Source organism: Longimicrobiaceae bacterium (assembly GCA_036375715.1).
Classification (GTDB): Bacteria; Gemmatimonadota; Gemmatimonadetes; order Longimicrobiales; family Longimicrobiaceae; genus DASVBS01.
The window spans coordinates 1-115,343 of the sequence record DASVBS010000085.1; the positions used below are offsets into that span (position 1 = coordinate 1).

The 115,343-nt window shown below is 66.1% G+C and carries 87 protein-coding genes (1 of these 87 running past the window's edge); 43 read left to right on the plus strand and 44 right to left on the minus strand.

Annotated features, from left to right (window positions below):
• Window positions 1-87 precede the first annotated feature (87 nt).
• The gene (locus VF167_18815; GenBank protein ID HEX6927483.1) at window positions 88-822 is read right to left on the minus strand and encodes a class I SAM-dependent methyltransferase; all 735 of its coding nucleotides are present in this window, start codon (window positions 820-822) and stop codon (window positions 88-90) included.
• 477 nt (window positions 823-1,299) lie between these two features.
• On the opposite strand from VF167_18815, the gene VF167_18820 reads away from it, so the two are divergent.
• Window positions 1,300-2,607 carry a hypothetical protein gene (locus VF167_18820; GenBank protein HEX6927484.1) on the plus strand — a complete coding sequence of 436 codons (1,308 nt, stop codon included), beginning with the start codon at window positions 1,300-1,302 and terminating at the stop codon, window positions 2,605-2,607.
• A gap of 310 nt (window positions 2,608-2,917) precedes the next feature.
• Here the strand turns inward: VF167_18820 and VF167_18825 are convergent, their stop codons facing one another.
• The 11 genes from VF167_18825 to VF167_18875 form a co-directional block, all read right to left on the minus strand.
• The gene (locus tag VF167_18825; protein HEX6927485.1) at window positions 2,918-4,690 is read right to left on the minus strand and encodes a RagB/SusD family nutrient uptake outer membrane protein; all 1,773 of its coding nucleotides are present in this window, start codon (window positions 4,688-4,690) and stop codon (window positions 2,918-2,920) included.
• Between the two features lie 11 nt (window positions 4,691-4,701).
• Window positions 4,702-7,737, minus strand: coding sequence for a TonB-dependent receptor (locus tag VF167_18830; GenBank protein ID HEX6927486.1), 3,036 nt, complete (start codon window positions 7,735-7,737; stop codon window positions 4,702-4,704).
• 178 nt (window positions 7,738-7,915) lie between these two features.
• Window positions 7,916-8,776, minus strand: coding sequence for a sugar phosphate isomerase/epimerase family protein (locus VF167_18835; GenBank protein ID HEX6927487.1), 861 nt, complete (start codon window positions 8,774-8,776; stop codon window positions 7,916-7,918).
• A gap of 14 nt (window positions 8,777-8,790) precedes the next feature.
• Complete coding sequence (locus VF167_18840; protein ID HEX6927488.1) at window positions 8,791-11,640, minus strand: PVC-type heme-binding CxxCH protein; 2,850 nt, start codon at window positions 11,638-11,640, stop codon at window positions 8,791-8,793.
• Between the two features lie 341 nt (window positions 11,641-11,981).
• On the minus strand, window positions 11,982-12,944 hold the full coding sequence (locus VF167_18845) for a hypothetical protein (protein ID HEX6927489.1): 963 nt from the start codon (window positions 12,942-12,944) through the stop codon (window positions 11,982-11,984).
• Window positions 12,941-14,344, minus strand: a complete 1,404-nt coding sequence (locus VF167_18850; GenBank protein HEX6927490.1) for an FAD-dependent oxidoreductase — start codon at window positions 14,342-14,344, stop codon at window positions 12,941-12,943. The genes VF167_18845 and VF167_18850 overlap by 4 nt, the downstream gene beginning before the upstream one ends.
• A 9-nt stretch (window positions 14,345-14,353) precedes the next feature.
• Entirely contained in the window at window positions 14,354-15,139 is a 786-nt protein-coding gene (locus VF167_18855) for an SIS domain-containing protein (protein HEX6927491.1), read from the minus strand.
• Window positions 15,136-16,065, minus strand: coding sequence for an ROK family protein (locus tag VF167_18860; protein ID HEX6927492.1), 930 nt, complete (start codon window positions 16,063-16,065; stop codon window positions 15,136-15,138). Before VF167_18860 ends, VF167_18855 begins: the two co-directional genes overlap by 4 nt.
• Window positions 16,047-16,844: an SDR family oxidoreductase gene (locus VF167_18865; GenBank protein ID HEX6927493.1), complete on the minus strand. Its 798-nt coding sequence runs from the start codon at window positions 16,842-16,844 to the stop codon at window positions 16,047-16,049. The genes VF167_18860 and VF167_18865 overlap by 19 nt, the downstream gene beginning before the upstream one ends.
• A gap of 155 nt (window positions 16,845-16,999) precedes the next feature.
• Window positions 17,000-18,205, minus strand: coding sequence for a Gfo/Idh/MocA family oxidoreductase (locus VF167_18870; protein ID HEX6927494.1), 1,206 nt, complete (start codon window positions 18,203-18,205; stop codon window positions 17,000-17,002).
• Between the two features lie 120 nt (window positions 18,206-18,325).
• Complete coding sequence (locus VF167_18875; protein ID HEX6927495.1) at window positions 18,326-19,276, minus strand: TIM barrel protein; 951 nt, start codon at window positions 19,274-19,276, stop codon at window positions 18,326-18,328.
• Between the two features lie 222 nt (window positions 19,277-19,498).
• Here VF167_18875 and VF167_18880 point away from each other — a divergent pair, with 222 nt between their 5' ends.
• The gene (locus VF167_18880; protein HEX6927496.1) at window positions 19,499-20,227 is read left to right on the plus strand and encodes a GntR family transcriptional regulator; all 729 of its coding nucleotides are present in this window, start codon (window positions 19,499-19,501) and stop codon (window positions 20,225-20,227) included.
• 358 nt (window positions 20,228-20,585) lie between these two features.
• Here the strand turns inward: VF167_18880 and VF167_18885 are convergent, their stop codons facing one another.
• Complete coding sequence (locus tag VF167_18885; GenBank protein HEX6927497.1) at window positions 20,586-21,545, minus strand: cytochrome c; 960 nt, start codon at window positions 21,543-21,545, stop codon at window positions 20,586-20,588.
• Between the two features lie 585 nt (window positions 21,546-22,130).
• On the opposite strand from VF167_18885, the gene VF167_18890 reads away from it, so the two are divergent.
• The 13 genes from VF167_18890 to VF167_18950 all read left to right on the plus strand — a co-directional run bounded on the left by VF167_18890 (window position 22,131) and on the right by VF167_18950 (window position 32,992).
• Complete coding sequence (locus tag VF167_18890) at window positions 22,131-24,476, plus strand: TonB-dependent siderophore receptor (GenBank protein ID HEX6927498.1); 2,346 nt, start codon at window positions 22,131-22,133, stop codon at window positions 24,474-24,476.
• An 8-nt stretch (window positions 24,477-24,484) separates the two neighbouring features.
• A complete protein-coding gene (locus VF167_18895) occupies window positions 24,485-25,048 on the plus strand; it encodes a hypothetical protein (GenBank protein ID HEX6927499.1) in 564 nt (187 codons plus the stop codon).
• A gap of 5 nt (window positions 25,049-25,053) precedes the next feature.
• A complete protein-coding gene (locus tag VF167_18900; GenBank protein HEX6927500.1) occupies window positions 25,054-26,562 on the plus strand; it encodes a PepSY-associated TM helix domain-containing protein in 1,509 nt (502 codons plus the stop codon).
• Between the two features lie 123 nt (window positions 26,563-26,685).
• A complete protein-coding gene (locus tag VF167_18905; GenBank protein ID HEX6927501.1) occupies window positions 26,686-27,405 on the plus strand; it encodes an NAD(P)-dependent oxidoreductase in 720 nt (239 codons plus the stop codon).
• Window positions 27,406-27,666: 261 nt separating this feature from the next.
• Window positions 27,667-27,981 carry a metalloregulator ArsR/SmtB family transcription factor gene (locus VF167_18910; GenBank protein ID HEX6927502.1) on the plus strand — a complete coding sequence of 105 codons (315 nt, stop codon included), beginning with the start codon at window positions 27,667-27,669 and terminating at the stop codon, window positions 27,979-27,981.
• On the plus strand, window positions 27,978-28,457 hold the full coding sequence (locus VF167_18915; GenBank protein ID HEX6927503.1) for an SRPBCC family protein: 480 nt from the start codon (window positions 27,978-27,980) through the stop codon (window positions 28,455-28,457). The genes VF167_18910 and VF167_18915 overlap by 4 nt, the downstream gene beginning before the upstream one ends.
• Before the next feature lie 18 nt (window positions 28,458-28,475).
• Entirely contained in the window at window positions 28,476-29,006 is a 531-nt protein-coding gene (locus VF167_18920; GenBank protein HEX6927504.1) for a dihydrofolate reductase family protein, read from the plus strand.
• A gap of 158 nt (window positions 29,007-29,164) precedes the next feature.
• Complete coding sequence (locus VF167_18925; protein ID HEX6927505.1) at window positions 29,165-29,524, plus strand: metalloregulator ArsR/SmtB family transcription factor; 360 nt, start codon at window positions 29,165-29,167, stop codon at window positions 29,522-29,524.
• Between the two features lie 52 nt (window positions 29,525-29,576).
• Window positions 29,577-30,443, plus strand: a complete 867-nt coding sequence (gene arsM / locus VF167_18930) for an arsenite methyltransferase (protein ID HEX6927506.1) — start codon at window positions 29,577-29,579, stop codon at window positions 30,441-30,443.
• Between the two features lie 15 nt (window positions 30,444-30,458).
• Window positions 30,459-30,920, plus strand: a complete 462-nt coding sequence (gene arsN2 / locus VF167_18935) for an arsenic resistance N-acetyltransferase ArsN2 (GenBank protein HEX6927507.1) — start codon at window positions 30,459-30,461, stop codon at window positions 30,918-30,920.
• A 215-nt stretch (window positions 30,921-31,135) separates the two neighbouring features.
• The gene (locus VF167_18940; protein ID HEX6927508.1) at window positions 31,136-31,507 is read left to right on the plus strand and encodes a hypothetical protein; all 372 of its coding nucleotides are present in this window, start codon (window positions 31,136-31,138) and stop codon (window positions 31,505-31,507) included.
• Window positions 31,508-31,571: 64 nt separating this feature from the next.
• The gene (locus VF167_18945) at window positions 31,572-32,333 is read left to right on the plus strand and encodes an SDR family NAD(P)-dependent oxidoreductase (protein ID HEX6927509.1); all 762 of its coding nucleotides are present in this window, start codon (window positions 31,572-31,574) and stop codon (window positions 32,331-32,333) included.
• Between the two features lie 47 nt (window positions 32,334-32,380).
• The gene (locus tag VF167_18950; protein ID HEX6927510.1) at window positions 32,381-32,992 is read left to right on the plus strand and encodes a DUF2269 family protein; all 612 of its coding nucleotides are present in this window, start codon (window positions 32,381-32,383) and stop codon (window positions 32,990-32,992) included.
• Window positions 32,993-33,031: 39 nt separating this feature from the next.
• On the opposite strand, the gene VF167_18955 is transcribed toward VF167_18950, so the two are convergent.
• Window positions 33,032-33,730: a TetR family transcriptional regulator gene (locus tag VF167_18955; GenBank protein ID HEX6927511.1), complete on the minus strand. Its 699-nt coding sequence runs from the start codon at window positions 33,728-33,730 to the stop codon at window positions 33,032-33,034.
• Window positions 33,731-33,866: 136 nt separating this feature from the next.
• On the opposite strand from VF167_18955, the gene VF167_18960 reads away from it, so the two are divergent.
• The 3 genes from VF167_18960 to VF167_18970 are packed head-to-tail and all read left to right on the plus strand — an operon-like array spanning window position 33,867 to window position 40,480.
• On the plus strand, window positions 33,867-39,404 hold the full coding sequence (locus VF167_18960) for an AAA family ATPase (protein HEX6927512.1): 5,538 nt from the start codon (window positions 33,867-33,869) through the stop codon (window positions 39,402-39,404).
• A 9-nt stretch (window positions 39,405-39,413) separates the two neighbouring features.
• Entirely contained in the window at window positions 39,414-39,788 is a 375-nt protein-coding gene (locus VF167_18965) for a response regulator (GenBank protein ID HEX6927513.1), read from the plus strand.
• A gap of 35 nt (window positions 39,789-39,823) precedes the next feature.
• Window positions 39,824-40,480, plus strand: a complete 657-nt coding sequence (locus VF167_18970; protein ID HEX6927514.1) for a response regulator transcription factor — start codon at window positions 39,824-39,826, stop codon at window positions 40,478-40,480.
• Window positions 40,481-40,496: 16 nt separating this feature from the next.
• Here VF167_18970 and VF167_18975 read toward each other — a convergent pair whose 3' ends face one another.
• Window positions 40,497-42,425 (minus strand): PAS domain S-box protein, encoded by a 1,929-nt coding sequence (locus tag VF167_18975; GenBank protein ID HEX6927515.1) that lies wholly within the window; start codon window positions 42,423-42,425, stop codon window positions 40,497-40,499.
• A gap of 574 nt (window positions 42,426-42,999) precedes the next feature.
• On the opposite strand from VF167_18975, the gene VF167_18980 reads away from it, so the two are divergent.
• Both VF167_18980 and VF167_18985 read left to right on the plus strand, forming a co-directional pair.
• A complete protein-coding gene (locus VF167_18980) occupies window positions 43,000-45,909 on the plus strand; it encodes a LuxR family transcriptional regulator (GenBank protein ID HEX6927516.1) in 2,910 nt (969 codons plus the stop codon).
• A 98-nt stretch (window positions 45,910-46,007) separates the two neighbouring features.
• Window positions 46,008-46,814 carry an isocitrate lyase/phosphoenolpyruvate mutase family protein gene (locus tag VF167_18985; GenBank protein ID HEX6927517.1) on the plus strand — a complete coding sequence of 269 codons (807 nt, stop codon included), beginning with the start codon at window positions 46,008-46,010 and terminating at the stop codon, window positions 46,812-46,814.
• A 126-nt stretch (window positions 46,815-46,940) separates the two neighbouring features.
• Here VF167_18985 and VF167_18990 read toward each other — a convergent pair whose 3' ends face one another.
• Window positions 46,941-48,626 carry an FAD-dependent oxidoreductase gene (locus VF167_18990; GenBank protein ID HEX6927518.1) on the minus strand — a complete coding sequence of 562 codons (1,686 nt, stop codon included), beginning with the start codon at window positions 48,624-48,626 and terminating at the stop codon, window positions 46,941-46,943.
• A gap of 426 nt (window positions 48,627-49,052) precedes the next feature.
• Here VF167_18990 and VF167_18995 point away from each other — a divergent pair, with 426 nt between their 5' ends.
• From VF167_18995 to VF167_19015, 5 genes are all read left to right on the plus strand, one after another.
• Complete coding sequence (locus VF167_18995) at window positions 49,053-49,991, plus strand: alpha/beta hydrolase (protein HEX6927519.1); 939 nt, start codon at window positions 49,053-49,055, stop codon at window positions 49,989-49,991.
• A 298-nt stretch (window positions 49,992-50,289) separates the two neighbouring features.
• A complete protein-coding gene (locus VF167_19000) occupies window positions 50,290-51,141 on the plus strand; it encodes an alpha/beta hydrolase (GenBank protein ID HEX6927520.1) in 852 nt (283 codons plus the stop codon).
• Window positions 51,142-51,143: 2 nt separating this feature from the next.
• Window positions 51,144-51,815 (plus strand): HD domain-containing protein, encoded by a 672-nt coding sequence (locus VF167_19005; protein HEX6927521.1) that lies wholly within the window; start codon window positions 51,144-51,146, stop codon window positions 51,813-51,815.
• 90 nt (window positions 51,816-51,905) lie between these two features.
• Window positions 51,906-52,670, plus strand: a complete 765-nt coding sequence (locus VF167_19010) for an NAD(P)H-binding protein (GenBank protein ID HEX6927522.1) — start codon at window positions 51,906-51,908, stop codon at window positions 52,668-52,670.
• A gap of 135 nt (window positions 52,671-52,805) precedes the next feature.
• Complete coding sequence (locus VF167_19015; protein HEX6927523.1) at window positions 52,806-54,116, plus strand: GAF domain-containing sensor histidine kinase; 1,311 nt, start codon at window positions 52,806-52,808, stop codon at window positions 54,114-54,116.
• A 298-nt stretch (window positions 54,117-54,414) separates the two neighbouring features.
• Here the strand turns inward: VF167_19015 and VF167_19020 are convergent, their stop codons facing one another.
• Window positions 54,415-55,074, minus strand: coding sequence for a class I SAM-dependent methyltransferase (locus VF167_19020; protein ID HEX6927524.1), 660 nt, complete (start codon window positions 55,072-55,074; stop codon window positions 54,415-54,417).
• A gap of 31 nt (window positions 55,075-55,105) precedes the next feature.
• Window positions 55,106-56,827 carry a ubiquinone-dependent pyruvate dehydrogenase gene (gene poxB, locus VF167_19025; protein HEX6927525.1) on the minus strand — a complete coding sequence of 574 codons (1,722 nt, stop codon included), beginning with the start codon at window positions 56,825-56,827 and terminating at the stop codon, window positions 55,106-55,108.
• Between the two features lie 321 nt (window positions 56,828-57,148).
• Here poxB and VF167_19030 point away from each other — a divergent pair, with 321 nt between their 5' ends.
• The 3 genes from VF167_19030 to VF167_19040 all read left to right on the plus strand — a co-directional run bounded on the left by VF167_19030 (window position 57,149) and on the right by VF167_19040 (window position 60,412).
• Window positions 57,149-58,603, plus strand: coding sequence for a serine/threonine-protein kinase (locus tag VF167_19030; protein ID HEX6927526.1), 1,455 nt, complete (start codon window positions 57,149-57,151; stop codon window positions 58,601-58,603).
• 97 nt (window positions 58,604-58,700) lie between these two features.
• A complete protein-coding gene (locus tag VF167_19035) occupies window positions 58,701-59,252 on the plus strand; it encodes a pyridoxamine 5'-phosphate oxidase family protein (protein HEX6927527.1) in 552 nt (183 codons plus the stop codon).
• 146 nt (window positions 59,253-59,398) lie between these two features.
• Window positions 59,399-60,412: an alpha/beta hydrolase gene (locus tag VF167_19040; GenBank protein ID HEX6927528.1), complete on the plus strand. Its 1,014-nt coding sequence runs from the start codon at window positions 59,399-59,401 to the stop codon at window positions 60,410-60,412.
• A 147-nt stretch (window positions 60,413-60,559) separates the two neighbouring features.
• On the opposite strand, the gene VF167_19045 is transcribed toward VF167_19040, so the two are convergent.
• Window positions 60,560-62,626 (minus strand): hypothetical protein, encoded by a 2,067-nt coding sequence (locus VF167_19045; GenBank protein HEX6927529.1) that lies wholly within the window; start codon window positions 62,624-62,626, stop codon window positions 60,560-60,562.
• Between the two features lie 330 nt (window positions 62,627-62,956).
• On the minus strand, window positions 62,957-63,646 hold the full coding sequence (locus VF167_19050; protein HEX6927530.1) for an HAD family hydrolase: 690 nt from the start codon (window positions 63,644-63,646) through the stop codon (window positions 62,957-62,959).
• 349 nt (window positions 63,647-63,995) lie between these two features.
• Between VF167_19050 and VF167_19055 the strand changes: the two genes are divergently transcribed.
• Window positions 63,996-65,258 (plus strand): APC family permease, encoded by a 1,263-nt coding sequence (locus VF167_19055; GenBank protein ID HEX6927531.1) that lies wholly within the window; start codon window positions 63,996-63,998, stop codon window positions 65,256-65,258.
• Between the two features lie 61 nt (window positions 65,259-65,319).
• Here the strand turns inward: VF167_19055 and VF167_19060 are convergent, their stop codons facing one another.
• From VF167_19060 to VF167_19125, 14 genes are all read right to left on the minus strand, one after another.
• Window positions 65,320-66,954: a glycine betaine ABC transporter substrate-binding protein gene (locus VF167_19060; protein HEX6927532.1), complete on the minus strand. Its 1,635-nt coding sequence runs from the start codon at window positions 66,952-66,954 to the stop codon at window positions 65,320-65,322.
• Window positions 66,951-67,745 carry an ATP-binding cassette domain-containing protein gene (locus VF167_19065; GenBank protein HEX6927533.1) on the minus strand — a complete coding sequence of 265 codons (795 nt, stop codon included), beginning with the start codon at window positions 67,743-67,745 and terminating at the stop codon, window positions 66,951-66,953. The genes VF167_19060 and VF167_19065 overlap by 4 nt, the downstream gene beginning before the upstream one ends.
• Before the next feature lie 156 nt (window positions 67,746-67,901).
• Window positions 67,902-68,327 (minus strand): OsmC family protein, encoded by a 426-nt coding sequence (locus tag VF167_19070; protein HEX6927534.1) that lies wholly within the window; start codon window positions 68,325-68,327, stop codon window positions 67,902-67,904.
• A 93-nt stretch (window positions 68,328-68,420) separates the two neighbouring features.
• Entirely contained in the window at window positions 68,421-69,194 is a 774-nt protein-coding gene (locus VF167_19075; protein HEX6927535.1) for a CPBP family glutamic-type intramembrane protease, read from the minus strand.
• Between the two features lie 162 nt (window positions 69,195-69,356).
• Entirely contained in the window at window positions 69,357-70,190 is an 834-nt protein-coding gene (locus VF167_19080) for a universal stress protein (GenBank protein ID HEX6927536.1), read from the minus strand.
• 264 nt (window positions 70,191-70,454) lie between these two features.
• Window positions 70,455-71,882 (minus strand): sodium:proton antiporter, encoded by a 1,428-nt coding sequence (locus VF167_19085; GenBank protein HEX6927537.1) that lies wholly within the window; start codon window positions 71,880-71,882, stop codon window positions 70,455-70,457.
• A 398-nt stretch (window positions 71,883-72,280) separates the two neighbouring features.
• Window positions 72,281-73,894 (minus strand): alpha-L-arabinofuranosidase C-terminal domain-containing protein, encoded by a 1,614-nt coding sequence (locus VF167_19090; protein ID HEX6927538.1) that lies wholly within the window; start codon window positions 73,892-73,894, stop codon window positions 72,281-72,283.
• Window positions 73,895-74,038: 144 nt separating this feature from the next.
• Window positions 74,039-74,905, minus strand: a complete 867-nt coding sequence (locus tag VF167_19095) for a hypothetical protein (GenBank protein ID HEX6927539.1) — start codon at window positions 74,903-74,905, stop codon at window positions 74,039-74,041.
• Between the two features lie 12 nt (window positions 74,906-74,917).
• Window positions 74,918-75,700 (minus strand): sulfotransferase, encoded by a 783-nt coding sequence (locus tag VF167_19100; protein HEX6927540.1) that lies wholly within the window; start codon window positions 75,698-75,700, stop codon window positions 74,918-74,920.
• Between the two features lie 40 nt (window positions 75,701-75,740).
• Window positions 75,741-76,607, minus strand: a complete 867-nt coding sequence (locus VF167_19105) for a sulfotransferase domain-containing protein (protein HEX6927541.1) — start codon at window positions 76,605-76,607, stop codon at window positions 75,741-75,743.
• A gap of 70 nt (window positions 76,608-76,677) precedes the next feature.
• Window positions 76,678-77,253, minus strand: a complete 576-nt coding sequence (rfbC, locus tag VF167_19110; GenBank protein HEX6927542.1) for a dTDP-4-dehydrorhamnose 3,5-epimerase — start codon at window positions 77,251-77,253, stop codon at window positions 76,678-76,680.
• Complete coding sequence (gene rfbA / locus VF167_19115; protein HEX6927543.1) at window positions 77,250-78,140, minus strand: glucose-1-phosphate thymidylyltransferase RfbA; 891 nt, start codon at window positions 78,138-78,140, stop codon at window positions 77,250-77,252. Before rfbA ends, rfbC begins: the two co-directional genes overlap by 4 nt.
• Window positions 78,140-79,348, minus strand: coding sequence for a glycoside hydrolase family 99-like domain-containing protein (locus tag VF167_19120; protein HEX6927544.1), 1,209 nt, complete (start codon window positions 79,346-79,348; stop codon window positions 78,140-78,142). Before VF167_19120 ends, rfbA begins: the two co-directional genes overlap by 1 nt.
• A gap of 113 nt (window positions 79,349-79,461) precedes the next feature.
• Entirely contained in the window at window positions 79,462-80,541 is a 1,080-nt protein-coding gene (locus VF167_19125) for a glycosyltransferase (protein ID HEX6927545.1), read from the minus strand.
• A 1,479-nt stretch (window positions 80,542-82,020) separates the two neighbouring features.
• Here VF167_19125 and VF167_19130 point away from each other — a divergent pair.
• Window positions 82,021-82,869, plus strand: a complete 849-nt coding sequence (locus VF167_19130) for an SMP-30/gluconolactonase/LRE family protein (GenBank protein ID HEX6927546.1) — start codon at window positions 82,021-82,023, stop codon at window positions 82,867-82,869.
• On the opposite strand, the gene VF167_19135 is transcribed toward VF167_19130, so the two are convergent.
• From VF167_19135 to VF167_19155, 5 genes are all read right to left on the minus strand, one after another.
• A complete protein-coding gene (locus tag VF167_19135; GenBank protein ID HEX6927547.1) occupies window positions 82,860-83,477 on the minus strand; it encodes an alpha/beta hydrolase in 618 nt (205 codons plus the stop codon). The genes VF167_19130 and VF167_19135 overlap by 10 nt on opposite strands.
• A gap of 279 nt (window positions 83,478-83,756) precedes the next feature.
• Window positions 83,757-84,692 (minus strand): L-histidine N(alpha)-methyltransferase, encoded by a 936-nt coding sequence (egtD, locus tag VF167_19140; GenBank protein ID HEX6927548.1) that lies wholly within the window; start codon window positions 84,690-84,692, stop codon window positions 83,757-83,759.
• A 32-nt stretch (window positions 84,693-84,724) separates the two neighbouring features.
• Window positions 84,725-86,053, minus strand: a complete 1,329-nt coding sequence (gene egtB, locus VF167_19145; GenBank protein HEX6927549.1) for an ergothioneine biosynthesis protein EgtB — start codon at window positions 86,051-86,053, stop codon at window positions 84,725-84,727.
• A 2-nt stretch (window positions 86,054-86,055) separates the two neighbouring features.
• Entirely contained in the window at window positions 86,056-87,024 is a 969-nt protein-coding gene (locus VF167_19150; protein ID HEX6927550.1) for a DUF5996 family protein, read from the minus strand.
• 238 nt (window positions 87,025-87,262) lie between these two features.
• Window positions 87,263-88,819 (minus strand): HAMP domain-containing sensor histidine kinase, encoded by a 1,557-nt coding sequence (locus tag VF167_19155; protein HEX6927551.1) that lies wholly within the window; start codon window positions 88,817-88,819, stop codon window positions 87,263-87,265.
• Between the two features lie 203 nt (window positions 88,820-89,022).
• Between VF167_19155 and VF167_19160 the strand changes: the two genes are divergently transcribed.
• On the plus strand, window positions 89,023-89,292 hold the full coding sequence (locus VF167_19160; GenBank protein HEX6927552.1) for a UBP-type zinc finger domain-containing protein: 270 nt from the start codon (window positions 89,023-89,025) through the stop codon (window positions 89,290-89,292).
• Between the two features lie 31 nt (window positions 89,293-89,323).
• Here the strand turns inward: VF167_19160 and rph are convergent, their stop codons facing one another.
• Window positions 89,324-91,921 carry a rifamycin-inactivating phosphotransferase gene (rph, locus tag VF167_19165; protein ID HEX6927553.1) on the minus strand — a complete coding sequence of 866 codons (2,598 nt, stop codon included), beginning with the start codon at window positions 91,919-91,921 and terminating at the stop codon, window positions 89,324-89,326.
• A 517-nt stretch (window positions 91,922-92,438) separates the two neighbouring features.
• Between rph and VF167_19170 the strand changes: the two genes are divergently transcribed.
• The 6 genes from VF167_19170 to VF167_19195 all read left to right on the plus strand — a co-directional run bounded on the left by VF167_19170 (window position 92,439) and on the right by VF167_19195 (window position 99,437).
• Window positions 92,439-93,194 (plus strand): MerR family transcriptional regulator, encoded by a 756-nt coding sequence (locus VF167_19170; protein HEX6927554.1) that lies wholly within the window; start codon window positions 92,439-92,441, stop codon window positions 93,192-93,194.
• A 196-nt stretch (window positions 93,195-93,390) separates the two neighbouring features.
• Entirely contained in the window at window positions 93,391-93,816 is a 426-nt protein-coding gene (locus VF167_19175) for a helix-turn-helix transcriptional regulator (GenBank protein ID HEX6927555.1), read from the plus strand.
• Window positions 93,817-93,858: 42 nt separating this feature from the next.
• Window positions 93,859-94,269 carry a VOC family protein gene (locus VF167_19180; protein HEX6927556.1) on the plus strand — a complete coding sequence of 137 codons (411 nt, stop codon included), beginning with the start codon at window positions 93,859-93,861 and terminating at the stop codon, window positions 94,267-94,269.
• Between the two features lie 146 nt (window positions 94,270-94,415).
• Window positions 94,416-96,812, plus strand: coding sequence for an excinuclease ABC subunit UvrA (locus tag VF167_19185; GenBank protein HEX6927557.1), 2,397 nt, complete (start codon window positions 94,416-94,418; stop codon window positions 96,810-96,812).
• Between the two features lie 357 nt (window positions 96,813-97,169).
• The gene (locus tag VF167_19190; GenBank protein ID HEX6927558.1) at window positions 97,170-98,120 is read left to right on the plus strand and encodes an RNA polymerase sigma-70 factor; all 951 of its coding nucleotides are present in this window, start codon (window positions 97,170-97,172) and stop codon (window positions 98,118-98,120) included.
• 228 nt (window positions 98,121-98,348) lie between these two features.
• Window positions 98,349-99,437 (plus strand): hypothetical protein, encoded by a 1,089-nt coding sequence (locus VF167_19195; GenBank protein ID HEX6927559.1) that lies wholly within the window; start codon window positions 98,349-98,351, stop codon window positions 99,435-99,437.
• 96 nt (window positions 99,438-99,533) lie between these two features.
• Here VF167_19195 and VF167_19200 read toward each other — a convergent pair whose 3' ends face one another.
• Together VF167_19200 and VF167_19205 are read right to left on the minus strand one after the other, a co-directional pair.
• The gene (locus VF167_19200; protein ID HEX6927560.1) at window positions 99,534-100,391 is read right to left on the minus strand and encodes a tetratricopeptide repeat protein; all 858 of its coding nucleotides are present in this window, start codon (window positions 100,389-100,391) and stop codon (window positions 99,534-99,536) included.
• Between the two features lie 94 nt (window positions 100,392-100,485).
• Window positions 100,486-101,373, minus strand: coding sequence for a Ku protein (locus VF167_19205; protein ID HEX6927561.1), 888 nt, complete (start codon window positions 101,371-101,373; stop codon window positions 100,486-100,488).
• A 118-nt stretch (window positions 101,374-101,491) separates the two neighbouring features.
• On the opposite strand from VF167_19205, the gene VF167_19210 reads away from it, so the two are divergent.
• The 5 genes from VF167_19210 (at window position 101,492) to VF167_19230 (ending at window position 112,841) form a co-directional block, all read left to right on the plus strand.
• The gene (locus VF167_19210; GenBank protein HEX6927562.1) at window positions 101,492-102,223 is read left to right on the plus strand and encodes an alpha/beta family hydrolase; all 732 of its coding nucleotides are present in this window, start codon (window positions 101,492-101,494) and stop codon (window positions 102,221-102,223) included.
• A 156-nt stretch (window positions 102,224-102,379) separates the two neighbouring features.
• Window positions 102,380-104,146, plus strand: coding sequence for a dynamin family protein (locus VF167_19215; protein HEX6927563.1), 1,767 nt, complete (start codon window positions 102,380-102,382; stop codon window positions 104,144-104,146).
• 482 nt (window positions 104,147-104,628) lie between these two features.
• Window positions 104,629-107,619 carry a protein kinase gene (locus VF167_19220; GenBank protein HEX6927564.1) on the plus strand — a complete coding sequence of 997 codons (2,991 nt, stop codon included), beginning with the start codon at window positions 104,629-104,631 and terminating at the stop codon, window positions 107,617-107,619.
• Between the two features lie 37 nt (window positions 107,620-107,656).
• On the plus strand, window positions 107,657-108,850 hold the full coding sequence (locus VF167_19225) for a hypothetical protein (protein ID HEX6927565.1): 1,194 nt from the start codon (window positions 107,657-107,659) through the stop codon (window positions 108,848-108,850).
• Window positions 108,851-108,878: 28 nt separating this feature from the next.
• Window positions 108,879-112,841 (plus strand): Ig-like domain-containing protein, encoded by a 3,963-nt coding sequence (locus VF167_19230; GenBank protein ID HEX6927566.1) that lies wholly within the window; start codon window positions 108,879-108,881, stop codon window positions 112,839-112,841.
• Between the two features lie 32 nt (window positions 112,842-112,873).
• Here the strand turns inward: VF167_19230 and VF167_19235 are convergent, their stop codons facing one another.
• Entirely contained in the window at window positions 112,874-113,710 is an 837-nt protein-coding gene (locus VF167_19235) for a hypothetical protein (protein ID HEX6927567.1), read from the minus strand.
• 290 nt (window positions 113,711-114,000) lie between these two features.
• Entirely contained in the window at window positions 114,001-114,255 is a 255-nt protein-coding gene (locus VF167_19240) for a sigma factor-like helix-turn-helix DNA-binding protein (protein HEX6927568.1), read from the minus strand.
• A gap of 380 nt (window positions 114,256-114,635) precedes the next feature.
• On the opposite strand from VF167_19240, the gene VF167_19245 reads away from it, so the two are divergent.
• Window positions 114,636-115,343: the 5' end (the start) of a TonB-dependent receptor gene (locus tag VF167_19245; GenBank protein HEX6927569.1), read on the plus strand. Its footprint extends 1,746 nt past the window's final position; the window shows 708 of its 2,454 coding nt (coding positions 1-708); its start codon is at window positions 114,636-114,638; its stop codon lies beyond the right edge, outside the window.

Consider the following 115,343-nt stretch of genomic DNA (forward strand, 5'->3'; position numbering starts at 1 on the left):
GGTCCGCTGGCATCGTGCTCAGTGCCGGTCTTAGAAAAGGAAGCCACAAAACCATCTGCAGCAGGCTCCCGACACCAAGCTTGAACGTCATGCAGATCCACGCTTCGTGGCAATAAAGGCCATGCGCTGGGGCGGCAGCGGCACCCCTCCGTAGTGGTCCTGCCGCCGGACTTCGAAGCCCGAGCTCTGGAGAAGCTGCTCGAGCTCGTCGGCGGAGAAGGTCCGCACCAGGTGCTCCTCTTCCGATCGACGCGGGCCGCCCTCCCATTCTCGAATGGTGGAGATCCGACGCGTGAGAAGCGACCTGTCCGGATCCTCCACCACCTCCACATCGACCCGCCATCCCTCGCCCTCCCGCGACGCGCGATACCGCATCGGCTCCCACTCCGACCGCAACAGCACGTCGAAGATGAACAGGCCGTCGGGTCGCAGCGCCTGATAGACGCGCTGAAATAACGGGGCTAAATCGGCCTCGGCCGCCTCGGTCGCGAGGTAGCACAACACCTCCCCGATCGCGGTGATCCCCACGCACGGTGGAAATACGAATTCATAGACGGAGGCGCGCACGAACCGCGCACCCGGCGCGGTTGCCGCCGCGATCTCCAGCATGGCGGGAGAAATGTCGACCCCCACCACGTCATATCCCGCCTCGATCAGCTGTCGGGCCAACAGGCCGCTCCCGCAGCCAAGATCCACCACCAGGCCACTGTGGAACCCCGCTTCGCGCAGCACGCCGAGCAGCCCGTCCGCCGACCGGATGGCAAAGTCACCAAAGCCCACGTGATGGATGTGGCTGAGGTCGGCCCCGTAGAAATCTGCCATGGTCTATCAGGGATGCTTCTACCGCGTTCCGACGTCTCACTACCGCGACATGATTATAGCCTAACGGTTGGCGCCGCTGGATCTCTACTGCTCCAGCGCGCGTTACGTACGGGCAAACCATCGTCAGACGGCTCGCGTTGAGCCGGGGGCGACGAATAGCAATTCATACTGTCATGACAGAGCCTTGACAGTCCACCGCATCCAGACGCCTATTGTCCGGGATCCAGTTGGAGCCCGCGCTGCAGGTTGAAGTCCCCAGGCAGGTCTTGGCGCCCTGAAAGCCAGCCCTCGTCGCGCCAGACGCTCTCTCGATCACGCTCCATCCACAGCCTCCCGTTCCCCAAGCCATCCTGAATCAGGGTGTCATCATCCGACAGTGCTGTGCCACCACGGCGATCGCGTAGGCCAACCGCGCCGTGACCAGCTATCGCTCGATCTAAACACTTCCTTTCCCCCACTCAACCACGTGACAGTACTATGCCAGAGCGCCCGGTGGTTCTCGTCCATGGCTATTCCGATTCACACAGAGGCTTTCGCGTTTGGAAGGAAATCCTCGACACAGACTTCGACGTTCGGGTAGCCTCATACAAGTCCCTGACCAACGAGATCAGCATCAAGGACATTGCGGAGGGATTCGATCGTGCGCTCAGGTGCCAAGCCGGCTTGGATCAGGACCAGGACTTCGATGCTATCGTCCATTCGACAGGCATGCTCGTCCTCCGTTCCTGGCTTACGACGTACCCGCGTCGCAAGGATCGGCTGAAGCATCTGATAGCGCTGGCGCCTGCAACCTGGGGGTCGCCGCTCGCTCACAAGGGGCGTAGCTGGCTCGGCTCGGTCTTCAAGGGGAGCAAGAACATCCTCCGTCCGGACTTCCTCGAGGCAGGGGACGGGGTGCTCGACGGACTGGAACTGGGAAGCCGTTTCACGTGGGATCTGGCCCACCGGGACCTGTTTGGCGCAGAGATCTACTATGGTCCCAGTCGATACACGCCTTACGTGTTCACCTTCTGTGGGACAGAGGATTATGGTGGCGTGCGGAAGATCGTGAATGAGCCCGGCACGGACGGGACGGTACGCCTCGCGGGCGTTGCCCTCAACAGCCGCAAGGCGATTATCGACCTGACCGAAAGACCGCAAGACCCCAAACGCGCCTACTTCACTGGTTTCAAGAGCGTTGACGACCTTCCAGTAGTGCTCATCGATGGAGTGAACCACGGGACCATCATGAGCCGGCCGACGCCCGAGCTCGTGCAGCTCGTGCGCTCGGGACTTAAGGTCGGGAACAAGCCGGCCTATGACAAGTGGTTGCGGGAAGCAGAAAGGGTGTCATCCAAAGGGAAGGACGGACCATGGCAGCAGTTCGTGGTTCGACTCGTCGACGAGAGGGGGGATCCTATCCCTGACTACAACGTGCGCCTATTTGAAGGTCGTCACGAGCTTCATGACTTCACGGCCGACGTGCACGCTTATAGCGGAGACAAGAGTCTACGGAATTTCCACGTGAATGTGAGCGAGCTCGCTGATCAAAAATTCACGAACCTGAGGATGCGCCTGATCGCGAGTTCGGGCACTCAGCTGGTAGGATACGTCGGTTACGGAAACGGGACTGGCGCGTCGCCGCATCCGACGATGGAAGTCGTGCTGGACATCACAAACCTCGTTACCGGCGACACCAAGCTCTTCTACCCGTTCACGACCACCCTGGTGGAGATCAAGCTCAATCGAGAGCCGCTGCCGTTGAACGGCGAGAGCCGTTTGTGTAGGATTTTGCGTGAACTGTAGGTTATCCGTTGGACGTTATCCGTTATCCGTCATCCGTTGTACGTTATCAGTTGGGACAGGTTGTTTGCCTCGAGATCGACTGGTCGCCGTGATGGTTATTAGCCATCAGAGTCACAACCAGTCTACAGCGCACAGGCTTGTCGGCTGGCTACAAGATCAGACCATTGGAGCCGCTCGACGCCTGAGCGCCAATGACTTTCATCAGCTGAGTGCACCCGCCCAATTTGAGCTCGACCGCCTGGTCCCGACTGATAACTGATAATTGATAACCCACAACGGATAACGGATAACGGATAACGGATAACCTTCCTCAGTATCCCGGATTCTGCACCAGCGCCGGATTCCGATTCATCTCGTCCCGATGGATCGGCATGAAATACATCTTGTCATCCCAGGCGCGGTTCTGGATGCTCTGCACCTCGTAGCGATAATTGGTCCAGGTGCTCCGGTCGGTGCGGCTCGTTCCCTCGATGTAGATGTTGATCCCCCGCGCGTTCTCCGAGAATTCCTCCGGGGCGATCATCCACCGACGCACGTCGAAGAAGCGCTGCTCCTCATAGGCCATCTCGATCCGCCGTTCGTTGCGGTATTCCTCGCGCAGCGCATCCTGCCCCATGGAGGCCGAAAGCTCGGGCATCCCCGCCCGCCGCCGGATCTGATTGAGCGCCATCACCGCATCATCCAGCTCCCCCAGCTCGATCGAGGCCTCGGCGTAGTTCAGCAGGATCTCCGCGTAACGGAAGAAGATCCAGGGGATCTCCTGCTTAGTGAACTGATGGTTCACGGTCGGATCGATGAACTTCCGCAGATAGTATCCCGAATAGCTCCCATTCCAGTCCTCGATCGGGCTGTCGCGGGTATCTACCCCCGGAAACGTACGCCCGTCGGGGAGGGTCAGCCGGCGGAATGTCTGGATGATGCCGTAAGGCTCGATCTCCATCACGTCGTCTGGACGCTCTCGCCATTCGGCCCCGTCGTACAGGATGGTCCCGTAGAAGCGCGGATCGCGGCTGTCGTACGGCGAGGCCGCGTGCTCGGGATTGCCCCAGTCGAACGGAGCGCCGTCCAGCATCCGGTAGTCGTCGACCAGGTTCTGGGTGGGCGTGTTCCCGGCCCAGTTGTGGAATCCGTTGGGGCCATTGTGCAGCCCGGGGTGGTAGCCGTCGTCCCGCGTGCGCAGGAAGAACCGACTGAGGATCACCTCCTCGCTGATCTTCTGGAGGAACAGGTCCGCGTAGTTCTGCGCTGCTTCCTCGGGCGTAGCAGGATCCGGCCGGAAGAGACCATACACGCCGAGATCCATCACCTCCTTGGCGGCATCCTTCGCGGCGCGCCACATCGCCTGTCGATCCTGCGGCGTGGTATAGCCCGTTTCGGCCATGCCACTCGGGTTCTCGTGATACAGGTCGCTGGCCGCGTAGAGCAGCACACGAGCTTTGAGCGCCAATGCGGCCCCTTTGGTTGCCCTTCCCAGGTTCGAAGCTTCCACCGGTAGCAGCTCGGCAGCCTGGGTAGCGTCCGCCAGGATGAAGTCGACCGTTTCCTCGAAGCTGCTCCGCGGGATCTCGTAGTCGTCATTCAGGCCGTACACTTCGGTGACCAGAGGCACCCCTCCGTACATGCGCAGCAGATTGTGGTAGAAGTAGGCGCGCAGGAAAAGCGCTTCCCCCTTCATCTGCCGCTTCCGCTCCTCGTCGTACGTGGTCGAGTCGATCCTCGAGAGGACGAGGTTCGCCTGACGGATGCGGAAGTAATTGTCCCCCCAGTCGAAATGGTTGAAGCGACCGTCGTCGATCGCCCCGCGGTCACTGGGGGAGATGATGGCCTGTACGACCTTGTCGGTATTGTAGCCGTGGACGAAATGGGCCTCGTCGCTCAGGGAGCTGAGCATGATCTCGTAGAGACCGTGTCCCATCCCCAGATAGATGTCGTTGAGGAATGCCTGCGTGAGGTTCGGATCCTCGAAGATGGCCTCTTCCGCGATCTGATCCTTGGGTGAGACGTCCAGAACGGACGAATCACACGCTGCCAGCCCGCAAACGGCCAGGAGGGCAGCTCCGACCAGAGAAAGATGGTGCCTCATGATGCCCTCCATCAGAATGTGACGGTCGTTCCGACATTGAACACGCGCTTCTGGGGGTAGTACATGCCCTGCGGATGACGAACTTCAGGATCCATGTACTTGAACTTGTCCCAGGTGAGGAGGTTGAATGCTCCCACGTAGACGCGCATGGCGTCGATTCCGAGGGCAGCGGTGAGGCGCGCCGGCAGCGTATAGCCGACGTCAACCGTCTTGAGCCGGATGTAGTCGGTGCTCCTGAGGAAATAGGTGTTGTCGTTCGCGACCCAGTACTCGTCCTGGCGATTGTACGCCCGGGGATGCTTCGAATTGGGACTCTCGGGCGTCCAGCGGTTCTCGGCGAAGGCCTTCAGGTAGTTGCCAATGTCGCCGGAGAGCGTCTCCAGGTACTGGACGCCGCCCATGGCCCCCTGAAAGAAGACGCTCGCATCGAAGTCGCGGTACTGCAGACCCAGCGTCAGCCCGCCGTTGAAGGTCGGCTCGCTGTTCTTGTTGATCCGCACCCGGTCGTCGCTGTTGATCATCCCATCGTCGTTGACATCCTCGAAGATGATGTCGCCGGGTCGCGCGCCGGGCCAATGCGGATACGCGTCCACCGCCGCCTGATCCTCGAAGACGCCGATCGCCTTGTAATACAGTCCCGTCCCCATCCGCCGCCCGGTGGAGCGCTGCCACTCGGGCGCGCCAGCGGGTTCATCCCAGTCGATGATCTTGTTCTGGGAGTAACCCAGGTTGAGGGTGATGTCGTAGGAGGTCCTCTCCCCGACCGCGTCACTCCAGCTCAGGCTCCCGTCCCACCCCCAGCTCGCGACTTCGCCGATGTTCTCCCGCGGCAGGCTGAGGCCGCTGGTCTGCGGAACGGAGGCGTTTCGCCAGTGGAGGATGTCCTTCCTCCGGTAGTTGTAGTAGTCGAATACGAATGACAATCGGTGATCGAACAGCGCACCCTCGACGCCGACGTCGAGCTGGTTCGCCACCTCCCAGGTGACATTCGGATTGGGGGTGCGCGTCTGATAGACGCTCTTGGCTTCCTGGTCGATGTCGAAGACGTAGCCACCCCCGAACCCGTACGTGGCGAGGTACTGCCACTCGTCGATTCGGTCGTTGCCGGTCTGCCCCCACGAAGCGCGCAGCTTCAGATCGTCGAAAATCGGAACGGCGTTCCGGAAGAAGTCTTCCTCGGACAGGCGCCAGCCCGCCGAGACCGCGGGGAAGAAGCCGAACCGCTTTTCTTCCGGGAAGATGTATGAGCCGTCGTATCGGCCCACGAACTCGAGGAGATACTTGTCGTGGTAGTCGTAGTTGATGCGCGTGAAGTAGTTCTGCCGCGCGGAAACGCTGGCGCTCCCCCAGTTGTTCTTCTCGGCGTCGCCCCCGGCGAACATCTGATCGATCTGATCGGAGACGAAATGCTTGCGAAAAGCACCGAGATTTTCGCCTTCTCCCGTCTGTCGCTCGACGCCTCCCAGTATCGCGAGCGAGTGGGAGCCGAAGTCGCGACGATACTCGGTGACGAAGTTGAGTAGCGCGCTCTCGTATCGCTCGTTGGCTTGCTCCAGCTCAGGCTCGCTGTAGCCTCGCTGCGCAGGCTGAAGGACGGGCTCTCCGTTGGCGTCCCGCGTCTCGTAGTCCCAGGTGTACAGCGTCCAGGGAGTCCTCCACGTCTTGCGGTACCGGCTCATATGGTCCAGCGCCGCCGTTGCCCGCAGCGTCAATCCGTCTATACCGGGAACGGCGAAGTCGAAACCGAGATTCCCCTGCAGGTAATAGCGCTCATCGTTGTCGTAGCCGGTCGCCGGCGTGCCGATCACGACGGGGTTGTCACCATACTGGATATCCGGACCGGGAAGACCATTGGGCCAGTACGCGGGCATGTTCGGCTTGCCCATCATGACGGCCTGGAAGAGGTAGAATGAGCTTCTAGTCGGAAGGTTCCGGTCTTCCAGACGACCCGTCACATCAAATCGGAGGGCCAGGTTGTCTGTGATCTCGCCGTCGATATTGCTGCGGAAGCTGTACTGGTTGTAACGGGTGGCGCTGTTTCGGTAGAAGCCGTCTTCGGTGAGACCGCCGAGCGAGAGGTAGTAACGCATGCGCTCGCCACCGCCACGCAGCGACACGTCGCCGCGCGACTGCATGGATACCGGCTTGATTACTTCCTGGAACCAGTCGGTATTCGGATAGAGCCAGGGATCGGCTCCTTCGCGGAAATTGCGGATTTCCTCCTCGCTGTAACGCGGCGTCCTGTCGCGGTACATGTCGATCTCATTGAGCATCGCCATGTACGTCGCGGCGTCCGCCATCTCCGGCAGGCGAGTGGGCTGATTGAACCCGTGGTTGACCGACACGGAAAGGGTCGGCTCGCCGCTCGTGCCTCGCTTCGTCGTCACCAGGATCACGCCGTTCGCGGCGCGAGATCCGTAGATCGCCGCCGAGGCATCCTTCAGAACGCTGATGCTTTCGATGTCCTGCGGCGCGATCCGCTCGAGGCCGCCGGCGCGATTCGGAACTCCGTCGATGACGACGAGCGGACTGTTGTCGTTCAGCGTCTGGCTGCCGCGAATCCGGATGCTCGAACCGTCGAATCCCGGCTCTCCACTGGCGTTTACGGTCACCACGCCCGGGAGCTTGCCACCGACCGAGTTCGACAGGTTGGGAATGGGCACCGACTCCAGTTCCTCACCGTCCACCGCGGAGACGGCGCCCGTCAGCGTCTCCTTCCTCTGCGTCCCGTAGCCCACCGCCACGATGCCTTCCAGCTCGAGCGCCTGTGGGGTGAGCGAGATCGCGACGTTTGCGACACCACCAGCCGTCACCGAAACGTCTACGGTCTGCCCACTGTACCCGATGAGGCTCGCTCGCAGGGTATGATCTCCCGCCGGCACGCCTTCGATGGCGAACGTGCCAGTCGCGCCCGACGTAGTGCCTATGCTCGTTCCGACGACCTGAATGCTGACGCCGGATAGAGGCTGCCCATTGTCGTCGGCCACGGTTCCAGTAACCCGCCCCACCGCCTGCGCCCCCACCATGGTCGGCAAAGTCGCCGCCATGGCTGCAAAAATTGAGATTAAAGATACCGCTCTGACCCGCATGGGACACCTCCGGAGGAGAATGGTGGTGAGTCCCGCCCCCGTCTTAGCGCGGGGGCGGAGGGCCGATGGTGAGAGGCCGATCGGCGGCTGAGCGATGCTTACGCGGATCGGCTCGGGCACGCCGTCCACGCTGCAGCTAGCCGCCGAAGAGATCTCTCATGAACCTGGAATTCCAGTGATATGACTCCATGAGGTCCGCGCCTTGGGGCACTGCGCCCTCGATCTGAACCCACCCGGAATAGTCGATCTCCGCGAGCGCGTCCTTCACGCGCTCGAAATCGATCACCCCCTTTCCCAGCAGAGCTCCGTTTTCCTTCGCGTGCACCTCGCAGATGAGCTCGCTCCCGAGCTCGCGGATTTCGCTGTAGACGTCGTAGCCCATCTGATTGGAGTTGGCGACGTCGTAGTAGACGCGCACATTCGGGGACCCCACCGCGTCGATGATCTCCCGGTGCTCGTCTGCGCTGAGCCACGACTCGATGCCCAGTATGACGCCCGCGTCCTCGGCCCTCGGCGCGACCCGCTTGAGCCGCCGGACGACTTCGCGCTGCCCCTCGGCATCGTTCTTCAGATCGTTGTGGTTGAAGAAGGCGAGCAGGATCACTTCCAGGGACATTGCGCCTGCCAGGTCGATGCTGTCGCGCACCCATGTCTCGGTGATCGCCTCCGACTTGTAGGGCACCTGGTTGAGGATCCCGAGCGCGAGGCTCGCAATGGCAACTCCGTGCTGCCGAGCAGCATCCTCGAACGCCTTCCTCTTGCCAGCATCGAGGAAGGAAGACGGGTTCTCTCCGAGATCGAGCTGCACCCCATCGAGGCCCAATGTGCGGGCGATTGCGAATGAGCCGGGATCGGATCTCTTCCCCAGCGACCAGTCGCAGGCGCCGAGCCGTACATTGGGACGCCAGATGCCGTCTGCTCGTGCCCGGGAGGTGCCGAAGCCGACCATCCCGGCGAGCAGCATCGTTCTCCGTAGCGCCTCGCGCCGAGTGAGCATTTCAGGCAGGCAGGTCATCGTGGATTCAGGAGGAAGGCGGCAACATCCGCGATCTGCTGGGCCTCCAGCTCCAGCTCCGGGGGCCGGGGCATCATGCTCACGGGCAGCGTCTGGAGGCTCTCGATGTCCGAGCGCGCCACGGTATGCCGCTGCCCGTTCGCATCCTTGATCACGACCGTCGCACCGTCGGACAGCAGGAAGCCGAATAGCACCCGACCATCCCTGCCCGTCAGAACGTGGGTTTCATAACCGTGCGATATGTCGGTGCTCGGGTGGACGATCGCTTCGAGGAGGGTGGCACGATCGAACTTCGATGCCGCGTGGCTGAGATCTGGCCCCACATCCGCTCCCACGCCGTCCACCGTGTGACAGACGGCGCAATTGCCGTAGAAGACGGTCCGACCCCTCTCGGCATCGCCCTCCAGCGCGGCGACCTCGTCGGCGGTAGGCCCTCCTCGGCGGGGGAAGAACGCCTCGGTGAGCACGCGCACCTGTCGATCCAGATGGTCCCCGATCGTGCGGCGGGCCATGTCGGTGACGAGGCTGGGCAGCTCCCCCTCGGCCAGGACGCCGATCAGCAGCGCGCCGCCCAGCGAATCCGCGCCCAGAGCCGCCACAGCGTCGACCCGTTCCTCGACGCTGCGGGTGGAATCCAGCACCACCGAGCGCAGCCGCATGAGCTCGGCGGCGTTCGTCGGTGCCGCTATCGATTCGGGCATGACCGCGCCGGTCACGGCGAAGCCGTTCCAGCGAGTCGCCAGGCCGTGCTCCAGCCACCACGCCGCCTGGCGAGCGACATCGTCGAGCTCGCTGTGGGTCAGATCGGCCATCGTCTGCGCAGCCTCCCGGGTGGGGATGAAGCCGATCGCCACCAGTGCGCGATTGCGCTCCGACTCCGGCACCTGGGGAGAGCTGGCCCGCTGCCTCAGGTCCTCCAGAGCCACGGCCGGGTGCAGCCGCCACGCGATGCCGGCGAAGCGGGCGTCCCAGTCGACGGGATCGGATGCGCCGAGCTGCTCACGCAGGAAGGGGTAGAGCTCTTCCTCCTTCCCGTCGGCCGCCATGCCGAGGGCTTCCAGGTACCAGCGATCCTGGCCATCGAAGCCCCGCGCCAGCTCGAGGATGATGTCCTGTGACTCCGACAGCGGAACGTCACGAAGAGAGATGGCCACCTCGCGCCGAACGGCGGGTGACGGATCCTTCGCCATCATCGCCGCATAGGGGAGCATGTTCCTGCCGGTGGCCCGGAGCGCACGGTAAGCCACCAGCCGGGTCTCGGGATCGCGATCTTCTAGGAGGCGCTCGACCTCTCTCACTCCGCGCGGCCCCAGCTGGGCAAGGAGCCAGATGGCACGCGCTCTGTGGTAGGGATTGTCCCGGCGCAGAAGCGCGCGGACTTCGCCCAGTACCTTTTCACCCTGCGCGCGGAGCCGGACGAAGCCGCTCGCCCGTACGTTGATGGCGGGGCTCAACAGCGCCTGGATCTGCCCCTTCGTGGTGGTGAGGTCGATCTCGGGCACAGGCAGGTCGTGCCCTCTCGGCGCAATGCGGTAAATGCGGCCCACCTGTTGGTGGTCGTACATTGCGTGCCCGCCGACGACCGGGTCGTACCAGTCGGCCACATACACGGCACCGTCAGGTCCGACGGCAACGTCGCTGGGGCGGAACCATTTGCGCTGGTCCTCCCCCACGTCTTCATTCCAGACATAATCCGCGGTACCCCCCGCAACCGAGCTGATGAGCTCTCCTCTCTCCAGCCGATAGCCGGCTCCTTCCGGCATCGTCCGGTATCCGAAGACGACATTTCGACCGGCGTCGGCGCTCAGCAGCATTCCGCGGAACTCCCGCCCCAGCTCGTCTCCTTCGTAGACCACGATGCCGGTGGGCGCGCCCGCGCCGACCCGGTCTCCGGCCGGGATGACCCCGGGATCCTCCTGGCGCCAGTGGGCGGTAAAGAGGTCCTGCCCCGGGCGCTGATCCGCGCGCCAGGTACGCGAGCCATCGGGACTGAAGTAGCCGAGGCTACCCCCCTCCATCACCCACGCAGTGCGGGTCGCGACGACCTCGTCGTCGTTGTCGTTCTGCCATAGGTCGCCGCGCGAATCGACGGTCACCTCGTAGGCATTCCGGAAGTTGTGCCCCAGGACCGTCAATCCTCGTCCGTCGGGGTCGATGCGCAGCGCCAGACCTCCGGTCCAGATGCGTCCGTCATCGCTGACCCGTCCCGGCGTATTGTCCGTGTTGTACGGGGTCCCGCCCGTATAGACGCTGCCGGAGCGCAGCGTCCAGCCGGCGCTGTCGGTGACCACGTGCGGGCCCGCGTTGCCGGTGTTGAAGTACCAGCGTCCGTCCGGCCCTGCCACGAAGGCGTGGAGCCCGTGGTCGTGGTCGAAACCGCCGAAGCCGGTCAGGAAGACCTCCCTGCGATCGGGGCGATCGTCGCCGTCCTCGTCGGTATAGACGATCACCGACGGCGAGCTCGAGACGATCACCTTGTTGTCGATGACCGCCAATCCCAGAGGGGAATGAAGGGCCGTGTCCTGCACGAAGGTCTTGGAGCTGTCCGCGACCCCATCCCCGTTCGTGTCCTCGAGGATGACGATCCGATCTCCCTCCGGCCTGCTCGGATGATCCGGCTTGAAGGTGCGGTAATTCGCGGCCTCGGCGACCCAGACGCGCCCCCGTATGTCCACGTCGATGTTGGTGGGGTTCACGAACATCGGCGTCTCCGCCCAGAGGATGACCTCGAGACCCGCCGGCACCACGAACCGGTCGGTGACCACGGCCGATGCGGGGGGCGGCGTGTAGTCGGGAGTGGTCCTGCAGCTCAGCGGGACGGCGGTCGCGGCGATCGACAATGCCACGAGGCGGAGAGGAGCAGGCGACGAGGTTCTCTGTGGGTGCGCCATAGCGTTGGCGGGCTATAGGTCAGCGCTGTTGGTCGGCTAAGGCACGATGCGGGTACGGTCGTGCCGCCGACATCCAGGGGCTTCGATGGGTCGTGTGGCAGCCACAGTACATCCGAATGTCCGGACAATCAAGAGTTTTGATCTCGCCCTGGCTCGGCGGAGGCCCCCTTGGCCCGAAAAATCAGAGGGTTAGAGATCTCTCGCCGTTCCAGGAGGAGAGGTTGTCACCACGGCCCACGCGCATCGCGCCCTCCCGGAGCGGAAATCGGCCCCTGCGTGAGATTCTCGCCGGCGGCCTAGTCCCCGGCTCGAAAGGCGAAGGCGCGGCTCGGGTTCTTCACCATGATCCGATCGAAATCTCCCGGGCTCAGTCCGGCCTCCAGGAGCTGAGAGCGGAACTCGGTGACGAGAAAGGTCAGGCCCGGGGCGCCGCCGTACATCCGCCAGTATCCGCGTCTCGCCGCGTCCATCCCCAACATCACCTGGTCTCCCAGACCCTCGGCGAACAGCGCCACCACGAGATCGCGCGTGGGGTTGCCCTGCCCCGGCTTCCACCGAAACGCCGAATCGAACTCGACGAAAACTCCGGTCGACAGAATCTCCCGGTGATATGCAAGGTCCGGGTTGCGATCGGTGTGGGAGAGGACGACGTGGCGCGCCTCCACGCCCGCGTCGCTTAGCAGCTTCACCTGCTCGAGCGCCGCGGTGCCCTGCTCGGTGTGCGTCAGGATCGGAGCCCCGGTGATGCGATGTGCCGCAGCCGCCGCCCGGAACGCCTTCTGTTCATGGGCATTCAGACTGTTCAGACCCCCCGCGACCTTGATCACCCCCGCGCGATGCGGCGTCCTCCGGATCTCGGGGCCCTCGTAGTCGTTCGCGTCCACGCCGTCGCGAATGTCGGCCACGAACAGCTCGGTGAGCGCGTCCTCGTCCAGACCCAGCAAGGGATGGTCAGGGGGATAGTACTTCCGCAGGTGCAACCCGGTGGGACATACGATGTGCACCCCCGACCGACTGGAGACCTCCGCCAGCTTGGTCGCACTGCGGCTGCAGCCCGCCGGCATGGAGTCGACCATCGCCCGCACGCCCGCCGCGTAGCACTCGGCCAGCTCATCCGCCGCGTGCTCCACCGAGTTCAGCAGAAAATCGGGGTACTGCTCCGTCGTGTACCCCTGTTCGATGATGATATGCTCGTGGGCGTAGCACGGGCCCAGCTCACCCGGCGGAACGTCTCCGAGGACGGTGCGCACGAAGGTCATAGAATGGCCTCCCCGCGCTTCGCTCCGCGGTTGGCTGCCCACGCGTGCGCCGCGGTGGCCGCAACCTCGCCGGGCGTCTCCAGTACCGCGCCCAGGGCGGCCAGGCGCTCCTGCAGCTCGGTCACCGGCAGGTCACGCGCCCCGCAGTCACGCTCCAGCGAGAGCGCTGCCGCCAAGCCTGCCGCCTGACCCATCGACATGGTCTGACCCATCGACCGGCAGGACGCGTGAGCATCGTGAGTGGCGCTGAAGCATCGTCCGGCAACCCATACCTCGTCCCGCCCCCGCGGGACGAGAGTCCGGTAGGGCACGTCGTAAGCCTTTCCCTCGGGCACGTACGCCCAGACGGTCTCTTCTTCGCCCGCAGCGTTCTGGCGGTGGTCCTCGATGGGCGCACCACACAGGAGCACCCGGTCGTCGAAACGCCTCGCCTGCAAGCAGTCGTCGCGGGTGAGGCGGTACTCGCCGTAGACGCGTCTCGACTCGCGCACGCCGATCTGCGTGCTCAGGCCGATGATGCGGGCGTTCTCGTAGCCAGGCACACGGTCGCGGAAGAAGGCTTCGTAGATGTAGGCCTGCCGGCGCCCCTCGCGCTCCGCCTTACCAAGCTCGTGCACATCGGTGGCGTCGACGCTGGCCACTCGCACCGCGACCGTGGAGATGCAGCCCGGCTGCACCATGGCGTGTGCGCTTCCCGCCCGCCGAGGCAACGGATGGGTGCCTTCTTCCACCGCCCGCGCCATCCGCTCCGCGAGCATCTTCTTGCCTCCCGCACGCTCGAACCGCTCGAGGTCCACATTGCACATGCGGAAGGTGGTGGTGAGCGTCTGCGCGGGATCGATTTCGCCCGCTCGCTCAAAGGCGATTCCCGCGTGGTAGCACAGGTCGGCGTCGCCGCTCGCGTCGATGAAACGCTTCGCCCGTATCCGCCTGAGGCCCTGCTTGGTCGCGATCACCACCGCGTCGACGCGACCGTCCGGATTGTCTTCAACGCCCACCAACAGCGAATGGAGGTAGAGGTCTACACCCGCCTCCTCCAGCAAGCGGTCCCAGATGATCTTCAGTCGCTCCGGGTCGTAAGTGACTCCGGTGCCCGCTCCATACGTGTTCGGTCGCAGGTACATCGCGCCCTCGGCATCCAGGGCGTCGACCACCTGGTCGGGAATGCCTCCCACGACCTTTCGCGGCTCCGGCCCCGGGGTGAAAAAGCCGTAGAAGGTATCCAGGACCTGGGTGGAGCACCCTCCGAAGAAGCCGTAGCGTTCGACGAGCGCAACATGGAACCGGCCGGATCGGCTCGCCGCGAGGGCGGCGCAGCACCCCGCGGATCCGGCGCCGACGACCAGCACGTCGACGTCCGCCAGAGTGGGGATGTGTGCGGAGATCAGCGGGGAAGGCATTCGTCTTCCTTACTCCTGAAGCCCAACATTCTGGTACAACCGTGAGAGTCGGCGGGCATGCTCGTCGTAGGCCGACTGGAACAGCTCGGTCGATTCTTCCGGGCCCACCACCGCGGCAGCCGTAAGGACTCTCGGTGGACTTCCCGCCTTCGTGAGTCGCAAGGCGACTTCGGCTTTGATGGCGTTGACGAGCAGTACGCCCCCGACCGTCGAACCGGGCCCGACGGGCGTGGGCAGGCCATCGACATACACCATTGCGTCCCCCACTGGCGCGCCGGTGTCGAGTACGAGGTCCGCGAAATCAGGCAGCTTGAGACCACGCGGATCCCTGCTCGTCGAGGCGTCCGAATGCGCCTTGCTGACGATCGCCACCACCCGAATGCCGCGCTTCTGAAAGCCCTCCGCGATCTCGATGGAGACCACGTTGCACCCGCTCGACGAGATGACGAGCGCCGAATCCGCTTCGGACAGGTCGAAGTTGCGCAGGATCTGCTCAGCCAGGCCGGGCACGTTCTCGAGGAACATGGCCTGCCGCTGCCCGTTGGGGCCCACCACCGGATTGTGGAAGGTGAGGGAGAGCTCGACGATCGGGTTGAAGCCCGGAAACGAGCCGTAGCGGGGCCACATCTCCTCGACCATCATGCGGCTGTGGCCGGAGCCGAACAGGTGCACCATCCGGCCGGCGAGAATGCTGGCCGAGAACCAGTCCGCAGCACGTTCGATGGCCTCTTCCTGCGCCGCGACGGCTGCCAGGATTCTTCGACACTGCGCCAGATAGTCTTGAGTTGGTTTCACGTTGCACAGCTTGTGAGCGCATGGCGTGCCGCACCGTACGCACCTGCGAATGCTCCCAGCCGCGCAGGGACGATGGGTACGGAGACCCCGGTCGGGCGCCACTCCAGCGAGTGAACAAAGCGAGTGAGCGGCTGGAAAAGCTCATCCCCCGCGCGAGCGATTCCCCCTCCGATCACGATCATCTCCGGATCGAGGACATTGATCAGGGAGACGATTCCGCAAGCGAGCAGATACACCGAGCGAAGCCAGATGTCGGTTGCCTCGGCCTCCCCTCTTCGGTGGGCATCGACCAGCGCCTCAGTAGTCGTGAATCGACCATTGGTTCGCCTGGCGACCGTGCAATCACCGATCGCCTCCTCCAGCGTTCCGGGCGTTCCCACGATGTCCGGAGGACCATCAGGGTCCAGGCAGATGTGTCCCAGATGCCCGGCTCGCCCGAGGTGCCCCCTGAGGAGGTGGCCGTCGACCATCGCCCCTCCCCCGACTCCGGTGCCCAGCGTGAGCATCATCACGTTGGAGCACCCCGCCGCGGCGCCCAGCCATGCTTCACCGAGCAGGGCCGCGTGAGCGTCGTTGATGACCGGCACCGTGACGCCGAGGCCCAGGGCATCGGTCCAGTCGAGACCGGTGAGCGCGTCGAGGCGGCCCTGCATCCAGGCCACACTACGCTGATCGCGAGCCACCAACCCCGGCGCGGCGATCCCCACCCAGCTCGCGGGGCGGCCCACTTGCTCCTGGAGCGTGCCGAGCATGCCGCGAATCTTCCGCACCCAGGACTCGGGGTCGTCACCGCTCGACTCGGTCCAGCAGCCCAGCTCGGTGCCGTCCCCGGTGAGCGCCACCACCTTCAGGTTGGTCCCACCCAGGTCGAACCCGACCGTGTAGGGCGCCGCTGCGCCGTGCGGCTTCAAGCGCTCACCGTCCATCCGCCGTCGACCGAAATCACCTGCCCGGTGATCGAGCGCGCGGCCGGGCTCAGCAGGAAGAGCGCGGTCGAAGCTATGTCCCCGGGCTCCAGCAATCCCCCGGGCAGCGGCTGCTTCACGCGCATGTACTCCACGATCGCGGGATCGTCCTGCGCGCGGCGACTCATGGGCGTGCGCACCAGACCCGGAGCGATCGCGTTGATGCGAATGCCGTGGGGAGCGTAGTAGGCGGCGGCCGAGCGGCTCATGGCGATGATCGCTCCTTTGCTGGCGGCGTACCCATGGGTCGCGAACGACCGGGCCGACGGAGAGAACGCCAGCACGCTCGCCATGTTCAGCAGGACCCCGCGCATGCCGTCGCTGTCCGGCTCCTGCAGGAGCATCCTTCGCAGCACCTCGCGGGACATCAGGAACATGCTGCGGACGTTGGTCTCGAATGTCCGGTCCCAACCCTCGTCCGTGCACTCGTGCAGCGGCCCGTCGCCGAAACGCCGCCCGCTGATGCCGACCACGTTGAACAGTGCGTCGATGCGGCCGAGGTCAGCGGCACAGACGCTGACCACCTGGGCGACGCGCGCCGGATCCGTTACGTCCGCCTCGAGGAAGCGACAGTCTCCACCCTCCGCGCCCACTTCCCGGGCGAGGCTCTCCCCACTCTCCGTATCGATGCCGATGACCACCACGCGTACACCCGACCGCGAGGCCACGCGGGCGGTTTCCGCGGCGATGCCGGTCGTGCCGGTCACCAGTAGCGTGCGCCCGGTCAGCTCACCCGACATGAACCCTCGAGCTCGCCCGGGGTGTGCCCCCCTCTGCGCGGGCGGTCAGTGACACACATCATCCGTATGGTTGGGACCTGGAGTACAGCGAGCGCGACACACGATCTTCCCCGAAGGGGACATTCGACAGCGTTGGCGATCATGAACGTCCACAATCATGCGACCGCGTTCACCGTCTGGGTGATCTCGCCGGTCTGCAGATCTCGCAGGATCGACCGCACGGTGCCGTCGGGCAGGCGCTCCTTCTTGATCAACACCTTCCCATCGACTTCGACCGCCTGGGCGCGAACGCTCCTGGCGGGTTCGCGGGCACGCCAATCGTCGAGCACGACCGGCTCCCACTGACGCGTGCGCGCCGATCGGTAGCAGGCATCGATCACCGCGTTCACCACGTAGCCGTCGTAGAACGTCTCCGTCGGCGGGCGCCCCTCTTCCAGCGCGTCGAACATGTCCACGAACATGGGCACGTAGCCCAGCGCGTGCGGCTCGTCCCCGACCGGGAACATCCAACCGGTCTCCGATTCCAGCTTCTCGGCCACGTAGCCCTTGCTGCCGGCGGCGGAGAACATCTCGAAGCCCGTGCGCAGCCAGTGGTTGAGCATGATCGTGCCCTCCGTGCCGGCGACCTCGTCACGCAGGTCCATTCCGCCCCGGAATGCCCAGCTCGTTTCGACCTGACCCACGGCCCCACTCTCGAAGCGGATCAGGGCGATGGCGTGATCCTCGGCTTCGATGGGGTGAACCAGGGTGTCGGTCCAGCACATGACCTCGAGCGGCCGGTTCTCCTTGCCAACGAAGCTGCGGATGATCTCGATGCAGTGGCAGCCCATGTCGATCAGCGATCCGCCACCGGCCTGCTCGGGCGACCAGAACCAAGCGCTGTGCGGTCCCGGGTGAGTCTCGCGCGACCGGACCCAGAGGACGTCGCCGACCGCACCGGCACGGGTCGCGGCGATGGACTTGAGCGTCTTGGGCGTGTAGACGAGGTCCTCGAGATAGCCGTGGAAGACCCCCGCGCGCTCCGCCGCGTCCAGCATACGCTTGGCCTCCTCCGCGTTGCGGCCCAGCGGCTTGGTGCAGAGGATCGCCTTGCCGGCTTCGGCCGCCAGTGTGACGGCTTCCTCGTGCAGATGGTTGGGTATGCCGATCACCACCACGTCCACCTCGGGATCCTTGATCGCGGCTGCCATATCGGTGGTGTGGCGTGGGATACCCCAGCGGCCGGCGAAGTCACGCGCGCGCGCCTCGTCGCGGGAGTAGACGACCTCGATGCGATCACGGCGGCGCTGCCCCAGGATCGAGGTGGCGTAGAAGGAGCCGATCAATCCTGTGCCGAGAAGAGCGATTCGGTGAGCCCGCATGATGGCGATCCGGGTTGGAGGACGAAGGGGTCGGCCCGACACCGGGCCAAGCTATATCCGGATGTCCGGACAATCAAGCGTTTCGTCGGGCCTTGTGCGCGGGGTTCAGACTGCATGCCGTCAAGCGCCGCTCAGACCGAACACCTCCAGGGCGTAGTCGATACTGCGCTTGTGGGCTTCGACCGCGTCCATGGTGTGGGGCGTCCCCTCCTCGACGGCCTGCTCCAGGACGAGCAGAGGTCGGACCTCCAGGCGCTCGAGCTCCTGCGCGAAGCGGACGTAGTCGATGTCACCGGGACCGAAGGTCTCGGTCCAGACTCCGCCTTGCGACTGGCGGAGGTGCACCTCCACCGTACGGCGCCCGTAGAGCCGGATGATGTCGAAGAGCGCGACCTGGGAGTTCCCCGCTCCTCGGTAGATCCAGTGAGGTTCCAGACAGAGGCCCACGTGCTCCGGGTCGGTGGCGAGCATCATGTGGTGGAACTCGCGCGCCGCGCAGCGCAGCTCGGGGTCGTGATTGTGGTAGGCGAGGGTGAGCGCGCGTTCCCTGAGCGCGGCCCCCAGGCGGTCGAGGTTACGCGCCTGGGTGCGCAGCTGAGCGTCGGACTTGCACTGCTGCTCGGGTAGAGGATTCGGGTTGGTGACGATGATGCGCGCGCCCAGCGCTCGGGCCGAATCGGCGATCTGCAGAATCTGCGCGATGCTCTCCTCCGCCTCGGCATCGTCATGCAGGCTGCTGCCGACGTAGACGGAGTCCATGCGCAGGCCGTGTTTGCGCAGCAGCGGTCCGAGGGTCGCCAGCTCCGAGGCGGAGCCCACCGAGGGCTCGAAGACGGTGAGCCCCGATCGGGCGTATTCCGCCAGGCTCGCATCCAGATCCTCGAACCAATCGCGCCCCTCTCGACCGAAAAACGTCATCCACGTGTAGACGTTGCAGGACAGGGCGCGTTCCTGTGAGACGGGCTTACTCGCGCGACCCGGAACCAGACCCGGGCGACCGAGCGCCGCCGCGGCGAGGAAGGAGGCCGCGGAACCGAGAAACGTGCGGCGGCTTGCCTTCTGGGGAACCATACGGACCTCGCTTATGGGCGGTGGAGGAGAACATGGAGGAGGCGAGAGCTACCGATCAGCGCGACCGCCTCCGGGCCGTGCTGCCGGCGAACAGGCCCCCTCGCTTGTATATACCTCTTCCGCATCGACAAAAGGCCGATTAGGTTGGCGCATCAACCTAATGTCCGGACAAAGGACACGACAGGGTCCGGTCCGGATTCTCCCTCCCATTTGCACGCGCCCATGTTGGTTGACCCGAATAGTCCGGTTCCGCTGTACTTTCAGGTGGAGTCGGATCTGCGCCGGCGGATTCAGTCCGGGGAGCTTCCCCCGGGCTACGTCCTACCACCGGAGTACGACCTGTGCCGCGACTACGGGGTCAGCCGACACACCATACGCACGGCACTCGCCCGGCTCTCCGCGGACCGGCTCATCGCGCGCGGGGCGGGTCGTGGCACGGTCGTGCTGCCGCAGTCGAATCGGGTCCGCTTCTACCTCGACCGGAGCTTCACCCAGCAGATGGCCGAGCTGGGGCGGAAGGCGCGCTCCCGGGTGATCAGCGCCGAGGTCGGTCGCGTGGACGAGGGGGACCCGGAAGCGGTGTGGGCGGAGAAGGGGGCCCCGTGCTTCCGTCTCGAGCGCCTCCGCTTCGGTGACGACGAGCCCATCGGCGTCCAGAAGACCCTGGTGCTGACGCATCGCTGTCCGGACCTGCAGAAGCACGATTTTGCCAACGAGTCATTGTACGCGATCCTGAGCCGCGAGTACTCGTTGGTGGTGACCCGCATCCATCACACCGTGGGGGCCGCCGTGGCGGATGCTCGTGATGCCGAGTTGCTGGAGATTGGAGAGGGGGCGCCGCTGCTGGTGGTGAACACGACGGCCTTTCTGGGCGAGTCCGAGGTGTTGGAGCACACGGTGAGCCGGTACCGCGCGGACCGGTACGAGTACAGCATAACGCATACGCTGTGAGTGTACGCCTGCGGCGGGCTTTTTGTCGCCTGCGGCGAGCTGGTGGCGCCTGCGGCGGGCTGATGCGGGACGTCAGGGCTCGGGTGAGGCTCGGGCAGGGGTCGCGCTCCTCGGTACTGTTGCCCTTTCGTCGCGCGACCCCCGCCCGAGCCCTGACATCCCGCAGGGAAAGGGTTTTGGGGGCGGATATCCTGCCAGACCGCCGCTACGGGACTACGCCGCCTCTGCGGTCGAATCGAGGTCGTGCAGCGGCTTCTGGGCGGGTCGGTCGGGCTCCAAGCCGGGGAACGCGTCAGGACTGATGACCGAAAAGCCACAAACGGATAACGGATAGCGGATAACGGATAACCAACCCGCTCTAGTCCTCCTCCCTCCTCGGCACCTCGTTCCGAATCGGCTTCAACGTACGCAGGTAGCGATAGATCGCCCGCAGGTCGTCGTCGGTCATGCGGCGGTACTCGCGCCAGGGCATGAAGGCGTGCAGGGAGTCGCCCTCGGGGTTGACTCCGGTGCGGATGGTGCGCAGGAAGTCCTCCTCGCTCCAGTTCCCGATCCCGGTCTCGGGGTCGGGGGTGAGGTTGGACGGGTTCGCGGGGAAGCCCCCCGGCGGCGAGGCGGTGCCGGCAAAGAGACGGTCCCGGTCGGGAGTGGAGCGGATGCCGCCGCGCGGGGTGTGGCAGTCGGCGCAGAGGCTGACGTGCAACGCCAGGTACTCGCCGTACTCGGCGGTGGGTCCGCGCGGAGGCGCCTGATCCTGCGGTGGGTCCTTCGGTCCGAGGAAGAAGAGTCGTGCGGCGCGGTAGATGAGGTTGGGATCGTTGTCGACCTCCTTGCGTACCGGCGGAAGGCTCTTCAGGTAGCGTGCGACCGCCAACGCATCGCGGTCCGACATCCCGTGGAACCACTCGTACGGCATCACCGGCGCAAGCACGTGCCCCTCGCGATCCTCGCCGGTGCGTATGGCGCGCACGATCTCCTCCTCGCTCCACCGTCCCAGCCCGGTCGCGGAGTCGGGGGTGAGGTTCGCCGCGCGGATCGCGCCGAGGCGCCAGTTCCGGAAGGTCATCCCACCGCTGAGCGGCCCATCCGGGTCCCGCTGCGGGTCCTCCGCGTGACAGTGACCGCAGACGGCCGCGTTGCGCACCAGGTACTCGCCGCGCTCCGCCAGCCCGGCCGTGTCCACCAGTGCGCCGGAGAGATCTGGAAGTGGAACGTTGCCTCCCCCACAGCCGATGCCAGAGGCCAGGAGCAATATTGGTCCGCAACCCCGAATCCAGGTCACGGCGCGGCACATGGGCTTCTGTCCCGTTCTGAACATCTTCGCCTCCGGCGGTGGTAGTCGCCTGCGGCGGGCTGGTGCGGGGCGCTCTGGCTCGGGAGGGGCCGCGCTCCTCGATACTTTTGCCCTTTCGTCGCGCGGCCCCTCCCCAAGCCCCGGCATCCCGCGGGAAAAAGGGTTGAATGTTCAGCTTCGCGCCCGGTCGCCCGATTCGTGCCATCGCGCAGGGCGGTCACGCTCGAAACAGAACCGGGCAAGCTGGGGATGCAGCCGACTGCGCTTTTGCGAGTAGTTGTAGGTCGGTGGGGTGGGCGCGGACAGCGGGATGGATCCAGCCGCGGGTTCTTCGCCCGGTGTCTCGCTCCGCGACACCTCGCACGCGTGTGGCCGAAGGCCGATGAGTTCGGGGCCCGTCGCAGGCGAATCACCAAACCGACCAGAGCCGCGAAATTGACCGATCCACACACCACGCCCAGGGAGATTGTCGCTCGCGCGGAGCGTGCCTCCGCCTGAAGTTCGCCTGAGGCAGGCGAAACCTCCCCCACACGCTTGACGAGTCACCACACCGCTCGTACTATGCCGCGCGTTGAGACTGATTCTCAATCGCGTCAAACGAGTGGAGACATGCATCGCTTTCTTCTTCCACTTGCAGTCTTTATAGCCGCAGTCACCCCACTCGAAGCGCAATCCGGGATCATCCACGCTCGGGTCACCGATGCCGAGACCGGCCGGCCGCTGCCCGGGGTGCAGATTTCCCTGGAGGGGGGACAGGACGGAGGCATCTCGACGGAAGGTGGTCGAGTGGTGATCCGCGGGGTGCCGGCCGGCACACGGACGATCATCGCCCGCTTGATGGGTTATGAGCCGGCGCGCCGCGAGGTGCAGCTCCGCGGCGGGGAGACGCTCGTGCTGGACATCGAGCTGTCCCGCCAGGCGGTGGCGCTGAGCGGCATCACGGTGGTCGGGCAGCAGGGCGGATACGTCGCCACCCGCTCCAACACGGCGACGAAGATGGACCTGCCGCTGATCGAGACGCCGCAGTCGATCACCGTGGTGACCTCCGACCAGATCCGTGACCAGGCCTCGCCCAATCTGCAGGAGGTCCTGCGCTACACGCCGGGCGTGCGCCACGAGCTCTACGGCATCGACAACCGGGGCGACTGGGTCTCGCTACGCGGCAGCCAGGAGACGACGACGCTGCTCGACGGGATGCGGCTCCCCCTCACCGGCTGGTACGGCGTGGTTCGCACGGAGCCCTACGCCTACGAGCGTATCGAAGTGCTGCGCGGCCCGGCCTCGATCATCGCGGGCCAGAACGACCCTGGCGGGGTGGTCAACCTGGTCTCGAAGCGGCCGCAGCCGGTGGCATCGCGGGAGGTGGGCCTGCGCCTGGGTAACTACAACCGCCGCGAGCTCCAGGCGGACTTCACCGGCCCGCTCGACGCGGACGGCAACTGGCTCTACCGTCTGGTCGCGGTCGGGAAGGACGGCGACACCCAGGTCGAGTACGCGGACGAGCAGCGCACCTTCGTCGCCCCGTCGCTCACCTGGCAGTCCGAACACGGTCACGCGCTCACCCTCTATGGTGAGTACCAGTTCGACGAAAGCAAGAACACGAACGCCTTCCTCGGGCTCGACGGGACTCTGAGGCCAGCGCCGAACGGTCCTATCCCCATGGATCTGTTCATCGGCGAGCCGGACTGGGACACCTACGGTGGTACGCGCTATCGCTTCGGCTACTCCGCGGACCTCGGGCTCGGCGGATCCTGGCGCCTGCGCAACAACGTGCGCCACGACCGGGTCGATGGCTTGATGAAGTCCCTCTACGCAGCCTGGTGGCTGGGCTTCCTCGACGAGAACGGAGAGCCGGATGCGAACGGTCGCTATCTAGGCCGCGAGTGGTACGTCTACGACGACGCCTCGCGCATGACGGCGGGGGAGGTCCTTCTCCAGGGCACCCCGCGGACCGGGGGCGTCGAGCACACCGTGCTGATCGGCGTGGACGGGCTGCTCCACGACGCCACCCAGATCTCCGCTGCCGGGACGGGCACCCCGCTGAACGTCTACGACCCCGAATACGGCACCTTCCCCGAGCCTACGCTCGAGGGCGGCACCCGCACCGACAACGAGATCCGGCGCGTCGGATTCCTGGTGCAGGACCAGATGAAGTTCTCCGATCGCCTGAGCCTTCGGCTCGGGCTGCGGCGGGAATACGTGCGGAACGCGGTCGTGGACGGAGAGGTGAGCCGAGATTGGGCGACCAGCCGGAACGTCGGGATCGTCTACAAGATCCTTCCCGGGCTCGCCCCCTACGCGAGCTACTCGGAGTCATTCAACCCGGTGGGCGGCACGGACGCAGAGGGCAAGGCGTTCAAGCCCAAGCGTGGCGAACAGATCGAGGGTGGGATCAAGTGGGCCCCGACATCGCTCCCCTTCCAGGCATCCGCCGCCGTCTACTCGATCGAGGAGAAAAACCGGCTCGCCAGCGATCCCGAGAACGTCAACGAGAGCATCCAGATCGGCGAAGCTCGCGTACGCGGGGTCGAGCTGGAGGCGCAGGGCGCCGTCGCCGGTTGGAATCTGCTGGCCAGCTACAGTTACACGCGCGCGACCGCGAGCGCCGACCCCTTCGGAACCGACCTCGATCCCGACCAGCAGATCGAGGGGATTCCGGAGCACAGCGCCTCCACCTGGGCCGTGTACGACTTCGGGTTGCTCGGCCTCCCCGGCCTCTCCCTGGGCGGCGGCGTGCGCTACGTCGGCCGGATCGGCGACGGGACGGGCAACGTCTTCGTACCTGCGGTCACGCTGTTCGACGCCCTCGCCTCCTTCCACCGAGGCTCCTGGCGATTCGCCCTGAACGCGAACAACCTCGCCGACAAGAGCTACATCGCCACCTGTCTCGCGCGCGGCGACTGCTGGTTCGGCGCGCGGCGGGGGATCACCGGCACCGTCTCGTACCGGTGGTGAGCCCCGAGATGTTCGCGATGACAGCCTGGCTACTCGGAGCGTCAGCGGTAGCGTGCACCGTGGCGGCGCTCGTTCTCCTCTACCGCTCCTGGTCTCGGAGGCTGTCGGGGTCGCGTGCCACGGTGCTGACGGCCTGGACCCTTCTGCTGGTTGCGTCCGCTTGCTGGGTCGCGCTGGGCGGCTGGGAATTCGGGACGATCTACGCCATCACGGTCCCTTCCGTGGCGGCTCTGCCACTGCTCTGGTTGGTGGCCGACCGCCGGACCGGAAGGGTGGTCGCCACGCCTCGGCGTCGTCTGTCCAAGCCATCGTGGACGGGCATCGCGAAGCACCTGCGGACGTTCCTGCTCGTGGTGGTACTGGGGATCATCGCGAGTACCCTGATCACCAGCGCCGTGGGTCTCCTGCTCCCCTTCGGGGAGATCAACCAGCTGGTCTTCATCGTCTGCGTGATGCCGACGGTCTGGGGCCTCATCGCTTTCTGGCTTGCGATGGACGCTGACCGACGCCGTCCGGTGCTGTCGCTGGTGGCGCTATCGGCGATCAGCCTGGTGGCCATTCTCATCCGCTGAATGCCATGGACCTGACCCCGTCTCCCGGCCTGGTCAAGCGATCGCTGGCGGCGCACGGCTGGCTGGGCCTGCTGGTCGGTGCCCTCATGTACATCGTGTGTCTGACCGGCACCCTGTCGGTCTTCTATCCCGAGTTTGAGCGGTGGGAGCAGCCTCAGGTCCGAGAGTCGTTGGACTACGATCCGGTCGTATTGGAAAGGGCGTTCAACGACTTCCTCGCGCAGGAGTCGCTGCGAACCGAGCACATGTACCTGAACCTCCCCACCGAGGAGATCCCGCGCGCCTCGGTCTCGAACCAGCAGCGCGGCTGGTTCGTGCGGGAGGATGGGTCGCTGGGTGATGAAGTCGAGCACGAGTGGACGCACTTCATAATCAACACACACCTCTATCTGACCCTGCCGGAGACGTTCGGCATCGTCCTGGTCAGCTCGCTCGGTGCCATGCTGGTGGGGCTGATCGTGTCCGGGTTGCTGGCTCACCCTCGCCTCTTTCGGGACGCCTTCCACTTGCGGCTGCGCGGCAACGGACGGCTGGATCAGACGGACATCCACAACCGTTTGAGCGTCTGGGGTGCACCCTTCCACCTGCTGATCGCCATCACCGGTGCCTACTTCGGGTTGGTGACGCCGGTGCTGGGCGTGGTGGCCGAGCTGACCGGACGCGATGCCCAGACGATCGTTTCGTCGGTGTTTGGAGAGGAGCCTGAGGTAAAAGAGACGGGGGAGATCCGGCTCGCTGCGGCGCTGGCCGAGCTCTCCGCGCGCGCGCCTGCAGCGAACCCCTTCGCGGTGACGGTGCACGGAGCCGGGACCGAGCGCCAGTTTTTGGAGATTCACGCGAGTCATCCCGGACGGATGATCTACTCCGAGAACTATCGCTACGACAGCGCCGGCAACTACCTGGGCAAGGCGGGGTTCTCGGATGGCGAGGTGGGCAAGCAGATCGTGTACTCGATGTACTACCTCCACTTCGGCCACTTCGGCGGCTTCGCGGTCAAGCTGATCTACTTCGTCCTCGGCCTGACGCTCACCGTCGTCTCGGTGACCGGGATAAACATCTGGCTATCCAAGCGCAAGCACCGCGACGCGCTGAACGACATCTGGGCCGGGATCGTCTGGGGCGTGCCAGTGGCGCTGTCGGCGAGCGCGACCTCGCAGATCGCCTTCGGCTTCGTCTCGCCGGTGCTGTTCTGGTCCGTGCTGGCGATGTGCGTGGCGTGGAGCCTCCGCCGCCGCGAGCCGGCGCGGGCACGACAAGACCTGATCGCCGTCTGGGCTGGACTGGTCGGGCTGCTGCTGACGACCCACCTTGTCCGCTTTGGTGTGGACGCCTTGGCGCCGGCGGCGCGGACCATCAACACGGCGTTGCTGCTCCAGCTCGGGCTGCTGGTTTGTCTGCTGCGGCGACGGAGGACAGATCGTTCGGACCCAAGCGCGGTCGCCGCCCCGGAGCGGCAGGAGCGCTTCGAGCCGAGAGCAAGTCCTGAGCTTGAGAAAACCGAGGCCCGCGCTTAGGAGTTCACCAGACCCCGACATAGGGCGACTTTTCCGGACAGATAAGCCTGGCCGGAGGGTCGCCCTACGGCTATTCCGCAAGCTTATGCATAGGGGCGACTTCTCACATTCTGGGACGTGAAGATGAGGATCTTTGTGGCAGGTGCCGGTGGCGTGATCGGACGGAGGCTCTGCCCTCTGCTCGTCGAGGAGGGCTGGACGGTCGTGGGGACCACGCGCTCACCGTCCAGAGCGGAGACGATCCGCGCCATGGGGGTGGAGCCGGTGGTCATCGACGTCTTCGACCGGATCGGTCTGCTGCGGGTGGTGAAGGAGGCGAGGCCGGACGTCGTCATCCACCAGCTGACCGATCTGCCCCCAGCGCTCGACCCGGCGCAGATGGCCGAAGCGCGCGTGCGCAACGCGCGTCTCAGGGACGTCGGAACGCGCAACCTGGTGGAGGCCGCAGTTGCCGCCGGGGCAAAACGGTTGATCGCCCAGAGCATCGCCTTCGCCTACGCGCCGGGACCCCAGCCCTACGACGAGAATTCGCCGCTGGACGTTCAGCGGCAGGACGACGCCGGTCTTTCGGCCCGCGGCGTCGCCCGATTGGAGCGGCACGTACTGGAGGCGCCACTGGTGGGGATCGTGCTGCGCTACGGCAAGCTCTACGGTCCCGGCACCGGCTTCGACGACCCCCCTCCCGGCGGTCCGCTCCACGTCGATGCCGCCGCCGAGGCCGCGCGCCTGGCGGTCACCCGTGGCGAGCGCGGCACTTACAACATTGTCGAGTGGGATGGCACGGTGTCGAGCAGGAAGGCGGCCCGGGAGCTCGGGTGGAGACAAGCCGAAGACAAGGAGTGACGGGGTGAGGGGGTGACAAGGTGAACGGCTGATGGACGGTAGTCCCCCACCTTCGCCTCGGAAGATCGGGAGGCGCTGGCCTTCGCCTACAAAGCAGCCCGCCACGCCGTTGCAACTCGCCCCCGCTCCTCGAAGCCACCGAAGGATTGCGCGGTCGACCGGCATCTTCAGCCGTTAACAAAGCTGCGGCAGGCCCGTTCACCTTGTCACCTTGTCACTCCTTGACGCACTTCTCGGTAAGCACTACCTTACCGTTAGCATATGCTTACCAATCCCATGTGGGAGGCACTGGGTGATCCCACGCGACGAGAGATCTTCGAGCGTCTCGCCGACCGGCCTCGGGCGGTAGGCGAGCTGGCGGCGGAGCTGCCGATCAGCCGTCCCGCGGTTTCACAGCACCTCAAGGTGCTGAAGGAGGCGGGTCTGGTGATCGACCGTCCGGTCGGCACCCGCCGCATCTACCAGGTGAATCCGGCCGCGGTGGACGCCTTGCGGGCGCAGCTCGACCGGTTCTGGAGCAAGGCCCTGACGGCCTACAAGGAGGTCGTCGAACAATCCGCTCGGGAGGAGCCATGAACACACAGACGGAAGGAACTTCGGTGCGGCAGCAGGTGGTCGTCGGAGCGCCGGTGGAGCGCGCCTTCCGGATCTTCACGGAGCAGTTCGACCGCATCAAGCCGCGCGAGCACAACCTCCTCCAGGTCCCCATCGCGGAGACGGTCTTCGAGCCGCGCGTCGGCGGGCATGTCTACGATCGGGGCGTCGACGGAAGCGAATGCCGCTGGGCGCGCGTGTTGGCCTTCGAGCCGCCCCACCGTATCGTGATCAGTTGGGACATCTCCCCGCGGTGGCAGATCGAGACCGATCCCGCGCGCACGAGCGAAGTCGAGATCCGCTTCGTCGCCGAGTCAGCCGACCGCACGCGGGTGGAGCTCGAGCACCGCAAGCTGGAGCGGCACGGAGAGGGGTGGGAGTCGGTGCGCGACGGCGTCGCGGCGGATGGCGGCTGGCCGCTGTACCTCCAGCGGTACGTCGATCTGGTCCAGGGCTGAACCGGAAAGGAACCGCGTATGGCGAAGCTCGTCTTCGGAATGAACCAGTCCCTCGACGGCTACGTGGACCACACGGCCTTCGGCCCGGGACCCGAGCTCTTCCGGCACTTCATCCGGGAGGCGGAGGGACAGGCGGGGAGCGTTTACGGCCGCGAGATGTACGAGGTGATGCGGTACTGGGACGACGATCACCCGGAGTGGGATGAGGACGAGCTCGCCTTCGCGGCGGCGTGGCGCCGGCAGCCGAAGTGGGTCGTGTCGCGCACGATGAAGTCGGTCGGGCCCAACGCGACGCTGGTCGGACATGACCTCGAGGGCGCGATCCGCGCGCTCAAGGCCGAGCGCGAGGGGGAAATCGAAGTCGCCGGCCCCACCCTGGCGCGAAGCCTCATCGAGCTCGGGCTGATCGACGAGTACCGGATCTACCTGCACCCGGTGGTGCTCGGCCACGGCAAACCCTACTTCCTCGGATCTCCGCCACCGCTCCGCCTGGTGGGTAACGACCGCATCGATGAGAACGTCGTCCGATTGACCTACGCGCCTGCCTGATTCCACGGGCGGCGCGACCATCGCTGGGGCCCGGTTTAACCGCGGAGGGCACGGAGGAACCGCAGAGGCCGCGGAGGAATTTCTGCCACGGCCGAGGCTCTGCGCAGGAAATTTACGGCCTCGTTCTCACGCACCGCTTGACTCATCAATATCTATTGATGTATTATTCGCTCATGGAGACTACGGTTACGAATCCGGCCCGGGTTGCGCGCTGGTTCCACGCGCTTTCGGACGAGACTCGCCTGCGCATCGTCGACCTGCTCCAGCGTGGCGAGCGTTGCGTCTGCGAGTTGCAGGACGCGCTCGGGGCGGCGCAGTCCCGCCTGTCCTTCCACCTCAAGGTGCTGCGGGAGGCCGGGCTGGTGAACGACCGGAAGCAGGGGCGCTGGAACTTCTACTCGCTACGCCCTGAGGTGCTGGACGAGATGGCCGCGTATCTCCAGGAGCGGAAGCCGGACGAGGAGGTGTGGAGCTCGTGCGCCTGCGGGGAGGATCATACGGGACCGCGCTGCGCCTGACGACCGGCTTTTTTTTCGCATCATCCATCAAACTTTATTGATCGGAGGACCCATGAACGACCGTCTGCGGGCCATCGTGCGGGAGCGCTACGGGCAGGCCGCGCTCCGCGTGGCACAGGGGCAGGAGAAGGCATCGTGCTGTGGATCGGGCGGGTGCTGCGGCTCGGGGGATCCGATCACGCGCGACCTCTACGACGCCGCAACCATCTCGGGCCTGCCGGACGAGGCCGTGCTCGCCTCGCTCGGGTGCGGCAACCCGACCGCCCTGGCGGAGCCGAAGGAGGGAGAGGTGGTGCTCGATCTCGGCTCGGGCGGCGGTATCGACGTGCTGCTCTCCGCCAAGCGCGTGGGGCCGTCGGGCAAGGCCTACGGCCTGGACATGACCGACGAGATGCTCGACCTTGCCCGGAAGAACGCCGCCGCGATGGGTGCGAGCAACGTGGAGTTTCTGAAGGGCCACATCGAGGAGATTCCCCTCCCCGACAACAGCGTGGACGTCATCATCTCCAACTGCGTGATCAACCTCTCGGCGGATAAGCGTCAAGTGCTGAAGGAGGCCTTCCGCGTGCTGAAGCCGGGAGGGCGCTTCGCGGTGTCGGACGTGGTGGTCGTTGGCGAGGTGCCGGCGGAGATGCGCCGCTCCCTGGAGCTCTGGGTGGGCTGCGTGGCCGGTGCCCTGGCGGTCGGGGAGTTCGAGGCCCTGCTCAGCGAGGTCGGCTTCGAGGATGCGTCCATCGAGCCGACTCGGGTCTATCGGACGGAGGACGCCCGCGCCTTCCTGGAAGAGGCGGGGCTCGACGTGGAGGCGTTTGCCGCGGCCGTGGACGGGAAGATCATGGCCGCCTTCGTGCGGGCGACCAAGCCGGCGGTTGCGGCTGAGATGGTCGGGGCGTGCTGCGCCCCCGGGTGCTGCTCCTGAGCCTTCCGAACACCGATGCGGGAAGCGAATAGCGCGGTCCTCCGGCCGATGCGGCCGGAGGACCTGGAGAAGGTCCTGGCGATGTTGCGGAATGCGAAGCTACCTCTCCACGGCGTCGCGGAGGGTCTGCACGCTTTCATCGTGGCTGAGTCCGGCGGACGCATCGTCGGGGTGGCCGGGCTGGAGCGCTATGGTCGCTACGGCCTGCTTCGCTCCGTGGCTGTGGCGCGGGACTGGCGCGGTAGGGGCCTGGGAAGCTCGTTGACGCGGAAGGCTCTCGACCTCGCTTCACGGGAGCGGCTCGCCGCGGTCTATCTCCTCACCGAGACCGCGGCAGACTACTTCCCGCGTCATGGGTTCGAGCGGATCCCGCGCTCCGAAGTCGCCGACGCGGTTAAAGCCTCCGCGGAGTTCCGGGAGGTCTGCCCGGAAGGGGCCATCGCGATGGTCTGCTCCCTGGCTCACCCGGAGGGCTAGCGGCCATCCTGGTGTAGTTCCTCCATTCTCGCCGCTTCGCGTCACCCACCCGCGCAGCCATTTCTCCGCAGCCGTTTCTCCGATGGCCAACGATATGCGGCTGACGCGCCGCCGTCCCCGCGCCTGAAACTACGCTTGCGATTTCACTGTATTGAGAGTACAACTAAATTCGCTCGCCGTCCGGTAGTGTAACCCCGAGCCTGGAGTTGCTCCCGATGTCGTCCACCGTCCGCACCTTCCTCCTCGTCGAGGCGCTCGCCTTCGGGTTCGCGTCGCTCGCCCATCGGGGGATCCTCGTCGAAGGCTACTATCACCAGGGCGCTTACACCGCCGAGACGGTGATCGCCCTCGTGCTCGCTCTGGGGCTGGTCGTGGGGCTGCTCGCGCCGGGGCGCGCCCGCCCGACGGCCATCGCCGCACAGGCGTTCGCACTGCTGGGCACCTGCGTCGGGCTGTTGACGATCGCCATCGGGGTCGGGCCGCGCACGGTACCCGACGTCGTCTACCACCTGGCGATCGTGGCCGTGCTCGTCTGGGGGCTCGTCGTGGCCGTGCGCGAGCGCCGTGCGGGCGCCGCATCCGACTGAGTGTCGCCAACCGCGACCCGCGCCGGATACGGCACGCCTCTACCACCACAGGACGGGGGAACTGATGAAAGCACTGCAGGGACGGATTGCGCTCGTCACCGGCAGCTCACGCGGAATCGGCGCGGCCATCGCCCGGCTCTTCGCGCGCGAGGGCGCCGCGGTCGCGGTGCACGGCCGCGATAGGAACGCCATCTCCGCCGTGCGGGCCGAGATCGAACGCGCCGGCGGGCGCGCCATCGGAGTGACGGCGGACGTCACGCGCGCCGAGGAGATCGAGGCGATACGCCGCCGGGTGGAGGAGGAGCTCGGGCCCATCGACGTGCTCGTTGCCAACGCCGGCGCGAGCCTCACGCACCCGCACCTCCCGCTCGAGGAGATCACCGAGGAGGGTTGGCGCGCGACGGTGGACGCCAACCTCACCGCCACCTTCCTCACCCTGAAGAGCGTGCTGCCGGGGATGAAGGAGCGGCGCCGCGGAAGCATCATCACCATGTCGTCGGCAGCCGCGCGGCGGCCGACCGCGCGCTCGCCCATACCGTACACCGCGGCCAAGGCAGGCCTGCAGCTGCTCACACAGTGCGCGGCGGCGCAGGCCGGTCCGTTCGGTGTGCGCGTGAACTGCCTCGCCCCCGAGACCATCCTCACCGAACGCAACGAGCAGCAGATCCCGGACGACATCCAGGCGCTGCTCGTTGAGGAGCACCCCGTGCGCCGTCTCGGCACGCCTGAGGACGTGGCGCGGGCAGCGCTCTACCTCGCCTCCGACGCCTCGGCCTGGGTCACCGGAGTCATCCTCGACATCGCCGGTGGAGCGGTGCTGCGTTAGACGCCGCGCTTCGCCGATCCGACCATATCACCACGCGGGAGCGGACCATGCAAGCACCTTTCGTTGCCAGGGGCTACGCAATCGCCCTGTTCATCCACATTCTAGGCGTTGTCGCTCTCTTCGCGGGATTCTCGATGCAGCAGCGCGCGGGAAGCCGTCTGCGCAGCGCCACCACTCACGAGGAGGCCCGTCGCTGGACCGAGATGCTCGGCATGTCGCGCAGCATGGTGCCGTCGGGCGTGGTCATGCTGCTGGTCACGGGTGGCTATCTCGCCTACCTGCTCGGCGGCTCTCAGCCCGCGGCCTGGATCTCGACCGCGATGGTGACCGCCCTGCTCATCGGAATCGTGGCGGTCGCGGTGACAAATCGCGGCTTCGGCGCTATTGCCCGCGCGGTGTCGGCCGGTGCCGGGCCACTCTCCGGAGAGGCCGCGCGGCGCATCGGCAGCGCCACTACCTGGAGCGCGCTCGCGGCGACGAACGGCGCAGCCCTGGGTACGCTCTGGTTGATGACCGCCAAGCCGGGGACGCTCGAGTCAATAATCGCGGTCGTCCTCCCCGCCGCAATCGGGGCAATCGTCGGCGCGCGGCTCGGGCGCGCCGCGCCGGCCGCAGCGTCTCGGCCGACCCTGGCGTCAGGACCGACGATCGACAATTAGCGGAGCGCGAAATAGCGGAGGCGCATTAGCGCGGGTGAATCAGCCGGGAGTCGTCCGGCGGCGCGTCGGTCGGTCCGGGGCGGTAGGCGCGGACGCGGGGAAAGCGAGCGGTTTCCCGCCATCCATCCCGAGAATCTTGCGCGCCAGCTGGTGCACGAGCGGGGCGACGTCGGCGAAGCTGTGCTGCGTGCCCGCCATCGCCTCGAACGCCTCGGGGGAGACCACGGCGTACAGCGCGGCCGTCGCGGCTTCCATATCGAGCTCAGGCGCCGCACCGGCGCGCGCCGCGGCCACCCTCGACGTGATCTCGCGCATGCCCCCCCGGCGGCGACTCTCGCGCGCGTCCCACACCCGCGCGAACTCGGGATCAAGCGCCGCCAGCCCCTGCAACCGCCGGATGACCAGCCGGTCCTCTTCCCACACTCCGGCGAAGGTGCGCACGAACGCCGCGAGCGTCTCCTCCGGGTCGCTCAACTCGAGCGCGGCCCGTAGCCGCTGCACGCCTTCCCGCACGATCGCCAGCGAATCGAAGACGGCCTCGATCAGCCCGGTCTTGGAGCCGAACTGATGGTAGACAGTCATGCGCGCCACGCCCGCCGCCCGCGCGACCGCGTCCACGGTGAACGCGTCGATGCCGCCGGGTGCCGCGATGACCTCACGCGCGGCCGCGACGATTCGGGCGCGGGTCTCCTCGGCAGCAGCCCGGCGGGCAGCCATGCGGTACGGGCGCGGGGACATCGGGGAAAAGCGTCAGTTCCGGTTAGCGAGGCTCGACCGACACCTTCGTATTATGGACCCCCACCCGGCACGCGGCCAAACTTGACGAGCGTACGGGTTGACTCCTGTCGGCTCTCGGCTGCACTGGAAGGTCGCGATGACGGGTTCCGGATATGTGTTCGAAGTCCTGAGGTCCGGCGGGGAGTTCACCCTCTATCGGGCTCGCAAAGCCGGGGAGCCGCCGGTGCTCGCCCTGGCGGTCACCGGGCCCTATCCGTCGCCGCAGAGCGACGAGCGCCTGGCGCACGAATACGAACTGGCGGCTGAGCTCGACTCCGCGTGGGCAGCGCGACCGCTGGCCCTCACCCGCCTCGAAGGTCAATTGATGCTCCTGCTCGAGGACTGCGGCGGTGAGCCCCTGGATCTCGTCCTGGAGCGCTCGGAGGGGCGGCCCCTGGAGCTGGAATCCGTCCTTCGGATCGCCAGCGACCTGGCAGCGGCTCTCGGGAAGGTGCACTGCCGCGGTCTCGTCCACAGGGACATCAAGCCTGCGAACATCCTCATCGACGAATCTGGCCGCGTCCGGCTCATGGGGTTCGGAATCGCCTCGCGGTTTCAAGGCGAGCAACGCTCACCCAGCCCGCCCGAGCTGATAGCCGGCACGCTCGCCTACATGGCACCTGAGCGGACCGGCCGCATGAATCGTTCGATCGATGCCCGCAGCGACCTCTACTCGCTGGGGGTTACCCTCTACGAGCTGCTCACGGGCACTCTGCCGTTCACCGCTCTGGATCCGATGGAGTGGATCCATTCTCAGCTCGCCCGACAGGCAGTGCCGCCGAGCGGGATCGTATCCGGGCTGCCACCACCGGTTGACGCGATCGTCCTGAAGCTCCTCGCAAAAGATCCTGAGGATCGCTACAGAACCGCCGCCGGTTTGGAGGCGGACCTTCGCAGATGCCTCGCCGCATGGATGGCGCACGGACGGATCGACCCCTTTCCCCTCGGCCAACAGGACGTCCCCGATCGGCTGCTGCTGCCGGAAAAGCTGTACGGGCGGGAAGCGGAGATCCAGGTCCTGCTGACCGCTTTCGAGCGAGTCGCCACCCAGGGGAGGACGGAACTGGTCCTGGTGTCGGGCCACGCCGGGATCGGGAAGTCCTCCATCGTGAACGAGCTCCACAGGGCACTCGTGCCGAGGCGAGGATGGTTCGCGGCCGGAAAGTTCGACCAGTACAAACGCGACATTCCATACGCGACCCTGGCGCAGGCATTTCAGCTTCTGGTCCGGCAGATTCTCAGTCGGAATGATGCGGAGCTCGAGCGCTGGCGCCGCGACCTGCTTGCGGCACTGGAGCCGAACGGGCAGCTGATGTTGAACCTGATCCCGGAGCTCGAGCTCGTCATCGGCGAACAGCCGCCCCTTCCGCAGGTCGATCCGCAATACGCACAGGCACGCTTCTATCAGGCTTTCCGCGGCCTCCTCGGCGTCTTCGCGACTCCGGAACATCCGCTCGTCCTGTTTGTCGACGACCTGCAGTGGCTGGACGCGGGCACCCTGGAGGTGCTGCAGCGACTGGTCACAGATCCGGAGGTTCGCCATCTCCTGCTGATCGGCGCCTACAGGGAGAACGAAATCCAGCCCGAGCACCCGCTCTCGAGGACTCTGACAACGGTTCGCCAGGTCGGAGCCGCACTCTCCGAGATCGCGCTGGGCCCCCTGCAGGTGGACCACCTGGCACGGCTCTCCGCGGACGCACTCTACACCGATTCGACGCGGACGCACGAGTTGGCGGTACTGCTGGGGGAGAAGACCGCAGGGAACCCGTTCTTCGCCATCCAGTTCATTACCTCGCTGGCCGAGGAGGGGCTGCTTTCATTCGATGCCGACAACTCCGCCTGGCGGTGGGACATCGGCCGGGTGCGCGCGAAGGGCATCACGGACAACGTGGCGGAGCTCCTATCCGCCAAGCTAAGTCGCCTCCCTGCGAACACCAGTGAGGCTCTGAGCCAACTCGCCTGTCTGGGGAATATCGCGCCGATATCGACGGTCGCGCTCGTTCGTGGAAGCACGCCGGACGAGGTCCACTCGCTATTGCGCCCTGCCGTGGAGGCCGGCCTCATCCGCCACGATGACGGGGCCGTCGCGTTCACGCACGATCACATTCAGGAAGCCGCCTATGCACTGATTCCGTCGGTCGACCGGGCCGCGGCACACCTGCGCATCGGCCGGGTGCTGCTGTCCCTCACGCCTCCCGCCGAGCTCGAGGAGAACATCTTCGAGGTCGTCAATCAGCTCGACCGTGGAGCGACGGCCCTGGAGTCATCGTCCGAACGTGAGCGGGTGGCGGAGCTCAATCTGCTCGCGGGTCGGCGAGCAATGACATCGAGCGCGTACGCCTCGGCGCAGGCACTGTTCATCGCAGGGATGGAGGCCCTCGGCGAGAACGGCCGCGAGAATCGACACCGATTGAGCTTGGACCTGGAGCTCTGCCTGGCCGAATGCGAGATCGTCGTCGGTGACCTGGCCAGCGCGGAGGAAAGGCTCACCCGTCTCTCGTCCGAAGCGCGGGAGCTCGTAGATCAGGCGAAGGTCGTCTGCCTCACCGTACTCCTCTACTTCTCGACGGGGAGGAGTCTGCGCGCAGCCGAAGTGGCGCTCGGGTTCCTCCCGCGCGTCGGCATCAACTGGCCGATGCGGCCCAGCGAAGCAAAGGTTCGCCGTGAGTATCAGCGGTTGCGGTGCAACCTTGCCGCGCGTTCGCTGGAGTCGCTCCGTGAGCTGCCCCCCATGTCCGACCCCATCAGCCTGATCGCGATGACGGTGTTGATGGAGCTCTTCCCGGCGGCTTACGCGATCGACCGATATCTCATGGAGCTCGTGCTCCTGCGCATGAGCAACCTCAGCCTGAAGCTCGGGAACTGCGAGAGCTCCGCGGTTGCATACTCGGCCCTGAACATGGCTCTCGGGTCCCATTTCGCCGACTACACCACCGCATATGGTCTCGGTCAGCTCGCCCGCGAAATGGTGGACGCGCGTGGAGCGGATCGGTTCAGGGGACGAGTCTACTCGCTCTTCGCCGCGTTCACCCTCCCTTGGAGCGAGCACCTCCCACGCTGTCAGCCGCTGATGAAACACGCCTTCGAGGTCGCCAGCTCGAGGGGGGACGCAGCTTTCGCTGCCTACGACGCCAGGAATTCGGTCACCCACCTCCTGGCCTGCGGGGTTCCGCTCACCCAGGTGCAACGGGAGGCCGAGCAGGCGATCGAATTCGCCCGGAAGATCCAGCTCGGCATGGAGACGGAGCGGTTCTTCAGCCAGCTCGAGCTCGTGAAGCGGCTGCGAGGGCTGTCGGGCGTGGATCGTCCCGAGGACGAGGAATGGGCGCGGCAGGACGTGGAGGGGGCGCCCGGTGTTGCCATGATGGTGTGCTACTTCTGGGTCTTCCGCCTGCAGGCCCGGCTTCTCGCCGGAGATATCCGCGCTGCCCTGGAAGCTGACGCGAGGGTGGCTCCGATCCGCTGGGCGATGCGCTCGTCCATCGAGGAGGCGGAGTACGACTTCTACGCGGCGCTGACCAGGGCCGCCGCCGCGGACAACGCGATCGGCAAAGACCGCGGGGATCACCTGGGGGCCCTCCGGAACCACCACGAGCGGATCGCCGCGTGGGCCGAGAGCTGTCCCGAGAATTTCGCCAGCCGCAAGGCACTGCTGTCAGCTGAGATCGCCCGGTTGGAAGGCGGCGAGGCCGAGGCCCGCTCCTGGTACGACGCCGCCATCCAGCTGGCGCGGAAGCAGGGATTCGTACAGAACGAGGCGCTCGCGAACGAGCTCGCGGGGCGGTTCCACGAGGCACTGGGACTCACGACGATCGCCGACGCGTATCTGCGGAACGCTCGCGACTGCTTCGAGCGGTGGGGAGCGCTCGCCAAAGTACGGCAGCTCGACGAACGATACCCCCACCTGCGCGCCCGGACGTTGCCGGGCCCACTCCGGGCCACGATCGACAAGTCTGTGGCTCAGCTCGACATCGAGGTCGTGGACAGGGCCTCGCAAACCCTCTCCAGCGAGATGGTCCTGCCGAGCCTGCTCGAGAAGCTCATGCGCCTGACAGTCGAGCACGCGGGGGCCGAGCGGGGCCTGCTCGTCCTCCTGCGCGGAGGCGAGCTCCACGTCGAGGCAGAAGCGAAGACAGCCGGCGGGAGTGTCGAGGTAACCGTGCAGGGGATTGGCGTCACTCCGGTCGATCTTCCGCAGTCGGTGCTGCAATACGTGCGGCGAACGGGGGAGCGGGTGGTGCTGGACGATGCCTCCGCCGGCGGCCTCGATCCCGACGACGAGTACGTGCGGCACAACCGTCCGAGATCCGTGCTGTGCCTCCCGATCTTCAAAGAGACGAAGGTGATCGGCGCGCTGTACCTGGAGAACAACCTGACCCCGTCCGCCTTCACCTCTGAGCGGGTGGCGGTGCTGGATTTCCTTGCTTCACAGTCGGCGATCTGGCTGGAGAACGCGCGCCTGTATTCCGAGCTGCGACGCAGCGAGGCATTGCTGAGGGAGGCGCAACACCTCAGCTCGACCGGCAGCTGGTTCTGGCGCGCGGACCAGGACGTGCTCGACTTCTCGGAACAGGCCTGTCGGATCTATGAGCTGAAACCGGGGGAGACGGTGACTGTGGACCTGATCGAGGACCGGACCCATCCGGAGGATCTATCCATTCTGCGGGAACTGTTCGCCGCCGCACGCGGCCCCGCTACCGACCTGGATGGCCATTACCGCGCCCAGATGCCGGATGGCGCCGTCAAGCATCTGCACCTCGTCGCGCACGGAAGCTACGGCGCGAGCGGTGAGCTCGAGTACACCGGCGCGATCCAGGACGTGACGCGGCGGCAGCTCGCCGAGGAAGCTCTCACCGAGGCTCGATCCGAGCTCGCCCACGTTGCCCGCGCTACGACGCTGGGAACCCTGACCGCCTCCATCGCCCACGAAGTCAGTCAGCCTCTGTCCGGCATCATCACCAACTCCAGCACCTGCCTTCGGATGCTGGACGCCAACCCTCCCAATGTGGAGGGTGCGAAGGAAACGGTGCGGCGCACGATCCGCGACGGCCACCGGGCCTCGGACGTGATCAACCGGCTGCGCGCACTATTCGGCAACAAGGGTTACGTCTACGAACCGGTCGACCTGAACGACGCGGCCCGAGAAGTGATCGCACTCACGCGGAACGAGCTCCAGAGCGGCAGGGTCGCTGTCCGGGCCGATCTCGCGGCCGACCTCCCCTCCGTTATGGGCGATCGCGTCCAGCTCCAGCAGGTGGTGCTGAACCTCTTGCTGAACGCGTCGGAGGCGATGAGCGACGTCGATCCGCATTCGAGGCAGGTGGTGATCCGCACCGAATGCGAGGAGGGGGACCGAGTGCGGCTGAGCGTGCAGGATACGGGGATGGGTCTCGATCTGGAGAGCTTGGACAGCCTGTTCGAACCGTTCTACTCCACGAAGGCCAACGGCATGGGGATGGGCCTGTCGGTCAGCCGCTCGATCGTGGAGACCCATGGCGGCCGGCTGTGGGCGGCTCCCAATTCAGGCTCGGGGGCGACGTTTTCATTCTCTCTTCCCCGTGCTTCGGAGAATGTGCGGCAGTCCACTGCCCCTCGAGTCACGCGCAAGAACGCTCCGACACCCCCACAGGGTTGAGAGGCAGACGTGATATCGACGCGACAGTTCGTAGCCGTCGTGGACGACGACGAGTCGGTGCGCGAATCGCTACCCGACCTGCTGAGAGAGCTCGGTTACGACGCCCGCGCCTTCTCCGCGGCCGAGGAGTTCCTCGCCTCGGAGTATCTGGACCGCACGCACTGCCTCATCCTCGACATCGCCATGCCGGGCATGACCGGACCGGAGCTCCAGCTGGAGCTGACACGACGCAGGCAGGACATTCCGATCATCTTCATCACCGCCTACATCGACGAAGCCGTTCGCCAGGGCGTGCTCCAACGGGGCGCGGTGGGCTGCCTGTTCAAACCATTCAGCGAGGCCGATCTGCTCGAAGCGCTCAACACCGCGTTACCACCGGCCTGAGCAATCCGGCACCGGCTTTCGACAAGGACGGCACCATGTCGCAGACCACACCCATCGTGTTTGTCGTGGACGACGATATCTCGGTACGCGAGTCGCTCGAGCTGCTGATCCTCTCGGCGGGCTGGCATCCGGAGACGTTCGCGTCCGCGCAGGACTTCCTTTCCCATCCCCGGATCGCCGCACCGAGCTGTCTCGTGCTCGACGTCAGCCTGCCAGACCTGAACGGACTGGAGCTGCAGAAGCACCTCGCCGCCGATCGAACGGACATGCCCATCATCTTCATCACCGGCTACGGCGATATCCCCACGACCGTCCGCGCGATGAAGGCGGGAGCAGTCGAGTTCCTGACGAAACCTTTCGGCGACGACGTGTTGTTGGCCGCGATCCAACACGCCATCGAGCGCAGCGAGAACGCGCTGTCACGGGAGCAGGAGATCCAGGGCCTCCGTGAGGCGTACGCCTCGCTCACCCCACGCGAACGCGAGGTCATGGCGCTGGTAGTCACCGGTCGTCTGAACAAGCGGGTGGGCCGCGAGCTCGGCATCAGCGAGATCACGGTGAAGGCCCATCGAGGCAAGGTGATGCGGAAGATGAAAGCCAGATCCCTGCCCGACCTCGTGACGATGGCCGCGACGCTCGGTCTCGCGACACCGCCCCCCGCCCCGGTCGGCGAATCAGGGGGCGCCCACTAGGCACTCCCCGCCTGCGTCACGCCGTCGTTCCGCCTGGTGGCGAGCCGACCCTGGCGTCGGTCTGCGCAGACAGCGCGGGAATGGAAAAAGAGAATGTGGCGCCCGGACCATCATTGGGTTCCGCCCATAGTCGGCCGCGATGGCTCTCCACGATCGAGCGGCTGACCGCCAGCCCGACGCCCATACCACCGCGCTTGGTGGTGTAGAACACGTCGAAGAGCCTGTCCATTCCCTCGGCCTGCAGACCTTCTCCGGCATCCCGCACGCTCAGCCGCACGCGATCGCCCTCCTCTCGCCCCGTTCGGATCAGCAGCTCCCTCGGGCGATCGTGGACCTCGCTCATCGCGTCCAGAGCGTTGCGCAGGAGATTCAGCATCACCTGCTGTAGCTGGACGCGATCGCCGGTGACGTGAGGCAGGTCTTCCGCTAGCTCGGTTCGCAATAGCACCCGACCCCTCTGCATCTCGCCGGACGAGAGCGCAATCACCTCCCGGGCCGCATCGTTCAGGTCGATGGCCTCCGTCGCCGTGCCCTTGTTGGCGAAGAGGGCGCGCAGTCGGCCGACCACCTCCGATGCTCTCTGTCCATCCCGAATCGTCCTGCGTGCGGTCTCGCGAGCACCCTCCAGGTTCGGCGGTTCGGATGCCAGCATCTTGAGGCACGTACTGGCGTTGGTGAGGATTCCCGAAAGCGGCTGGTTGACCTCGTGCGCAATGGACGCGGTCAACGCCCCGAGCGTGGTTGCCCGTGTGACGTGGGCAAGCTCTGACTGAGCCTGGCCGAGCGCCTCCTCGGAGAGTCGGCGCTGCGTCACATCCTGGACCGCGCCGATGTACTCGAGCTCGCCGTTCGTGCCATGGCTTCCGCGCGCGACCAGGTGCAGGTGTTTGACCGTTCCATCCGGCAACATCAGCCGGTATTCATAGTCCAGATCACTCCCGGGGCCTCGCGCCTCCGCGATCATCTCACGCAGCAGCCTGACGTCCTGCGGGTGAGTTCGCGCCCCGATCATCTCGAGCGTCACCGGCTCGCCAGGCTGGAAGCCATATGTGCGGTAGGTTTGCTCGGACAGCGTTACGTCATCGCTCGCCACCCGCCAGTAGAAGCTGCCCGTCAGACTCAGCCGCTGTGCCTCGGCGAGAAGTGCTTCACTGCGTCTCAGCTCGTCCTCGGCCTGCCTGCGTCCCGTGACGTCGCGCAGGTAGCCGGTAAACGAGGGAGGGCCCTCCAGCGGGATGCGAGTGATGGCGAGCTCGACGGGGAACTCGGTGCCGTCCGCCCGTAGAGCCGTCATCTCGACCCTCCTCCCGAGCACGTGCGGCTCCTCGGTGGCAAGGTAGCGGGCGAGTCCCTGCCAGTGCGCCTCCCGCTGGTGGGGAGGGATGATCACCTCGGCCAGCGGCCTGCCCAGAACCTGTTCGCGAGAGAAGCCGAACGTCCGCTCGGCGGCCGGATTGAACTCGGTGATGCGACCCTCGTGATCCATCGTGACGATGCAGTCGAGGGCCGAATCCAGGATGGCCGTCTTGCGCGCTTCACTCCGCCTCAGCTCCACGTCGGCCTGCGCGCGCTGCACGGAGATGTCCTCCGTCACGTCCTCCTCGATTTCGTGGATCGTCCCGCACCACTTGACGATCCGGCCTGCTTCGCCGGTCAGGGGACGAGCGCGAACGATCGACCATCGATACCACCCGTCGGACCGACGCAGACGCGCCTTCATTTCGCCAGCCTGACCCGAAGCGAGGATGGAACGCCAGCGCTCACGCAGGTCAGTCAGATCCTCGGGCGCGAAAGCAGCCAGCCACCCACGTCCGCGGGATCTTTCGGGAGAGAATCCGGTGTGGTCGCACCAGAATTGATTGACGAAATCGACGTTCCCATCGGGGAGCGCGGTCCAGACGACCCCCGGGAGCGCGTCGATCACGCGCCTGAGCTCGATCTCCATGGCAGCCCCTTGAGGCGGAAGCCCGACGCCCCCGGAGGGCCGCTGATCGAGTGACCCAGCGTCAGGTTGAGCGCATTCCGCGGCTCGAAATCGCTCGAATCGGGAGACGAACCGATCTCAAGCGACTCCTCGCCAAGCTCAACCAATACTGGGGTGAGGACCCGGGTTGTCCAGCTTGGCGGTCGCCGGCTCCCGGGCCAATCCCTTTCGCGCTCCGCACCGCCCCTCCCGATCGCGTCCCCCACCCAGCCGCTCGTCTCGAGCAACCGCGGGACCTGCCTTGGTCGCTCCGGATGATGCTATGGTATTGGCGATACCAACGTCTGATAGGGCCTCCCCGTCCCTCTCACTACTGTTCTGGTCCGATCAATCGAATGAGTTCGTCGCATACGACGTCGCGGATGCCGCAGAGGAAAATCTCAGCCATCGGCCGGAGCTGCAGACCTACCGGCCTCGAGTGCCGGGCCTGCCCGGCTGACCCGCGGCCGCCCGAGTAGACGCCACACCGCTCCGACCGACCCGCGACGCGTTTCTGGGCGCGACGGGTTCCTGGAGTGGGCACTTGGAGGAAACGATGAGCGTTCTCACGGAAGCTGCGCCGCGCTCCCCGATGCGCATGCGTCGGAGAAACCACGGACGGGTGGTGCGGCAGGGAATCGGCAGGGCTGAATCCCTTCGGTTCCTGACAGAGGGGGATGACGTCCCTGCAGGATCGCTCGACTACCCGGCTGGCCGGCGGGCTCCCGAGTTTCTGGACCGGTTCGCTGAGCGCGCCGTGCTGCATCAGCTGGTGGCGCACGTACGTGCGGGCCAGAGCCAGGTCCTGGTGCTGCGGGGCGAGGCGGGTTGTGGGAAGACCGCGCTTCTCGAGCAGCTATCGGAAACCGCCACCGGATGTCGGATCGCCTGGGCAACGGGCGTCGAATCGGAGATGGAGCTGGCCTTCGCCGGGCTGCATTCCCTGTCCGCGGGCCTGCTGAGCAACCTCGACAAGCTCCCGGAGCCACAGCGCGAGGCCCTGAGCACGGCCTTCGGCATGAGCTCAGGACCGCCTCCGGATCGATTTCTGGTGGGTCTGGCCGTACTCAGCCTTCTGTCTGAGCGGGCCGAGGATCAGCCGCTCGTCTGCATCGTCGACGACGCGCAGTGGCTCGACCCCGTATCGTTGCAGACGCTGGCTTTCGTCGCTCGTCGCTTGCTCGCCGAGGGCGTGGGATTGGTATTCGCGGTCCGCGATCACGACAGCGAGGGTGTACTCGACGGGTTGCCGGAGCTCGAGATTCCCGGTCTGGATGCCGAGCACGCCCGGATGCTGCTGGACGCGATCATCCCGGGCCCGCTCGACGAACAGGTGAAGACCCGGATCCTCGAGGAAACGCGCGGCAATCCTCTGGCGCTGATCGAGCTGCCAAGCTGCCTGACGCCGGCGGAGCTCGCCGGTGGGATGGGCTTCCCCGACGCCCACCAGCTGGCGAGCCGCATCGAGCGAGGGTTCGTGCAGCGCTCTGAAGAGCTTCCGCGCGACGCTCAGCTGCTCCTGCTGACTGCAGCCGCCGAACCGACGGGCGATCCGGGATTGCTGTGGCGCGCCGCGGAGCGTCTCGGGCTCGGTGGAGAGGCGGGGGTTGCGGCCGAGACCGCGGGATTGATCGATCTCGGCGTGCGGGTCCGCTTCCCGCATCCGCTCGTTCGCTCGGCGATTTACGCCGCATCGAATCCGAGCGATCGTCGCGACATCCATCGAGCACTGGCTGACGTCACGGATCCGTTGCTCGACCCCGACCGGCGGGCCTGGCATCGCGCCCACGCAACGGCACTGCCGGACGAGGAGGCGGCCACTGAGATGATGGTTGCGGCCGACCGCGCGCAGGCGCGCGGGGGCCTGTCTGCAGCCGCTGCCTTTATGCAGCGGGCTTCGGAGTTGACCCCCGATGCCGCCGTACGCGTCGAGCGTACGCTGACAGCGGCGCAGACGAAGCTCGATGTCGCCGACTTCGCATCGGCATCCACGCTCGTGGCCGCTGCCGGGTTGGGGCCGCTCGATGACCTCCAGAGAGCGCGCCTGGAGCGATTGCACGCTCAGATCGTGTTCGCCACCCAGCGCGGACGCGATGCACCGGCGGTATTGCTCAATGCGGCCCGACGGCTCGAATCCTTGGACGACGCCCTTGCCCGCGAGACCTACCTCGAGGCGATCTCGTCGGCGTTGTTCGCGGGCCGCCTGGGTACCGGCCCGCACGCCCGCGAGCTCGCCGAGAAGGCGCGTGTACTGCTCCCGCAGACGCCGCTGAGTGTCGCGGACCTGCTGCTCGACGGACTCGTGAAACGGTTCACCGAAGGGTACGCAGCTTCCGTCGCTCCGCTGACCCGCGCGCTGCGCTCGCTCGTCGACGCCGATGACCTCGGGTCGCATCATCGATGGCTCTGGCTGGCCTGCCGTCTCGCGCAGGAACTGTGGGACGACGAGCTCTGGTCAGCGCTTGCGGCACGCGGTGCGCGGGTGGGACGCGCAAGCGGAAGGCTGAGCTTGCTCGCCCATTCCGTCAATCATCTCGCCGCCTTCCACGTCCATTCCGGAGCCTTTGCCCAGGCAGCGCTGCTGATCGACGAAGCCAACATGATCACGCAGGCGACGCGGCTCCCACGGCTGACATACGCGGAATGCAAACTGGACGCGGCCCGCGGCGACCCCGTCCGGATGCAGGCGATATCCAATCTGTCGCTGGAGGATGCCGCCAGCCGCGGGGAAGGTTGGGCATTCGATCTGTACTGGAGTCTGTCGGCGTTCATGTACAATGGCCGGGGCCAATATGACAGAGCCCTTTCGGAGGCCCGGCAGGCGCGTGAAGACGAGGATGTGATCGCGTACGGCTCGCCATTGGTCGAACTGATGGAGGCCGCTGTCCGCGTTGGAGACTTCGACGAGGCGGCCGCAGCCCTCGACGTTCTGAGCACGCGGACCCGGGCGGCCGGCACCGAGTGGGCGTTGGGAATCGAGGCGCGCTGTCGTGGGCTGCTCACTGACGACGAGGCGTGCTACGAGGAATCGATCGAGCGGCTCACCCGCAGCCACGCGGCGATCGATCTGGCTCGCAGTCACCTCGTCTACGGGGAGTGGCTCCGCCGGGCGAACCGGCGGGTGGACGCGCGCAAGCACCTGCGGACCGCCTATGAAAGCTTCAGGCAGATGGGCGCCGCGGCGTTTGCGGAGCGTGCCCGCCGCGAGCTCCTCGCAACCGGCGAGACAGTCCGCCGGCGAGCGGGAGAGGGGGTGGAGACGCTGACGCCTCAGGAAGTTCACGTCGCGATGATGGCCTGCGAGGGGCACACCAACCCCCAGATCGGTGCCCGCTTGTTCATCAGCGCGCGCACGGTCGAGTACCATCTCCGAAAGGTGTTCCGAAAGCTCGGCATCGCCGGCCGACGGGAGCTACGTGACGCGCTCGCGGAGGTCACGCAGCAGACGGCTGCGGGTCTCGCCTGACGCTCCGTCGATCTGTCACCTGAAGCCTCGCCGGCCCGTCGAATGTCTGTTGCTTCGATCTTCGATCTGTCACCGATCCTCCTGACCGGATGTGAACTATGAATCCCTCGAGCGCGACGGACCTGTCGAACAAGTGTCATCTCTTGCGCTCCCTGCACCGGCCCGGTGCGCCTCTGTTGCTTCCGAACGCGTGGGACGTAGCCACTGCTCGGGCCGTGGTCGCGGCGGGGTTTTCGGTGGTGGCCACCACCAGCTTCGGCGTCGCGGCCGCTCTCGGGTTCGATGACCACGAGAACGCTCCTCCTGAAGAGATGCTGGCGGCGGCGCGTCGGATTGCCCAGGGGGTCGATGTCCCGGTGACCGTAGACGCCGAGGCTGGCTACGGGATGGAACCCCGCGAGCTCGTTGAAGCCCTGCGTGACGTCGGCGCCGCTGGATGCAACCTCGAAGAATCGGACCACCGGGCGGGCACCCTCCGCGATCCTGCCGTGCACGCCGAGTGGCTCCGGTCGGTTCGCCTGGCCGCCACGGAGATCGATTACCCGTTGGTCATCAACGCCCGGATCGACGTCTTCCTCCGTGGCTACCTCGCAGGTGCCGACCCGGCGACCCAGCGGCAATCGGTTCCCGAGGCACTCGAGCGCGCCAGCGCCTATTTCGAAGCCGGCGCCGATTGTGTATACCCGATCGCCCTCGGGGAACCGGAGGCGTTGGCTCACTTCATGTCCGAGGTGCGGGGCCCCGTGAACGTCACCTACCTCCCTCAGGTTCGGTCGCTCGCGGACCTCGCTTCCCTCGGGGTAGCGCGGGTGAGCTGGGCCGCCTTCCTGTTCCACGCGTCGATAGCCCATTTCGAGAGCCAGCTTCACTCGATCAAGGAATCTGCTGTCGGCATACCCGCCTAGCTCTATCGCAGCCGGTTGAAGCATCAGCCGAAGGGCGCTCGCCGGCCCCGAGCCCCTTCGGTCCGGCATGCGCCAGCCGCCCTGCAGGATTTTCCCGAAATCGAATGTGGAAGGAGCGTGCTCGAGCTATTCGGCGAGCACGCGATGGATGAACGAGACTGCGATCGAGCCTTCGCCCACCGCCGAGGCAACGCGCTTGATGTTCGCGCAGCGAACATCCCCCACGGCGAACACGCCGGGACGTGACGTTTCGAGGAGATAGGGAGGACGCTGCAGAGGCCACCGAGCCGCGGCGAGGTCTTCGGATGTCAGGTCCGGGCCGGTCCTGATAAAGCCCTTCGAATCGAGCGCGACACGGCCATCGAGCCAGCCGGTATTCGGTTCAGCCCCGGTCATCAGGAAAACGTGCCGGACATCATGGCTCGTGACCGTGCCGCTACCATCGCGCCAGGTCACGCGCTCCAGGCGCCCGTTTCCTTCGAGAGCCAGGATTTCAGTTCGAGTTCGGACCTGGATGGTCGGAATCTCCTCGATGCGGCGAACCAGGTAGCGCGACATTCTCGCGGAGAGACTGTCGGAGCGGACCAGGACGTGTATTCTCCTGCCGGTCCGGGCGAGAAATACCGCCGCCTGACCGGCGGAGTTGGCACCTCCGACGACGATCACCTCCTCGTCGTCCGCGAGCTGCGCCTCTTCCATGAACGTGGCGCTGTAATAAACTCCGGCGCCCTCGAACTGAGCGAGATTGGCGAGCGCCGGTCTACGGTAGCGGGCTCCCGTGGCGAGAATGACCGACCGACCGCTGATGATGGAGCCGTCGCTCAGCCTCACACGGTTGTGTCCCCCGTCGCAGATCAGCTCCACCGCGCCTTTCGCGATCAGGACGGCTGCGCCGAACTTCTGTGCCTGAGCATATGCACGTCCGGCCAGCTCCTGACCGGAGATCCCGCTGGGAAATCCCAGGTAGTTTTCGATTCTCGAGCTCGATCCTGCCTGGCCGCCAGGCGCACTGGCCTCGATTACCAGCGTATCGAGCCCCTCGGAAGCCGCGTAGACCGCCGCCGCAAGGCCGGCAGGCCCCCCACCGACGATCACCACGTCGCGAAGGCGCACCCGGTCGATTCCCTCATTGAAGCCGAGGTAGTCGGCGATCGTTTCGTCGCTGGGGTTCTTCAATACAGAGTCGCCACGGGAGATCAGTACCGGCGTGTCGGTCGGGCCCAGGTGGAAGCGAGCGAATAGATCCCGCACATCGGTGTCACGGTCGAGGTCGAGGTACTTGAACGGATGACCGTTGCGGGTGAGGAACGCTTTGATGCGAAGGGTGGCCGTGCAGTGGCTGGAGCCCACCAGCAGCACGTCGCCGATGCCCTGCGCGACCAGCTCTGATCGCCGATAGATCAGCGCTCTCATCAGCACCTCGCTGATCTCGCCGTCGGTCTGAATGAGCGCGTGCATCTGGCGGCGGCTCAACTGCACGACCTGACCCGACCCGCTGGCACGAACCCGCATCATCGCAGGCCGGCCGAGAACCATGCTCACTTCGCCGGTGAATTGACCCGGTCCATGGAACGCGATGGTAAGATCGCCCTGGCTCGATGGACGGATGACCTCGATCTCCCCGTCCTGCACCACAAAGAACGGCACATCCGTCTGACCGCTCTCGATCAACACCTCACCGCGGGCGATCGGGCGAACCGAGCCGTGGGCCGCGATCCGTGCGATCTGGGCGGCATTCAGCGTCGGAAACATAAGGGGTGCCGTCGCGGCCCTCATGAGCGGCGCGGAACGGGTGGGGGCTTCGGTCTGCATGTCAGTGGCTCTCGAGCCGGAAGGGCATGCCCACGCGGACCGATCGGATTCGGGTCCGTGGACACGCGGTGTACGAACGATCTGTGCGTTCGGGGGCACGCGATTCCGTGCGAAGCACGGACTTCGCGGACCGCCGAGATGATACGATGCGTCCCGGCCTTCCGGCCCTCTTCCGTCAAAGCCCTGGTCTGGTCCCCAGTCCAGCTACCTGCCGGATCCAGCCAACGACAGAGGGTCACGGAGGATCCTACCATCCGCCGTGACCCTCCGCGACGTCCTCCATCTCCTCTGCGGTTTCCCGCCAGAGCTCGCCAGAACGACAACCAACAACGGCCCCTGTCGGGAGGTCCGACTGGGCAGTCGACCGGGCATCCCCCTGACGCGGTCAGAGGAGCGCCGGCGCCATCCTGCTCCACGCTGACCCACGTGTCGACTATCCTGAAGGAGCACGCGATGAACACCATGACCGAGCAAACCGCGAACGCCACCCCGAGCGAAGACAGGTCCCGGAGCAGAGGCAGGGGGAAGACACCGCCCACCAGCCCCGACACCATCGTCCTCGTTCACGGCTTCTGGGTGACCCCTCGCAGCTGGGAGCGCTGGATCCCCTACTATCAGGGGAAGGGATACCGCGTCCTGGCCCCCGCCTATCCGGGGCTGGAGGTGGAGGTCGAGGCGCTGAACAGCGACCCCTCCCGCATCGAGCAGCTGACCGTTCGGGCGATCATCGACCACCTGGAGGAGATCGTACGCCGGGTGGATCCCCCACCCATCCTGATGGGGCACTCCGCGGGCGGGGCGTTCGTGCAGATCCTGCTCGACCACGGGTATGGCGCGGCAGGCATCGTCATCGACTCGGCGCCGACCGAGGGCGTCCTGGTGGCGCCCCTATCACAACTCCGGTCGACGTTCCCGGTACTGAGAGATCCGGCCAACCACCACCGAGCGGTGGGGCTCACCTTCGAGCAGTGGAATTACGCCTTCACGAACACCGTCGGCGAGGCCGAGTCGCGGGAGTTTTACGAGCGCTACCACGTACCGGCGTCGGGCAGGATCGTCTGGGACGGCGTGCTGGCCAATTTCATCCCGGGACCGCAGGGCGTCTTCGTCGACTATCATAATGACGCCCGCGCGCCGCTCCTGTTCATCTCGGGTGCCGAAGACCACCTCATGCCGCCGTCCGTGCAGCGGTCGAACGCCCGGCACTACAAGTCGGCAACGGTCACGGAGGTGAAGGAATTCCCCGGCCGCGCGCACCTGATGCCGGCTCTTCCCGGCTGGGAGGAGGTCGCCGATTTCGCGCTCGACTGGGCCAGCCGGCACGTCCACATCGACGCCGCACACGCGAATCCCGCTGAGTCGTGACAAGGTGACAAGGTGACAAGGTGAACGGGTGGCGGGACAGACAAGGAGACGAGGCGACAAGGAGGAAGGGTTGGCCGGCCTGGGCTCTCGAGCCGTTCACCTTGTCACCTTGTCACCTTGTCACCTTGTCACCTTGTCACCTTGTCACCTTGTCACCCTGTCACCCTCTCGAGTCATCGCTCTGCCGCCCCCGCCCGACTAGGGTCCTCACCAGTCATCCCCCTGACGCGACCCCGGGGCGGAAGGGCGATCGTGCTCCTCGCAAACCGTCGGATCAACCTGCACCGAGGAGCACACGATGAGCACGATCGCCGAACGCACCCGGAACACCATCACCACCGAGGACGGCACCCGGATCTACTACAAGGATTGGGGCTCCGGACCAGTCGTCACGTTCTCCCACGGATGGCCACTCAGTGCCGACATGTGGGACGGACAGATGCTGTTCCTTGCGGCGAACGGATACCGGGTGATCGCCCACGATCGACGCGGGCACGGCCGGTCCAGTCAGACGCCGTCCCACAACGACATGAATGGCTATGCCGACGATCTGGCGGCGGTGATCGAGGCGCTCGATCTCCGTGACGCCACGCTGGTTGGCCATTCCACCGGGGGCGGTGAGGTCGCGCGCTACATCGGCCGACACGGAACCGCCCGCGTGGCGAAGGCCGTCCTCATCGCCGCAGTCCCGCCGCTCCTGCTCAAGACTGAGGCGAATCCCGAGGGCCTCCCCATCGAGGTGTTCGATGGCCTGCGCGCAAGCCTCCTGAAGGACCGTTCGCAGTTCTATCGCGACCTGGCGATTCAGTTCTATGGCGCGAACCGACCAGATGCCCAGGTCTCACAGGGGGTTCTCGATCAGTTCTGGCTGTGGAGCATGCAGTGCGGCCTCCTCAACGCCTACGACAGCATCAAGGCGTTCTCCGAGACCGATTTCACCACGGATCTTCTCGCCTTCGATGTGCCGACGCTCGTGCTGCACGGCGAGGACGACCAGATCGTGCCGGTGCATGATTCGGCGAGGAAGTCGGCGCGACTGATCAAGGGCGCGAAGGAGGTCTACTTCCCGGGAGCTCCGCACGGCATCACGGCCACTCACCAGGATCAACTGAACGCGGAGTTGCTGGCCTTCCTCAGGAGCGGGAACTAGGCATGGCCACCACGAGCGCTCAGACCGCCTTGAGCAGTCCGTCTCGCCTCCTGGGTGGCATCACGGTGAGCGACACACCGCTCATCCGGGAGGCGATGGAGTATGCCAGGGAGCACTCCGAACCATACCTCTACAATCACGCGGTTCGCTCCTGGCTCTTTGCCGTCCGTCTCGCCCAGCTGCGGCAGACTGCGCACGATCCCGAAGTGATCGCCGTCGGGACATTGCTCCACGACATCGGATTGACCGCGGCCGCCAGCGGCCCGAGGCGCTTCGAGGTCGAAGGGGCTGATTGCGCGAGATCCATGGCGGAACGGCACGGGCTCGACGAACGTCGAGCCCAGTTGATCTGGGACACCGTCGCGCTGAACTCCACCCCTTCAATCGCGGCGTACAAGGAAACGGAGGTCGCCCTCTGCACGGCCGGTATCGGCCTGGATTGGGGCGGGTTCGGTTACGACCAGTTCCCACCGGAGGAGATGCGGGGAATTCTCGCGGCCTTTCCCCGGCTGGACATGAAGCTCCGCTTCACGGATGCCGTCTGTGGCATCTGCATCAGCAGGCCGGAGACCACCTACGACAATTTCGCTCGCGACTTCGGGGAACGTTTCGTCCCCGGGTACCAGCGGCCATCGGTGGTGGATCACCTGCTGAATGCGCCGTTCGAGGACTGAGCGTACAGCCGGACGATCGTAGGCTCGCGCTCTAAGCCACATATCGCTGAAAAGCCAATGTGGCTGCACCAATCAAATGTGGAGCACGTAATGAAAATCGTGATCATAGGTGGAACCGGCAGGATCGGCTCACTGGTGGTTGGCAGGCTGAGAGCCGGTGGCCACCAGGCCATACCGGCCGCACCAAACACGGGCGTGAACACGCTGACCGGAGAGGGTCTGGCCGAAGCGCTGGATGGCGCGGACGTGGTCGTGGACGTGTCGAACTCGCCGTCCTTCGAGGACGCGGCAGTGCTGAGGTTCTTCGAGACGTCGACGCGAAACCTGCTGGCCGCTGAGGCGGTGGCGGGCGTTCGCCATCACGTCGTGCTATCGGTCGTGGGGACAGGCACGGAAGGGGTCGAAGAGAGCGGCTATTTCCGCGCGAAGGTCGTGCAGGAGAACCTGATTCGAGACTCGTCGCGCCCGTACTCGATTGTCCGTGCGACGCAGTTCTATGAATTCATCAGGGGCATCGCCGACACCTCCACCGTGGGTGACACCGTGCGGGTCCCTGCCGTGCTGATCCAACCCATGGCCGCCGAGGATGTGGCGTCGGCGGTGGCGCAGGTCGCTGTCGGAGCACCGGTGAACGGAGTGGTCGAAGTGGCGGGGCCAGAGCGGTTCCGCCTCGATGAGCTCGTCCGCCAACGCCTCCTGTCGGACCAGGATCGTCGGGAGGTGATCGCCGATCCGGACGCGCGCTACTTCGGCGCGAGGCTGCGGGAGCAGACCCTCCTCCCGGGGGATGGAGCGAGTCTCGCCAGGACCCGCTTTGACACATGGCTGAATGAAGCGCAGATGGCCGCACGGTAGCGGGATGGGCCTGCATTCGGGCGGCAAGGGCGCGAGCAATGTGCTGGACGTTGCACGTATGAAGCCGGAGCCGCCCGAATGAACCTTCAGTTTCGACATACAGCAATGTCAATAACGGACAGGAGGCGGGGTAACATGACTACGCTCGTCGATGCGTCCGACCCTGGGCTCGCGAGGGAATTCGCGGCGACCGGCGGACGGAGGTATCTCCGCCCGCGCATCCGCACGCGGGAATCACTGCAATTCCTCACCGAAGTCGGCAACGCCCTCGTCGGGTCGCTCGACTACCAGGTCACGCTGCAGAAAGTGGCCGAGCTTGCGGTACCACGTCTCGCGTGCTACTGCGAGCTCGCCCTGATCGAGGACGGAGGAGTCCAGCGGGTAGGGCTGGGTCACCGGAAGCCCTCGCAGGAGGCGCAGAGCCACAGGTGCTTCTTCCCGGCGGAGGTGGGCACCAGTGGACCCCTGGCCGATGTGCTCCGCTCCGGCGAGCCGCTGCTCCTCACGCCGAATCGCGAAGATCTTCCCGACATGGAGACCGGAAACCCGGCCGAGCAAGACCTCCTTCGGCTCGCCGGAGCGACCTCGTTGCTGCTGGTCCCGCTGATCGCGCGGGGTGCCGTTCTCGGAGCCCTGCTCCTCGCTTCCACCCGGACCGACCGCTTCTACGGTCCGCAGGACCTCCTTCTGGCTGAAGAGCTCGCCCGCACCGCTGCGTTAGCCATCGACAACGCACGTCTCTATTCCGAGGCCAATCAGGCAATCCGGGCGCGCGACGAGGTTCTACGAATCGTTTCCCACGATCTGCGAAATCCGATCGGCGCCATAGCGACAGCGGCGACGCTGGTGCTGAAGCGGTCCGCGACGGACTCAACGGACGTGAGCGCGCGAATGCTGCGAACGATCCTTCGCGCCTCGCGACAGGCCACTACCTTGATCGATGACCTGATGGATCTGTCGCGGATCGAGAGCGGGCGCCTGGCGGTCGATCCCCGGCCAAAGCCACTGGTGCCACTCGTCATGGAAGCGGTCGAGCTTCACGCGCCCGCGGCTCGGGAGAGGGGCATCCAGCTCAGTTGGACCGTAGCGGCGCCGTCGCCGGTGGTGATGGTGGACCACGCGCGCTTTCTGCAGCTCATCGGGAATCTCCTGTCCAACGCCATCAGGTTCACGCCGCCAGGTGGCCAGATCCAGATCGCCGCGGCAACCCACGGGGATGAAGCGCGTTGCTGCGTGACGGATACCGGCCCGGGGATTCCACCGGACCAGATCCCCCACGTCTTTGACCGATTCTGGCAGGCAGCCCGAGGCGACGGGGGAGGACTCGGGCTCGGGCTTGCCATCGTACAGGGGATCGCTACGGCGCATGGAGGACGCGTCTGGGCCGAAAATGAACCGGGAAAGGGTGCCCGGTTCGTGTTCACCCTTCCCCTGGCCGCGGCCTGAGCAGTCAGGCCGGGTCGAGGAAGGCTCGATCTGTCGGCAGTACAACGAGCTGGCACAGGACGGGTGGTGTTGTCCGCTCGTACTCCAACTACCGGGGAAGTGCGACGTGCGGGCCACATCATGCCCGCCTACGCCGCCCATTCCATGTTGCATTTCAGTGATTGGACGATCTCCAGCATTCCCGACGACGCACGATGCTGGATCCGAGATGCTGGACCTGATCCGGGCCCAACGAAGACCACGCCGGGTGGGAAGCCGCCCGGGCTTTCGCCGTAATCGGCAACGACGAGCTCAGCCCCTACGTGGCGGCGGCCTTCCGACCCAGCACGTACCCCAGGCTACCGAATCCCAGCGCGCCGGTGGCGACCTCCTGGAATCCGCGTTTCCGGATGAGATCCTCCACCTCCCGGATCGTCTCCAGCGATTGTTGACCGTGCAGCAGGACGATCGGATTCATTCGAGCGAGCAGCCCGCCTTCCCGGGATAGGTCGACAATCAGCGCGCGGCCGCCCGGGACGAGCACCCGGAACATCTCCGCGATCGCGTCCGCCCGCTGGTCGCGCGGCAGGTGGTGCATGACCATCGTGCAGAGGATGGCATCGAAAGAGCCATCCTCGAAGGGTAGATGCTGCGCAGCGGCCACCTTATAGCCGATGTCGAGCTGTCTGGCGGCCGCTTTCTCTTTCGCCAGCGCCACCATCTCCGGGGATGCATCGATGCCGTGCACCACCCCCTCGGACCCCACCTTCTTCCGGATCTCCATGGCGAGCGTCCCGGTACCGCAGCCGACGTCGAGCACCCGCTCTCCGAACGAAAGCGCGGCACGTGTGAGGATCGCCTCGCGGATTCGCCGCGCACGTCCCAGCGTGACCACGGGCGCGAACAGGTCATAAAACCGGGCATGCCGGATCAGGGTTCCCGGAGCATGATGATCATGTCGATTCTTGACCGCTGACATTGCAACTACTCACCAAGCGTGGAATTGTCCTTCACCTCCACACATTCGTCCGCGCGAGATCGATCACCTCGTCCGCGCGGCCACTGAGCACTGCCTTCACCAGATACAGGCTGAACCCGCCCGCCAGCTGCCGTGTGATGGTCGGCGGCAGCGACAGCTCCTGGCGGTTGACCACCACATCTACGAGCGCGGGGCCTTTGTGGTTCAGCGCGGCGCGAATCGCGTCATCCACCTTACCGGGATCCTCAACGCGTATGCCCGTGATTCCTACAGCCTCCGCGACAGCGGCAAAATCGGGGTTTTCGAGATCGGTTCCGTAAGGGAGAAGCCCCGCCGCCTTCATCTCGAGCTCGACGAAGGCAAAGGAGCCGTTGTTGTACACGATCACTTTGACCGGGAGGCCGTGCTGCACGATGGTGAGCAGGTCGCCCAGCAGCATCGCGAGGCCGCCGTCGCCGGCAAGGGCGACAACCTGGCGTTCGGGGCTCGCCAGCTGGGCGCCTATCGCGAGCGGGATCGCCGCCGCCATGGAGCCGTGCATCCAGGAGCCGAGCAGCCGGCGCATGCCGCCCAGCATCAGGTACCTCGCGGCCCAGATCGTGGGCGTGCCCACGTCGGCAGTGAACACAGCGTCGGGATCCGCTCGCTCGTTCACGACGCGCGTGAGATGCTGCGGATGGATCGGGCGCCGCTTGTAGTCGCCGCTGGCGAGTCGGTCGAGCTGCGCGCGCGTGTCCCGATAGCGGCGAAGAGAATCGTCCAGGTGCTCGCGGTCCTCCCGCTTGGAGAGCCGCGGTAGCAGCGCGCGCAAGGTGTTGCCCACGTCCCCCACCAACCCCAGATCGAGCCGGGTGCGCCGACCCAGGTGCTCGGCATGGATGTCGACCTGTGCGATCCAGGCTTTCTCAGGATAGAACTGCTGATATGGGAAGTCGGTGCCGAGCATGAGGAGCGCATCGCAGCGCTCCATAGCCTGATAGCCGGACGCGAAGCCGAGCAGCCCGGTCATCCCCACGTCGAACGGGTTGTCGTGCTCCACGAACTCCTTGCCGCGCAGGGTGTGCACGATCGGCGCAGCCAGCCGGTCCGCCACGGCCATCAGCTCGTCGTGCGCACCGGCGCATCCCAGGCCGGCGAGAATCGTCACCCTCCGTGCCCGTTCGAGCCCCTCCACGAGCGCGTCCAGGTCGGCGTCGGAGGGGCGAACGATCGCGTGCGGCTTGCGGATCGAAACGCGTGGGGCGTCCGAAGGGGCACGCATGGCGGCGACGTCGCCGGACACGATCACCACGGCCACACCCTCCCGGCCGAGTGCCGCCTGGATCGCCATCTCTATCACCCGGGGCGCCTGCGACGGCTGGGAGATGGTCTCGCAATAGGCGCTGCAGTCGCGGAAGAGAAGCTCCGGGCGGGTCTCCTGGAAGTATCCGCTCCCGATCTCGGCGCTGGGGATGTGCGCGGCGATGGCGAGCACCGGCACCCTCGAGCGGTGACAGTCGTAGAGCCCGTTGACGAGGTGCACGTGCCCCGGGCCGCAGCTCCCCGCGCACACCGCGAGCGTGCCGGTGATCTGTGCTTCCCCACCCGCGGCGAAGGCTGCCACCTCCTCGTGCCGCACGGTGATCCACTCGATGTCGTCCCGCGCTCGGATCACCTCGGTGATGCTGTTCAGCGAGTCGCCCACGACTCCGAGCACGCGGCGCACGCCCGCGCGGACGAGGGTCTCGACCAGGACCTCGGCAACGGTGGCCATGGCAATGTCTGTTGAAGTGGATGCATTTAGATCCCGGTGCTGCGCAGCCGGAGACCGTTGCTCTGGCCCGCGTGCACGAAGCTGGCCGCCGCGGCATGCTGGGCGAGTATGGCCTGGCAGCGGTGCATCCGCCGGAGCCGTATACATGAGCTGGCTGCAATTGCCCACGTGACCAGGTGCGCCCTGGTGCCAGTCGGTTTGGCAGGACGATCCTTGCCGCCAGCGGAAGACGTCGGCATCGCGCGTCGCGCGACTGGCCGTGGAGAAGCTGGTCAGCCGTTTAGAGCTGTCGGGGTTGCCGGAACCCGCCCCGACGGCAAATTGCTGGAATCCCTCACCGAGCGGCCGTTGACCGCGGTGGTCGTCGCCGGCGCACCCTCGCCCGGAAAGCGCAACGTGGCAGATCCTCTCTCGCCCGCGAACTCCTCGAGGCCGGATCCGGCTGGCACACCGCGCGTGATCGCTGACCGCTACCAGATCCTGCGGCTCCTCGGCGAGGGAGCGTCCGCGCGCACCTTGCTCTGTTCGGACCTTCGGGAGAACCGCCGCGTCGCCATCAAGGAGTTGCACCTCGCCCGCCTCGGCGACTGGAAGCACCTCGAGCTATTCGAGCGCGAGGCCCGAACGCTCTCCAAGCTCGATCATCCCGGAATCCCCAAAGTCTTCGCTTTCTTCGAGGGAGAGGGGGATGCCGCGACGTTCTACCTCGTGCAGGAATTCATCGAGGGCCAATCGCTCCAGCAGAGAATGGACTCGGGGCCGCTGCCGGGGCGGAAGGAGGTCCTCGATCTCACCCTCGGCTTGCTGGACGTGCTCGAATATCTCCACGGGCGCGTACCGCCGGTCATCCACCGCGACCTAAAGCCTTCCAACGTGCTGCTGCGCCCCGGTGGGACCCCCGCGCTCGTGGATTTCGGCGGGGTTAACCTGGGCTGGCAACCCGCGGGGGCCACGAGGACGACAGTGGTGGGCACCTTCGGCTACATGGCCCCCGAGCAGCTCGTCGGACAGGGTGGCCCCGGCTCCGACCTCTACTCGCTCGGTGCCACGCTCCTCCATGTGGTTACGGGTCGCCCTCCCTCGGACTTTCCATTCGACGGTGGCCGCATCGAGGTCCCCGACAACCTGCCGGTCGACCCGCCGCTCCGGCGGTTGATCGCGGCGCTGCTTCACCCGGCGCCGCGGGATCGCCCGCAAACGGCCGAGACGGCCCGGCGCATTCTCACCGAGCCGGCGCAGGAGCGGTCGACCTCCGTCTCTCACCACCGGGTCGTGGTGCCCGCGCCGGCCCCCACCCCGCCCCGGTCCCTGCTGGGGATCGCCGGCGAGCCCCGCTTCGTGGACATGGCAGATCCCCCACGAGACCCCGGAGGTGAGCTCAGGGATGTCTACCGGAACCTGATGCACCCCCTCTTCCCCGCCCGCCGCGCCTGGTCGGGTTTGGAGCATCTGCTATGGCTTGGCATTTCCGGCGCGACCGCAGTTGTCACGCTCGGGGGCATCACGGCTGCCTATGCCTGGGGAGTGAAGAAGCGGAGGAGGGAGTACGACGACCTCTTTCGTAACGGTAGGTTCACCGTCGGAACGATCCGGGCCGCCGTCCCCACGGGCGGCATATACGCCGTGGTCAGGTACGAGTTCGAGGCGGACGGTGTCTACCACGTGGGGTCGATGCGCTGCGCCCAGGAGATGACCCGGTACTGGGGGCCCGGCGACGTGGTCTCCGTGCTCTACGATCCCGAAGAGCCGACTAGATCCTGCATCGTCTATCGATGAGGCAGTCTGGTCTCACGTGTACACCGAACTGAGCAGAGGAACCTTCGACCCCGAGGCTGAGATTTCGTCCAGGCACAATCACCTTCTCCCAGCCACCATGGGCAAAGTCTTCGAAAACATCACACCCGAGCTGCAGGCCTTCATCGAGGCTCAGCCGGTCTTTTTCGTCGCCTCGGCGCCGCTCTCCCGCGACGGCCACGTCAACCTCTCGCCCAAAGGGCTCGATTCGCTGCGCGTGCTCTCGCCCGTGCAGGTAGCGTATCTCGACCTCACCGGCAGCGGGAATGAAACGGCGGCGCACCTGACGGAGAACGGGCGAATCACGTTGATGTTTTGTGCGTTCGACGGGCCACCTCGCGTCCTGCGCCTCTACGGGCGAGGCAGGGTGGTGCTCCCCGGCGATCCGTCCTGGCCGGAGCTGGCCGAGCGGTTTCCGAGCTATCCCGGCACACGCCAGATCATCGTGACCGACATCTCGCGAGTCCAGACGTCCTGCGGGTTCGGCGTTCCCCGGCTCTCGCTGGTCGAGCAACGCGACACGCTCATCCGCTGGGCGGAGGCGAAGGGAGAGAAGCTCACGGAGTACCGACTCAAGAACAACTCGCGAAGCATCGACGGACTTCCCGCCCCGCTGGCGCCGAAACCATGAGCCGAGCCCACGCGTAGACGGGCGCGGTCGTGCACCGAGGCGGCTGAAGTGTCGCGGTTGCCTCGGCCGGTCCCGTCTGCAAGCGCTGCAGCAGCCCGGCTGACGCAGCGGCTGACACTCACCTCCAAGCAACGCGGGAGACCCGCATGAAATCATTCCGACGCGCGGCGGCCGTCGCGCTTTTCTTTGTCCCCCTGGTGGCCGGATGCGCCTCTTACGCGAGCCCGGCCGCGCGCAGTTCACCCACGGCGGGAACGGCAGAGGCCAACGGCATCACCCTGGCCTACGAGCGCCACGGTCCGGCTGATCGCGAGACCATCCTGCTCATTGGCGGGACGGGCATGCAGCTGATCGACTGGCCGGAGGCGCTGATCCAGGAGCTGGTGGATCGGGGCTATCACGTCGTCACCTTCGACAACCGCGACACCGGGCTCTCGACCCACCTGGATTCCGCCGGTCCGCCGGACTGGGCGGCCCTGCAGCGGGCCGGCGAACAGGGTCTGCCGCCGCCGCTCCCTTACACGCTCGAGGACATGGCCGCCGACGCCGTGGGGCTCCTCGACGCGCTCGGGATCGAGCGTGCGCACGTCGTCGGCGCGTCGATGGGCGGCATCATCGCGCAGTTGATGGCGATTCATCACCCGGAAAAGCTGCTCTCACTTACCTCGATGATGGCCGGGTCGGGCAATCCCACGCTTCCGCTCCCCGCCAAACCGGAAGTGCTGGCCTCGGTGGGAACTCCCCCGGTCGGCGGCACCGTGGAAGAGCGGATCGCCTACGAGGTGAGGGCGCGCAAGGCTCTGGGAAGCCCGGCTCATCCCACAGACGAAAGCGTGATCCGCGAGCGGGTGGAGCGCGATTTTCGGCGGGCGGATGATCCGGTGGGTCTTGCCCGGCAGCAGGCGGCGTCGCTCGTGGCCAGCTTCCAGGATCGTCGCGAGACGTTACGCCAGGTGCAGCTGCCGACCGTAGTGATTCACGGGGCGGAAGATCCGCTGGTACCCGTCCAGGGCGGGCGTGAGGTGGCGGAGAGCATCGCCAACGCCGAATTCCGCGTGATCCCGGGCATGGGGCACGACCTGCCCGATGCCTTCGTGCCGACGATCGCCGATGGCATCGTGGCGGCAGCCTCGCGTGCTTCCGTGTCCCGGACCGACTAGCGATCGGCTCGATCCTCGGGTTAGCTCGGAGATCAGACCGTCAAATAGGAAAGTGGGAGTCAGGGACTGACCCCTGGCTCCCCTCGTCAAAACAGACGTGCGGATTCCACCTCTGACTCTCCCGCCGGACGCGCCTCTCAGTCTCCGTCAGTTGTCGGGGGCTGGCGTGCGTACCGGAGCTGAAGTCTGAACCGCCAGCGCCTGTTCCGCGGCCGGCGCAGGTGCCTTCATCAGCATCGGCACCATCGTCTCGATCTCCGCCTGCTCCACACTTTCCGCCCGCTTCAAGGCGTTCAGGAAAACACCCTCCCCGAGATCCCAGAAGCGCAGTAGCTCCCACGAGAAGACGCGAGTCGGAGGGTCCTGGCGGCGGAAGCGGCGCAGCTGCGGCATCCAGGGATCGTCGCTTATCGCGTCCAGGATGACACGAATCCGCCACGGCCCGTTCTCAGTGCGCCCAAGCAGGGACCGGAGAGCGGCTGTGTCATTGCGGGCCTCGGCCAGCTCCCAGGCACGAACCAGGTCGGTGGCGTTCCGGATCCCGTGGTCACGCAGGATGTCGAGCGACGTTGCCCCCACCGCCGTATCGGCGGCACCGCGCGGCAGGGCATGCAGGATGAGAATCGACTGGTCTACCCAGTCGAGCAGGGTCTCCAGTGGAATGCGGGTGTGGAGCATGAGGTCGACGATATCCGCATGGGCAAGATTCTCGATATTGTCCACCCCTTCGTCCATCAGCCGGGCGCGGTGGTACAGGTTTACCCCGTCCAGCAGGTCGAGCGGGTACGGGTCGCTCACGCTACTCACCTCGATGGAGGCCCGCGATTGCGCCCACTCCCGCAGGTACGTGATCCACGTCTCCGGGAAGAAGCCGATCACGAACGCGGTGGTCAGCAAAACCCCCGACGGAGCCGCGCCCTCCTCGGGGCCGAGAAAGGGGAAAACGGCGGAGACCCACCCAACCACGACCGCCACGAAGATGCGCGCCACCACGTGCGCGTAGGCCTCAGGCTTCAGGTCGGAGCGCACGTAGCGGCGGAAGATCATTCCAACCGCAAACACGTAGGCGCCGAGGAAGGCGAAGACGACCGGGCTGGCCCGCGGGGTCAGATACTCGTGCAGTTGCCTGGCCGAAGTCTCCGGGGGAGCGACGCCAGGCGTGTCCGGGCCGACGGCGAGCGTGTCCGGGGCAACGAAATCGAGCGCGGTGATCCAGCCGAGAGTGATGACGAATGTGGCCAGAAGGATGATGAGGAGCCGGGTGAAATGGGGGTGTGTCACACCTGCCTCGTCAGGCCTACCCAGCATCTCGTCGGCGCGCGCACCGTACACGCTCTCCGCATCCTCGAGCGTCCGGATCTCGGGGTCGAGGAGCACGACCGAGCGGAAGAACCGCTCTCGGAGGCTCGACAACTTACGCCGGTCGAAGAGGAAATAGAGGAACCCCGGCATTACGGCTACCGACCCAATGAAGCCGAGTTGTAGGGCTCGGCCTGTCGCCCGCGGGGCATCGGTCTCGAACTGCAACCGCAGCCACTCGAAGACCTCCATGGGACCGGTGGCGCCCCCCGGAACGACGCAGCATCCCTCGGCCGAGAGGAGCGCTGCCAGGGGCAGCCCGAAGGAGATGAGGAATACGAGGACAGCGAAGACGGCGCTCACCGAGAAGGTGAACTTCCGGTAGAGGTATCGGGTCACCTCCTTGGATCGGCCAGCACTGTGGAGCTGCAGCAGCATTCCACCCAAACCGACCACCAGCATGATCTGTGGGACGTACGTCCAGTACGACGTGGGCGGCTCCCACAACAGCTCCCAGACTCCCCACACCAGGATCGCGTAGAAACCCACACCGAGCAGGCCTAGCGCCAGGCCGCTCGCCAGCAGGCTCGCGAGCGAGGGGAGCACCATCACCTTTCGTGTGCTGATGATCGACCGCGACTCCCACGACTCGAGGTCGAGCTTCTCACACTCCTCCTCGGGCAGCAGCCGGCTCCCCCAGGGAGGAACGTGGAGAATCCGTCGGCGCGGCTCCTCCCTGAGGCCAATCGCGATCCGATACGGCGTCTGATTGCGGATCTCGCGTTGCGGAGCAGCCCGCCCCTCGGGCATCAGCGCCTCCGCCGCGCCGCGCGCGTGTGAGGTGGCGGTTCCGGGGGGTTGGCGCGTCGAGCTCTTCGACCCCGGCTCGGCCTGTAGACTATTCGGGTCGGTCATGGGGAGGTCACGTGCCTGACGAGGATCGGAGGATCTGTCGAAGAAGGGAGGGCAGCGATGAAGAAGGGATGAGACAGCAGGATGCAGGTGGCGAGCCGCGGAAGCAATAGTGGCGGCGGAGCGGGCCGGATAATTACGAATTACGGTGACGTACGCTCCCCGCACTGATAAGGTTCTGACTGCCTTGCCCTGATTTACTGTTTTTGTCACCCTTAGCGGAGCGAAGGATCGCGCCGCAGCCATGCCGGCACTCGATCCTTAGTCTCTTTCGGCCCGGTCGTTCGTTGAGGCGTAATTCGTAATTTGTAGTTCGTAATTTTTCGCGACGTGCTATTGCGCCGCGCGAATCCCGATCTCGTCCAGGTGGTTCATCAGGTCGGCAGGATCCTGGTAGACCCGGTACGCCCCGGCGCGGTTGAGCTCATCCTCACCATAGCCACCGGAGAGCAGACCCACTCCCAGCGCTCGGGCACGCTGGGCCGCCAGCAGGTCCCAGACGCTGTCCCCCACCACGATGGAGGCGTCAATGGGAACGCCGAGCCGCTCCGCGGCTGCCAGAAAGAGGTCGGGATCGGGCTTGGCATACCGCACCTGGTCTCGGGTCACGATCGGAACTCCGGGTGGCACGCCCAGCATCTCCAGGTTCGGCCCGGCCGTGCGCAGCCTGCCGCTGGTGGCGATCGCGTAGGGAACCCCGCGCTCCGAAAGGTGCGCTAGCAGCTCCCGCGCGCCGGGAAGCGGGCGGACCTGGTTCGAGCGTCGCTCGAAGGCGAGGGCGTGCAGCTCCCGCACCCGCTCCGCCTCCTCCTCGGTGACCGAGCGCCCGGTCTCCCGCAGCAAGGCGTTCACGAACAACCCCCCACTCATCCCGATGCGCCGGTGGATCCGCCAGACCGAGAGCTCGATCCCCGCTTCCTCCAGGGCGTCGCGCCAGGCGAGGACGTGCTGGTAGACGCTGTCGATCAACGTGCCGTCCAGATCGAAGAGAAGCGCGGGACCCTCTGACAGGCTGGCGTTCATGGTGCGGTGAGGTCGGGTGGCTGTCGTGGACTCCGCGGCCGGGGAAGCCAGATGCGTGCCGTGGCTGTGACCTCCCTGCAGCCCGCCGGACTACCTGGAACCCAGAGATCGTGGAGCATTTTACGGAGTACGTAAAGGAGTCGCCGCTGATTGAGATTGATGCTTCGCCGCTGATTGGGATTGATAGCGGTTGGAAGAATGACCGGAAAGCGAGAGAAGTCTTCGTTCTGCCAGGAGGAACGAAGTGGTAGCGGGCGATTCGCCCAGCGCAAAGCTGTTCGTTATTACTCCGGGAACGGGACGTGTCCGGCCTTCCCTCATCCTCTCCGCGGCCAACTATGCGTCCTCTGTGACCTCAGGGTCTGAGACTCAGCTACGACGCGATCTGGGCCTGCTCGACGCGGTGGGCGTCGGCTTCGGCGCGATCGTGGGCGCGGGCATCTTCGTGGTGACCGGGGTCGCCGCGGGGATTGCCGGACCGGCGTTCCTGGTGGGGCTCGTCATCGCCGGGATCGCGGCCACGTGCAACGCGCTCAGCGCGGCCCAACTCGCCGCGGAGTACCCGAGGTCGGGCGGCACTTACGAGTACGGCTATCAGGTGCTGAATCCCTGGGCCGGCTTTACAGCCGGATGGCTGTTCCTCGCCAGCAAGATTGCCGCTGCCGGCACTGTGGCGCTGGGCCTCGCCGGCTACCTGGACACGGTGCTGCCGGGCCTTCGCCCGCGAGTCGTCGCCGTGGTGGCGGTCGTCGTCTTCACCATCGTCAACTATTTCGGCATCCGGCGCTCCAGCTGGGCCAACCTCGCCATCGTGGCGGTTTCCCTGGGTGCGCTGGTCACCTTCGTCGTCGCGGGGATGGCCAGCGATTCCGTCCGCCTTGACAACCTGACCCCTTTTGCGCCCGCTGGCTGGCGCGGGGTTCTGGAGAGCGGGGCGCTCCTCTTCTTCGCCTACACCGGCTACGCGCGCGTGGCCACCCTCGGGGAGGAGGTGCGGGACCCGAGGCGCACCATCCCGCGGGCGATCCTGGTCACGATCGTCGGGGCGGTCCTCCTGTACGTCGCGGTGGCCTTCACCGCGGTCGGTGCCGTCGGGGCCGAGCCGATGTCGCGCACCCCGGCCCCGCTGCAGGTGGCCGCGGAGGGCTTCGGCCTCCCGTGGGTTGCCGTGGTGGTCGCGATAGGGGGCGTGGCAGCGATGCTCGGCGTGATCCTGTCCCAGCTCCTGGCGCTCTCCCGGATGGTGTACGCCATGGCCCGACAGCGAGACCTGCCGGCCTTCCTGGGCTATGTTCATCCTCGTTATCAGGTGCCCGGACGCGCCGTGCTGGTGGTTGGTGCGATTGCGGCGGTGGTCGCGGCCGCGGGGACCCTGCGCGGCATCGCCTCCGCCGCCGCCTTCACCATCCTCGTCTACTACGGCATCGCCAACCTCTGCGCGCTGCGCATGCCGCGCGAGGCCAAGCTGTACTCCGACTGGATCCCACGGCTCGGCTTCCTGAGCTGCGTCGTACTCGCGCTCTCGCTGACCGCACCGGTTGTCTTCTCCGGCCTGGCCGTGCTCGCACTGGGGCTCGGTCTACGCCTGGTGATGCTCGCGCGGCACCGATAATCCGTAATCCGTAATTCGTAATTCGTAATCCGTAACTGCGGCCCCCGCCCCACCATCCGCTTCACCCGCGCTTCCCCCGTAGGTGCCCTGGCCTCACCCCGCGCTCGACCGCCCCGAGCAGGCCGTCGATGATCAGGGCGAGCGCGGCGGCCGGAAGAGCTCCCGAGAGGATCATGCGCGAATCAGCGATGGCGAGACCCTGGACGATCGGCTCGCCGAGACCACCCGCGCCGATGAAGGCCGCGAGGGTCGCCGCACCCACGGTGATGACCGCCGCCGTACGCACACCAGTCATGATGACGGGCGCCGCCAGCGGCAGGCGCACCTGCATGAGCCGCTGCATCGGGGTCATCCCCAGTGCCTCGGCGGCCTCGACGGCCGCCGGATCGGCCTCGCGCACGCCCGTATAGGTGCCGCGGGCAATGGGGTAGAGGGCGTAGATCCACAGCGCCACCACGGCGGGGACTACGCCCACCCCGAGCAGCGGGACCATGAAGGCGAGCAGGGCGATGCTGGGGATCGTCTGCAGCACGCCCAGCGCGCCCAGCGCGGGTCCCGACGCCGCTCTCCCTCGCTCCAGGGCCAGACCCAGGGGCATGGCGACGAGGACGGCTCCCCCCAGGGCGAGACCGACCAGCTCCAGGTGTCGCAGGCCGAGGCGCAGCAGCTCCCCGCGCCGATTCCAGAGGTACGCGGCGAAGGACTCGCCGCGGCTCCCCTGGGGCGAGCCGAGAGCCGCCCCTGCACCGGGGAGACCGCGGGCTGACGACAATCCCAGCGCGTTCAGCGCTGACGCCGCCACCACCTCGACCGGCTCGCCGTCCACCTCCGTCCGCCGGTTGAGCGCGCGCATGGTCGCCTCGTCGAGCCGCCCGCTGAGCAGGCTGAGCGCCGCGATCACATCCGTACGGTCGGCCACCCGTGGACCGAGGAGCGCGGCCGCCTCGTAGGGCGGGAAGAAGCCGCGATCGTCCTCCAGGACCACCAGGCCGTACCGTTCCAGCAGGCCATCGGTGGAGAAGCCATCGACCACGTCCACCGCACCATCCGCGAGCGCCCGGTATTTGAGCGCGGGCAGCAGCGGCCGGATCTCCGCGGGTCGGATCCCCTCCCCGTACGCCTGGATGAGCCCGGCGAGACCGTCGGATCGAGCGATGAAATCCGGGGTGAAGCCCGCCCTCAGCTCCAATCCGCGCCGCGCCAGGTCGCTCAGCGTGCGCAGGCCGTATTCTTCAGCGGTCTCCGGGCGGACCGCGATGGCGTAGGTGTTCTCGAAGCCGAGCGGCGGCAGCCATCGGACGTCGTAGCGCTCAGCAAACTCGCGGGCGACGTGGGCGTACACCTGGCGCGGCCGGGCCAGCACCTCGGGAGGAAGAGTGTCGTGGAGGACCGCGAGCAGGCCGGTGCCGGTGTATTCCGGATAGATGTCGATGGCACCGGTGCGCAGAGCCCCGAAGGCGATCTCGGTGGCGCCGAGGCCAGGCCGCCGCTCGACGGCGATACCGTGCGCCTCGAGCAGCTGGGCGAACATCTCCGCGAGAAGGTACGACTCGCCGAAGGGCTTCGAGGCAACCACCACCGGATCGGGCGTCGTGCTCGATGCGGGACGCCCGGCTTCCCCCTGTGCACCCGTCCACTCGGCGCAGAGCATCAACACGAGCAGCGAGGTGATGACCAGACCGACCCGGCCGATCATCGCGCCGCCCTCCGACCCTTTCCGGCGAGCGCCCGTTCGATGAGCCTGCCCACGTACGGAGTTGCTGGCGATTCGACGAGCTGCTCGAAAGTTCCCCGCTGCTCGATGCGGCCCGCGCGCATCACCACCAGCTCGTCTGCCAGCAGGTCGGCTTCCAGCAGGTCGTGGGTCACCAGCAGGGTGGTGATGCCGAGCTCACGCCGCAGCGTCACCATCGCATCCTGCACTTCCGAGCGGGAGATGGCGTCCAGCGCGCCGAAGGGCTCGTCCATCAATAGCACGCCCGGACGGGCGGCGATCGCTCGGGCCAGCGAAGCGCGCTGCCGCTGCCCTCCGGAGAGCTCCTGGGGAAAGCGATCGCCGAACTGCTCCGGCGACAGACCGACCAGCTCGAGCGCACGCGCCGCAGCGTCATTGGCGTCCACCCGACCGAGCAGCGTGGGCACCAGCGCCACGTTGCGCAGCACCCGCCAGTGGGGGAGAAGGCCCCCGTGTTGGGGCACATAGCCGACCCGGCGGCGAAGCTGCACGGCCGGTTGCTGCGCCACGTTCACTCCACCCACGAGCACCACCCCTTCGGACGGCACCACCATCCGGTTGAAGCAACGGAGCAGCGTCGTCTTGCCGGCGCCACTCTCGCCCACCAGTGCGACGCACTCGCCGCGCTCGACCCGGAGGTCCACGCGGTCGACCGCGATGGTGCCGCCCAGAGCGACCCGCACGCCGCGCGCTTCGAGCGTCACCGGGCGATCGAGCTCAGTGAGCGAGGCCAGATTCAAGGATTCGGTCACGGGATACTGGGCGTGACGTGTCTCCAGATCGCCAGTCACGACGGTCGGGCGATCCACGCATTTGAGGATGGAGTTGGCAGCGGCCCCGAAGAGATGGCGACCTGGCTATCCGAAAAGACTCCGGCTGTCTGGAAAGGCTTCGGAGCGGCCCCTCCGTTAGCCCGGAAGGATTCGCAGCCCGCGCTGAAGCGTCTGGCCCACCGGGCAGCGATCCGCGATGCGCAGCAGCCCCTCGCGCTGCTCCTCCGTCAGATCGCCGACCAGCTCGATCTTGCGGGTGAACTGGTCGATCCCGACAGGCGAGGCTTCGCACTCCTCGCAGTCGCGCTCGTGCTCGCGACTGTGCGTCAAGCGCACGGTCACCGATTGGAGCGGCCAGCCGCGCCGGTCGGCGTAGATGCGGATGGTCATCGCCGTGCAGCTGCCCAGCGCTGCCGCCAGGTAGTCGTACGGAGTGGGACCCTCGTTGGTCCCGCCCACGTCGACCGGCTCATCCGCGACCAGGGTGTGCCCCCGGGCCGAGATCTCGGCTCTGAACCCGCTCGCCCCCACCCGTACCGACACCTCGCTTGGCTGTGCCATGGCCACCCGCTCCTGGAAAAGGTCAGTCTCGCTCCTATCACCGGTACGCGCCAGCCGAGCAAGCGTCGTTCCTTCGGATGGCTTATCCCTGCCTCAGCCTGCCCGCAACGCCGGCAGCAGCACCCCGATCAGCACGCTCGCCCCGTCCAGTAGGGCGTGCGCGATGGCAAACGGAAGAACACGGCGCAGCCGCAGGTACAGCATCGTCTGAAAAACGGAGTTCGGCACCGCCGCCACCAGTCGATACACCATGAACTCGCCGTCGAAGGTCATGGGCATGAAGGCGTGCTGCGCCGCCCAGGAGAAGGAGACGACCGCGACGGCGACGGCGGTGCTGCGGGAAAGAACTTGAAAACGAGGCAGCAGATAGCCGTTGTAGGTCATCTGCTCGGTCAGGCCCCAGAGCCATGGCCAGATCAGCACACCGTAGAGAGCGGCCGGCAGGGGCAGCTGCCCGGAGGTGTAGGGTCCCGTGGGGGTTCCGAAGACGAGCCAACTGCCGAAATAGACCCCGCCGAGGATGAACACCAGGCTGAGGGGGATCAACAGGAGGCCGAGCAGCACGTCCCGGGTGAGCCGCGCGCGCTCAAAGCCGATCAGGTCGAACAACCGGATCCCCTCACGGCGGGTGAACCGCCAGATCAACGCGAGGCATCCGAGGTCGATCAGGGTGCCATAAACGGGCAGCCAGGCCTCCGAGTCCTGCCAGGCCACCGCCGATCCGCCCAGCACCAGAATCGCCGCGACCACCCCCTGGGCAGCCACGGCGAGCACCGAGCGGGCGAACAGCACCACCGCCGGGCCACGCCAGCGCAGCAAGCCCCGGTCGCGCCGGAGCGCGAGAGCATCCCGAGAGTTCGGCGCCACTGCCGGCGAACTACGAATTACGAATTACGAACTATAGGCCCATCGATGTCATCCTGCGGACGACAGAGAGGGACGCGCGGAGACAGGACCGGGGAAAGACCATTCAGCATTCAGAGTCAGAACTCGCAAGTAATTCGCAATTCGTAGTTAATTTCCTGCCGTCTACCTCTCGAGGTATACGGGCACTCTCGCCTTCTCCAGGACTTCGCGGGAGACCGAGCCGAGCAGCCGCTTCTTCAGCCCGGGCGATCCATGCGTGCCCATCACCAGCAGGGCCGGCGGCTCGTGCTGGAGGAAATCCAGCAGGGACTCGGCAACGCCCTTCCCCTTGGGGATGACCTGAATGCGACCCTCGCGATCATGCCGTCGCACGTACTCGAGCGCTCCCTGCAGGACTTCCTCCATCTCCTCCCGCTCATCGCTCACGCCGACCAGTTGCACGGGAAGATCACTGTACAGACCGCTCTGGATGAAGGATTCCAGCGCCTGCGAGGCCGGAGCGCTGCCGTCGTAGGCGACCACCACGGAGGCACCTGCTTCGAGGGGTGCTCCTGCCACGACAACTGGCCGCGGGGAGGTGCGGACGATCTGCATCATCGTCTCGGACGGCGCGGGCTCGCGGTCGGAGTGGGGCTCGGCGCGCTCTCCGATGATCAGCAGGTCGTGCCGTTGCACCTCCCGCTCCAGTTCCTCGGTGGGCGAGCCCTCCACCAGGCGCGTCTCGAAGGTGACCCCCGCCGCCTCGGCCACCCTGGCGGCATCCGCCAGCGCACCCTCCAGACGTTCGCGCCAGTTGGCAATCACCTGCTCGTCGCGCTCCGCCTTGAACGCGCTTCCCATGATCCCCACGGCCTGCCCGCCGGTCAGCTCTTGGACATCCAGCACGGCCAGGAAGGTCACGGAAATCCCAAGCGTGCGCGCCCAGTCGACCGCGACCTGGACGGCGGCCTCACTCGGCTCGCTTCCGTTCACTCCTACGACAAGGCTCTTCAACATTGTGTTGTGCGGATGTAAACCACAAAGGTCACAAAGAATTGCGGAGAGGGCGCAGAGGACGGTCGAGGCGGGTTTTCGTCACCCGTCATTCCGCCTTTAGTTTTTCGCGTCTGTTTGTCACATTCACAATCATCTAGGATTTGAACTCCAAAAGCCTACAATATTGAGGTTTGTACTGGAGGATTGGAGTCCCAGGGTTCCTCTGTGGTCTGCGCTATCCTCTGTGACCTTCGCGGAAACTCCCCGAGTCAGCGTTGCTCAACGTCACCGGAGGAACAGCAAACTCATGACCAGCAGCACCGGCAGCAGGATGCAGGCCGACCAGAGCATGTAGCCGAAGAAGCTCGGCATCCGGATCTCCGCCGCCTCTGCGATTGCCTTGACCATGAAGTTGGGGGCATTGCCGATGTAGGTCAGCGCACCCATGAAGACCGCGCCACAGGAGATCGCCGCCAGAGTCGTCACGTCGGCGAGGAGCCAATCCAGGTTCGCCTGTCCACCGGCCGTGTTGAAGAACACCAGATAGGTCGGCGCGTTGTCCAGGAAGCCTGAGAGCGCGCCGGTGATCCAGAAGTAAAGCAAGCTGTTCGGCTCGCCGTCGGCCCGGGTCACCAGGTTCACAATGCCCCCTAGCGCGCCCTCCGTGCCGGCCCGGAGGATCGCAATGGGCGGGACGATGGTGATGAAGATGCCGGCAAAGAGCTTCGCGACCTCCTCGATGGGACCCCAGGTGAAGCCATTCGCCTCGCGGCTCGCCAGGGGCGTGAGCTTCCAGCTGGCATAGGTCAGCCCGAGCAGAGCCACGTCCCGGATGACGTTCTGCAACTGGACCTCGACGTCGTAGACGACGAAGCTGCCCAGCCGCACCAGTCCTGAGAACAGGACGGCGCCGATCACCCCCAGCAGCAACAGCAGGTTGACTCCGCCCTCGATACCCAGGCGCTCAGTCGAAACCGGCAGGCGGGAGAGGTCCTCGTCCGCGTAGGCTCTCCGATCCCAGTAGTAGTAGATCGCCAGCAGGCATACCGAAACGAACACCATCTCGTGCAGCATGTGCACGGTGGTCCAGAAGAAGGGCACGCCCTGCAGGAAGCCGAGGAAGAGGGGAGGATCACCCAGCGGCGTCAGCGATCCACCGACGTTGGCCACCAGGAAGATGAAGAAGACGATCGTGTGGACGATCTTTGCCCGCCAGGCGTTCGCCCGGATCAACGGGCGAATCAGGATCATCGCGGCGCCGGTCGTGCCCATCCAGGAGGCGAGGAAGGTTCCGAGCGCGAGGATGGCGGTGTTGACCTCCGGACTTCCCGTCAGGGCTCCCTTCAGCCGCACACCGCCCGAGATCGTAAAGAGCGCCAGCAGCAGGATGATGAAGGGGATGAACTCCAGCAGATAAACGTGCAGCACCTCATACAGGGCCGTACCAAAGCCGTGGATGAGGAGCATGGGGACGAGGATCGCCGCGGCCCAGAACGCCGAGACCTTGCCGAAGTGGTGATGCCAGAAATGCGGGGCCAGCAGCGGCACCACTGCGATCGAGAGGAGCAGCCCTGCGAACGGCACTGCCCACAGGAGGCCGAGCTCTGCGCCGTTGAGGCCATGCTCCTCCGCGGCGAGCGCGGGCGTGGCGCCGGCCAGCAAGAGCACGAGCAACAGCGGGGTGATCCGGCAATAGTCGCGCAGCGAAGTCAAGGCATCAGGACGGGGATGTTGGCTATCGACTTTCGGCTGATAGCGATGGGCTATCGACTATCGGCTATCAGCTATCGGCCCGGAATTCGGGACCCATAACTCGCCGAAGCATGTACGTAGAGACCAGGCGCCGCCAGAAGCGACATCCGCCGGCAAAGGGTGGGGAACATAGAGAGCCAGCCTTCCCTGTCAACGCCTCGCCAGCACGCCCCCAGAAGGCATGGCAAGCGCGATGCGACACGCGGTTGGCTCAGTGCGCGGGAGATTGGCGCACGATCGGAGAGGTAGCGATCAGAGTGGACGGGCTTGTCGAGAAGTGATCGACTGCGCAGGGAACAACCGGCTGGCCAGGCCAGCCACGCTACAGGCAGGCCCGGCCAGCCAGCAAAAGTGCTCGCTCATGCCGCGGAGGACGTCGCCGACAGGACATCCCCCATCGCCGTCGCAACCGCCACGTCCAGCTCGACCACGCTGACGGAGCGCGGCGGGAAGCGCCAGGTCGTGGTCCCGGGCGGGAGCTGCTTCTCCACCGGCACGAAGGTATCGGTGTTGTTCCGGTCCACGTAGGCCCGCGGGTCCTCGGGCGCGATCTCGTGGACCCGCCCGCCCCGAATCGCCAGCCCCTCCACCTCCAGCGACGCCTCGACCGGATTCCGGTAGCTGGTGTTCAGCACGTGCAGATACACCGTGTTCTCATCGCGGCTGGCTGTGACGTCCAGTTCGGGCGGAGCGTGGCGCACCATCACGCCGTGGCTTCCCTTGTGACGATTGAAGAGTCGCATGATGGTCGCGATCGGCAGGAGGAAGCTCTGGCCGCGGGGGACGGGGATCTGCACCGCGTTGACGGTCCAACGGGTGCCCGCGAAGTCGGCACCGGTGCAGATCTTCACCCGATCGCCGTTGCGCAGGTAGAGGTTCATCGTACGGGCGTGATAGACCGCGGAGAGCCACTCCTGCAGGATCGGGTTGGCGTTGTGCGGGTCGAAGGAGACATGACCCTCGGTGATCGCGATCCCCTTGTCCGGACCGTGCGCGTCGACGATCTCCCGGATTTCTTTCAGGCGCCGCTCCACCACGCCGGTGAGCTCCAGCATCTCCTCCCACGCACGCTCGGGATCCTTCTGGTACTCGAAGCCGCGCAGCACCGTGTCCTCGCGCTGCGGGCTCATTCCCATCATGTGCAGGGCGATGTAGTCGAGATATTCACCGGCCCGGTCGAGCATTGCCGGGGCCCAGTAGTCGCCGGTGAAGCCGCCGCGGCGGTAGTCGTCGCCCCAGCCGAGAAGCTGGATGGAGGGGTCGCGCGCGCGCATCGCACGCGCGAACTCGATCGTGTGCTGGATGGCCTCGTCGCGGGGGAAGCCGCGGTCACCGTAGGAGGTCTCGTTGCCGATCTGCCAGAGACGGATGTTGTAGGGTTCGTCCACCCCGTGACGGCGGCGCTCCGCATTGTCCGGATCGTTCGCGTAGGATACCCAATCCGCTGCCTCGTTCGCGTCGCCAGTGCGGTTCTCGCCGTGAATCGTATTCCAGTACTCCTTGTGTCCGTCGCTGAGGAAGTTGACGCACATTAGCGGCTCGGCGCCGACCCGCCGGCAGAAGTCGACGAACTCGTGGGTACCCACCCGATTCGTCTCCTTCCCACCCCACTCGAGGTTGTACATCCACGGCCGCTCCGCCACCGGGCCGACCCCCTCGCGCCACCGGTACCAACGGATGAAGTTGCCGCCCCAGCGGATGACGTCGGGCGCCAGCTCGCTGGTGGCCGCGACGAGGTCCTCACGCCAGTCGTCCTTCGCGTAGTCCCAGGAAGCCTCGACGGACCCGTCCGTCGTGCCGAGCGGCTCCATGAACTGCATGTAGAGGTAGGGAGAGATCTCGAACTTGGGGGTTGGATCCACCACGAGCGAGGCCGCCGAGCGCGCGCCGGTGTGAATGATGGGCAGGCGCTCCGTCCCTCCCACCGTCAGCGCAGCGGCGCCGAACGACTTCACGAAGGTTCTCCGATCCATCCGCTCCTCCCGGCGTTGGAATAAGGGTGACCGGGGACGATGGTGGAGTCGGGGCCTGCGCCTGTCAACCGTGAGACCTACCTGGGCGTCCCGAGAGTATGGTGCGATTCCAGCAAACCGCTGTGGGGGCAGGGCGAGTCCAGCTCACCGCGGGAGGTAGCTTTCAAGCGCAGGTGAGCCGGAGCTGGCGCTCGCTGGTGGGGAATAGTGGAATCCGAGGTGCGCCAGGATGCGCAAGAGGAATCGCTCCTGTTCGTGAACGAACCGCAAGGCCTGCTCAGTCAAGACGGGAAACTCCTCGCCATTCGAGGCGCTGGTCACGTTCACTCGCTCATGAGCGCGAACAAAAGCCACTTCTTCTTCAGAGTATCCGTATCGTTGTAGCAGCGTCGATAATCCGGTATTGAGATTCTCGGTCTGGAGGAACTGAATCGGTGCCATGTCCTCGACGAAGCGTTCTGATTCCATATACTCCTGATCCAATCGACGCAGGACCGCCTCTGGATCCTTGAAAAACATCTGGATGAAGCCGAGGGTCTGCCCACCCACCTCCACCTTAAGGTGAAGGTGCGGCAGGTGGTATCGGTGTCGCGCCATCTTTAAAAGACGCACGTATTCGTCCAGTGTCAGACGAGGAAAGTGTGGAAATTCATTCCGAATTACATTTTCAGGAGCTGGTGGGTATCGTGCCCACCAGCCGAACTGATAAGTCGACAATAGCCTATCGTAAGGATTCCGTACTACGCTCACAATCGCTTTGTGTCGATGCTCCGCGGGGATTTGCGTATATGTCCCGTGCTGATCCTTCGGATGGGGCAGTCGAGTCTTGATATTTGGTAGGAATAATTCCTGAAACGACGGTGGGCGACCAAAGCCGAACTTGTGCCCCACTCTTGTGATCAGACTCCGTCGTCTCAACCGTGAGCGGTGGATCTCCCTCAGCACCGCGCGTACAAAGCTGCTGCCGGTCTTGGGGTTGTTCAGGACGACGAAGTCCTCGGTGATAATCATGTTGGAACGTCTTCAAAAGGCCTGTCGCGTTATCGGCGCGCTCGGCGAGGCAATGGGTGCCGATACCCTCAGCAATTCGCGATAACAATCCAACGCCCGGTTCAGCTCCGATCGGTGGAACAACTTCACGAGTCCCAGCCCCTTCGGCACTCCGCTGGCGAACTCCCCGTTAGAGAACACCGTTCCGAAAGGAACCGGGCGCAAGCCGAGTTCGAACTTGCGATCGAGTTCCTCGTTGAACCGCTCGGGACTCTGGATCACGCTCTCGATCTCGACTACCATGGCGCGCTCCGGCTGGCTCCGGGCGAAGCGCAGAGCCTGCTCATTGTAGATTCGCCAGGCCCGTAGACCAATTACTGGCCTCCAGCGGATCTCCTTCTCCGTACCTCGGCGCACCAGGGAGTCCACGACCGCCAGTGGGTGGCGGAACAGCAGCAGAAAGCGCGCTTCGGGAAGAAACTCCGCCCAGAAATCCAGGAAGAGGGTTGTTCGCGGCTCCTTCCATCCCCACGGCCGCCCCGCGGAGCGTCGCTCGACGATCTCCCGTGCCTCTGCAAGATCCTCCTGCTCCAGCCGGAGAGGTAGGTTGGCGTCAGTTTGAGGGAACACACTAACTCTGTTCTTTTTCAGGACCCGCTCGTGGAAGCGATGCACGTCCCTATCCTCGAAGTGCCCGAACCGGTTTCCCGCGCCGGCACCGATCAGAGACTCACCGAGATCCAATCCACGTCTCTGGAGGTAGCTGGCGGTCAAGGAAGTACCACTGCGGTGCATTCCCGCAATCAGCAAGGGCATGGTCAGGCCGCTCGATGGTGCACGAATCGCCGTTGCGAATCTATGACGTTCTTGCTTCGCAGAGCGCTTCCTCCCAACCGAAGTACTTGCCGATCATCCGATACAGCCGTGCGTTATGCGACGAAAAATACCGATGCAGCCGTCGGCAAAGCGTGGGATCCATAGCGAGGTACGAACCAGCATTCACCGCTTCGAACTTCCGAGGCACGAACACCGGTATTCCCAGGAAACTAGCGACCTCGTGTAGGGTGGTCTGCGGGTCGGCATACATATCTTCGGCCTTGATGACAAGAATCTGCTCGGCAGGGAAAAGGCGGTACCACCTCTGCAGCTGAACAGCGTAGAGGCCTCTTGCCAGGTAGGAGTAGTGAATATAGGCCTTCGTCTCATAATACCCGTGCCGCCGACCAAGTCCGCGGCCAAATGCGCGCGCAGCCCGGAGGCGGCTCTCCTCCCGATCAAGTGCCTCAGCGAATGTCAAAGGTTCAACGCCACGTCTCGCTTCGTCATGGAAGTGCGAAAGCGCCCGATACACAGGATTACGGAGCAGGACGATGAGCCTCACCTGGGGGAGCTGGTTCTTGACACGCTTAGGCACGCGTGGATCGAAGAGATAATACGGGCTCGCTTCCCCGGTCAGAAAATGTGACCCGGTCTGGCTGCACCTTCCCAGCTCCTCTGGAGTCGGAAAGTGGGACCGGTACCACTCGATGCCTCTACGGAAGTTCCAGTCGAAGTAGTGAACTTCTTTTTTCGACGCAGCCCTGACGTACGGGTTCTCGCTCAGATACGCATACAATGAGCTCGTCCCGCACTTCTGAGCGCCAATAATGATAAAATCGGGCAGCGCTCTTCCCGAATCGGCAGGCGACCGCGAACCCTCCCGCCGGGAGCCTATCAAGGCCATGTCAATGACCGAGAAAGAGTGTTCTCCGTATGTGGCAAGCCCTATCTAGCACAAGGACTTCCAGGGTCTCTCAGCTGCGCCCCCCCGCCCCGGCGGAGACGCTGCGGAGGTCCCGGAGGTTCAGTTCGCGGAGCAGTGGCGCCTCCGCATCCTTCAGCGAGAGCAGCGGTTGCGCTACAGGCCACTCGATGCCGAGGTCCGGGTCGTTCCAACGAAGACTGTGTTCGGCGTCGCGTTGATAGAGGCCCGTGCACTTATAGCTGAAGACGGCCTCGTCACTGAGTACCACGAAACCATGCGCAAATCCCTCCGGTATCCAGACCTGGCGCGCGTTCTCGGCAGACAGCTCGTGACCCACCCAACGCCCGAAGGTAGGGGAGCCCGGCCGCAGGTCCACCGCGACGTCCCAGACCGAGCCGTGAAGCACCGTCACGAGCTTGCCTTGAGGATTCGGATCCTGGAAATGGAGCCCCCGGAGGACGCCTTTACGCGAGGAGGAGACGTTGTCCTGCGCAAAGGTTCCGGGGATCCCGTACTGCTCGTACCGCGGCCGACTCCACGTCTCCAGAAAATACCCACGCGAATCCTGGAACACCGTTGGCTGAATGACCAGCACGCCTTGAATAGCAGTCTCGAGCACCATCATACCACATTCTCCTGCTTGAGAAGGCTCAACAGATAGTGGCCATACCCGTTCTTCTTCAGAGGTGCAGCGAGACGTTCGAGTTGCGCAGCGTCGATCCAGCCATTGCCGAAAGCAATCTCCTCAGGGCAGGCGACCTTGAGGCCCTGCCGCAGCTCAATCGTCTGGATAAAGTTGGATGCCTGCAGGAGGGATTCGTGCGTTCCGGTGTCCAGCCAAGCGTACCCTCGACCGAGCAATTCCACATTGAGCTGCTGCCGCTCGAGATAGTACCGGTTCACATCGGTAATCTCCAGCTCGCCACGCGCCGACGGCCGGAGGTCGCGGACGATCTCAAGCACCTGCGAATCGTAGAAGTAGAGCCCGGTCACGGCGTAGTTGCTCCGGGGAGTCTGCGGCTTCTCCTCAATAGAAATCGCACGTCCTTCGGAGTCGAACTCGACTATGCCGTATCGTTCCGGGTCCCGCACCCAGTACCCGAATATTGTGGCTCCCGACTCACGCGCTGCCGCACGACAAAGGGTCTCCGTGAGACCATGACCGTAGAAGATGTTGTCACCAAGGACCAGACAGCTCCGTCCACCATCGATGAAGTCGCGCGCAATTATGAATGCCTGCGCCAAGCCTTCGGGCCGAGGCTGTTCGGCATACGAGAAATGCATGCCCCACCGACCCCCGTCCCCTAACAGCTCGCAGAATCGTGGCAGGTCTTGGGGCGTGGAAATCACCAGAACATTGCGAATGCCCGCCAGCATCAGTGTGCTGAGGGGATAGTAGATCATTGGCTTGTCGTAAACAGGCAGCAGCTGCTTGCTGATCGTCCGCGTGATCGGATAGAGTCGGGTGCCCGATCCACCCGCGAGAACGATCCCCCGGATGCACTCGCTCATTATGCCGCCTCCAGCGGATCGGATGACGGTGCCCCCGGGGTCGTCTGGACCTTTCGTGACGCTGTACTGAGCACATCACGGGTCGCCTCGAGGTATCGACGCCCCCATTTCTGGCATGGCTCGAGGTGATTTCCCTCCGCCCACTCGTTCCATGCGTTCAGGAAAATGAGGTCCTCCCCCGGCCCGAACGGCTGAAATCCTTCCACCACTCGACGTAGCCAGGATCCGTATAGCTCCGGCGTCGAGCCTGTGAGAATGCAAGCACCCGTCTGGCGCCGCGCCGTATTGTCCCAGGAGGGAGCCACGCAGGGATAGCGTTTGTAGGACACCGGCTTTCGGCGCAGCATCCCCTCCACCACAGTCTCATAGTCGTAGACCGCGTGGCGCTGATAGCCGGGACTGGACAGTCCCAATCCGGACATCATACGGCTGATGCGGTCGCGACCGATTGGTCTACCCAGGTTCCTCCAATCGGGTTGAAAATCCACGGCAGCATCGAAGCCAAGCAATTCTGGCGGTTCCTGGCGTTCGTCGGGCAGACTCTCGACCTTGCACAGATACAGCTCGCCCACACCTAGTCTCGCAGCCTCTTCGCGCCAGGTGTCGGTAGTGCGTCGTGCGTCGGGGAAGCGGTTTGCACGATAGACCAGGAAGAGAGGCTTACCGTCGACGCTAATGTATCGGGGATCGTGGAACACTTCCGCCAGCCAACGGATGTGCGCCAGATCATCCTGATGCGAATACTTCTGCTCGATGAGAATCTCCCGTTCGTGTCCGTCCCAGGCACGAGTCCAGTTCTCATTCGCCCAGCACAGACAGAACGGAAAGTCAGGAGCACCGCTCCTCAGGACTGTGTCCAGAGGGCGATGCAGCAAGCGCTTTCCGTTGAACCAGTAGTGATAATAGCAGAAGCCGTAGACACCATATTCTCGCGCCATGGCGGCCTGGGCGAACTGTGTCTCGGGGAGGCGTAGATCATAGAAGCCGAGATCCGCCGGGAGATGCGGCTGGTAATGACCCGGGAACTGTGGCTGCGCCCGGGTGACATTGGTCCACTCTGTAAAACCCTCCCCCCACCACTGGTTGTTCTCCGGAATTGGATGGAACTGCGGCAGGTAAAACGCGAGTGTGCGGATTCGAAGGGATCCCGCAGGATCTTCCTCATCATCGCGGTCGATGCGGCCCTTGAACCTATTCGCCCACGACATTGCAAAACAGGATTGGAGTGACGTGACTTGCTACCTTGTGCGCCCGCCGTCCGTCCTACCCTCCCTTTGCTCCGCCGCATCCCCGACTTCGTCGGCGCCGGTGTGCCGGCATCTCAGCTCATCGGTGTAGCCCGTCTGACTCCTGATCTCAGGGCAGTAAAGCCGACGCGCGCAGCCGACTTCAGCGGTCTCAATGCGGCCTGAGCCGTAGCAGCAGATACCGTTCTCATCCCCGTCAGCCCGATACGTAACGTCGGCGACACATGGAAGGCCTCGCGAACTACGGAGAACGACGCTGCCAGGCGCCCACGGTCTGCCAGGGACCTAGCGGCGCGGAGGTGATCCTTCGCGAGCCGCTCGCGCGCCCTCCTAGCGATCTCGGCACCCTGTTCGGAAGGCAGGTAGTGCCGCGCGTACTCGATTGACTCTATGACGTCGCGAATCGTCTGTCCGGACTTTGCGAGTCGCTTCGTCTCGGAGCCGTCGTGCACCCGATAGCAGGCCAAGGGTCGAGGCTCGTACCACACGGCGTACGAGGCAGCGATTCTCTTCCACATGTCCCAATCCAGGGCGAAAACGAGTTGCGGGTGGAACCCGCCCAGGCGCTCGTAAGCCTCTCTTCGCACCACGATCGAAGGGCACTGGATTCGTTGCTGGATGAAGATCTTCTCTGTCCAGTCCTCCAGGATCCCCGGCGTTCTCCGCTCCAGAGGGGAGAGGTGGAGCCAATGGTCGTCTTGATCCATAAAGAGGTGGCGGGTGAACGCTGCACCCACCTCCGGTCTATTTTCTATCCCTGCCCGAAGACTCTCGTAGAAGCCCGGAAGGACAGTGTCGTCGTCGTGGAGGATGTGGACCCACCGGCCTCTGGCCAGTCGGACGCAGTCGGTCCAGGTCGTTGACAGGCCCCCGTTCGTCGGCCGCCGGTACACAGCGACCCGTCCCTGGCTCACTCCATCGCTGATCCGACGCACGTCGACGTCTGGAGAGCAGTCGTCGACCACCACGATCTCCATCTCTTCCGGACCTGGATCCTGGATCAGGACACTTCTCAGTGCGCCCGCAAGGTAGGTCTCGCGGTTGTAAACCGTCACCATCACCGACCAGAAGGGCCGACTCGTTCCCTCCTCGACGGTCGGTATCCGTGGCAAGTGAACGTTTATCGAGCTGACCCCGTGATATCGTTCGATCAAGGCCGTGCAGAACCGTCAGTCGATCCGGAAGTGCCCCACGCAATCAAAAGACTGCCAGATCAAGCCGGGTGCCCACCTCCTGCCCTCATCAGCGATTTGCGGGACCCAGGATCCGCCACACTCGCTCAAGTCCACGCGCGTCGTCTTGCACTTTCAGCGGGTACCGAGCTCAAAGGCGTAGCCGGCGTCGCCGGGTGGCTGGCGACGGCCGCTGAAGCGCTTTCGTAGGATCAGAGCAACACCGTGTCGTGCTGACAACACGGCTCGCGTCGAGCGAGTCCCTTCCGCGTCAGGCCAGTTCCTCCGAAATCGAAGTAAGCTCGGTCGGCCCGGGTCCGGATGGAGGCCTTCCAAAAGCGAGTATTCCAGACCAGGTGCTTCTCTCACCTTGCCGAAGAAGTGATGTCCACGCTAGCCCTTCCGAATACTCCGATCCATCGATCCAGCAGCATGCTATAGTCACGAAGATGCACATTCTCTCGCAGCAAGAGATCAAACGATTTGTAGTATCCTGACGTCTTCACCCTTCCCTTGTAGTTGGAGAGCATGAACTCGAAATGATTGCGAAGATAGGCCACAATTCGTATGCGAAAGCTTCCTGACAGGCGCACAACGTGGTAGCGAGGTATTCCTGGATTGAAGCGGTGCCCGTCTTGTGCGTACCGATGTGTATGATCAGCGACCGCATACTCGGGAACTCGCATGATGCCGCGCCACCGGCAACGGCGCGGAAGACGATGCGTGCGCCCGTCGGATCGTGCAGCAGGGTACGGACCAGCTGGCTCTCCGTGAGCCTGGCTACGCGGGCCGGTCGCTGCTCGTGGGTGTCCCTGGGCTCGCCTTGCCGCTCCACCGGGCGTGTCAGGCGAGTACTACGCGACTGTCCTCACCCCGAGCGATGTGCGCCATTGAACGCTCCTGAACACTCGAGATATCGACGCTCCCCCTCGAATCCGAGCTTTCTGCACCTGCACATCCGGCCACAGCGCTAGTCACAACCCACGCGACGACCGTCAATCGCAGGTATCTGCTCGTTTCAATGCGGCATCTCACGAGGAAGAATCGTCGTTACCGAGGCAAGCAATATCCGTCCGTCAACTCAGTTGTATACCGGAAGGTTCCCAACGGCTTGTGGAAATCAGGAAGTGTGGCTCATGACCAAGTGTAGACCACGCCTCCGGAGGCTGCAACTATTCTACTAGTAGATCAGGTCGGTCCTTGCCCTCAGTCCGGTATCCGAGGCCTGTGCAACCTCGTCTCTCGTCGCTTTGCCGCTACCTGGTCGTACCACCGGGTCGCCTGCGCGGTCATTCTCCAGAGGAGCTGACCGGAAGCTGGCGACCCTGGCCAAGGCCGGGGGGAAGCTGCCAGAATGCCGCGTTCACGTCGAGGACACCCCGGGTCTTACCATCTACCCGCTCGCCTCGTAGCGTAGCAGCCACGAGGAGGGCTCGGAATCCGACGTCACCAGGAGGCAACATGCGCGTGGAGCAGCTCACGGACCCCATCGCCTACCATGCCGAAGGACCGGTTTGGTCGGCCCGCTGGGGCGGCCTGCGCTGGGTGGACATGCTGGCCGGCGACGTCCTCTCCCTGCGGGACGACGGTTCGGTGGAGAGGCGCCACGTCGGCAAGGTCGCGGCGGTCGTCCGGCCACGCCTCTCAGGCGGGGCCGTCATCGCCACGGAGCGTGGATTCCTGCTCGAGGAACCCGACAGCGATCTCCGCCCGCTGCCGGACGTCTGGACCGACCCGGGGATGCGCATGAACGAGGGCGGATGCGACCCCGATGGTCGCTTCTACTGCGGATCGATGGGCTACGATCGGACGCCCGGTGTGGCCTCTCTCTACCGGCTCGACCCCGACCACTCCGTCCACCGCGTGCTCGATGGGATCACCATCTCCAACGGCCTCGACTGGACACCGGACGGCTCCCGCGCCTATTACGTGGACACGATGACCCACCGAATCGATCTCTTCGACTACGATCGTGAGCATGGCCTGCACAACCGGCGGCCGTTCGTCGATATGTCGGCGGAGGGGCTCTTCCCCGACGGCTTGACGGTGGACGTCGAGGGCGGAGTATGGGTGGCGCTGGCCAACGGCGGAGCGGTGCGTCGCTACACCGCGGAGGGAAGGCTCGACGAGGTAATCGAGGTGCCGGCACGCAAGGTCACCGCCTGCACCTTCGGCGGACCGCGGCTCGACCAGCTCTTCATCACCACCTCCCGCGAGGACCTCGAGCCGGGTGAGGATCCATTGGCAGGCTCGCTCTTCTACGTCGAGGTCGGCCCGATCGGAGTGCCGACGCGCGAATTCTACGGGTGATCGACCCCTTCCGATCCTCCCTCCGCCACCGCATCCATCAGGGCGCGGACGTGGTCCAGCTCGTCCCGGTTGATGGTGTGAGGCATTCCAGGGTATGTGCGCAGGTTGACGCGCGCGCCCATTCGCTCGAGGACCCTAGCGCTCTCCTCCACTCGGGTCAGCGGCACGTGCGGATCCGGATCGGAGGTGCCGAGGAACACCGGCGTACCCTCCAGCGAGCCCGGATAGTCCCGCGGTGTTCCATCCGGACCGATCAGTCCTCCGGTGAGGGCGGCCACGCCCCCGTACCGCCGCGGATGGCGCGCGACGAACTCCAGGCTCAGGCAGGCGCCCTGGGAGAACCCCAGCAGGAACAGCCGTTCACTCGGGATCCCCGCCGCCAGCAAGCGCTGCACGACCGATTCGACCAGCCGCAGCGCCGAGCTCAGATAGGGTTCGTTCTGCTCCAGCGGCGCGAGGAAGCTGTAGGGATACCACGTCGACCCCGCCGCCTGAGGCGCCAGATACGCGAAGTCCTGCCGATCCAGCTCGTCTGCGAGCTGCAGGATGCTCTGAGCGCTCGCTCCCCGCCCGTGCAGCAGGACCATCGCCGCGCGCGCCTCCTGCAATGGGCGTCCGCGATTGACGATGGGCTGGCCTTGGTGCGGATCTGAATGTGGTGAGTTGGGTTGGCTCATAGAGGGTTGACAACAGGGGAACACAGAGGATAGTACGGAGGAGCACAGCGGATTGGCGGAGGATTGCGAGGCATCATTGGGCATGGTCGTTCCCAACGCAGGCTCTCTGGATTCGAGTAGTCGGCTTTTTTGTTCGTGCTGTTTGTATTCGTAATTCGTAATTGCCGTTTTCCTCCGCGCCCTCGATACCATCCTCCGCGTCTGTGCGGTTCATATCCCCGCCAACACAATCGCAAACCGCTCCTCATCATCCGAGCACCACTCGACCATCCTCAAACCCGCAGCCTCGAACAATCGCGCCACACTCGCACGATCATATTTGTTCGAGATCTCCGTCCGTATGGACTCTCCCTCGCGCAGCTCGAACTCCCCCTCGCCGGGAATGCGCACGATCTGCGGACGCATCGAAACGAGGTGCATCTCGATGCGGTGCTCGTCGCGATTGTACACGGCGCGATGCTTGAAAGCCTCCATATCGAAATCCGCTCCGAACCGCTCATTCAGCACCCGCAGCACATTCCGATTGAACTCGGCGGTGATCCCCTGCGCATCGTCGTAGGCCGCCTCCAGCTCCGCCACATTCTTGCGCAGATCCACACCGAGTAGAAACCGATCACCAGGCCGCAACAGTGCACGAACCCGGCTCAGCAGCTCCGCGGCCTCGCGGTCGGGGAAGTTCCCGATCGTGCTCCCCAGAAAGGTGAGCAGCAGCGGCCGGGGGAGCGACTCGGGCAGCGCCAGCTCGCGGGTGAAATCGGAGGCCACCGGCACGACCTCCAGCCCCGGATATTCCTCGCGCAGCTCCGTCGCTGTCCGCTCCAGGAAGTCGGCACTGATGTCGACCGGCACGTAGGTCCCATGGTCGTAGGCGCGGATCGCATCCAGAATGACGCGCGTCTTCGCCGCGCTGCCGGCTCCCAGCTCGACCAGCGAGCGGGGGCGCAGGGCGTCGACCCAGCGGGGCACGTGCTCTTCGAGCAGCGCCTGTTCCGTGCGGGTGAGGTAGTACTCCGGGAGCCGCGTGATCTCCTCGAAGAGCTCCGAGCCGCGCTCGTCGTAGAAGAGCTTGCTCGGCAGCTCCTTCTGCGGACGCGACAGGCCCTCCCGGATCTCCGCGAGCAGCTTCTCCTCCTCCCGTCCGCGCATCAGGTCGCCTAGCCGCTCCTGTGGCCGCGTGCTCAGTTGACCTCCCTCCGCTCGACGTCGCGCGCCAGCCGCACGCCGGTGAACTGCCAGGTGGCGTCGGGCGGGAAGAAGTTGCGGTAGGTCGGACGAATATGGCTGCGAGAGGTGGCGCAGCTCCCGCCGCGCAGCAGGTACTGGTTGCACATGAACTTGCCGTTGTACTCGCCGACTGCCCCGGGCGCAGGCCTGAAGCCCGGGTAGGGCGCATACGGGCTCGCCGTCCACTCCCACACGTCGCCGTACATCTGCCGCAATCCTTCCCCGTCCGGAGCCGCGCAGGGGTGGAACCACCCCTCGTCCACAAGGTTGCCCTCGATGGGCAGCGAAGCGGCCGCGACCTCCCACTCGGCCTCGGTAGGGAGCCTGGCGCCGGCCCAGCGAGCGTAGGCATCGGCCTCGAAGTAGCTCAGGTGACAGACCGGCTCTTCCGGGACGACCTCGCGCATCCCCGCCAGGGTGAAGATCATCCACTTGCCATCCCGCCGCTCCCAGTAGAAGGGCTCCGTCCACCTCTTCTCCTGCACTGTGGCCCACCCGAGCGAGAGCCAGAGCTCCGGCCTGCGGTAGCCGCCGTCCTCCATGAACTCCAGGTACTCCCCGCAGGTCACCAGCCGGTCCGCCAGCTCGAAGGGCTGCAGGAACTGGCGATGCCGTGGCCCCTCGTTGTCGTAGGCAAAGCCATCACCCCCGTGGCCGATCTCGAACAGCCCGCCCTCGAAGGCGACCCACCCGAGCGGTCGAGTCGACCCTCGCGGCGTCGCCGGCGGGTCGGCGACATATGCCGGCCGCAAGGGGTTGACCGCGAACACGTGCTTGATGTCCGTCAGCATCAGCTCCTGGTGCTGCTGCTCATGGTGCAGACCCAGGGTGACGAGCGGCTCGATCGCCGAACGATCCAGCTCGTCCAGCCGCTCCAGCAGACGCGACATCGCTTCGTCGACGTGGCGCCGATACGCCATGACCTCGGCAACCGTCGGACGGGAGATGTAGCCGCGCTGGTCGCGGCAGTGCCGCTCGCCGGCCTGGTGATAGTAGGAGTTGAAGAGATAGAGGTACATCTCGTGGAGCGGCGTGTAGCCGGGCAGGTGCTCCATCAGCACGAATCGCTCGAAGAACCAGCTGGTGTGCGCCAGGTGCCACTTGGTGGGGCTCACGTCGGGCATCGACTGCACGACCATGTCTTCAGGCGCCAGCCCCTCCGTCAAACGCTCAGTAAACCTCCGAACCTCCGCGTACGCACTCGAAGGGTCCCCCGCGGCCGCATCGGACGATGCGGGACTGCTCAGTTCCGGTCCGGACAGGCTCACTTCCGTCGTTGCCATGGTCAACCCTCCTCAGCATGTCTTGGGAATGCAGGTTCGCGCGGGACTTTCGTTTCGGCAGCGCGGGGATTTCGCCGCTCCAACCTTGCTCGATCCCAGCCTCCGAGCTCCGCCGCGGCTTCGTAGGTGCTGTGCAGGAACTCGAGCAGCCTGGCATCGGGGTCCGGCGCCGTGCGGACTGCCTCGTATGGGAGGATATACTCCCGCATCTCCTGGCTGTAGTACGCTTGCTCCGTCCGGATCGGGTACTGGGAGTAGCCCGCAGGCTCGGGGTACGCGTATGCATAGAAGGCGGCCTCCTGCACCGGACCGCTACCCGGCCAGAACCCGCAGCTGCTGCACTCTCGCGAATACGATTCGCGCGTCACCCAGTCCGCCAGGTTCGGGATCCCCCCGGGATGCTCTGGCGCCTCGAGCCCGGAGAAGCGGGTGAGTGCGAGATCGAAGCTCCCCCAGAAGAAGTGCACCGGGCTGCTCTTCCCGAGGAAGTCGGACCGGAAGGCATTCAGCACCCGATCCGCCTGGCGGAGGGCCTGCCAGAAGCGGTGCGCGGCAGCAGGGTCATATGTGGAATGCCGGAGATCCTGCTCGAAGGGGATGGGATCCTCGATCTCCACCGGCTTCGTCCAGATCCGCACCGGAAGGTCGAGCGAGCTCAGTGCGGCCATCACCATCCGGTAGAACTCGGCGATGGGCATCGATCGCAGCCCGATCACCCGCTGGGCCCCGTTGCACTCCTGAATGCGAAGAACGTGATCGATGAAGTCGAAGTCGATCTGGAAGGTGCCCGTCCCGTGCGGCATCGCGCTGGTGGTGAGGCCGCGAGCGGTCACGTAGAGGGGTACGTGCCACCAGTGGTTGACCGGTGGAGCGCAGGCCAGGCGAATTTTGCCCACCACCTGCGTCATCCGGTGCAGCGTGCCATAGGTGTCACGCCAGTCCTGGAGCGGGAGAGGCGGCCAGGCTTGCATTCGGTTCTGCGCAGAGGAGGGACGATCGTCGGCGGCTGGGCACATGGGAGGATCTCCAGGAGGAAGGATCGTGCCGGCGAAGGTGCCGGCCTGGGGTCCGCTGGGCATCGAGCCGACTTCGACGGTCTCATACCATTTAGCAAACTCCCAGAAATTGAACGCGGAGGTCACAGAGGACTACGGCGGAGGTAACAGAGGATTCCCTGCTGCCCGCAATTCAAAATTCAAAATTTAGAATTCAAAATTGATCGTTGGTAATTCGTAGTTCGTAATTCGTAATTGTCTCTCTCGCCCCGGCCTGGGTCTCCCGCGCCGCTCCGGCAAGATCGCCGCGGCTGTCTTCCTGTCGCGCCGGCAGCCACAGGATGAAGCAGGCCCCGCCCCCCGGCGCGTCCTCTACGGTGAGGTCGCCGCCCAGCAGGCGGGCGACGCGGCGGGCGATCGCCAGTCCCAGGCCATGTCCCTCGTGGCCATGGTTCGCGAAGCGGGTGAACTCGTCGAAGATGGCCTCGCGATGCTCGGGCGGAATGCCCGGTCCCGTATCGATTACCTCGACGGTGACCCAGGCCCTCGGGTCCGTCTCCTGCTCCCGGCTACGCGCTCCAACGCGGACGGTGATGCACCCGGGGCGAGGCGTGTACTTGATCGCGTTGGAGAGCAGGTTTCCCAGGATCTGGTCGACCCGGGCCGGATCGGTGTAGAGCGTGGGCAGCTGGCCAGCCGCCTTGAACTCGAGCGTATGCCCCGCATTCTCGGCGGCCGCCCGATGCGCTTCCAGGGCGTCTCTGACCACCGCATCGAGGTCGACGGCCACGCGGTTCACGCCCAGCCCGCCGCTGTCGACCCGCGCCAGATCCAGCAGATCAGTGAGGATGGCCAGCGCGCTGTCCACCGAGCGGCTCAAGCCCTTGACCAGCGGCACCTGCTCCGGCAGCAAGGGGCCCTTCACGCCCATCTCGAGCAGCTCCGCGTAACCTTTCGCGGCGCCGAGCGGATTCTTCACGTCGTGCGTGACCCCGCGGAGCAACCGCGCCCGCGCTTCCGCGGCCCGTTCGAGCTCGGTCCCCCGCCGTTCGGCCAGCGCCCGCTGTCGATTCGCCTCCTCCAGCGCCTTCTGGATCCGCTCGCGGAACTGCCGCTCCCTCACCGCGAACCACCCCACCATGAGGGCCGCCAGGATCGCCAGCACTCCAATCAATACCGAGACTGCCCGTTGCCTTGCCGCCCACCGCACCTCCTCGGCCGCCCGGCCTTGCGCCTCGCGTATCAGCTCGCGGCGGAATCCGGTGAGCTCGACGAGGATGGAGTCGCGGATCGCATCGAAGCGGGGGAGCGCAGCCCGGTACGCTTCCGGATCCTCTCCCTGCGCGACCACCTCGGCTTCAATCGAATCCCGGCGCGCCATGTACCGCCGGATCGCCGCGAAACGCTGCTCGGTGGAGTTGCCTATGCGCGGCGCCAGCTCTGCCAGCACCTGCAGCGCCTCCCGCTCCGCCTCCTTGGCGGCCTCGAGACGGGCATCGTAGCGGGGATCCCGGCTCACGAAGCGACTGCGCGAGGCGGTAACCCGCTCCTCCATCGCGAAGGCAAGGTCGCTCAGCGCCTCGTTGGTGGGAAGCAGGGTGGTCACCAGCTCGTCCATCGCGTGCGAGACCCTGCGAAGTAGCAGGTTGGGAGTGACGGCCAGCGCCACGAGAGCCAGGACCACGAAAGCGAAAGCCGCTCTCGGCAGCCATGCCCGCTCCTCGACCCCCGACCTGGCCGGCTGTCGGGAGGGTGGTGATTGCCTGGTCATCAACATTCACCCGCGCGCACAGGATTCCCGCAAAAGCACGCTATAGTGCAGCGTTTGTGCCCCGGCGATCGCTTGGAACGAGGGCCAAGCTCACGCTGGCCGCTCGCTTGCGGCGGCGTACCGAGCGCGGAGGGGCTGCAGGATTTTGCCCACGACATCGCTCGGACCTAGCAGGTCTCCACCACTTCTCGAGGAGCACGATCATGGCGCCCGAAGGTTGCCCCCATTTCGCCGCCATCGCCACCGTTCGGACGCCTCAGCGACACGAATGCGAGGAGTGCGTGAAGATCGGGTCCAGTTGGGTGCACCTGCGGATCTGTCAAACGTGCGGCGCGACGCTATGCTGCGACAGTTCGCCCAACCGCCACGCGAGCAAGCACGCCCGCGAGCAGCAGCATCCCGTCGTCGCCTCAGCGGAGCCCGGCGAACGCTGGCTGTACTGCTATCCCGACGACGTCTACGGCGAGTACTGAGACACCTGGCCGAGGCGCCCCGCGCGCCGGATCAGTCCAGAATCTCCACGTACCCTTCCGTGCCGTGCACGCGGATGCGCTGTCCATCCCGGATTCGCTCCGTGGCACGCTCCACGCCGACCACAGCCGGCAGGCCATACTCGCGGGCGATCACCGCGCCATGCGTCATCAACCCTCCCACCTCGGTGACCAGCCCAGCGACGGCGAGGAACAGGGGGGTCCAGCTCGGATCGGTGTAGGCGGTCACCAGGATGTCGCCCGGCTCCAGCTCCGCCCCGGCCATGTCAACGACGACCCGCGCCCGACCCTCGACGATTCCAGCGGAAACCGGCAGACCGACCAGCGCTCCCGCGGGCATACCCTCGCGCCGATACGCGCCGGTAATTACCTCCCCCTCCGAGGTGAGCACCCGCGGGGGATTGAGAATCTGGGCGGCCCTGAACTCATCCTTTCTCCGGGCAATGAGTCTGGCGTCGGCTCGCTGCGTCCGGGCGACCTCGAGCAGCTCCTGCGCGGTGAGATAGTAGATGTCCTCCTTCTCGCCCAGCACCCCGGCTTCCACCAGACGTCCGGCCTCTTCCAGCAGCGCCTGCCGGTAGATGGAGTAGCGGCAGATCATGCCGTACTTCGGGTACTCGCGGTAGCCGATGAAGCTGCGCAGCCGGTCGATCATCCGCCCGGCCTCTGCGGCCTTGCGCTCGCCGTCGGGCTGGGCGCGGAGCCGCTCGATCACCTCCTGCGCCTTCTGCCTCGCCTCCTGCAGCCCCCGTTCGAAGCGACGCCTGCTCTCTCCGGGCGCGAAGCTCCTCAGGTGGGAGAGGATCAGCGGCACCAGTGTCGCCGGGCGCTCGCTCCAGCGCGGCCGGGTGATGTCGATCTCCCCGGTGCAGCGCATGCCGTAGCGGTCGAGCCAGCGCCGGATGGCGTCGCGCGCTTCCCTCCCGCCCCTCACGCGGGGTAGCGCGTTGAGGAAGTCATCCCCGCCGTCGACCCGCTCGAGCCGAGCCACCACCTCCGCGCAGGGCCGGATCGCGTCGGCCACGTCCAGGAGCGCGAGTCCCATCTCGGAGGTGACGTTATTCCGAACCGATTGCGAGAGCGTGTCGGCCGCGCCCCTCTCCCCCAGCCATTCCTCCAGCTTCTCGTTCAGCCACCAGGCGGCCTCGATCCCGATCATGACCGCCTGATGGCTCTCCGGGCTCTGGAGGATCCGACGCAGCTCCTGGATGTCCTCCAGGATGAACTCGATCAGCTCCGCCCCGGCCTTCTCGCTGATCTCGCGTCGTAGTGCGGCCACGGAAGCTTCGGTGCGCGCGATCAGCTCGTCCACCAGGGAGGGATCCGTCTCGGTCGGCTGCGCCGGGGCAACCGCTGGTGAGGCGACTGGCGCCCCCGCCGGCAGCTCTCGGATGAAATCCCCGCGGTCGAGCAGGGTCTGCAACGCGTCGCGCATCAGCGGGTCGGAGCGACCCATCATCTGCAGGAACCCGTCACGGCTCCCCGGCGAAGCCACCAGCGCGGTCACGTCCACGAAGAGCCGGGCGCCCGCCTCGTGCATCGGGCGCCCGGCAGTGAGCTGCCAGAAGGAGATGCCGAGCGGCTTGATGGGGTCGGTCATCATCTGCTGATGACCGACGGAGATGTAGACGCGGTTCTCCCCGTCGGGGGTCGCCGGGACAGGGAACAAGGTGGTAATCGGTCGGCTCTGGACGATGTGGAACTCGTCCTCCGCCAGGCACCACTCGATGTCCTGCGGGGTGCCGAAATGCACCTCGACCCGCCGGCCGAGGGCGACGAGCCGCAGAACCTGCTCCTCTGTCAGCGCCGGCTGCTCCCGCCTGGCAGGAGGGACTTCGACCGGCCGTGTTCCGCCCTCTGGAGAGGGTTGCAGCGCGACCCGCTTGCTGCCGATCGAGCGGTCCGTGACCGTGCCGTCGCGCACCTTGAAGACGTCCGCATTGACCCGACCGGAGACCAGCGCCTCTCCCAGCCCGAAGATGGCTTCCACCGAGGCCACCTTGCGGTTGCCGCTGAGGGGATCGGCCGTGAAGAGCACTCCCGAGGCCTCGGGAACGACCATCCGCTGGACGACCGCGGCCATGTGGACGCTCCGGGGGTCGACGCCGTTCTTCAGGCGGTAGGCGACGGCTCGGTCGGTAAAGAGCGAAGCCCAGCATCGGCGAACGTGATCGACGATTGCCGTGGACCCCACCACGTTCAGGTAGGTGTCCTGCTGGCCGGCGAAGGAGGCCGTCGGCAGGTCCTCTGCGGTGGCGCTGGAGCGGACCGCGCAGGCGACGCCCTTACCCAGCGCGCCAAGCCCGCGGGTGATCTCCTCCGCCACCTCGTCGGGGATCGGCGCCCCTTCGATCGACCGGCGGATCTCCGTACTCAGCGCGCGAACCTGCTCCGGGTCGTCGGCGTCGAGAGAAGCCAGCCGCTCGACCCGCTCGCGGATAGCCGGACTGCGCGCCACGAAGCAGCGATACGCCTCCGTCGTCACGCAGAACCCCGGCGGCACGCGGACGCCGTCGATTCGCGCGAGCTCCCCGAGGTGCGCTCCCTTGCCTCCCACCAGCGCGATCTGTGAGCGATCGACCTCGTCAAATCCCAGGACGTAAGGGGGCATCGGCGTTCCTCCACGTGCGGGTGGGCGAGCTGCGCCCGCATCCCGGGTACAGTCCGGGGAGCGGCGCTTTTCGGCCCGCAAGTCTGCCACCGCCGCCCGTGCTTGTCGCAAGTCCCCGGAGGGGTTATATACTGACACTGGCAAAGGCGAGCAGTGAAAAGACAGAACCCGCACGGCGATCCTCGTCGGGCGGGCGTGTTGCTGAGAATCCCGCTTGGCTGCGGCCGGGTGGGATTTTTGTTGCCCCCTGGCGCACGACCACCGCCCGGAGCAACAGCCGTCCCCCCGAGCATTCGCCTGGCACTCGTGGGTTTCCCGAGCGCACGTTCGCACTCCTCAGGCTTCTCGACCGGCACGGTCGGGCTCTCCCAACTCCCTCAGCGACGTGCCTCGCGATCCTCGAACTTCTGTCTTCCGCCTATCCCCCTTGACCTTGACGCAACGTCAACATTTAGGATAGATACGGGCCGCAGGGCGCGGTCTGTGGTCGAATGCGGAGTACAGGAGGAATACGGCAATGGAATGGTCGATCCGGGAGATCGCGGCGCTGGCGGGCACGACCTCCCGGACGCTCCGCCACTACGACGCGATCGGCCTGCTCCATCCCAGCCGCATCGGGGCGAACGGCTATCGCTACTACGACGAGGAAGCGCTCGTGCGACTGCAGCGGATCCTCCTGCTGCGCCAGCTGGGGATGGGCCTCGATGCCATCGCCAAGGTGCTCGAGGGGGGACGCGATCACGTGCAGGCCCTCGCGCGCCACCTGGAAGAGCTGCGTCGGGAGCGCCGACGGCTGGACGACCTCATCCGCAGCGTCGAGACCACCATCCGCAAGCTGAAACAGGGAGAGCCTCTCATGCCGGAGGAGATGCTGAACGGCTTCGACCCCGCGAAGTACCGCGACGAGGTCATCGAGCGCTGGGGCCGCGAAGCATACGAGCAGGGCGACCGCTGGTGGCGTGGAATGACCAGCGAGGAGCGCGCTGCCTGGACCGCGAACACGACGGCGCTCCAGGAGGACTGGAGGCGTCTGGCGGCGAGCGGGGTGGACCCCGCCGGCGAGCAGGCTCAGTCGGTCGCCCGGCGGCACGCGCAATGGCTGACCGGGATCCCGGGCACGCCGGCCGCGGGGAAGGGCCCCTCGAAGGAGTACTTCCTCGGCCTGGCCGAGATGTACGTAGCCGACGAGCGCTTTGCCCGGAGCTACGGCGGTGGCGAAGGGGCGACCTTCGTCCGCGAAGCGATGCGCATCTACGCGGAGCGGAACCTCTAGCGTTCCGCGTAGACCGCCGGTTACCCCCGAACGCAAGTGCCTCCCCGTCCGGGCGCTGGCACGCGCAAAGACTGACCGAGGCGCTGGAGTCTCCGTTGACGCACCCCTCCCTCCCCCGTACGCTTCCCCGGACGCGTTCGGGGGAGTGGATGTCGCGGCACCCTCCCCCTCCCTTGAGCCCATCCGCTCCTCACGCATGACCATCAGCCTCGACGACCTGCGTCGGCTGCGCCGCGCCCGCGACCGGATGGACCGCGAGTACGCGCGGCCGCTCGACGTCGCCTCGCTCGCGCGGACAGCCCTGATGTCGCCCGGGCACTTCAGCCGCCAGTTCCGCATTGCGTACGGCGAGTCACCGTACAGCTACCTCATGACCCGCCGCATCGAACGGGCGATGGCGCTGCTACGCTGCACCCACCTCAGCGTGACCGAGATCTGCTTCGCGGTCGGCTGCTCGTCGCTGGGCACGTTCAGCACCCGCTTCACCGAGCTGGTGGGAATGTCACCCAGCACCTATCGCCGTCAGGCCCCGCGCGAGGTAGGCGAGATCTTGCCGTGCGTTGCCAGGAAGGTGACGAGACCGATCAGGAATCGAGAAGCGCGAGAGACCCAACCGGCGTAGCTTCCCTCCCGGTAACGTCACCAGACACAACCTGGAGCTACAATGGACCTCAAGATTCACGCGACCTTTCTCCCGCACGACGACCCGGACGCGGCCCTTACTTTCTACCGGGACGTCCTGGAGTTCGAGGTGCGCAACGACGTGGGCTACGACGGGATGCGCTGGATCACCGTCGGGCCGCCAGGCCAGCCCGAGGTCAACATCGTCCTACACCCACCCGGGGCCGATCCCGGCATCACCGACCAGGAGCGTCAGACGATCGCCGAGATGATGGCTAAGGGAACGTATGCCTCCCTTGTCCTGGCCACCCCGAACCTCGACGCCACCTTCGAGCAGCTGCAGGCGCGCGGGGCGGAAGTGATCCAGGAACCGATGGATCAGCCGTGGGGGATGCGCGATTGCGCCTTCCGCGACCCGGCGGGCAACCATATTCGGATCAACGAGGTCCGCTGAAGCATTGACCACCGAGCAAGCGTCCCCGGCCCGGTCAGTCCCCGGGTCGGGGACGCTCTCTGCAGACTAAGCGACCGTTCCACCTCTCTCGCGAGCGACATGGAACGGAGCGGCAATAGTCGGCTCCGCTTTAGCGAAGGAGATCGATGAGCACGATCACGATGGCGAGGTCGAAGCAGGGATCAGGTGCGGCGCTCCACGTGGCGGATAGCCACGACCTGATCCGCGTGCACGGCGCCCGAGTGAACAACCTGAAGAAGGTCAGCCTGGAGATTCCCAAGCGCAGGCTGACGGTGTTTACCGGCGTCTCCGGCTCGGGTAAGAGCTCGCTGGTGTTCGGCACCATTGCCGCCGAGTCCCAGCGGATGATCAACGAGACCTACAGCGCCTTCATCCAGGGCTTCATGCCGACGCTGTCGCGTCCGGACGTGGACCTGCTGGAAGGACTCACCACGGCGATCATCATCGACCAGGAGCGCATCGGCGGTGACCCCCGCTCCACCGTCGGCACGGTGACCGATGCCAACGCGATGCTCCGCATCCTCTTCAGCCGGATCGGTCAGCCTCACATCGGACCGCCCAGCGCCTTCTCCTTCAACGTCCCGTCCGTGACCGCGCGCGGCTCGATCACCATCCAGAAGGCCGAGCGGAAGGCCGAGAAGGTCACCTTCACGCGCACGGGAGGCATGTGCCCGCGCTGCGAAGGCCGCGGTAGCGTCTCGGACTTCGACATCTCCGCGCTCCTGGATGCATCGAAGTCACTCAACGAGGGCGCCATCAAGGTGCCGGGCTACAGCATGGAGGGCTGGTACGGACGCATCTACCGCGGGTGCGGCTGGTTCGACCCCGACAAGCCGATCAAGGACTTCACCAAGAGGGAGCGGGAAGACCTGCTCTACAAGGAGGCCACCCGCATCAAGGTCGACGGGGTCAACCTGACCTACATGGGGCTGATCCCACAGATCCAGAAGTCGTACCTGTCCAAAGAGGTCGAGTCGATGCAGCCACACATCCGCGCCTTCGTGGAGCGGGCGGTGATCTTCACCACCTGCCCCGAATGCGAAGGCACGAGGCTGAGCCGCGAAGCCCGCTCCTCCCGCATCGAGGGGAAGAACATCGCGGACCTGTGCGCGATGCAGATCAGCGACCTCGCCGAGTGGATCCGGAGCCTCGACATCCCGTCGGTGGCGCCACTGTTGGAAAAGTTGCAGCACACCCTCGACTCCTTCGTCGAAATCGGGCTCGGCTATCTCTCGCTCGACCGTCCGTCGGGCACGCTGTCCGGGGGCGAAGCGCAGCGCGTCAAGATGATCCGTCATCTCGGCTCCTCCCTCACGGACGTAACCTACGTGTTCGACGAGCCCACCACGGGGCTGCACCCGCACGACATCCAGCGGATGAACGACCTGCTGCTGCGGCTGCGGGACAAGGGGAATACCGTGCTGGTGGTGGAGCACGAGCCGGACACGATCGCCATTGCGGACCACGTGGTCGACCTCGGTCCGGGTGCCGGCACAGCGGGCGGTACCGTCTGCTACGAGGGAGACGTCCAAGGACTCAGCACCACCGACACGCTCACCGGTCGCCACCTGCACGACCGTGCGAAGCTCAAGCCGAAGGTGCGCAAGCCCACCGGTTTTCTGCAGATCCGCGGCGCCAATAAGCACAACCTCCACAACGTCGATGTGGACGTCCCGCTGGGCGTGCTGTGCGTGGTGACGGGCGTAGCCGGGTCGGGCAAGAGCTCGCTCATTCACGGGTCCATCCCCGCCGACGCAGGCGTGATCTCGATCGATCAGGCACCGATCCGCGGCTCGCGGCGAAGCAACCCCGCCACCTACACGGGGTTGCTGGACCCGATCCGCAAGGCGTTCGCGAAGGCCAACGGGGTGAAGCCGGCGCTCTTCAGCCCCAACTCCGAGGGCGCCTGCCCCACCTGCAACGGCGCGGGGGTCGTCTACATGGACCTGGGGATGGTGGCCGGCGTCTCGACCACCTGCGAGGACTGCGAGGGGAAGCGTTTCCAGCCGGCAGTGCTGGAATACCGGCTGGGCGGCAAGGACATCAGCGAGGTGCTCGCGATGTCGGTGGTCGAGGCCAGAGAGTTCTTCGGCTCCGGAGAGGCCAAGACGCCTGCCGCTCACACCATTCTCACCCGGCTGGACCACGTGGGCCTGGGCTACCTCTCGCTGGGCCAGCCCCTGACTACGCTGTCCGGCGGCGAGCGCCAGCGGCTCAAGCTCGCCACGCATATGGGGGAGAAGGGTGGGACCTACGTGCTCGACGAGCCCACCACCGGGCTGCACCTCGCCGACGTGGAGCACCTGCTCGAGATGCTCGATCGGCTGGTCGATTCGGGTAAATCGGTGATCGTCATCGAGCATAACCAGGCGGTGATGGCCCACGCGGACTGGATCATCGACCTGGGTCCGGGCGCCGGTCACGAGGGCGGGCGGATCGTGTTCGAGGGGACGCCCGCCCAGCTCGTCGCGTCGCCCACGACATTGACCGGGAAGCACCTCGCGGCGTACGTCGGGGGGTGAGATAGTGCCGCGCACGCGGCATGATGCTGGATGTTTCCTGTAGGGGAGTTGTGGACGATGCCGCGTTTGTCATGCTGAGCGTCAGCGAAGCATCGCGCGCGGCGACGACCTTTGCGAACGATCCCGTACCCACGCACGGGACGATTACCGGGCCAATGCCACGCGCATGCGCTGGGTCTTGCCCGTAAGGGCGCCTCTACGGGAAATACCGGGGAAATTGCGTTCGATGCCGGAAAGGACAATCCCCGCGCAACGGCATGGTACCGGTGTGGCAGGATTTCGGCTGTAGGGGCGCCCCTACGGGAAATGTCTGGCGCGATGCCTGTCGACGCCGGAAGAGATTCGAGGAGCCATATCATGACTTTCAATGACCCGCCGTCGGCCCTGCTGGAGGAGCTGAGGCCGAAGGCGTTTGCCATTGCCTACCGAATGCTGGGTAGCGTAAGCGACTCTGAAGACGTGGTGCAGGAGGGTCTCATGCGCCTGCACGAGGCGATGCAGCGAGACGAGGCGATCGCGTCGCCTCCCGCCTATCTCACCACGATCGTGACCCGGTTGTGCATCGACCACTTGCGCTCCGCCCGCGTTCAGCGCGAGCAGTATGTGGGCGAATGGCTCCCCGAGCCGCTTCTCTCGAGCTCTGGCGACGAGGTCGGGAGTCGCCCCGAGCTCCGGGAATCGATCGGGATGGCTTTCCTGATCGTGCTCGAGACGCTGTCTCCCGAGCAGCGCGCCGTGTTCCTCCTGCGGGACGTCTTCGACTACGACTATGCGGAGATCGCGCGCATCATCGGGAAGTCCGAGGCCGCTTGCCGCCAGCTGGCGGTGCGTGCGCGTGCGCGCGTCTACGAGCGGCGGCCACGCTTCGAACCCCGGCCGGAGCAGCAGCGGGAGCTCGCACAGCGCTTCTTCGCCGCCATCGAGCAGGGCGAGCTGGACGCGCTGGAGGAGCTGCTGCTGGAGGAGGTCTCGCTGCACGGAGACGGTGGTGGTCGCGTGCCTGCGCTCGCGCAAGCGTTGCAGGGGCGTGAGGCGGTCGCCAGGAGGCTCCTCAACTGGCGTCGCGCCGCCGAAAAGGCTGGTGGATTTTCAGTGGAGCCGACCCGTGTCAACGGTCAGGCGGGCGCGCTGATGCGCAACGCGGAGGGAGAGGTTATCGCGGTGTGGTCGCTCCAGATCGAGGAGGATCACATCCGGGCGATCCGCGTAGTCGTGAACCCCGACAAGCTACGCCACGTCCCCGGCGCGGGTGATTTCGGACGCTGGGTGCGCCGGGTTCGGGAGTACCTGCCAGAAGCCGATGCCTGACCGTCGGATCGTCAGCAGCGCGAGAGAGGCCCCGGGATCATTCCCGGGGCCTCTCTGCTATTATCCATTGCCGCGCCCGTACGCTGGTGAATCGGCTCGCGAAGTGCAGCAGATCCTGGTTGCGGAGAAAGCCCCACAGCGGAATCCCGCTCTCCCGGACAGTTTCCGCAGGACGTCCTGGTTAGCTTTCTTTCGCCGATAGACCAGCAAGTGAGAGGAGGAGATAGCATGCCGACGGCAGATGCGGTGCTCCGGCTGAACGACGAGCTCGCCGGCAGAAAGGTGTTGAGCGTGTATCTCAACGCCGAGGAAACCGATCCGGCGCTGCGGAGGACCTGGCGCGTCCGGCTCAACTCGATGTTGAAGGCGCTGGAAGAAGAGCGGAGCACGGCGCCGCGCGAGGAACGTAAGGAGCTGGCCCAGGCGATCCGAAGAATCGAAGAGGCACTGGACGAATACGGCGGTCAGCTCCCGCAGCGCGGCTGGATAGGCTTCGCCACGGCGGGCGCGCTCCACTACGCGTCCCCGCTGGTAACCCCAATGCCCGACCTGGTACGGTGGGAGGATGGAGCCCACATCACCCCGTACGTTCGGGCCATGAAGCAGGCGCGGCCGGTGACCACCGTGGTCGCGGATCGCCGGCAAGCCCGTATCCTCCGCTACGTGTACGGTGACCTGAGCGAAGAGAGAGTGCTCCGCGCGGAAGAAGGCGTATTGGAGGGCGGTGCGACGGGTTCCTCGAAGCGAGCAGCCGCTCACTCCGGCATTCGTGGTGAGTCGCGAGACGACGCCGCCCGCCGGAGCGACGAGGTGGCCATGCAGCGCATGATCCGCGACGTGCTCGAGATCCTACAGGCCGCCGGGCGCGCGGGGCACCTGCTGGTCGTGGCCGGCAACAACGGTGTGGTCGCGGCCATCCAGCGCCAGCTACCCGCGCGCCTCCACGAGCGGATGGAAGCCCTGTCGGGGATCCGTCCCGACGCCTCCCTTGCCGAGCTGAAAGAGGCGATCGAGACCGCCGCCTCGGGACTTTCCCTTCGCCTTCAACGAGCGCTGGTCGAGGACGTGCTCGACACCACTCGTTCTGCCGGAAAGGCTTGCGTGGGGCGGGAGCACGTGGAGCGCGCGCTCGACATCGGCGCGGTGGACGTGTTGGTGCTGTCCCGCAACTTCGCCCGGACGGATCCGCTGGCTGCCGAGCGACTCGTCGATCGGGCACTGGCGCAGGGCGCTACCGTGGAGGAGATCTCGGAAGCGGTTTCCGAGGAGCTCGACCGCATGGGCGGCGTGGGTGGAAGGCTGCGATTCGCCGCCTGATCCATCCCGAACAACGCAGCACGGCCTCGCACGGTCCTGCTGAGCAGGATGCCGGCGAGGCCGTGCCCATGTGCCTCCCTGAAATTTTCCTGCACCCTAGACGAGCGTCACTCCCTCCTGACCTCGACGCGCCTCGAGGATTCGCTTGCAGGTGGCGAGATGTCGGATGGCCGCCTGGGGGTCGCCCCGGTTCTCGAGGAGCCTGGCCAGGTTATAGTGCGCTTCGGCCAGGTCTTCGTCCCAGAGCACCGCGCAGCGATAGGCTTCTTCCGCCTCTTCATTGCGCCCCTGGTCCTCGAGGGCAACGCCAAGGTTGAAGGAGGCGGTCGCGTGGGGTCCACGCTCCATGGCGCGCCGATAGTGCACCTCCGCGGCGGCGACGTCACCCTCGTCGTGGAGGATGCGCCCCAGGTTGACGTGGGCGTCCGGATGGCCCGGATCCAGCTCGATGGCGCGCTCGTATGCGTGCCGCGCTTCGGCTGGCGCATACGCTTCCAGGTCCACCCCGAGCTCGTACCAGTCGTCCGCGTCCATCTCGGCCCCGGCCTCTTCTGCCTCCCGCGTCGCGCGCGTGGCCAGGTGGGAGACCGTCGCGCCAAGCTCGGCGACGGTGAAGTCCAGGTGGTACTGTCCGGAGAGCGGATTCCAGGCGGTCTCACCATCCGACACCACGATGCGGTCGTTCTCGGCGACGATCCGCAGCTCGGAAAGCGACCGCCCCTTCGGGAGTTGCGTACGGAGGCGGTCGAGCGCCTGGTGGATACGGCGAGGCGGGATGCGCGCAGCGTGCAATCCTGCCGCCGCGCGCAGGAGCACGAGGTCCTGGAAGGAGAACCGGTATTCGTTGCGGGGACCCCGATGCGGCCGCAGGATTCCGGCACGTACGTAGGCGCGGACGTGACTTGGCGGGAGGCCGAGGAGTCCGGCGACGTCCCGTGTCGTGAACCACTTCATCGTCCTGTTCGGGCCGGCACGGCTGCAGGACCGGCGCGGATCGGTCCCTGGATGGCGGCTACGCGGGGCGCGATCCCCCGGAAAATCCCGGGCATCAGCCGGCAGCGCGCTTGCGACCGCGGGTCGGCTTCTCGGCCGGGGCGGGCTGCTCCTTCGCGGATCGCGCCGCGCGCTTGGCGGGCTTGCGGGCTGCGGGCTTCTTCTCCCCTTCCGCCTTGGCGATGCTCGCCCGCAGCGCCGCCACGAGATCGATGATCTCGCGCTTCGGGGCTTCCTCGGAGGGTTTGGTGATGTCCTCGCCGGCGATCTTGCGATCGATCAGCGCGAGGACACGCTCCCGCACCTCGTCCCGATATTTTTCTGGCTCGAAGGTATCGGAAGCGACCTGCTGGATGAACTGCACCGCGAGCTTCACCTCGGCTTCCTTGACCTCCGCGTTCCCGAGCGGCACCTCCGCGAAAGGCCGGATCTCGTGCGCGTAGCGAAGCTGCTCCATGACGATCCCCTCGCCCATCGGCGAAAGCATCACCAGATACTGCTTCCCTCGCGCCGCGTAGCGGCCCAGCGCCGAAAGCCCTGTCTCCCGCATCGCCGTGGCGAGCAGCCGATATGCGCGGTCGCCGCCCTTGTCCGGACCGAGATAGTAGATCTTGTCGAGGTAGCTCTTGTCCACCTGTTCAGCGGGAACGAACTCCTCGATGGCGATGGAGTTGTCGCTCTTCTCCTCGAGCGCCTTCAACTCCTCCGGGGTGAACAGGACGTACTGATTCTTGGAGAATTCGTACCCCTTCACCATCTCGTCCTTCGGCACCACCACGCCCTCCCGCTCGCAGATGTACTGCTGCTTGAGGCGAGAGCCGCAGTCCTTGTGAATCCAGTTGAAGGAAATGGTGCTGGAGGATTCACTCGAGGAGTAGAGCTTGACCGGCACCGATACGAGACCGAAAGAGATCGTCGCCGATCCCATCGCGCGAGCAGCCATGTTTTGCCGTTTCCGTTGCAGGGTGTCCGGTGTACGCACTAGAGATAAGAACGCCTCGGGTCCCGAGGCAATACGCTGAACGCTGGTCGTCCATCATCCTGGAAGCGGAGGACGAGCGATGACGAGCCCTGGAGACACTCGGGATGTGCGAACGGAGGGGGCGGCCGAGCCGGACCCCGAGGCACGTAAACTTTCCGTTCAGGTCGGGCAGGACCAGGTATCCGCGCTGCTGCTCGCGCCGAGCGGGCCACGCGCCCTCTTCGTTTACGGACACGGCGCGGGAGCGGGGATGGCGCACCCGTTCATGGAAGCCAGCTCCCGAGCGTTGCTCGCCCGCGGAATCGCCACCTTTCGCTACAACTTCCCCTACATGGAGCGGCGCTCCGGTGGCCCCGACCACCGCGCCGTGCTCCTCCGCACGGTGCGCGCCGCGGTCAATGCGGCCGCGGCGGAGCTCGCCGGTACTCCACTGCTCGCGGGAGGCAAGTCGATGGGCGGCCGCATGACCTCCGAGGCCCAGGCGGAATCCCCGCTTCCCGGAGTGGAGGGGCTGATCTTCGTCGGCTTCCCTCTGCATCGGCCCAAGCAACCGAGCACCGAGCGCGCCCGACATCTATCGGACGTCGACCTACCGATGCTCTTCCTGCAAGGCACTCGCGACGAGATGGCGGACCTCGAGCTGATCCGAACCAGCGTTGGCGACCTCGGACCCAGAGCGACCCTGCACGTGGTCGAAGGCGCGGATCACGGCTTCAACGTCCTCAAGCGCTCCGGCCGGGATCATGCGGCAGTCCTGGAGGAACTGGCGGACCAGATCGATCGCTGGGTTCGCGAGGTGATCGGCCGCTGATCGCCGGCGTCGACCACCGGCCACAGATCGTCGGCTACCGAGCATCGTTGCTGACCAACGGTCACTGATCCTCGGCCGAGGTCGCGACGGTAGGCAACGCTCTTGCCGAGGCTGCGTCTCAACCCCACCACCGTTCCATCAACAAGCGAGGGGCGCGTGCGAATCGCCAGGAGACTCGGGCGGGGCGGGATCCTGACGGACCGCGAGCAGGAGCTTCGGGCGCGCGAGCAGGAGCTGCTGCAGCGCCTGGCGGACGCGCTGGAAGCATTTCAGCCGGACGTTTCCGAAGACGACTTGCGCCATTTCCAGCAAGCGCGGGCACAGCTCGATCAGCTCTTCCTGCTCGTGATCGCCGGCGAGTTCAACTCGGGCAAATCGAGCTTCATCAACGCCCTGCTGGGTGAGCGCGTGCTCCCCGAAGGCGTTACGCCCACCACCGATCGCATCAACCTGCTGCGCTGGGGGCCCGAGGTAAGCGAGCGCGCCCTGGAGCCCTATCTGCTGGAACGAACCCATCCGGCCGAAGTCCTCCACGAGCTCAACATCGTCGACACGCCCGGCACCAACGCCGTGGTGCGCCGGCACGAAGAGCTCACCCGCGACTTCGTGCCCCGTTCCGACCTGGTGCTCTTCGTCACCTCCGCGGATCGCCCCTTCACCGAGAGCGAGCGCCAGTTCCTGGAGCAGATCCGCTCCTGGGGCAAGAAGATCGTCCTGGTGATCAACAAGATGGACATCCTGGCGGGCGCCGAGGAGCTCCGTCAGGTAGAGGCCTTCGTGGCTGAGAACGCGACCGCGCTTCTGGGTCACACACCCGAGATCTTCGCGGTCTCCGCCCGGCGAGCGATCGAGGCCGCTCCGCTCGAAGACGATGCCGGGCCGCGGCGCGAGGGCAGCGGCTTCGCCGAGCTGGAGGAGTACCTGCTGCGCACACTCAACCAGGAAGAGCGCATCCGGCTCAAGCTGCTCAACCCGCTGAACGTCGGGTTGCGCCTCGCCTCGAGCTACAAGGAGGCGGCCTTCGAGCGCCTGAAGGTCCTCACCGAGGACATGGAGGCGATCGACAACATCGATCGGCAGATTTCCCGCTTCCATGAAGAGATGATGCGCGACCTGGCCCCCAGGCTCGGCCAGATGGACGCCCTGATCGTCGAGATGGAGAACCGGGGGAACGCCTTCTTCGAGGAGACGATCCGCATCGGGCGGATCAAGACCCTGCTGGACAGCGACGCCGTGCGCCGGGAGTTCGAGCGACAGGTGATCGCCGACACCCCGCAGAAGATCGAAAAGGCGGCGGGCGAGGTGGTCGACTGGATCGTCGAGCGAAACCTGAAGTTGTGGCAGGATATCCAGGTCTACATCGACCGACGCCGCCTGGAGCGACACCGGGACGGCCTGATCGGCGAGGTCGGCGGCTTTCAGTACAACCGCCAGGCGTTGCTGGACTCGATCGAGCGCCTCGCCGCGCGGGTGGTGGGCGGCTACAACCGGGAGGAGGAGGCGCGCAAGATCGCCAACGAGGTGCAGGGCACCTTCGCCGCCACCGCCCTGGCGGAGATCGGCGCGATCGGCCTGGGAACCCTGGTGGTGACCGTGGTCACCGGCGCGGCAGCGGACGTCACCGGGATCCTGCTGGCGACCGTCCTGGGAATCGGCGGCTTCTACCTCATCCCGCGCAAGCGCCGACAGGCGAAGGAGCGCTTCTCCGCGCGGCTGGCGGAGCTCCGACAGCAGCTTCGTGACTCACTGGAGCGGCAAGCGCACCAGGAGATCGCCGCCTCCGCGGAGCGTATCAACGAGACTATCGCTCCCTACCGCCGCTTCGTGGAGACGCAGCGAAGCCGACTCAACGAAGCGCGCGCCGCGCTGGTGGCCACCGAGGACGCCCTGCTGCGCCTGAAGTCGGAGATCGAGCGCGCGTGAAGCACATGTAGGGCGCGCCCTTGTGGCGCCAGCGCGATCGTGCGTTCCCACCGTCGGCATCGGGCAAATTGCCCGCACGGTTCGGGGGGGCATGGGCATGAGCCCGCTTTGCCCCCCGACGCCCGGCGCGGAACCCGCCCGTCGGGGCGCCCCCAACAGACCGACTCCCGCCGACGGCGCACCCCGCCCCGTGTTGGATGCTCGCTACGCCGGGCGCTCGGATATGCTGCAACGACGCCGCACGCTCCCCCCATCACCGTACCTAACAGGCACTTCCCACGTCGCCCACCATTGCTGTCTGCCCGCCGTGTCTGCCGCTCACCGCAGGCGCGGAATGGCATGAAAAATCCTTCGTCACGATTCTTCGCACCGGCCTCACGGGTCGCACGGCCTCCGCCCTGGCCGACCCCGGATCTGACAGCTCGCGGACCATCCGGCGGCGCTTGTCTGCGGCGCCGTGGCGTGAACTCGACGCGGCCCCCATGCACGCACGATCTACCCAGGTGGAAGCGACGGCCCCTCCGGGCGCCCGGTTCGTGGCGTCGGCCTCGGATGGCGTCTATTTCCCCGTGGCGGATCGTCGCTGGGCACGGCTGGATGCCAACGACCGGCGCTGGTTCGCGGACGAGGAATCCGCGCGGGCCGCCGGGTACGATCCGGCGCGGCTCGTTATTGCCGGTCTCGAGGAGTTCGAGATCGTCGCCGAAATCGGGCGCGGCGCGACGGCCACGGTCTATCGCGCTCGCGACCGGATCCTCGAGCGCGACGTGGCCATCAAGGTCGTCCACCGCTCCCACCAGGACGACGACGAGACCCTCGCGCGTTGCTTCCGGGAGGCGCGCGTGGTGGCCCGCCTCGATCACCCCGGCATCGTCTCCCTCTATTCGGTCCGTCGGCTCCCGTCCGGAGGACTCGCCCTGGTCATGGAGTACGTGCCAGGGCGGACTCTCCGCGACGTCATCCGTGAGGAGGGGGCGCTGCCGATCGACCGGGTCGACCGCGTCCTGCGCGAAGTCGGCGACGCACTGTCGGCGGCTCACCGCAAGGGCATCGTCCACCGCGACGTCAAGCCGCAGAACATCTTCCTGCAGGAGACGAATGGCCGCTGCCTGCTCGCGGACTTCGGTATTGCCATCCCGCTCGGCGAGGCCACCCGCATCACCCACGCGGGGGTGGTGATCGGCACGCCCGCGTACATGTCGCCGGAGCAGTTCGACGGCGATGCGGTCGACGGGCGCAGCGACCTTTACAGCCTCGGGCTGGTCGGCTGGGAGATGCTCACCGGGCGCTCTCCCTGGGAAGGCGAGAGCCTGTTCAACATCGTCTACAAGCAGAAGACCGTCCCGCTGCCACCGGTGGGCAGCGTGCGGCGCGGAGTACCGGCGCGCCTGCGCATCGCCATCGAACGCGCGCTGCGCAAGGACCCCCGGGAGCGCTGGGACAGCGTCGAGGAGTTCCTCGCCTGCCTGGACGGCAACATCCCCGGGCTCCGCTGGCGCGTTGCCTCCCTCCTCTTCTCCGGCCTCTCCCGCGAAGATCACCCCGCACCCGACGCACCCCCGGCGTCGATGGAAGCGGATGCCCCCACGGTGCGACTTCCTCGTAGTGGCAGTGCCGCCTTCGCGGCTCGTGCCGGAGTCCCGGGGGCCTCGCCCCGGCCTGGTGACGACACCGGGCTTCACCCCCCCGGCCAGCAGCTGGGTGCCCGGGTAGATCGCCCGCTGGTTCCCTCACGGCTCACGGAGGCAACGACGCGGCGTGGAGGAAGGCGACGCTGGGTGATGGTAGGCGGCGCCGCGCTGGCCGCTACCCTCGCGGGCGCCGCGGCCGTCGGGCTCCGCTGGCAGCTACCGTCCTGGCCAGGTACGCAGGAGCCCCAGCAGGCGGTAGAGAGCGTCGTTGCGCCGCCCATCGCAGCAGCACCCGCGGCCGCGCAGCCCGCGCTCGAGTTCCTCGGAAGGGGGCTCGATCCGGCAGCCGTCGGGCAACCGGGACTTGATACCGCGGCCATTGGCGCGGGTACGAATGCCCTTACGATCGACTTGGCGGGCGTCGGTGCAAACACGGCAAGCACGGAGGTTCCGCGGACCAACGGCGGAGTCGAGGGGACGACCGGAGAGGTGGCCAGCGGCGGTTCAGGAGCTACGATCCTGGTTGCGCCCGCGCCGAATCGAAGCGGGAACGCCGCGGAGGAGGCGTCGGCGGCGAGCGGAGTGACCGAGGCGGAAGTGCGAGGTGCGGCGGGCGCGTTCGGTGCAGCGGGGCGATCGACCGAGGTAGTGGCCGGCGCGCCCACGGCCGGAACGACTGCCGGTGCGCCGTCAGCCGGCGCAGCGACCGGGGCGCCGACTGCGGCGCAGCCAAGCGAGGCGCGGAACACGGCGCCGCCGCCGCCCATCCTGCCGCTGGATGATCGGCCCTCGCGCCTGGCCGCCGGGGGACTCCACAGCTGCGCGATCCTGGGCGGCGGTGCGGTGGCCTGCTGGGGCGGCAACGAGCGCGGCCAGGTGGGGCGCGGAATCGGTGCGCGCGAGGTGCTTCCCTTTACGGTCGACCTGGCGGCCGCGCCCTACACGATCGTCGCCGGCGGCTTCCACAGCTGCCTACTCGATCGCACCGGGGCCGTCTATTGCTGGGGCGACAACCGCCAGGGCCAACTCGGCAGCGCGGCCTCCGTGAGCAGCGGTCCGATCAGGATCGGAGAGCTGCGCTTCTTCTCGCTCGCCGCCGGGCTCTCGCACACCTGCGGCATCGCGCGCAACCGGGCGGCTTACTGCTGGGGCTCGAACGAACAGGGGCAGCTCGGCGTCGGGTCGACGGATCCTCAGGCGGGTCCGGTCCGCGTTCGTAGCCCCGAGCCGCTGGTCAGCGTCACGGCCGGATGGACGCACGCCTGTGGGCTATCCGCCCAGGGGCGGGCGTACTGCTGGGGCGACAATTCGCGCGGGCAGCTCGGCGACGGCACGACCACCCGCAGGACCGCCCCCACCCCGGTATCCGGCTCGCTTCGTTTCCGCTCCATCTCCGCCGGCAGCGGACACACCTGCGCCCTTTCCCTGGACGGCGAGGCGTACTGCTGGGGCCAGAACGGTGACGGTCGGCTGGGCGATGGTACCACCGGCGACCGCACAGTCCCGACCCGAGTCGAGACGAGCCTCCGCTTCGTCGAGGTGAGCGCCGGCGGGCGCCATACCTGTGCCCTGGCCAGCAGCGGTGCCGCCTACTGCTGGGGCCAGAACGGCTACGGTCAACTGGGAGATGGTACGTCGAACACGCAAACCCACCCCGTCGGGGTGGCCACTGACCTCCGCTTCCAGGCGATCCGCTCGGGAGGTTCCCACACCTGTGCTCTGGCTGGCGACGGCAACCAGTACTGCTGGGGCTTCAACATCGAGGGGCAACTCGGCGACGGGAGCCTCGCCCACCGCGCCACGCCGGTACCCGTGAGTCACGGACGGGACGCTTCCGGCTAGCTCTCTCGCACTCGCCTCGTCCCCCGACCCTACCGAGATGATCCGCGGCATACGGGAAGGTACACGCACTGTTTCCCGGCGGGCAGCGCACGCCAGCGTGCTCGTTCTCTCCCTTGCGCTGCCGGCCCTCGCGACGACCGCTAGCGCGCAGAGGCTGGCGCCGAAACCGCTGCTGGAGGGGGATGCGGTTGCCCAGCCGTGCGCACCCCTCCCACCGCCGTCGCTCATTTCGGCCACGGTGTCTGCGACCGTCGACTCCCTGCTCGAGGCGGGTACCCGCGCGGCAATCCTGGGCGACAACTACCACGCCGGGGAGCTCCTCCGCGAGGCGGCCGCACTGGACCCCGGCAACCCCCTCATTGCGTATCGTCTCGGGAGGATCTACGAGGAGCGCGGAGAATCGGATCTGGCAGTCGGGGAGTACTGTCGGTACCTGCAGGTAGCGCCTCAAGGGGCGGACGCTGCAGAGGTCGATGAGCGAATGCGCCGACTTTCGGCAACCGCAGCCGAGCGTGACCGGGAGGAGTTCGAGGCCGCCGCGAGCAGCGGGTTCCGCGCCCTCGAGCAGCGGCGCTACCAAGCAGCGGCGGCCGCCTTCACCCGGGCGCTTGCAATGCGGGTAGGTTGGGCAGCCGGCTACTTCAACCGGGCCCTGGCGCTCGCTGCCCTGCGCGACGACTCGGCGGCGGTCGCCGACCTGCAGACCTATCTCCAGTTGCAACCCGCGGCCGCCGATCGGCTCGCGGTGGAGAGGCAGATCGAGCGACTGCGCCAGGGCGACGCCTGGCGGCCGCGCGGTCTTCCCTCCCCGGGCGGAGTGTTCGCGGGCGGCCTCCTCCTTCCGGGCCTGGGGCAGTTCGTCACCCGCCGGCCGCTGGGAGGCCTGGTGGTGCTCGCCGGGGCGGTCGGAGCGGCCTACTGGGGGATCCGGCAGGAGACTGTAGTCCGCACCGAGACCGCGGTCGACCCCTTCGGGAACCCCTATGATTTCCAGGTACGGTCGCTGGAGCGTCCGAACCTGGCCATCGGCCTCGGCGTAGCGGCCGGGGTCGCGCTGATGGGCGCGGTCGAGGCGTCCCTCTACGCCCGCCGACAGCGGGAGCCGCCTCCTGACGCTGGGGGACCGCGGGCGACTGCCGCCGCTCGTCCACGGCTCCGTCTGATTCCCAACCATAATCAGACCGGGCTGGAGCTCGGTCTTCAGGTCCCCCTGCCGCAGGCGCGGCCGTAGCCGGGCACTTCGCACCCCATCTCCTCCCGTGCGGGACACCAGAACGCTGCGATTTGCGGCGGCCCTCTTCGCCACCCTGATCGGCGCCTGCGAGCTCGCCACCGAATCTGGCGACCCGAAGGTCGCCAGTATCCGGGTCGTCCCTCCCACCGCCACCGTCACCGTCGACGCCAGCGTTCAACTCTCCGCGATGATCGAGGACGACTCGGGGAATCCGCTCGAAGGGACCGTCCACTGGGCCAGCGAAGACGAGGCCGTGGCCACCGTGTCGGCGGCGGGGAACGTGACGGGCGTAGCCCCGGGGAGCGTGCGAGTCGCGGCGAGCGCGGGCGGGATCAGCTCCCTGGCTACCATCCAGGTCGAGCCCAAGCCGGTGGCGACGGTGACGGTTTCGCCGGCCGATGTCACGTTGACGGTGGGCGAAACGGAGCAACTGGAAGCCACGCCGCGCGCCGACGACGGGACCGTGTTGACCGACCGAGCCGTCGCGTGGTCGAGCAAGGAGCCGACGATCGTCGAGGTGAATGAGGATGGTATAGTGACGGCCATCGCGGCCGGATCGGCGACCGTCACCGCGACCAGCGAGGGAAAGACTGGTAGCGCGACCATCACGGTGAACCCGAAGCCGGTCGCCACGGTGGAAGTCTCCCCCGCTGGCGTAGCCCTGCTGATCGGCGAGACCCGGCAGTTCCAGGCCCGCGCGCTGGCTAGCGACGGCAGCGTGTTGACGGGACGCACCGTAGCCTGGTCCAGCTCGGCACCGAGCATCGTCGCGATCTCGGGCACCGGACTGGCCACCGCGCGCGCCGCGGGTACAGCCACCATCCGCGCCACCATCGAGGGGCGGGTAGGCACCGCCGCGGTCGCGGTCAGTCTCGCGCCGGTGGCTAGCGTAGAGGTCACCCCTTCGTCGGCCACGCTGGAGATCGGGAAGACTCAGACGCTGGAGGCAACCACGCGGGCCGCGGACGGAACCATCCTGAACGGCCGTACGGTGGTCTGGACGAGCGACGACGAATCGGTGGCCACCGTGACCAGCGCCGGCCTTATCCGGGGCGTCGGGGCGGGAGAGGCCACCATCACCGCCACCAGCGAAGGAAAGACCGGCAGTGCAACTGTCACTGTGGTGCCGAAGCCGGTCGCCACCGTCACCGTCTCACCCGACGAAGCGACGCTCACGGTCGGCGCAACGCAGCAGCTCACTGCCACGCTGCGCGGCGCCGATGGATCGACCCTTAGCGGGCGTACGGTGACCTGGTCCAGCAGCGACGAGGCCGCCGCCACGGTCGACGGAACCGGCCAGGTCACCGCTGTCACCGCGGGGAAAGCGACGATCACCGCCCGGAGCGAGGGACGCAGCGGTACGGCAACGATCACGGTGACACCCAAGCCGGTGGCCTCGGTGGAGATCTCACCGTCGGCAGCCACCCTGCTGGTCGGCGAAACTCGGCAGTTTGAGGCCCGGGCGCTGGCGAATGACGGCAGCGAGCTGACCGGTCGCGCGGTCACGTGGTCCAGCTCGGCGCCGAACATCGTCGAGATCTCGAATACAGGGCTTGCCACCGCGCGCGCCGCCGGCACCGCTACCATCCGCGCCACCATCGAGGGTCGGGTCGGCACCGCCGCGGTGGCGGTGGGGGTGCAGCCGGTCGCCACCGTCGAAGTAACCCCGACGAATGCCGCGCTGGAGGTCGGGCAGACCCGAACCTTCCAGGCGACCACGCGCGCAGCGAACGGAGCCGTGCTGACGGGGCGCGCCGTTGCCTGGTCCAGCAGCGACGAGACAGTGGCCACGGTCACCAGTGCGGGCCTCGTTCGGGGCGTCGGACCCGGCGAGGCCACGATTTCCGCCACCAGCGAAGGCAAGCGCGGCACCGCGACCGTCACGGTCAACCCGAAACCGGTCGCTACCGTCTCCGTCTCGCCGGACGAAGCCACGCTCACGGTCGGCGCCACACAGCAGCTCAACGCCACCCTGCGCGCCGGGGATGGCTCGGTCCTGAACGGGCGCGCGGTCGCCTGGTCGAGCAGCGACGAAGATGTCGCCACGGTCGACAATAGCGGCCGGGTCACCGCTGTGGCCGCGGGGAAAGCGACCATCACCGCCCGGAGCGAGGGGCGCAGCGGTACGGCGACGATCACCGTCATCCCCAAGCCGGTAGCGACGGTGGAGGTCTCGCCCGACGGAGCCACCCTGCTGGTCGGCGAGAAGCAGCAGTTCAGGGCGCGCGCTCTGGCGAGCGACGGCAGCGAGCTGACCGGTCGCCCGGTCACCTGGTCCAGCTCGGACCCGGACATCGTCGAGATCTCGAGTACCGGCCTGGCCACCGCGCTGGCCGCCGGCGCCGCCACCATCCGCGCCACCATCGAGGGCCGCGTAGGTACGGCGGGCGTGGCGGTGGGCGTTCCGCCAGTCGCCTCGGTAGAAGTCGTCCCCACCACGTTCACGCTGGAGGTCGATGAGACGCGGACCCTCGAGGCGATTACGCGTGCGGCGAACGGGTCCGAGCTGACCGGTCGCACCGTCGTCTGGACCAGCGACGATGAGGCGGTGGCCAGGGTTAGCAGTGAGGGGGTTGTGCGGGCCATGGGACCCGGGGCGACGACGATCACCGCCTCCAGCGAGGGACGAAACGGGACGGCCACGGTGACGGTGGTGCCGAAGCCGGTCGCGACCGTCTCCATCTCACCGGACGAAGCCACACTGATGGTGGGAGAGACGCGGCAGCTCAGCGTTACCCTGCGGGCGAGCGACGGGACGGCGCTCAACGGCCGCGCCGTCGCCTGGTCGAGCGACAGCCCCAATGTCGCCAGGGTGAGCGACACCGGGCTGGTCACAGCCCTGGGACCCGGCGAGGCGCAGATCACGGCGAGCAGCGAGGGACGCAGCGGCACGGCCACGATCACGGTCGCCCCCAGACCGGTCGAGTCAGTGGAGGTCTCGCCATCCTCGGCCACGCTCCAGGTCGGGGAGACCTTGCAGTTCACGGCGAGAGCGCTGGCGCAGGATGGCTCGGAGCTGGCCGGCCGAGCGGTCACCTGGTCGAGCTCCGCGTCGCAGATTCTCGAGGTCTCCGAGGATGGCCTCGCCACCGCGCACCTTCTCGGCGCCGCTACGGTTCGCGCCACGATCGAGGGGAAGGTGGGAAATGCCGGGGTGGCGGTCATCCCGAGGTCCGTCGCCAGCGTGGAGATCACCCCGGCTTCGCTCAGTTTGGAAGTCGGGGACTCAACTCAGCTTGAGGCCACCGCCCTCGATGACAACGGCAGCGAACTCCCCGGTCGAGCGGTGGAGTGGTCCACCAGCGACGAGGCGATCGCGACGGTAAGCACGAGAGGGTTGGTGCGCGGCGTAGCGTCGGGAGAGGCGACCATCACCGCGACCAGCGAGGGGCGGAGCGGCACGGCTTCGATCACGGTCGCTCCGCGGCCAGTGGCCACCGTGGCAGTCCGCCCCTCGGCTGACACCCTGTTCGTCGGCGAGAGCGCGTCATTCACTGCCGAGACGCGCGCAGCAAACGGTGACCTGCTCACGGGACGTCCCGTTGAATGGTCGAGCAGCGATGAAAGCGTGGCGACCGTCGATGACGGCGTGGTGACCGCCCTCTCGGCCGGCACGACCACCATCAACGCCTCCAGCGAGGGACGCAGCGGCACTGCCTCTCTGGGCGTGCTGCTTCCGCCGGCTCGACTGATCATCGTCAGCGGGAATGGTCAGATCGGGCGAAACAACCAGGCCTTGCCGCAGCCCCTGGTGGTTCAAGCCCTGGACACGAACAACGCCCCGGTTCCGGGGGTGACCGTGCGGTGGGGAGCCGACAACGGGAGCATTACTCCCACCGAAGCACGTACCGGCAGCGATGGCACTACCTCGGCCGCGTGGACGCTGGGAGCGGGCTCCCCATTGCCTCGGCAAGCGTGGGCAGAGATCACCGGTCTGCCGCGGGTGGAGTTCACCGTTACATTGGTCCTACCGCTCGGGCAGCAATAGTCCTCATCGAAGCTCACGCTGAGAAAAAATCCTCACGAGCGCCCGGCCGAGACCTGCCACGCCTCTGCTGCAATCCACCTTCGGACTTTATGGATCGGCCGCCACCGTGGAGGATAGGGTCGATCGCCGCAGACCCCGCCTCCTTTGGTCAGCCAGGAGACGCCGAAGGCCACCACCGCAATCGCTTCGAACCAGAAGACGTAGCTCGCGCTGCGTTCGGCGGCCTCGCTGAGGAGAAGCCTGGTGACCGGGATGGCCGCCACGCAGAAGAGCATGACGATGCCGCAGACGCGAAAGATGAAGTTGCGCTGCTCCTTCCACGGGTTCGGCGGAGCGGCGGGATCGGATCGGGTGAAGAGAAAGAGCGACATCCCCGCCAGCAAGATGAAGAACGCCGCCGAAGCGCCGAAGTGGATCCAGCCCACATAGTCGGGGTCCGGGGCGTAGGGGCCGGAGAACAGGGTGATGGAGTCCCGCAGCGGGGTCTCTGCTTCGGGAGCCTCGCGAGGCACCTCGGGAGTCGGGAAGAGAGCGACGAGGAGCGCGGCCACCCCCGCCAGGTTTGCGACCAGGTTGTCGATCTTCTCGTAGCCCTTGTAGCAGATGAGAAAGACGGCGATGGCGCAGACGGTCCCTACGAAGACGTCGCGCATACCGGTATGGAAGTAGGCGCTGATCGAGACCTCGATCACCGCGCGATCCGCGGGCGGCAGCCCCTGGCGAGCAAAGCGGTCGCGCAGGTTCTCCCCGATGACCAGCACGAAGGGTAGAGCCATTCCGATGATGCCGAGCGTCCGCCGCAGGGTTCTGAAATGGATCACCAGGGAGTCGTTCACTCCCCGCAAACCGCTTTCGTCGATCAGGTTCATCGCAGCATTCCACCGTGGCCAGGGTGAGGGACGCACCTGTCCATGACGGGGAAGGATGCCTTCCCCGCCCTCTGCCCTGACCGGGTCGATGCAATGCTATGGCCGGCAAGAGTCCGAAGAGAAACGAAAGCGCCCCGCCGCCTTCCCCGCGGCAGGGCGCTCTAGTGAAGCGGGTATGCCCTGATCACCCCTGGACCGGAACTCGATGCCTCGACACCCGCAGAGCGATAAAACACGCGCGCATGCGCACCGCGTCCCGCCCGCGGCTTCTAGCTTCTAGCTTCTATCAATCATCCCCCACTTCCACTTCCCACCGCCTCCTCCACTTCCGCACACAGCCCGAGCTCCACGTGAGCGAGATAGAACGATTCGGCGACCTTCTCCTCGGGCACACCCAGCACGGTCGCGATCTGGTCGAGGTTCAGCTGCTCGTAGTAGAAGAGCGCCAGCAGGGTACGGTCGGATTCGGAAAGCCGTTGGAGGTCGTACACCATCAGGGTGTGCGGCTTGGCCGACGGCGGAACGGACAGCTCCCTCGTGTGCATCACAGTTGACCTGGGTTCAGTGACCGAGTGCGCTCGCTTCGCGAGCCGCTCGGCGAGGCAGAGCCTGTGCCTTTCCGCGGCCGCTTGTGGTCGCAAACGATAAGCGAGCGACCTACATAGAGTTGCGGGCATCGTCCAATTGCCGTGCGAACTCTCACAAACATCTGTTGGGAGACGTTCTTGCCGTACACCCGGAAGATCCGTCCGGCTCATCTTGCCGACCACCCGAACCATCTTCTAAAAATTTAGTTGACGGCCAGTATGGCCGAGACTACTCTGGATTGAGTTCGATGTGCGGGCTCACCCCCCTGGAGTGAGTCGTGCCGGTTCGTTAACCGACGGTGGCCCTTCCCCGCGCTCCCACCTACGCCAGACAGCCGATGCATTGGATTTTCCGCGTCCTTGTCGCGAGCCTCGCGGCCCTAATCGTCCCTGCCGGCGCTGTGTACGCGCAGGCTACTACAGAGCTTCGAGGAAAAGTCGTGAACGAGGCGGGAGCGCCGGTCACCGGGGCCTCTGTAACCGCCCGGAATATCGCCGACACCACGCGCGTGGTGGGCGGCCTCACCGACCAGACGGGGGGCTTCCGCCTCACCCTCGCCCCCGGCTCGTACCGCTTGCAGGTCACCTACCTCGGGTATCGACCGCATACGCGTGAAATCTCGACGTCGGCCGGCGTGCCTTCGGTCGATCTCGGGTCGATCCAGCTCACTCTTGCCCCTGTGACCCTCGAGGGGCTCGAAGTGCAGGCGGAGACACCGCCGGTTCGTTTCGAACCGGATCGGACGATCTACCTCACCCGCGACATGCCCGCCGTGCAGGGAGGCGTGGCCACCGACGCGCTGCGCAGCGTGCCGGAGCTGGACGTGGACCTCGAGGGGAAGGTAACGCTGCGCGGAGCGAGCCCTCAGATCTTCATCAATGGCCGCCCCACCCCCATGCAGGGAGAGGCACTACAGCAGTTCCTCCAGCAGCTACCGGCCAACCGCATCGACCGCGTGGAGGTGATGCCCAATCCGTCGGCGAAGTTCGAGGCGGAAGGAGCCGGCGGCATCGTGAACATCGTGCTGAAGAAGAACGAGGGGTTG

Bases quoted from the DNA above. Each gene is read 5' to 3' on its own strand.
- VF167_19225 (HEX6927565.1), top strand. From the start codon at position 107,657: ATGATCCGCGGCATACGGGAAGGTACACGCACTGTTTCCCGGCGGGCA.
- VF167_18955 (HEX6927511.1), bottom strand. From the start codon at position 33,730: ATGTCCCCGCGCCCGTACCGCATGGCTGCCCGCCGGGCTGCTGCCGAG.
- egtB (HEX6927549.1), bottom strand. From the start codon at position 86,053: ATGGCAACGACGGAAGTGAGCCTGTCCGGACCGGAACTGAGCAGTCCC.
- VF167_18990 (HEX6927518.1), bottom strand. From the start codon at position 48,626: ATGCAGACCGAAGCCCCCACCCGTTCCGCGCCGCTCATGAGGGCCGCG.
- VF167_18920 (HEX6927504.1), top strand. From the start codon at position 28,476: ATGGCGAAGCTCGTCTTCGGAATGAACCAGTCCCTCGACGGCTACGTG.
- VF167_19070 (HEX6927534.1), bottom strand. From the start codon at position 68,327: ATGGCACAGCCAAGCGAGGTGTCGGTACGGGTGGGGGCGAGCGGGTTC.
- VF167_19195 (HEX6927559.1), top strand. From the start codon at position 98,349: ATGCCGACGGCAGATGCGGTGCTCCGGCTGAACGACGAGCTCGCCGGC.
- VF167_19205 (HEX6927561.1), bottom strand. From the start codon at position 101,373: ATGGCTGCTCGCGCGATGGGATCGGCGACGATCTCTTTCGGTCTCGTA.
- arsM (HEX6927506.1), top strand. From the start codon at position 29,577: ATGAACGACCGTCTGCGGGCCATCGTGCGGGAGCGCTACGGGCAGGCC.
- VF167_18850 (HEX6927490.1), bottom strand. From the start codon at position 14,344: ATGCCTTCCCCGCTGATCTCCGCACACATCCCCACTCTGGCGGACGTC.
- VF167_19185 (HEX6927557.1), top strand. From the start codon at position 94,416: ATGAGCACGATCACGATGGCGAGGTCGAAGCAGGGATCAGGTGCGGCG.
- VF167_19020 (HEX6927524.1), bottom strand. From the start codon at position 55,074: ATGTCAGCGGTCAAGAATCGACATGATCATCATGCTCCGGGAACCCTG.
- poxB (HEX6927525.1), bottom strand. From the start codon at position 56,827: ATGGCCACCGTTGCCGAGGTCCTGGTCGAGACCCTCGTCCGCGCGGGC.
- VF167_18905 (HEX6927501.1), top strand. From the start codon at position 26,686: ATGAGGATCTTTGTGGCAGGTGCCGGTGGCGTGATCGGACGGAGGCTC.
- VF167_18940 (HEX6927508.1), top strand. From the start codon at position 31,136: ATGTCGTCCACCGTCCGCACCTTCCTCCTCGTCGAGGCGCTCGCCTTC.
- VF167_18880 (HEX6927496.1), top strand. From the start codon at position 19,499: ATGTTGGTTGACCCGAATAGTCCGGTTCCGCTGTACTTTCAGGTGGAG.
- VF167_19000 (HEX6927520.1), top strand. From the start codon at position 50,290: ATGAGCACGATCGCCGAACGCACCCGGAACACCATCACCACCGAGGAC.
- VF167_19120 (HEX6927544.1), bottom strand. From the start codon at position 79,348: ATGTCGTGGGCGAATAGGTTCAAGGGCCGCATCGACCGCGATGATGAG.
- VF167_18860 (HEX6927492.1), bottom strand. From the start codon at position 16,065: ATGGACGGTGAGCGCTTGAAGCCGCACGGCGCAGCGGCGCCCTACACG.
- VF167_18985 (HEX6927517.1), top strand. From the start codon at position 46,008: ATGAATCCCTCGAGCGCGACGGACCTGTCGAACAAGTGTCATCTCTTG.
- VF167_18865 (HEX6927493.1), bottom strand. From the start codon at position 16,844: ATGTCGGGTGAGCTGACCGGGCGCACGCTACTGGTGACCGGCACGACC.
- VF167_19180 (HEX6927556.1), top strand. From the start codon at position 93,859: ATGGACCTCAAGATTCACGCGACCTTTCTCCCGCACGACGACCCGGAC.
- VF167_19200 (HEX6927560.1), bottom strand. From the start codon at position 100,391: ATGAAGTGGTTCACGACACGGGACGTCGCCGGACTCCTCGGCCTCCCG.
- rfbA (HEX6927543.1), bottom strand. From the start codon at position 78,140: ATGAGCGAGTGCATCCGGGGGATCGTTCTCGCGGGTGGATCGGGCACC.
- VF167_18875 (HEX6927495.1), bottom strand. From the start codon at position 19,276: ATGGTTCCCCAGAAGGCAAGCCGCCGCACGTTTCTCGGTTCCGCGGCC.
- VF167_19160 (HEX6927552.1), top strand. From the start codon at position 89,023: ATGGCGCCCGAAGGTTGCCCCCATTTCGCCGCCATCGCCACCGTTCGG.
- VF167_19210 (HEX6927562.1), top strand. From the start codon at position 101,492: ATGACGAGCCCTGGAGACACTCGGGATGTGCGAACGGAGGGGGCGGCC.
- VF167_18945 (HEX6927509.1), top strand. From the start codon at position 31,572: ATGAAAGCACTGCAGGGACGGATTGCGCTCGTCACCGGCAGCTCACGC.
- VF167_19220 (HEX6927564.1), top strand. From the start codon at position 104,629: ATGCACGCACGATCTACCCAGGTGGAAGCGACGGCCCCTCCGGGCGCC.
- VF167_19150 (HEX6927550.1), bottom strand. From the start codon at position 87,024: ATGCAAGCCTGGCCGCCTCTCCCGCTCCAGGACTGGCGTGACACCTAT.
- VF167_18835 (HEX6927487.1), bottom strand. From the start codon at position 8,776: ATGCTCACTCGGCGCGAGGCGCTACGGAGAACGATGCTGCTCGCCGGG.
- VF167_18830 (HEX6927486.1), bottom strand. From the start codon at position 7,737: ATGGCGGCGACTTTGCCGACCATGGTGGGGGCGCAGGCGGTGGGGCGG.
- arsN2 (HEX6927507.1), top strand. From the start codon at position 30,459: ATGCGGGAAGCGAATAGCGCGGTCCTCCGGCCGATGCGGCCGGAGGAC.
- VF167_19035 (HEX6927527.1), top strand. From the start codon at position 58,701: ATGGGCAAAGTCTTCGAAAACATCACACCCGAGCTGCAGGCCTTCATC.
- VF167_19190 (HEX6927558.1), top strand. From the start codon at position 97,170: ATGACTTTCAATGACCCGCCGTCGGCCCTGCTGGAGGAGCTGAGGCCG.
- VF167_18980 (HEX6927516.1), top strand. From the start codon at position 43,000: ATGAGCGTTCTCACGGAAGCTGCGCCGCGCTCCCCGATGCGCATGCGT.
- VF167_18925 (HEX6927505.1), top strand. From the start codon at position 29,165: ATGTATTATTCGCTCATGGAGACTACGGTTACGAATCCGGCCCGGGTT.
- VF167_18960 (HEX6927512.1), top strand. From the start codon at position 33,867: ATGACGGGTTCCGGATATGTGTTCGAAGTCCTGAGGTCCGGCGGGGAG.
- VF167_18915 (HEX6927503.1), top strand. From the start codon at position 27,978: ATGAACACACAGACGGAAGGAACTTCGGTGCGGCAGCAGGTGGTCGTC.
- VF167_18950 (HEX6927510.1), top strand. From the start codon at position 32,381: ATGCAAGCACCTTTCGTTGCCAGGGGCTACGCAATCGCCCTGTTCATC.
- VF167_19170 (HEX6927554.1), top strand. From the start codon at position 92,439: ATGGAATGGTCGATCCGGGAGATCGCGGCGCTGGCGGGCACGACCTCC.
- VF167_19060 (HEX6927532.1), bottom strand. From the start codon at position 66,954: ATGATCGGCCGGGTCGGTCTGGTCATCACCTCGCTGCTCGTGTTGATG.
- VF167_19155 (HEX6927551.1), bottom strand. From the start codon at position 88,819: ATGACCAGGCAATCACCACCCTCCCGACAGCCGGCCAGGTCGGGGGTC.
- VF167_19040 (HEX6927528.1), top strand. From the start codon at position 59,399: ATGAAATCATTCCGACGCGCGGCGGCCGTCGCGCTTTTCTTTGTCCCC.
- VF167_18895 (HEX6927499.1), top strand. From the start codon at position 24,485: ATGTTCGCGATGACAGCCTGGCTACTCGGAGCGTCAGCGGTAGCGTGC.
- VF167_18900 (HEX6927500.1), top strand. From the start codon at position 25,054: ATGGACCTGACCCCGTCTCCCGGCCTGGTCAAGCGATCGCTGGCGGCG.
- VF167_19050 (HEX6927530.1), bottom strand. From the start codon at position 63,646: ATGAACGCCAGCCTGTCAGAGGGTCCCGCGCTTCTCTTCGATCTGGAC.
- VF167_18910 (HEX6927502.1), top strand. From the start codon at position 27,667: ATGCTTACCAATCCCATGTGGGAGGCACTGGGTGATCCCACGCGACGA.
- VF167_19235 (HEX6927567.1), bottom strand. From the start codon at position 113,710: ATGAACCTGATCGACGAAAGCGGTTTGCGGGGAGTGAACGACTCCCTG.
- VF167_18890 (HEX6927498.1), top strand. From the start codon at position 22,131: ATGCATCGCTTTCTTCTTCCACTTGCAGTCTTTATAGCCGCAGTCACC.
- VF167_19090 (HEX6927538.1), bottom strand. From the start codon at position 73,894: ATGGATCGGAGAACCTTCGTGAAGTCGTTCGGCGCCGCTGCGCTGACG.
- VF167_19015 (HEX6927523.1), top strand. From the start codon at position 52,806: ATGACTACGCTCGTCGATGCGTCCGACCCTGGGCTCGCGAGGGAATTC.
- VF167_18970 (HEX6927514.1), top strand. From the start codon at position 39,824: ATGTCGCAGACCACACCCATCGTGTTTGTCGTGGACGACGATATCTCG.
- VF167_18870 (HEX6927494.1), bottom strand. From the start codon at position 18,205: ATGCGGGCTCACCGAATCGCTCTTCTCGGCACAGGATTGATCGGCTCC.
- VF167_19095 (HEX6927539.1), bottom strand. From the start codon at position 74,905: ATGATTATCACCGAGGACTTCGTCGTCCTGAACAACCCCAAGACCGGC.
- VF167_19130 (HEX6927546.1), top strand. From the start codon at position 82,021: ATGCGCGTGGAGCAGCTCACGGACCCCATCGCCTACCATGCCGAAGGA.
- egtD (HEX6927548.1), bottom strand. From the start codon at position 84,692: ATGCGCGGACGGGAGGAGGAGAAGCTGCTCGCGGAGATCCGGGAGGGC.
- VF167_18815 (HEX6927483.1), bottom strand. From the start codon at position 822: ATGGCAGATTTCTACGGGGCCGACCTCAGCCACATCCATCACGTGGGC.
- VF167_19240 (HEX6927568.1), bottom strand. From the start codon at position 114,255: ATGCACACGAGGGAGCTGTCCGTTCCGCCGTCGGCCAAGCCGCACACC.
- VF167_19175 (HEX6927555.1), top strand. From the start codon at position 93,391: ATGACCATCAGCCTCGACGACCTGCGTCGGCTGCGCCGCGCCCGCGAC.
- VF167_19105 (HEX6927541.1), bottom strand. From the start codon at position 76,607: ATGGCCTTGATAGGCTCCCGGCGGGAGGGTTCGCGGTCGCCTGCCGAT.
- VF167_18825 (HEX6927485.1), bottom strand. From the start codon at position 4,690: ATGAGGCACCATCTTTCTCTGGTCGGAGCTGCCCTCCTGGCCGTTTGC.
- VF167_19010 (HEX6927522.1), top strand. From the start codon at position 51,906: ATGAAAATCGTGATCATAGGTGGAACCGGCAGGATCGGCTCACTGGTG.
- VF167_18845 (HEX6927489.1), bottom strand. From the start codon at position 12,944: ATGACCTTCGTGCGCACCGTCCTCGGAGACGTTCCGCCGGGTGAGCTG.
- rfbC (HEX6927542.1), bottom strand. From the start codon at position 77,253: ATGATGGTGCTCGAGACTGCTATTCAAGGCGTGCTGGTCATTCAGCCA.
- VF167_18885 (HEX6927497.1), bottom strand. From the start codon at position 21,545: ATGTTCAGAACGGGACAGAAGCCCATGTGCCGCGCCGTGACCTGGATT.
- VF167_18975 (HEX6927515.1), bottom strand. From the start codon at position 42,425: ATGGAGATCGAGCTCAGGCGCGTGATCGACGCGCTCCCGGGGGTCGTC.
- VF167_19080 (HEX6927536.1), bottom strand. From the start codon at position 70,190: ATGTTGAAGAGCCTTGTCGTAGGAGTGAACGGAAGCGAGCCGAGTGAG.
- VF167_19045 (HEX6927529.1), bottom strand. From the start codon at position 62,626: ATGACCGACCCGAATAGTCTACAGGCCGAGCCGGGGTCGAAGAGCTCG.
- VF167_18820 (HEX6927484.1), top strand. From the start codon at position 1,300: ATGCCAGAGCGCCCGGTGGTTCTCGTCCATGGCTATTCCGATTCACAC.
- VF167_19005 (HEX6927521.1), top strand. From the start codon at position 51,144: ATGGCCACCACGAGCGCTCAGACCGCCTTGAGCAGTCCGTCTCGCCTC.
- rph (HEX6927553.1), bottom strand. From the start codon at position 91,921: ATGCCCCCTTACGTCCTGGGATTTGACGAGGTCGATCGCTCACAGATC.
- VF167_19100 (HEX6927540.1), bottom strand. From the start codon at position 75,700: ATGCCCTTGCTGATTGCGGGAATGCACCGCAGTGGTACTTCCTTGACC.